This is a genomic window from Neorhizobium alkalisoli (genome assembly GCF_002968635.1).
GTDB classification, from domain to species: domain Bacteria; phylum Pseudomonadota; class Alphaproteobacteria; order Rhizobiales; family Rhizobiaceae; genus Neorhizobium; species Neorhizobium alkalisoli.
The window spans coordinates 1-112606 of the sequence record NZ_PVBN01000004.1; the positions used below are offsets into that span (position 1 = coordinate 1).

100 protein-coding genes, 1 tRNA gene and 3 pseudogenes (1 of these 104 cut by a window edge) are annotated in these 112606 nt (G+C 62.2%); 48 read left to right on the plus strand and 56 right to left on the minus strand.

What is annotated here, in order from left to right; translation table 11 throughout:
• Nucleotides 1-118: pseudogene (locus C5L13_RS28945) on the plus strand (IS630 family transposase); the annotation flags it as partial.
• Between the two features lie 135 nt (nt 119-253).
• On the opposite strand, the gene C5L13_RS10040 reads toward C5L13_RS28945, so the two are convergent.
• From C5L13_RS10040 to C5L13_RS10060, 5 genes are all read right to left on the minus strand, one after another.
• Complete coding sequence (locus tag C5L13_RS10040) at nt 254-1240, minus strand: WD40 repeat domain-containing protein (protein ID WP_105383164.1); 987 nt, start codon at nt 1238-1240, stop codon at nt 254-256.
• 118 nt (nt 1241-1358) lie between these two features.
• A complete protein-coding gene (locus C5L13_RS10045; protein ID WP_105383165.1) occupies nt 1359-2477 on the minus strand; it encodes a CobW family GTP-binding protein in 1119 nt (372 codons plus the stop codon).
• 114 nt (nt 2478-2591) lie between these two features.
• Complete coding sequence (locus C5L13_RS10050) at nt 2592-2999, minus strand: type II toxin-antitoxin system VapC family toxin (protein ID WP_245571213.1); 408 nt, start codon at nt 2997-2999, stop codon at nt 2592-2594.
• Nucleotides 2996-3247, minus strand: coding sequence for a type II toxin-antitoxin system VapB family antitoxin (locus C5L13_RS10055; protein ID WP_105383167.1), 252 nt, complete (start codon nt 3245-3247; stop codon nt 2996-2998). Before C5L13_RS10055 ends, C5L13_RS10050 begins: the two co-directional genes overlap by 4 nt.
• A 50-nt stretch (nt 3248-3297) precedes the next feature.
• On the minus strand, nt 3298-4089 hold the full coding sequence (locus C5L13_RS10060) for a creatininase family protein (protein ID WP_105383168.1): 792 nt from the start codon (nt 4087-4089) through the stop codon (nt 3298-3300).
• A gap of 83 nt (nt 4090-4172) precedes the next feature.
• On the opposite strand from C5L13_RS10060, the gene C5L13_RS10065 reads away from it, so the two are divergent.
• Nucleotides 4173-4667 (plus strand): MarR family winged helix-turn-helix transcriptional regulator, encoded by a 495-nt coding sequence (locus C5L13_RS10065; protein ID WP_105383169.1) that lies wholly within the window; start codon nt 4173-4175, stop codon nt 4665-4667.
• 93 nt (nt 4668-4760) lie between these two features.
• Entirely contained in the window at nt 4761-5786 is a 1026-nt protein-coding gene (locus C5L13_RS10070; protein WP_105383170.1) for a LacI family DNA-binding transcriptional regulator, read from the plus strand.
• Between the two features lie 45 nt (nt 5787-5831).
• Here C5L13_RS10070 and C5L13_RS10075 read toward each other — a convergent pair whose 3' ends face one another.
• Complete coding sequence (locus C5L13_RS10075; protein WP_105383171.1) at nt 5832-6605, minus strand: gamma-glutamyl-gamma-aminobutyrate hydrolase family protein; 774 nt, start codon at nt 6603-6605, stop codon at nt 5832-5834.
• A gap of 302 nt (nt 6606-6907) precedes the next feature.
• On the opposite strand from C5L13_RS10075, the gene C5L13_RS10080 reads away from it, so the two are divergent.
• Both C5L13_RS10080 and C5L13_RS10085 read left to right on the plus strand, forming a co-directional pair.
• On the plus strand, nt 6908-8014 hold the full coding sequence (locus C5L13_RS10080; protein ID WP_105383172.1) for a TRAP transporter substrate-binding protein: 1107 nt from the start codon (nt 6908-6910) through the stop codon (nt 8012-8014).
• Between the two features lie 253 nt (nt 8015-8267).
• Nucleotides 8268-8651, plus strand: coding sequence for a glyoxalase superfamily protein (locus C5L13_RS10085; protein ID WP_105383173.1), 384 nt, complete (start codon nt 8268-8270; stop codon nt 8649-8651).
• 94 nt (nt 8652-8745) lie between these two features.
• Here C5L13_RS10085 and C5L13_RS10090 read toward each other — a convergent pair whose 3' ends face one another.
• Together C5L13_RS10090 and C5L13_RS10095 are read right to left on the minus strand one after the other, a co-directional pair.
• Nucleotides 8746-10248 carry a TRAP transporter large permease gene (locus tag C5L13_RS10090; RefSeq protein ID WP_105383174.1) on the minus strand — a complete coding sequence of 501 codons (1503 nt, stop codon included), beginning with the start codon at nt 10246-10248 and terminating at the stop codon, nt 8746-8748.
• A gap of 27 nt (nt 10249-10275) precedes the next feature.
• Entirely contained in the window at nt 10276-10815 is a 540-nt protein-coding gene (locus tag C5L13_RS10095; protein ID WP_105383175.1) for a TRAP transporter small permease subunit, read from the minus strand.
• 313 nt (nt 10816-11128) lie between these two features.
• Here C5L13_RS10095 and C5L13_RS10100 point away from each other — a divergent pair, with 313 nt between their 5' ends.
• From C5L13_RS10100 to C5L13_RS10140, 9 genes are all read left to right on the plus strand, one after another.
• Nucleotides 11129-13447 (plus strand): putative bifunctional diguanylate cyclase/phosphodiesterase, encoded by a 2319-nt coding sequence (locus C5L13_RS10100; protein WP_245571214.1) that lies wholly within the window; start codon nt 11129-11131, stop codon nt 13445-13447.
• Between the two features lie 246 nt (nt 13448-13693).
• Nucleotides 13694-13918 (plus strand): aa3-type cytochrome c oxidase subunit IV, encoded by a 225-nt coding sequence (locus C5L13_RS10105; RefSeq protein ID WP_105383177.1) that lies wholly within the window; start codon nt 13694-13696, stop codon nt 13916-13918.
• A gap of 85 nt (nt 13919-14003) precedes the next feature.
• Complete coding sequence (locus C5L13_RS10110; RefSeq protein WP_105383178.1) at nt 14004-15257, plus strand: Re/Si-specific NAD(P)(+) transhydrogenase subunit alpha; 1254 nt, start codon at nt 14004-14006, stop codon at nt 15255-15257.
• Nucleotides 15257-15667, plus strand: coding sequence for an NAD(P) transhydrogenase subunit alpha (locus C5L13_RS10115; protein WP_105383179.1), 411 nt, complete (start codon nt 15257-15259; stop codon nt 15665-15667). The genes C5L13_RS10110 and C5L13_RS10115 overlap by 1 nt, the downstream gene beginning before the upstream one ends.
• Before the next feature lie 16 nt (nt 15668-15683).
• Nucleotides 15684-17084, plus strand: coding sequence for an NAD(P)(+) transhydrogenase (Re/Si-specific) subunit beta (locus tag C5L13_RS10120; protein WP_105383180.1), 1401 nt, complete (start codon nt 15684-15686; stop codon nt 17082-17084).
• 110 nt (nt 17085-17194) lie between these two features.
• Nucleotides 17195-17425 carry an AbrB/MazE/SpoVT family DNA-binding domain-containing protein gene (locus C5L13_RS10125; RefSeq protein ID WP_105383181.1) on the plus strand — a complete coding sequence of 77 codons (231 nt, stop codon included), beginning with the start codon at nt 17195-17197 and terminating at the stop codon, nt 17423-17425.
• The gene (locus C5L13_RS10130; protein WP_105383182.1) at nt 17415-17819 is read left to right on the plus strand and encodes a PIN domain-containing protein; all 405 of its coding nucleotides are present in this window, start codon (nt 17415-17417) and stop codon (nt 17817-17819) included. The genes C5L13_RS10125 and C5L13_RS10130 overlap by 11 nt, the downstream gene beginning before the upstream one ends.
• Nucleotides 17816-18793 carry an acetylxylan esterase gene (locus tag C5L13_RS10135; protein WP_105383183.1) on the plus strand — a complete coding sequence of 326 codons (978 nt, stop codon included), beginning with the start codon at nt 17816-17818 and terminating at the stop codon, nt 18791-18793. Before C5L13_RS10130 ends, C5L13_RS10135 begins: the two co-directional genes overlap by 4 nt.
• Nucleotides 18790-19518 carry an esterase family protein gene (locus tag C5L13_RS10140; protein WP_105383184.1) on the plus strand — a complete coding sequence of 243 codons (729 nt, stop codon included), beginning with the start codon at nt 18790-18792 and terminating at the stop codon, nt 19516-19518. The genes C5L13_RS10135 and C5L13_RS10140 overlap by 4 nt, the downstream gene beginning before the upstream one ends.
• 15 nt (nt 19519-19533) lie before the next feature.
• Here the strand turns inward: C5L13_RS10140 and C5L13_RS10145 are convergent, their stop codons facing one another.
• The 3 genes from C5L13_RS10145 to rpsU form a co-directional block, all read right to left on the minus strand.
• Nucleotides 19534-20826 carry a TadE/TadG family type IV pilus assembly protein gene (locus C5L13_RS10145; protein WP_105383185.1) on the minus strand — a complete coding sequence of 431 codons (1293 nt, stop codon included), beginning with the start codon at nt 20824-20826 and terminating at the stop codon, nt 19534-19536.
• Nucleotides 20827-20999: 173 nt separating this feature from the next.
• Nucleotides 21000-21887 carry a tetratricopeptide repeat protein gene (locus C5L13_RS10150; RefSeq protein ID WP_105383186.1) on the minus strand — a complete coding sequence of 296 codons (888 nt, stop codon included), beginning with the start codon at nt 21885-21887 and terminating at the stop codon, nt 21000-21002.
• A gap of 161 nt (nt 21888-22048) precedes the next feature.
• Nucleotides 22049-22279, minus strand: a complete 231-nt coding sequence (gene rpsU / locus C5L13_RS10155; RefSeq protein ID WP_105383187.1) for a 30S ribosomal protein S21 — start codon at nt 22277-22279, stop codon at nt 22049-22051.
• Between the two features lie 254 nt (nt 22280-22533).
• On the opposite strand from rpsU, the gene C5L13_RS10160 reads away from it, so the two are divergent.
• From C5L13_RS10160 to C5L13_RS10190, 7 genes are all read left to right on the plus strand, one after another.
• Complete coding sequence (locus C5L13_RS10160) at nt 22534-23508, plus strand: zinc-binding dehydrogenase (RefSeq protein ID WP_105383188.1); 975 nt, start codon at nt 22534-22536, stop codon at nt 23506-23508.
• A gap of 134 nt (nt 23509-23642) precedes the next feature.
• Complete coding sequence (locus C5L13_RS10165; RefSeq protein ID WP_105383189.1) at nt 23643-24896, plus strand: sarcosine oxidase subunit beta family protein; 1254 nt, start codon at nt 23643-23645, stop codon at nt 24894-24896.
• Nucleotides 24896-25306 (plus strand): hypothetical protein, encoded by a 411-nt coding sequence (locus C5L13_RS10170; RefSeq protein WP_105383190.1) that lies wholly within the window; start codon nt 24896-24898, stop codon nt 25304-25306. The genes C5L13_RS10165 and C5L13_RS10170 overlap by 1 nt, the downstream gene beginning before the upstream one ends.
• An 11-nt stretch (nt 25307-25317) precedes the next feature.
• On the plus strand, nt 25318-25674 hold the full coding sequence (locus C5L13_RS10175) for a sarcosine oxidase subunit delta (RefSeq protein ID WP_105383191.1): 357 nt from the start codon (nt 25318-25320) through the stop codon (nt 25672-25674).
• On the plus strand, nt 25671-28649 hold the full coding sequence (locus C5L13_RS10180; protein WP_105383192.1) for a sarcosine oxidase subunit alpha: 2979 nt from the start codon (nt 25671-25673) through the stop codon (nt 28647-28649). Before C5L13_RS10175 ends, C5L13_RS10180 begins: the two co-directional genes overlap by 4 nt.
• The gene (locus C5L13_RS10185; RefSeq protein WP_105383193.1) at nt 28642-29214 is read left to right on the plus strand and encodes a sarcosine oxidase subunit gamma; all 573 of its coding nucleotides are present in this window, start codon (nt 28642-28644) and stop codon (nt 29212-29214) included. The genes C5L13_RS10180 and C5L13_RS10185 overlap by 8 nt, the downstream gene beginning before the upstream one ends.
• Before the next feature lie 662 nt (nt 29215-29876).
• The gene (locus C5L13_RS10190; RefSeq protein ID WP_105383194.1) at nt 29877-30185 is read left to right on the plus strand and encodes a hypothetical protein; all 309 of its coding nucleotides are present in this window, start codon (nt 29877-29879) and stop codon (nt 30183-30185) included.
• A 9-nt stretch (nt 30186-30194) separates the two neighbouring features.
• On the opposite strand, the gene C5L13_RS29470 is transcribed toward C5L13_RS10190, so the two are convergent.
• From C5L13_RS29470 to C5L13_RS10270, 17 genes are all read right to left on the minus strand, one after another.
• The gene (locus tag C5L13_RS29470; RefSeq protein ID WP_280952610.1) at nt 30195-30323 is read right to left on the minus strand and encodes a hypothetical protein; all 129 of its coding nucleotides are present in this window, start codon (nt 30321-30323) and stop codon (nt 30195-30197) included.
• Entirely contained in the window at nt 30320-30559 is a 240-nt protein-coding gene (locus C5L13_RS10195; protein ID WP_105383195.1) for a hypothetical protein, read from the minus strand. Before C5L13_RS10195 ends, C5L13_RS29470 begins: the two co-directional genes overlap by 4 nt.
• Nucleotides 30560-30564: 5 nt before the next feature.
• Entirely contained in the window at nt 30565-31050 is a 486-nt protein-coding gene (locus C5L13_RS10200; protein ID WP_105383196.1) for a MaoC family dehydratase, read from the minus strand.
• Between the two features lie 79 nt (nt 31051-31129).
• Nucleotides 31130-33085, minus strand: a complete 1956-nt coding sequence (gene glgX / locus C5L13_RS10205; RefSeq protein ID WP_105383197.1) for a glycogen debranching protein GlgX — start codon at nt 33083-33085, stop codon at nt 31130-31132.
• A gap of 230 nt (nt 33086-33315) precedes the next feature.
• Nucleotides 33316-34944 carry an alpha-D-glucose phosphate-specific phosphoglucomutase gene (locus C5L13_RS10210; protein WP_105383551.1) on the minus strand — a complete coding sequence of 543 codons (1629 nt, stop codon included), beginning with the start codon at nt 34942-34944 and terminating at the stop codon, nt 33316-33318.
• Nucleotides 34945-34946: 2 nt separating this feature from the next.
• A complete protein-coding gene (gene glgA, locus C5L13_RS10215; protein WP_105383198.1) occupies nt 34947-36404 on the minus strand; it encodes a glycogen synthase GlgA in 1458 nt (485 codons plus the stop codon).
• Nucleotides 36404-37666: a glucose-1-phosphate adenylyltransferase gene (glgC, locus tag C5L13_RS10220; RefSeq protein WP_105383199.1), complete on the minus strand. Its 1263-nt coding sequence runs from the start codon at nt 37664-37666 to the stop codon at nt 36404-36406. The genes glgA and glgC overlap by 1 nt, the downstream gene beginning before the upstream one ends.
• Nucleotides 37667-37676: 10 nt before the next feature.
• Entirely contained in the window at nt 37677-39887 is a 2211-nt protein-coding gene (gene glgB / locus C5L13_RS10225; RefSeq protein WP_105383200.1) for a 1,4-alpha-glucan branching protein GlgB, read from the minus strand.
• The gene (locus C5L13_RS10230; RefSeq protein WP_105383201.1) at nt 39887-42349 is read right to left on the minus strand and encodes a glycogen/starch/alpha-glucan phosphorylase; all 2463 of its coding nucleotides are present in this window, start codon (nt 42347-42349) and stop codon (nt 39887-39889) included. Before C5L13_RS10230 ends, glgB begins: the two co-directional genes overlap by 1 nt.
• Nucleotides 42350-42541: 192 nt before the next feature.
• The gene (locus tag C5L13_RS10235; protein WP_105383202.1) at nt 42542-43813 is read right to left on the minus strand and encodes a TadE/TadG family type IV pilus assembly protein; all 1272 of its coding nucleotides are present in this window, start codon (nt 43811-43813) and stop codon (nt 42542-42544) included.
• Nucleotides 43814-43944: 131 nt separating this feature from the next.
• Nucleotides 43945-44826, minus strand: coding sequence for a transglutaminase family protein (locus C5L13_RS10240; RefSeq protein WP_105383203.1), 882 nt, complete (start codon nt 44824-44826; stop codon nt 43945-43947).
• 18 nt (nt 44827-44844) lie between these two features.
• Complete coding sequence (locus C5L13_RS10245) at nt 44845-47256, minus strand: circularly permuted type 2 ATP-grasp protein (protein WP_105383204.1); 2412 nt, start codon at nt 47254-47256, stop codon at nt 44845-44847.
• Nucleotides 47257-47264: 8 nt separating this feature from the next.
• Nucleotides 47265-50603, minus strand: a complete 3339-nt coding sequence (locus C5L13_RS10250; protein WP_105383205.1) for a transglutaminase family protein — start codon at nt 50601-50603, stop codon at nt 47265-47267.
• Between the two features lie 137 nt (nt 50604-50740).
• Nucleotides 50741-51898 (minus strand): ABC transporter permease, encoded by a 1158-nt coding sequence (locus C5L13_RS10255; RefSeq protein ID WP_105383206.1) that lies wholly within the window; start codon nt 51896-51898, stop codon nt 50741-50743.
• A complete protein-coding gene (locus C5L13_RS10260; RefSeq protein ID WP_105383207.1) occupies nt 51895-52845 on the minus strand; it encodes an ABC transporter ATP-binding protein in 951 nt (316 codons plus the stop codon). Before C5L13_RS10260 ends, C5L13_RS10255 begins: the two co-directional genes overlap by 4 nt.
• Nucleotides 52842-53807, minus strand: a complete 966-nt coding sequence (locus tag C5L13_RS10265; RefSeq protein ID WP_105383208.1) for an HlyD family secretion protein — start codon at nt 53805-53807, stop codon at nt 52842-52844. Before C5L13_RS10265 ends, C5L13_RS10260 begins: the two co-directional genes overlap by 4 nt.
• On the minus strand, nt 53804-54439 hold the full coding sequence (locus C5L13_RS10270; RefSeq protein ID WP_105383209.1) for a TetR/AcrR family transcriptional regulator: 636 nt from the start codon (nt 54437-54439) through the stop codon (nt 53804-53806). Before C5L13_RS10270 ends, C5L13_RS10265 begins: the two co-directional genes overlap by 4 nt.
• 158 nt (nt 54440-54597) lie before the next feature.
• On the opposite strand from C5L13_RS10270, the gene C5L13_RS10275 reads away from it, so the two are divergent.
• Both C5L13_RS10275 and C5L13_RS10280 read left to right on the plus strand, forming a co-directional pair.
• On the plus strand, nt 54598-56394 hold the full coding sequence (locus C5L13_RS10275) for an ABC transporter ATP-binding protein/permease (protein ID WP_105383210.1): 1797 nt from the start codon (nt 54598-54600) through the stop codon (nt 56392-56394).
• Nucleotide 56395: 1 nt separating this feature from the next.
• Complete coding sequence (locus tag C5L13_RS10280) at nt 56396-57115, plus strand: DUF1003 domain-containing protein (RefSeq protein WP_105383211.1); 720 nt, start codon at nt 56396-56398, stop codon at nt 57113-57115.
• A 26-nt stretch (nt 57116-57141) separates the two neighbouring features.
• On the opposite strand, the gene C5L13_RS10285 is transcribed toward C5L13_RS10280, so the two are convergent.
• Together C5L13_RS10285 and C5L13_RS10290 are read right to left on the minus strand one after the other, a co-directional pair.
• Complete coding sequence (locus tag C5L13_RS10285; RefSeq protein ID WP_105383552.1) at nt 57142-57984, minus strand: DMT family transporter; 843 nt, start codon at nt 57982-57984, stop codon at nt 57142-57144.
• A 77-nt stretch (nt 57985-58061) separates the two neighbouring features.
• The gene (locus tag C5L13_RS10290) at nt 58062-60134 is read right to left on the minus strand and encodes an ATP-dependent helicase (RefSeq protein ID WP_105383212.1); all 2073 of its coding nucleotides are present in this window, start codon (nt 60132-60134) and stop codon (nt 58062-58064) included.
• Between the two features lie 200 nt (nt 60135-60334).
• Here C5L13_RS10290 and C5L13_RS10295 point away from each other — a divergent pair, with 200 nt between their 5' ends.
• The 4 genes from C5L13_RS10295 to C5L13_RS10310 all read left to right on the plus strand — a co-directional run bounded on the left by C5L13_RS10295 (nt 60335) and on the right by C5L13_RS10310 (nt 64314).
• Nucleotides 60335-61354, plus strand: coding sequence for an iron ABC transporter substrate-binding protein (locus C5L13_RS10295; protein ID WP_170117242.1), 1020 nt, complete (start codon nt 60335-60337; stop codon nt 61352-61354).
• A 68-nt stretch (nt 61355-61422) separates the two neighbouring features.
• On the plus strand, nt 61423-62991 hold the full coding sequence (locus C5L13_RS10300; protein ID WP_105383213.1) for an ABC transporter permease: 1569 nt from the start codon (nt 61423-61425) through the stop codon (nt 62989-62991).
• Nucleotides 62988-64019 (plus strand): ABC transporter ATP-binding protein, encoded by a 1032-nt coding sequence (locus C5L13_RS10305; protein ID WP_105383214.1) that lies wholly within the window; start codon nt 62988-62990, stop codon nt 64017-64019. The genes C5L13_RS10300 and C5L13_RS10305 overlap by 4 nt, the downstream gene beginning before the upstream one ends.
• Nucleotides 64020-64140: 121 nt before the next feature.
• Entirely contained in the window at nt 64141-64314 is a 174-nt protein-coding gene (locus C5L13_RS10310; RefSeq protein WP_105383215.1) for a DUF1328 domain-containing protein, read from the plus strand.
• A gap of 239 nt (nt 64315-64553) precedes the next feature.
• Here the strand turns inward: C5L13_RS10310 and C5L13_RS10315 are convergent, their stop codons facing one another.
• The 4 genes from C5L13_RS10315 to cpdR1 all read right to left on the minus strand — a co-directional run bounded on the left by C5L13_RS10315 (nt 64554) and on the right by cpdR1 (nt 67102).
• Entirely contained in the window at nt 64554-65372 is an 819-nt protein-coding gene (locus tag C5L13_RS10315; protein ID WP_105383216.1) for a class I SAM-dependent methyltransferase, read from the minus strand.
• 8 nt (nt 65373-65380) lie between these two features.
• On the minus strand, nt 65381-66265 hold the full coding sequence (locus C5L13_RS10320) for a metal-dependent hydrolase (protein ID WP_105383217.1): 885 nt from the start codon (nt 66263-66265) through the stop codon (nt 65381-65383).
• 294 nt (nt 66266-66559) lie between these two features.
• Nucleotides 66560-66634 (minus strand) — tRNA-Val (locus C5L13_RS10325).
• Between the two features lie 105 nt (nt 66635-66739).
• A complete protein-coding gene (gene cpdR1, locus C5L13_RS10330; RefSeq protein WP_037077221.1) occupies nt 66740-67102 on the minus strand; it encodes a response regulator CpdR1 in 363 nt (120 codons plus the stop codon).
• Between the two features lie 181 nt (nt 67103-67283).
• Here cpdR1 and C5L13_RS10335 point away from each other — a divergent pair, with 181 nt between their 5' ends.
• Together C5L13_RS10335 and hisN are read left to right on the plus strand one after the other, a co-directional pair.
• Nucleotides 67284-68171, plus strand: a complete 888-nt coding sequence (locus C5L13_RS10335; protein WP_105383218.1) for an N-formylglutamate amidohydrolase — start codon at nt 67284-67286, stop codon at nt 68169-68171.
• Between the two features lie 322 nt (nt 68172-68493).
• Nucleotides 68494-69270, plus strand: coding sequence for a histidinol-phosphatase (gene hisN, locus C5L13_RS10340; RefSeq protein ID WP_105383219.1), 777 nt, complete (start codon nt 68494-68496; stop codon nt 69268-69270).
• A 9-nt stretch (nt 69271-69279) separates the two neighbouring features.
• On the opposite strand, the gene C5L13_RS10345 is transcribed toward hisN, so the two are convergent.
• On the minus strand, nt 69280-70248 hold the full coding sequence (locus C5L13_RS10345) for an alpha/beta fold hydrolase (protein WP_105383220.1): 969 nt from the start codon (nt 70246-70248) through the stop codon (nt 69280-69282).
• Nucleotides 70249-70429: 181 nt separating this feature from the next.
• Between C5L13_RS10345 and C5L13_RS10350 the strand changes: the two genes are divergently transcribed.
• The 4 genes from C5L13_RS10350 to mazF all read left to right on the plus strand — a co-directional run bounded on the left by C5L13_RS10350 (nt 70430) and on the right by mazF (nt 72301).
• Entirely contained in the window at nt 70430-70678 is a 249-nt protein-coding gene (locus C5L13_RS10350) for a hypothetical protein (RefSeq protein ID WP_105383221.1), read from the plus strand.
• 416 nt (nt 70679-71094) lie between these two features.
• On the plus strand, nt 71095-71577 hold the full coding sequence (locus C5L13_RS10360) for an Hsp20 family protein (protein ID WP_105383223.1): 483 nt from the start codon (nt 71095-71097) through the stop codon (nt 71575-71577).
• A 146-nt stretch (nt 71578-71723) separates the two neighbouring features.
• A complete protein-coding gene (locus tag C5L13_RS10365) occupies nt 71724-71966 on the plus strand; it encodes an AbrB/MazE/SpoVT family DNA-binding domain-containing protein (protein WP_105383224.1) in 243 nt (80 codons plus the stop codon).
• The gene (mazF, locus tag C5L13_RS10370) at nt 71963-72301 is read left to right on the plus strand and encodes an endoribonuclease MazF (RefSeq protein WP_105383225.1); all 339 of its coding nucleotides are present in this window, start codon (nt 71963-71965) and stop codon (nt 72299-72301) included. Before C5L13_RS10365 ends, mazF begins: the two co-directional genes overlap by 4 nt.
• 12 nt (nt 72302-72313) lie before the next feature.
• Here the strand turns inward: mazF and C5L13_RS10375 are convergent, their stop codons facing one another.
• Entirely contained in the window at nt 72314-73312 is a 999-nt protein-coding gene (locus C5L13_RS10375; protein ID WP_105383226.1) for a bile acid:sodium symporter family protein, read from the minus strand.
• A gap of 87 nt (nt 73313-73399) precedes the next feature.
• Here C5L13_RS10375 and C5L13_RS10380 point away from each other — a divergent pair, with 87 nt between their 5' ends.
• Complete coding sequence (locus tag C5L13_RS10380) at nt 73400-74257, plus strand: LysR family transcriptional regulator (protein WP_105383227.1); 858 nt, start codon at nt 73400-73402, stop codon at nt 74255-74257.
• 6 nt (nt 74258-74263) lie between these two features.
• On the opposite strand, the gene C5L13_RS10385 is transcribed toward C5L13_RS10380, so the two are convergent.
• Nucleotides 74264-75313, minus strand: coding sequence for a threonine aldolase family protein (locus C5L13_RS10385; protein WP_105383228.1), 1050 nt, complete (start codon nt 75311-75313; stop codon nt 74264-74266).
• Nucleotides 75314-75828: 515 nt separating this feature from the next.
• Here C5L13_RS10385 and gltB point away from each other — a divergent pair.
• Genes gltB through C5L13_RS10395 form a run of 3 tightly spaced genes read left to right on the plus strand, consistent with a single transcriptional unit; the run spans nt 75829 to nt 82151 of the window.
• Nucleotides 75829-80520: a glutamate synthase large subunit gene (gltB, locus tag C5L13_RS10390; protein ID WP_407070421.1), complete on the plus strand. Its 4692-nt coding sequence runs from the start codon at nt 75829-75831 to the stop codon at nt 80518-80520.
• Nucleotides 80517-80684: a hypothetical protein gene (locus C5L13_RS28725; RefSeq protein ID WP_158693431.1), complete on the plus strand. Its 168-nt coding sequence runs from the start codon at nt 80517-80519 to the stop codon at nt 80682-80684. The genes gltB and C5L13_RS28725 overlap by 4 nt, the downstream gene beginning before the upstream one ends.
• Nucleotides 80685-80696: 12 nt before the next feature.
• Nucleotides 80697-82151, plus strand: a complete 1455-nt coding sequence (locus C5L13_RS10395) for a glutamate synthase subunit beta (RefSeq protein ID WP_105383230.1) — start codon at nt 80697-80699, stop codon at nt 82149-82151.
• A 237-nt stretch (nt 82152-82388) separates the two neighbouring features.
• Here the strand turns inward: C5L13_RS10395 and C5L13_RS10405 are convergent, their stop codons facing one another.
• Both C5L13_RS10405 and C5L13_RS10410 read right to left on the minus strand, forming a co-directional pair.
• Nucleotides 82389-83624, minus strand: a complete 1236-nt coding sequence (locus C5L13_RS10405) for an SGNH/GDSL hydrolase family protein (protein WP_105383232.1) — start codon at nt 83622-83624, stop codon at nt 82389-82391.
• 66 nt (nt 83625-83690) lie between these two features.
• Complete coding sequence (locus tag C5L13_RS10410; protein WP_105383233.1) at nt 83691-84908, minus strand: lytic murein transglycosylase; 1218 nt, start codon at nt 84906-84908, stop codon at nt 83691-83693.
• Between the two features lie 201 nt (nt 84909-85109).
• On the opposite strand from C5L13_RS10410, the gene galU reads away from it, so the two are divergent.
• The gene (gene galU, locus C5L13_RS10415) at nt 85110-85997 is read left to right on the plus strand and encodes a UTP--glucose-1-phosphate uridylyltransferase GalU (protein ID WP_105383234.1); all 888 of its coding nucleotides are present in this window, start codon (nt 85110-85112) and stop codon (nt 85995-85997) included.
• Between the two features lie 52 nt (nt 85998-86049).
• Here the strand turns inward: galU and C5L13_RS10420 are convergent, their stop codons facing one another.
• A complete protein-coding gene (locus C5L13_RS10420) occupies nt 86050-87570 on the minus strand; it encodes an outer membrane beta-barrel protein (protein ID WP_105383235.1) in 1521 nt (506 codons plus the stop codon).
• 144 nt (nt 87571-87714) lie between these two features.
• Between C5L13_RS10420 and C5L13_RS10425 the strand changes: the two genes are divergently transcribed.
• Nucleotides 87715-88710, plus strand: a complete 996-nt coding sequence (locus tag C5L13_RS10425; protein ID WP_105383236.1) for a KpsF/GutQ family sugar-phosphate isomerase — start codon at nt 87715-87717, stop codon at nt 88708-88710.
• A 10-nt stretch (nt 88711-88720) separates the two neighbouring features.
• Here the strand turns inward: C5L13_RS10425 and C5L13_RS10430 are convergent, their stop codons facing one another.
• Together C5L13_RS10430 and C5L13_RS10435 are read right to left on the minus strand one after the other, a co-directional pair.
• Complete coding sequence (locus C5L13_RS10430) at nt 88721-89179, minus strand: NfeD family protein (RefSeq protein ID WP_105383237.1); 459 nt, start codon at nt 89177-89179, stop codon at nt 88721-88723.
• 4 nt (nt 89180-89183) lie between these two features.
• A complete protein-coding gene (locus C5L13_RS10435) occupies nt 89184-90221 on the minus strand; it encodes an SPFH domain-containing protein (protein ID WP_105383238.1) in 1038 nt (345 codons plus the stop codon).
• 132 nt (nt 90222-90353) lie between these two features.
• On the opposite strand from C5L13_RS10435, the gene queC reads away from it, so the two are divergent.
• Nucleotides 90354-91064: a 7-cyano-7-deazaguanine synthase QueC gene (gene queC, locus C5L13_RS10440; RefSeq protein ID WP_105383239.1), complete on the plus strand. Its 711-nt coding sequence runs from the start codon at nt 90354-90356 to the stop codon at nt 91062-91064.
• A gap of 87 nt (nt 91065-91151) precedes the next feature.
• Nucleotides 91152-91907, plus strand: a complete 756-nt coding sequence (locus C5L13_RS10445; protein ID WP_105383240.1) for an MBL fold metallo-hydrolase — start codon at nt 91152-91154, stop codon at nt 91905-91907.
• A 53-nt stretch (nt 91908-91960) separates the two neighbouring features.
• Here C5L13_RS10445 and hemH read toward each other — a convergent pair whose 3' ends face one another.
• From hemH to C5L13_RS10470, 5 genes are all read right to left on the minus strand, one after another.
• Nucleotides 91961-92995, minus strand: coding sequence for a ferrochelatase (hemH, locus tag C5L13_RS10450; RefSeq protein ID WP_105383241.1), 1035 nt, complete (start codon nt 92993-92995; stop codon nt 91961-91963).
• 125 nt (nt 92996-93120) lie between these two features.
• Entirely contained in the window at nt 93121-95085 is a 1965-nt protein-coding gene (locus tag C5L13_RS10455; RefSeq protein WP_105383242.1) for a 5'-nucleotidase C-terminal domain-containing protein, read from the minus strand.
• Between the two features lie 213 nt (nt 95086-95298).
• On the minus strand, nt 95299-95661 hold the full coding sequence (gene omp10, locus C5L13_RS10460) for an outer membrane lipoprotein Omp10 (protein WP_105383243.1): 363 nt from the start codon (nt 95659-95661) through the stop codon (nt 95299-95301).
• Nucleotides 95662-95806: 145 nt separating this feature from the next.
• Complete coding sequence (locus tag C5L13_RS10465; RefSeq protein WP_105383244.1) at nt 95807-97252, minus strand: homospermidine synthase; 1446 nt, start codon at nt 97250-97252, stop codon at nt 95807-95809.
• A 154-nt stretch (nt 97253-97406) separates the two neighbouring features.
• Complete coding sequence (locus C5L13_RS10470; protein WP_105383245.1) at nt 97407-98315, minus strand: heme-dependent oxidative N-demethylase family protein; 909 nt, start codon at nt 98313-98315, stop codon at nt 97407-97409.
• A 133-nt stretch (nt 98316-98448) separates the two neighbouring features.
• Here C5L13_RS10470 and C5L13_RS10475 point away from each other — a divergent pair, with 133 nt between their 5' ends.
• A complete protein-coding gene (locus C5L13_RS10475; RefSeq protein ID WP_105383246.1) occupies nt 98449-99672 on the plus strand; it encodes a DMP19 family protein in 1224 nt (407 codons plus the stop codon).
• Nucleotides 99673-99684: 12 nt separating this feature from the next.
• On the opposite strand, the gene C5L13_RS10480 is transcribed toward C5L13_RS10475, so the two are convergent.
• From C5L13_RS10480 to C5L13_RS10495, 4 genes are read right to left on the minus strand one after another with little or no spacing between them, the layout of a single operon-like run.
• Nucleotides 99685-100059: a nuclear transport factor 2 family protein gene (locus C5L13_RS10480; RefSeq protein ID WP_105383247.1), complete on the minus strand. Its 375-nt coding sequence runs from the start codon at nt 100057-100059 to the stop codon at nt 99685-99687.
• Between the two features lie 6 nt (nt 100060-100065).
• A complete protein-coding gene (locus C5L13_RS10485) occupies nt 100066-100746 on the minus strand; it encodes an aminotransferase class IV family protein (protein ID WP_105383248.1) in 681 nt (226 codons plus the stop codon).
• Nucleotides 100731-101897 (minus strand): aminodeoxychorismate synthase component I, encoded by a 1167-nt coding sequence (locus C5L13_RS10490; RefSeq protein ID WP_105383249.1) that lies wholly within the window; start codon nt 101895-101897, stop codon nt 100731-100733. The genes C5L13_RS10485 and C5L13_RS10490 overlap by 16 nt, the downstream gene beginning before the upstream one ends.
• Before the next feature lie 9 nt (nt 101898-101906).
• On the minus strand, nt 101907-103766 hold the full coding sequence (locus C5L13_RS10495; protein ID WP_105383250.1) for a M3 family oligoendopeptidase: 1860 nt from the start codon (nt 103764-103766) through the stop codon (nt 101907-101909).
• A 164-nt stretch (nt 103767-103930) separates the two neighbouring features.
• On the opposite strand from C5L13_RS10495, the pseudogene C5L13_RS10500 reads away from it, so the two are divergent.
• From C5L13_RS10500 to C5L13_RS10505, 3 genes and pseudogenes are all read left to right on the plus strand, one after another.
• A pseudogene (locus tag C5L13_RS10500) lies at nt 103931-105119 on the plus strand (sigma-54-dependent transcriptional regulator); the annotation flags it as partial.
• Nucleotides 105120-105319: 200 nt separating this feature from the next.
• Nucleotides 105320-105496: pseudogene (locus C5L13_RS29600) on the plus strand (helix-turn-helix domain-containing protein); the annotation flags it as partial.
• A gap of 253 nt (nt 105497-105749) precedes the next feature.
• The gene (locus C5L13_RS10505) at nt 105750-107582 is read left to right on the plus strand and encodes a DUF882 domain-containing protein (RefSeq protein WP_105383252.1); all 1833 of its coding nucleotides are present in this window, start codon (nt 105750-105752) and stop codon (nt 107580-107582) included.
• Between the two features lie 90 nt (nt 107583-107672).
• On the opposite strand, the gene C5L13_RS10510 is transcribed toward C5L13_RS10505, so the two are convergent.
• Nucleotides 107673-108530 (minus strand): EamA family transporter, encoded by an 858-nt coding sequence (locus C5L13_RS10510; protein WP_105383253.1) that lies wholly within the window; start codon nt 108528-108530, stop codon nt 107673-107675.
• Nucleotides 108527-109141, minus strand: coding sequence for a nitroreductase family protein (locus tag C5L13_RS10515; RefSeq protein WP_105383254.1), 615 nt, complete (start codon nt 109139-109141; stop codon nt 108527-108529). The genes C5L13_RS10510 and C5L13_RS10515 overlap by 4 nt, the downstream gene beginning before the upstream one ends.
• 150 nt (nt 109142-109291) lie before the next feature.
• Between C5L13_RS10515 and C5L13_RS10520 the strand changes: the two genes are divergently transcribed.
• A complete protein-coding gene (locus tag C5L13_RS10520) occupies nt 109292-110197 on the plus strand; it encodes a LysR family transcriptional regulator (protein ID WP_105383255.1) in 906 nt (301 codons plus the stop codon).
• Between the two features lie 70 nt (nt 110198-110267).
• Here C5L13_RS10520 and C5L13_RS10525 read toward each other — a convergent pair whose 3' ends face one another.
• The 3 genes from C5L13_RS10525 to C5L13_RS10535 all read right to left on the minus strand — a co-directional run bounded on the left by C5L13_RS10525 (nt 110268) and on the right by C5L13_RS10535 (nt 111745).
• On the minus strand, nt 110268-110540 hold the full coding sequence (locus C5L13_RS10525) for a DUF2312 domain-containing protein (protein ID WP_105383256.1): 273 nt from the start codon (nt 110538-110540) through the stop codon (nt 110268-110270).
• Nucleotides 110541-110622: 82 nt separating this feature from the next.
• Nucleotides 110623-110931: a DUF1244 domain-containing protein gene (locus tag C5L13_RS10530; RefSeq protein ID WP_105383257.1), complete on the minus strand. Its 309-nt coding sequence runs from the start codon at nt 110929-110931 to the stop codon at nt 110623-110625.
• A gap of 22 nt (nt 110932-110953) precedes the next feature.
• Nucleotides 110954-111745 (minus strand): N-formylglutamate amidohydrolase, encoded by a 792-nt coding sequence (locus C5L13_RS10535; RefSeq protein WP_105383258.1) that lies wholly within the window; start codon nt 111743-111745, stop codon nt 110954-110956.
• Between the two features lie 262 nt (nt 111746-112007).
• Here C5L13_RS10535 and C5L13_RS10540 point away from each other — a divergent pair, with 262 nt between their 5' ends.
• Both C5L13_RS10540 and pyk read left to right on the plus strand, forming a co-directional pair.
• Nucleotides 112008-112418, plus strand: coding sequence for a DUF1036 domain-containing protein (locus C5L13_RS10540; protein WP_105383554.1), 411 nt, complete (start codon nt 112008-112010; stop codon nt 112416-112418).
• Nucleotides 112418-112606 carry the 5' portion of a pyruvate kinase gene (gene pyk / locus C5L13_RS10545; RefSeq protein WP_105383259.1) on the plus strand. 1251 nt of this gene lie beyond the right edge of the window, so only the first 189 of its 1440 coding nucleotides appear in the window; its start codon is at nt 112418-112420; its stop codon lies beyond the right edge, outside the window. Before C5L13_RS10540 ends, pyk begins: the two co-directional genes overlap by 1 nt.

Sequence of the window (112606 nt, forward strand, 5' to 3'; positions counted from 1 at the left end):
CCAAAAGCGAACGATCGAGGACACGTGGCGACACATCGGCTCTCTCGTCACAACAATCCAACCCGGCGAATGCAGTAACTACTTCGTAAACGCCGGATACGCTTCCGTCAAAACATGAACCGCTCTAGGAAAAGCCGAAGCGATCGGGCAGGTAGAAAAGCCTGACACTCACACTACCCGATACTCACTGCCTGCCCATCCCATATGGATCAGGCCGTGGCGGAGTTTCTCCGCCGCGGGCCTTCGCGCTGTCTCAAGCAGAAATATCGATCACGCCGCAATCGCCGGCTTCGGAGGAGAAGGCGAGAAGCTTGCCGTTGGCGCTCCAGCTCAATCCGGTGATCGCGCCCTTGCCCGGCCGGCGCAGCAGCGCCTCTTTCGAGTCGGCGATCCTGACGCCCAGGATCATGCCGTCGACGAAGCCGATCGCCAGCACCTCTTCGGCCGGATGGAACGCCACCTGGGTGACCATGATGTTGGCGCGGGTGCCGAGTTCCAGCGGCGCCTTGCCCATCGGCCCGTCCTTCGAGGAGAACGGCCAGACGATCGCGGCCGGCGCGCCGGAGGAGGCGAGCCACTTGCCCTTCGGCGACCACGAAAGGGATTTCACCTTGGCCGGATAGCCGGTCATCCGCATATGCCGGTTTTCGCCCGGCTTGCCGTCGAGCTTCCAGCCATGCAGTGCATTTTCCTGCATGGTGGTGACCAGGAAACGGCCGTCCGGCGAGAAAATGACGCCGGTATGGGCGCCCTTCCACTCGAGATCCTGCGCCGGCGCGGTGGTGCCGACCCAATGCAGCGATACGCCGTTGTAGCGGGCAGCGGCGATCCTCAGCCCTTTGCCCGCAAAGGCGATGCCCTCGACGCTGCGCTCCTCGGCAAACTCCTTCACCGTACCGTCGTTCTGGCGCACGAAGCTCGATTTGCCATAGGCATAGGCGACGGCGTTCTGCGGGCCTCCGGCGACGACGCTGATCCATTTGCGCGGCGCTTCGGCAACGACCGTCGCCGTGCCGTCCTTGGCGATGCGGCAGACCTTGCCGTCCTCGCCGCCGGTCAGCAACGTCGCGCTGAACGGATCGCGGATGCAGGTGAGCAGACCCTGATGGGCTTCGCTAACTTTCTCGCCGCCGTCGAGCCTGTGGATCGTGCCGGTGGCACTGGCGAAGAAGGGGACCTCGTCGACAAAATGGACGGCGACGACGTGACCTTCCAGATCAAGCGGTGCAACGGTCGGCATTACGCGATGTGTCCTCTCGGCATGATTCTATCCGAGCACCGCTTTACACGTTTCGGCGTCATGACAGTCTTGTTTTCGCGCATGATGTGGTCCGAAAACCGCTTCGCACTTTGCTGCATCATGCGGCAGTCGTCGCCGTTGCCTCGCAGGCCCTGAAGCTCTTCTCGATCTTGTCGACATCGAGATCGCGGCCGATGAAGACGAGGCGGGATTCCCGCTTCTCGCCATCCTTCCAGGGACGCTGGTGGTCGCCCTCGACGATCATGTGGACGCCCTGCACGACGTAGCGTTCCTCGTCGCCCTTGAACGCGATGATGCCCTTCAGGCGCAAAATGCTCGGGCCGTCGGTCTGAGTGATCTTCTGGATCCAGGGGAAGAAGCGTTCCGGGTTCATTTCGCCGCCGCGCAGCGAGATCGACTTCACCGTCACGTCATGGATCGGCGACATCTCGCCATGGTGATGATGGGGGTGATCATGATCATGATGATCGTGGTCATGATGGTCGTGTGCGTGGTGATGATGGTCATGACCGTGGTCGTGATCGCAATCCGGGCCGCAGACATGGTCGTCATGGCCGTGCTCCAGGAAATGCGGATCGTTCTCCAGCGCGCGTTCCAGGTTGAAAGCGCCCTGGTCGAGTACGCGGGCGAGATCGACGCCGGAGCGGCTCGTCTTGTAGACGCGGGCGGTCGGGTTGATGGCGCGCACGACATCCTCGATCACGACCAGTTCTTCCGGGCTGACGAGGTCGGTCTTGTTGATGACGACGACGTCGGCAAAGGCGATCTGGTCTTCTGCCTCGCGGCTGTCCTTCAGGCGCAACGGCAGGTGCTTGGCATCGACCAGCGCAACGACGGCATCGAGCTCGGTCTTGGCGCGCACGTCGTCGTCCATGAAGAAGGTCTGCGCGACCGGCACCGGATCGGCGAGGCCAGTGGTCTCGACGATGATGCCGTCGAAGCGACCGGGGCGGCGCATCAGGCCTTCAACGACGCGGATCAGGTCGCCGCGCACGGTGCAGCAGACGCAGCCGTTGTTCATCTCGTAGATTTCTTCGTCCGACTCGACGATCAGGTCGTTGTCGATGCCGATCTCGCCGAACTCGTTGACGATGACAGCATATTTCTTGCCGTGGCTTTCGGACAGGATGCGGTTCAAAAGCGTCGTCTTGCCGGCGCCGAGATAACCGGTGAGCACGGTGACGGGAACGGGCTTCTGGGTGGCTGTGTCGGTCATGGAAAACCTCGAGGGGTTATATACGCCAGCAGGCGCGGAACTTGGTCCGCCTCATATAAGGGCAAGCCGGGACGAGTTCAAAGGGTTTTGAATGTTATAAGATCACATCCGCATTCAGGGTAGCGTATCCGCGTCCGTATCCCGTAAAAGCTGGTCCGGCGTGAGGAGCGGTTGTTCCGTCACACGAGCGTAGGCGTAGTGGAAGCAATCGAAATTACTGAGATAGCGACGGCCGATGCCATGTTTTTCCGCAACGGCAACCGCAAAGCGGAGGACTTCGCGGGGCGATCCACTTTCCCGAATGTCGATGCCGCGGGCATCCAGCCACTCCACAACTGCGCCTTCCGCTTCTCCGTAACGGCAATCAAGCTGGTCGGACCGCGACAGAACGATGATCGCCTCCCATGATGCAAGCGGCGAGGTGTAGGGCGAGGTAGCCCTCGCAAGAGCTGTTTCATAGGCTTCTGCGGTGTCTTCGCCAGCCATCATGGAGACGATCGCACAGGCGTCGACGAACATCATGGGCTTCCGAGATCATGATCCAGATCATGATAGGCGTCGGAAGGTAGTGGCCGCCGATCGGGCTTGAATGAAAGACCGCGCTTTGCCAGGATTCGTCTCGCCGTCTCGCGGGGCGTTTCCTGCCGGATTCGTTGGCTGAGGGTTTCCTTCAGGGCGGAAATAACGGCATCCGTGATCGTCGTGCCGTCGATGCGCGCCAGTTCGCGCGCCAGCACATCGGCCTCTTCATTTCGGATATTCAACGTCATCGGTGCTACCCTTCTGTGTAGCATATTGTGTCAGATTGTGTAGCTTTCCGCTACTTTAATATATCCACGTCGAACCTCGACACGTCTTCCAGCAGTTCGATGATGCCTTGCACCGCATGGACGACGAGTTGTTCGCCTCTTTCGGCGGTCGCCGCCGCGGCATTGCCGGCGACACCGTTGGGGTTGAGGTCGGACATCTTCCAGCCGAAGGCATGGGGTCCATAGGCGCGCAGGTGCCGGAACTCGCGCGCATAGTCCGATTGGCGGGAGCTGAAGTTTTCGGCTTTCGCCATGTTCACACGGTCCGGACAAAGCGCCAGCATGACCGAGGTTTCGATATCGCCGCCATGGATGTCGAGCGCCTTTTCTTCCGGCGATATCCAGCCCTCGGGCTGGCCGAAACGGGTCCAGCTCGTTGCCACCGCCAGCATGTTGAAGCGTATCCGCGCTTCGGTCGCGACGATGGTCAGCAACGGAGAATTGCCGCCATGGGCGTTGAGCAGCACCAGTTTGCGGATGCCCTTTCCATGCAGTTCGCCGGCAATGCCGAGCCAGCGGTTGACGGCCTCGTCGAAGCCAAGGGTTCTTGTGCCGGCGACATCCATGTGTTCGACCGAATAGCCGACCGGCTCTGCAGGCAGGAAAGTCACCGGCAGATCGGCTGGCAGGGCAGGGATCAGCCGCGCGACCAGCCCCTCGGCGATCAGTGTATCGGTTTCGAAGGGCAGGTGCGGTCCGTGCTGTTCGTGGGCGCCAAGCGGCAGGACGGCAATCCAGTCGCGTCTTTCTGTGGACGCAAGCGTCGGATCATTGTCATGATAACGCGACAGCGGATACGGCATCTGGCGGTCAACTCCCTGTTTCGGTATGGATAGCGCGATACCGATATAAAGATAAATCCGAAAGGACAAAGCGGGCGGAGCCAATGAGCAAGAAGAAGGGTGACAAGAAGGCCAAGTCGGGCAAGAAAAAGGACGCGGGCAGTCTTTCTGCTGCCGAGCTTGCTCCGGCCATCACTCAGGTCGCCCGTGCCATGCGGACCATGCTGGGGCGCAACCTTTTGGAAACCGGCCTTTATGCCGGACAGGACGGCGTCGTTCTGGCATTGGCGGAGGAGGACGGGCTGACGCCCGGCCAGCTCGCGGTCAAGCTCGGCGTCAAGGCACCGACCATCACCCGCACGATCGGCCGCATGGAGGCGCAGGGCTTCGTCGAGCGCCGTCCGGACGAAACCGACGGGCGTCTTACCAAGGTGCATCTGACCGAAATCGGCCGGCAGACCGTCGAGCGGATCGGCCACTCGATTGCCGATTGCGGGTCGCTGGCGGCAGGCGATCTGTCCGACAAGGAGATACGCACGCTTCTCAAGCTGTTGCGCGCGGTGGAGCACAATCTCCAGCCCAGCCTTTCCGAGGGCTGAGCATCCCTCCTCTTGTCCCTCCGGATTAAATTGTTTATTTAAAGTTTAATTCGAGCATCGGGAGGCGATGCCGGCCGGCGCGGGCGGGGGGATATGGCGCAGAAAGTCAAGTTGTCGACGATTGCCGAGAGCCTCGGTCTTTCCACTGCCACCATTTCCCTTGCTCTTCGCGACAGTCCGCTGGTGGCGATCGATACACGCGAAAAGATCAAGGAACAGGCCAGGGCGCTCGGCTATATCTACAACCGCCGCGCCGCGAGCCTGCGCACGTCGCGTTCCGGCATCATCGGCGTCGTGGTGCACGACATCATGAACCCCTTCTACGGGGAAATCCTGAAGGCGATCGAAAGCGAGCTGGACCGCAGCCGCCACACCTTCATCCTCTCGAACCACTACGATTCGGTCGAAAAGCAGCGGACCTTCGTGGAAACCCTGCTGCAGCTCGGCGGCGACGGAGTGATCATGTCTCCAGCGATCGGCACGCCGGTGGAGGACGTGAAGCTCTGCGAGCAGAACGGCATGCCGGCCATCCTGGTTGCCCGCTCCATGGAAGGCGTCGACCTGCCGACCTATCGCGGCGACGACAGCTACGGCATCTCGCTCGCCACCAACCATCTGATCGGGCTCGGCCACCGGGTCATCGCCATGATCGGCGGCACCGATCAGACCTCGACCGGCCGCGATCGTTATCAGGGTTATGTCAACGCGCTGCGCAAGGCGGAGATCGAGGTCGATCCGAACCTGCGCATTCCCGGCCCGCGCTCCAAGCAAGGTGGTTTCGAGGCGGCGGTCAACTTCCTGTCCCTGCCGCAGAAGCCGACGGCCGCGGTCTGCTGGAACGACCTCGTGGCGATCGGCCTGATGAACGGCATTGCCCGCGCCGGCTTCGTGCCCGGCCAGGATATTTCCGTCACCGGTTACGACGATCTGGAGGAGGCCTCGATCGCGACGCCGGCGCTGACGACGGTCTCCAATGGTCAGGCCGATGTCGGCAGGCTTGCGGCGCGTGCGCTGCTCGACCGGCTGGCCGGCAGCCATGAGCCGGACGGTCTTCACCTCATCAAGCCGGAAATGCGTATCCGTCAGTCGACGGGCATCTACAAGCCGCGGACCCACTAGGAAGAATTGGCTTCGGAATTCGGGGCGCTCGACGCGACCTGTTTATCAGGCTGCGACGTCGGTGTGCGTCTTGCGCGCGACATAGGCGCGTACGGCCTCGCCGAAGGCGTGGAAAAGGGCGCGCGACGGAGCGTCGGTTTCCGCCCAATATTCCGGATGCCACTGCACGCCGACGGCAAAGTTCCTCGCATCGATCACCGAAACGGCTTCGATCGTGCCGTCCTCGGCGGTGGCCTCCACCTTCAGCCGCGGGGCGGTCTCGGCGATCGCCTGCCGGTGCAGCGAGTTTACCTGCACCGCGCCCGACAGCCCGAGATGCCGGGCAATGCAGGAGCCTTCCTGCACGAAGACGGGCTGGCGGATCGCATACATGCCGTCACGCTCGGTCACGGGCGGTTTGCGGTGGTCCCAGATCCCCGGCTGGTCCTGAATTTCGCTGGCAAGCGTGCCGCCAAGCGCGACGTTCAGCTCCTGGATGCCGCGGCAGATGGCCAGCAGCGGAATGCCGCGGTCGATCGCCCGCCGGATCAGCGGCAGCGACGTGGCGTCACGCGCCGGATCGAAAGGTCCGTCGCTTTCCGCGGCCTGCTTGCCGTAGAGCGAAGGATGGACGTTGGTGGCGGAGCCCGAGACCAGCACGCCGTCGACCCGGTCGAGGATCGCGTCTATATCGTTGCCTTCCTCAAAGGCCGGGATGATGAAGGTCATCACCTCCGCCACCTTGAGCGCTGCCTGGACATATTGATTGGGCGTTGCATGCCAGACCGCTCCATCCAGTTCACGGATATCGGCAGGCAATGCGACGATCGGTTTCGACATCGGGATCTCCGGAGGGCACGCGAACTACGTTCCGTCGATGTGATGCCGGAAGGTGCCGCAAGTCAAGTTCCTGCTCTGCGGCATGCAATTTGCGCTGCACAAAGAATAAGCATTTCCCCTTTGAAATCTTTTATGAATCTCGTTTGAGCAGAACACGACGAAAGTCTAAGTATGAAAGACTATCCGCGTTAAGGAATATCGGCGGCGGCGCTTGCAAGCCACTGGGCAACATGTTTACTTCGATCCAGGACCGGGGGAGTGGGAACGGAAACCCTGCGGTTTGTCTCTATGGGAGGTATTTAATGGATCGTCGTTCATTCTTCAAAAAAGCTGCTGTGACGGGTGCCGGCGCCGCCGCCGCAACGGTGCTTGCTGCCCCGGCCATCGCGCAAACGAACCCGAAGATCACCTGGCGTCTGACGTCTTCGTTCCCGAAGTCGCTCGACACCATCTACGGCGGCGCTGAAGACATCGCCAAGCATGTCGCTGCCGCTACCGACGGCAACTTTACCATTCAGCCTTTTGCCGCAGGCGAAATCGTGCCCGGCCTGCAGGCCGCCGATGCCGTCAGCGCCGGAACGGTCGAGATGTGCCACACCTGCTCCTACTACTATGTGGGCAAGGATCCGACTTTCGCGATCGGCACCGCAATCCCGTTCGGCCTCAATGCCCGCCTGACCAACTCCTGGTTCTATGAAGGCAACGGCAACAAGCTGTTGAACGAATTCTATGCCAAGCACGGCCTCTATGGCATGATCGCCGGCAATACCGGCGCACAGATGGGCGGCTGGTTCCGCAAGGAAATCAACACGGTCGACGACTTCAAGGGCGTCAAGATGCGTATCGCGGGCCTCGCCGGCCGGGTCGTCGAGAAGCTCGGCGTCGTGCCTCAGCAGATCGCCGGCGGCGATATCTATCCTGCCCTTGAAAAGGGCACGATCGACGCGGCCGAATGGGTCGGTCCTTATGACGATCACAAGCTCGGTTTCTACAAGGTCGCGAAATACTACTACTACCCGGCCTTCTGGGAAGGTGGCCCGGTCATTCACGCCTTCACCAACCTCGAGAAGTGGAACGCCCTGCCGAAGAGCTATCAGGCGGCCCTGACCGACGCCTGCGCCTTTGCCAATACCAGCATGATGGCGAAATACGACGCGAAGAACCCGACGGCAATCAAGCAGATCGTTTCCCAGGGCACGACCCTGCGTCCGTTCAGCCAACAAATCCTTGAAGCCTGCTACAACGCTTCACAGGAAGTCTACAAGGACATCTCGTCCAAGAACGCGGACTTCAAGAAGATCTACGACGACCAGGTAGCCTTCAAGAAGGAGGGTTACCTCTGGATGCAGCTCTCGGAATACACTTTCGACACGTTCATGATGATCCAGCAGCGTAACGGCAAGCTCTGATCCATCGTCCAGTTCCGCGACAGCAAACCCCGGGTCCTAAAGGCCCGGGGTTTTGTTGTGCCGAACCGGACCGGCACATCTTCGCCGAACTCAACAATTTTCGGCAATATCGTTGCCGGCTGTTTCTTGGAAAACGGGCTTGGGCTAGAACCTGTCTTGCAGGCACCGTCCTGCCGATCCAAACAACGAAGCGCGTCACGTGGGCCGGCACCGTCCGGCATACGGGCGCGTCTTTGCAATTAGAGGTTATGCGATGAATGATATCGCTGATCACGGCATTCGCTTCGGACGAATTGCCGCCATGCTGCCGGTCAAGGACATGGCCAAGGCTCATGATTTCTACACGAAGGTCATGGGCTTCGAGAAAACCTTTCAGAATGGAAATCCCGTGGGCTTCATGATTCTGATGCGGAATCAGGCCGAACTGCATCTGACCTTGCAACCCGGACATGAGGCGGCAAACTTCAATGTTGCCCACGTGATGGTGGATGACGTCGATGCCCTTCACGCCATTTGCCAGCGCCAGGGATTAAGGATCATCAAGAGCCTTCAGGACAAGGATTATGGTCTGAGAGCCTTCGTGTTCGAAGACCCAGACGGCAATCGGATCGACGTCGGACAGCCGATCCGGCCCTGAAAATCCGGGGTGCCGAAAGGCATCTGCTCCCTCATAGAAACGGTAAAGCCCCAGGGCATCCCCGGGGCTTTGTCTTTTGTGTGGGATCACGCCCTTACGGGTTGATCTTGGGCGGTTCGCTGAAATTCGGCATGGCGGGCTGTGCCGGTTGTCCGGGCTGGGCGGGCGCTCCGTCCATCGGCGGCAGGCCGAAGTTCGGCATCTCATTGCCGCCGCCATTGCCGAAGCCGGGAACTTCGATCTTGATCGTGTTGAGGTCGACGTCCGGCGCCTTGTCCAGCCAGTAGGTCACCGATTCCGGCCAGAAGATCACGATCGCGACCAGGATCAGCTGCATGAAGAGCCAGGGAATGGCGCCGAGATAGATGTCCTTTGTCTTGACGCTCTTGGGCGCGATCGAGCGCAGGTAGAAGAGCGCGAAACCGAAGGGCGGGTGCATGAAGCTGGTCTGCATGTTGATGCAGAGCAGTACGCCGAACCAGATCAGGTCGATGCCGAGCGCACTCGCCACCGGCGCCAGCATCGGGATGACGATGAAGGCGATCTCGAAGAAGTCGAGGAAGAAGGCGAGGAAGAAGATGAAGATGTTGACGAAGATCAGGAAGCCGACCGCGCCGCCTGGCACGTGGCTCAGCAGGTGCTCGATCCACAGACCTCCATCCATGCCCTGGAAGACCAGGCTGAAGCAGGTCGCGCCCACCAGGATGAAGACGACCATGGAGGTGATCGTCATCGTCGAATGCATGCCCTGACGCAGCAAATCCCAGGTGAGGCGGCGATGCATCGCGGCGATGGCCATGGCGCCGACGACGCCGAGCGCGCCGGCTTCCGTCGGCGTTGCGAGGCCCATGAAGATGGTGCCGAGCACCAGGAAGATCAGTACGATCGAGGGGATCATCCCCCAGAGAACCTTGACGACAAGCGCAGCATTGAGTTCGCCACGGGCTTCGCGCGGCAGCGGCGGCACGTCCTTCGGCCGGAAGATCGACAGGCCCAGGATGAAGAGCATGAAAATCGTGACCTGCAGGATCGATGGGCCGATCGCGCCGAGATACATGTCGCCGACCGAACGGCCGAGCTGGTCGGCCAGAACGATGAGGACGAGAGACGGCGGGATGACCTGGGTGATCGTGCCGGAGGCGGCGATGACGCCCGTCGCGAGCCGAGGGTTGTAGCCGTATTTCAGCATGATCGGCAGCGAGATCACGCCCATGGTGATGACCGATGCCGCGACAGTGCCGGTGATCGCGCCGAGAATGGCGCCGACGACGATAACCGCATAGGCGAGGCCGCCCGGGATTGCGCCGAACAGTTTTCCGGTTCCCTCGAGAAGGTCTTCCGCAAGGCCGCAGCGTTCCAGCACCGCACCCATGAAGGTGAAGAACGGGATGGCGAGCAAGAGGTCGTTCGAAACGATGCCGAAGATGCGCAGCGGCAGCGCCTGCATGAAGGCGAATTCGAAATGCCCGGTGGCGATGCCGAGAAGACCGAAAAAGAGGCCGACGGCCGAGAGCGAGAAGGCCACCGGAAATCCGTAGAGCATGAAGATGATCATGCCCAGGAACATGGCTGGCGGCATTATACCGTATTGAAACATGACTGGCTTATCCCCGAAGGATTGTTGTTATTGAAGCGGCTTTTCGTAGGTCGTGTCGACCTGGACGACGCCCATGAGGCCTGCGATGCGCTTCACGAGTTCGGAGAGGCCCTGCAAGGCAAGCAGGGCAAAACCAGCGACGATAATCAATTTGACGGGCCAGCGAATGAGGCCCCCGGCATTGGAAGATATCTCGCCCTGGACGTAGGACAGCGAAAAGAACGGCCAGGAAAGCCAAGCCAGATAGAGGCAGGCGGGGATGAGGAAGACGATCAGGCCAACCACGTCGATCCAGAGGCGGGCGCGGTCGGAGACGGCGCCATAGATGAGATCGACGCGAACGTGTTCGTTGAGCCTCAGGGTATGGGATGCGCCGAGCAATACGATGAAGGCGAAGAGATACCACTGGATCTCGAGCCAGCCGTTCGAACTGTAGTTGAAAAGGTAGCGGATCACGGCGTTGCCGGCGCTGATGAGGCAGCAGGCGAGAACCAGATATCCGGAAAATTTGCCAATAATTTCGCTGAGGCGGTCGATGAGACCGCTGATCTTCAACAGTGCAGCCATGCTTTCCCCATCCAACGGGTCTCTGTTATCCCGCCCGTCCTTGAATGGCCATGTAAACCAAGGGCTATGAAAAGGAAAGTCCTAATAAACCGGCTTTTTGCCCGTAAAATCTCGCAGCAGAGCCGGTTGGGCAATCGGCTGATCCTGCGCAAACGCATCGTCTTCGGCAAGCCCGGAGAATTTTAGCCTTCGGCATCGGAATTTGTTGAGCAAACCCGCCGGAAACCGATGTACAGTGCGATGCGAGCGGCGGGAACAATGAAATCTTAAAGGGTTTTCCGCACGGTCCCTCGGACGCAAAGGGATGAACCCGATGAGAGAGATCGAAGCGGAGACGTTGTCGACGGATGTTTTCCTGTCGTTCGTCGCCTCGCTGTTTGGAAACCGTGGAACACTGTGGACGGGCGTGATCGTCCATGTCCTCTGGTGCCTGTTCGTCTTCTATTTCAACGGCTCCGAGCTCTATCTCCTGTTCGCCGGGTGCTTCGCTGCGATTTTTGCCTATCGCATGTACTGGTTCCATCGGTTCGACCAGGTGAATAAGCAAACGCTCAAGCATGATGAGATCGCCGCCTGGGAACGTCAATACGTTATCGGCGCTTTTCTTACGGCTCTGCTTCTTGGCGTCGCCAGCGGATATGCCCTGCTGGCATTGCAGGACCCCTTCGTCAGCGTCACAGCGGTGGCGATCCCGCTCGGTTCGATGATGTCGATCATCGGCCGCAACTACGGCTCGCGTGCCGCCATCGATCTCCAGATGCTCGGCTGCTGCGGGCCGATCCTGATCGCCTGCCTGTTTACCGGCGACCTCAACCTCTCGGTATTGGCCGTCCTGCTGGTTCCGTTCGCGCTCACGACCCGGTTCATGGCGAACGGCATTCGTGATTTTCTCTATCAGAACGTCATCTCCTCCCGGACCATGGCGATCATCGCCGGACGTTTCGACATCGCGCTGAACACCATCTCCCACGGGCTCGTGATGCTCGACCGGGAAGGGAGGATTCAGGTGGTCAACCGCCGTGCCCGTGATCTGCTGGGGCTCCACCTGCAGCGCGAGCTCAAGGACCGGGATTTCGCCGCCGTGCTTTGCGAAGATGCGGCAAATGTGCCGGCGGGCACTCTCAGGCAGCTCCATCGGCTGGCGGATGGTTCGCTGGAACGCGCGCTTCTGACATTCAAGGACGACCGCCATCTGGAATTCTCCGTCAGTCCCCGTTCCGACGGCGGCGTGGTACTGATCTTCGAAGATGTCAGCGCGCGGATCGAGGCCGAGGAGAAGATGCGGCACATGCTGCAGTTCGACGCGCTGACCGGCCTTCCGAACCGTGCTCATTTTGCCGATCTTGCAGGGGAAAAAGTGCGCGAGCGGCCGGAAGCGCTTGCGGCACTGGTGGTCTTCGACGTGGACGGCTTCAAGCACGTCAACGACATGCGCGGCCATGTGATGGGCGATCGTCTGCTTGCCGCGATCGGGGCGCGGTTTGCCGCGCTCGAGATGGAAGGTATCCTCACCGGCCGCCTCATCGGCGATGAATTCGTCCTCCTGCTTCTCGGTGATGCCGACGGTAGCGAGCTGGAGCAGCGGATCCGGCAGATTCATGCGGATGTCCAGGGCGACTACAAGGTGGAAGGGCTCCGCCTGCCGGTGACCATGAACGGCGGCTGCGTCATCCTGCCGTCCCGGGATTTCGACATGGAGCAATGGCAGATCAAGGCGGATCTTGCGGTCAACCATGCGAAATCGGACGGCAACGGCACACTCGTCATCTTCCTCCCGGAAATGGATGCGCAATATATCGACGAACAGAAGCTGCGCGCCGACCTCCGGCAGGCGATCCAGAACCGCGCCCTGCACGTGGTCTACCAGCCCCTGTACCTTCCGGACGGCTCGGGAATCGAATGCAGCGAAGCGCTGGTGCGCTGGCGCCATCCGGAACGCGGCGTGGTCGGGCCGAACGTGTTCATTCCGATGGCCGAGGATATGAACCTCATATCGCAGATCACCCACCAGGTCATCGAGCAGGCCTGCCGCGACTGCTCGACCTGGCCGGAGGGGATGGCGGTCTCCGTCAACCTGTCGATCCAGGACCTCGGCAACGACGATATCGTGCCCCACGTGGCGGAGGTTCTCGAGCGCTATTCGCTCTCGCCGTCACGGCTGCGTCTGGAGGTGACGGAAAGCTGCTTCATGGACGAGCCGGTCGCGGTCAGCGCCATTCTCAACCGGTTCCGCGCCACCGGCGTAACCATCGCGATCGACGATTTCGGCACCGGGTTCTCGAGCCTCAGCTATCTGGACACGCTGCCGGTGGACGTCGTGAAGATCGATCGGGCCTTCATCCGCAATGTCGGTGAAGACGCACGCAAGCTGAAGCTGCTGCGCGGCATCGTCAATCTGTCGCGCGAACTCGGCCTGAAGATCGTCGTCGAAGGCGTCGAGACGAAGGAGCAGCTTGCGCTGATCAACCGTCACCGCTTTGCCGATCTGGTTCAGGGCTTCGTCTTCTCCATGCCCGTCGATTCGGCTCTGATTCCAGGCCTTGCCGCAGAAGCCAGACCCGTCAAGCTTTCAACCGTTCGGCGTGGCGCCAGGCAGACGCCCGCCCGCCGGCTCACGACTGCCGAGCGGTGACCCGCGCTGAGGCCGGATAAGCCCGCCCGGCGCGCCGCTTGCGGCATTTTACCACCTCCGCAGAGCTGGCGTACCCGAGAGCCCTTCGGTGCCATTGCGCTTTCTCACGCCTTTGTGTAAGGCCTGAGGTAACGTCCGGCATGCCTTTCAAGGGCATGATTCCGGGCAGCGACGAGGATTTTTTCCGCACGCGGAATGCTTTCATCTGCAAGGCCGTGTGCGGCTTGCTTCAAGGAGACGCGACTGATGGACAATCACCATAGCGGACCGGTGGAAACGGGCGCTCCCATGGACTATGCGGAACATGAAAAGACCTACGGCATGTTCCTTGCCGCCTCCAAATGGGGCACCATGGTCGTCGTCGTGCTTTTGATTGCCATGGCTGCCGGCTTCTTCGGCGGCGTAGGCTTCCTCGGCAGCCTCATCCTGTTCATCGTTCTCAACATCGCCGGCGTCTTCCTGCTGCGCTGATCTTCGCGAGCCGGCTTTTGCCCGTGGCCTGAGGAGGGACGGAGCATTCCGTTCTGTTGCGATATCGACTGGGAGGAGACAGTCTTTGGCGAAGATCATCTATGTAAGTCGCGAAGGTTCTGACGAACCGCGCGTATCGGCCTCACCCGAGACGGTGAAGCGTCTCTCGGGTCTCGGCTTCACCATCGTGGTCGAACGCGGCGCGGGACTTGCCTCCGGCATCCCGGACGGTGATTTCGAGGCGGCAGGCGCGCGCATCGGCGCAGCTTCGGATGCCGGTTCGGCCGACATCGTGCTGCGGGTCAACCGGCCGACGGCTGCAGAAGCGGCCTCCTACAAATCCGGCGCGGTCGTCTTTGCGGTCATGGACCCTTACGGCAACGAAGCGGCGCTTGCCGCGATGGCCAAGGCGGGCCTGACGACCTTTTCCATGGAACTGATGCCGCGCATCACCCGGGCCCAATCGATGGACGTGCTGTCGAGCCAGGCAAACCTTGCCGGTTATCGCGCCGTCATCGACGCGTCCCACGAATATGGACGGGCGATGCCGATGATGATGACGGCGGCCGGCACCGTGCCCGCCGCAAAGGTCTTCGTCATGGGCGCAGGCGTTGCCGGCCTGCAGGCGATCGCGACGGCTCGCCGCCTGGGGGCGGTGGTGTCGGCGACCGACGTTCGTCCGGCGGCCAAGGAACAGGTCGGCTCGCTCGGCGCCAAGTTCATCGCGGTCGAGGACGAGGAATTCAAGGCGGCGGAAACGGCCGCCGGCTACGCCAAGCCGATGTCGGAAGCCTATCAGGCGAAGCAGGCGGCGCTCGTGGCTGAGCACATCGCCAAGCAGGACATCGTCATCACCACCGCGTTGATCCCCGGTCGTCCGGCGCCGCGGCTCGTGACGCGTGCGATGCTGGCCTCGATGAAGCCCGGTTCCGTCGCCGTCGACCTCGCCGTCGAACGCGGCGGCAATATCGAAGGTTCGGAAAAGGGCAAGGTGGCAAGCGTCGAAGGCGTTGCCGTGATCGGGTATGCCAATGTGGCCGGGCGGATCGCCGCCTCCGCCTCGGCGCTCTATGCCAGGAACCTCTTTGCCTTCCTCGAGACCATGGTCGACAAGAACTCGAAGGAGTTCGCGGTCAATCCGGAGGACGAACTCGTCAAGGCGACCATGCTGACCCATGGCGGCCGCGTCGTGCACCCGAATTTTGCATCGGCGGTCGCAGCTCTCGTCAGCGAGGCGCCGGCCGGACCTGCCGTCGTCGCCGAGCCGGCGCCGGCAAAAACCGCCCGGCCGCGCAAGAAGGCCGTGGCGGAAAGTGCCGCGAAGGGGGAGGAGCTTTGATGGCGAACGAAATGATGAACAAGGCGCTCGAAGGGCTCGACCAGGCGGTCGCCGCCGTCAAGGCCGCCGCGGAAACGGCACCCGATGCCGTGGCGCAGGCGGCCCATGGCGTATCGGGCGGGGCGATCGATCCCTTCGTTTTCCGCTTTGCGATCTTCGTCCTGTCGATCTTCGTCGGCTATTACGTCGTCTGGTCGGTGACGCCGGCGCTGCATACGCCGCTGATGGCCGTCACCAATGCCATTTCCTCGGTCATCGTCGTCGGTGCGCTTCTGGCGGTCGGCGTCGCGGCAAGCGGCTTTGCCACCGGCTTCGGCTTTGTCGCGCTGGTGCTCGTCTCGGTGAACATCTTCGGCGGCTTCCTGGTGACCAGCCGGATGCTCGCCATGTACAAGAAAAAAGATCGCTGAGGGGTTCTGGAAACATATGTCGCAGAATTTCGCAGCCTTCCTTTATCTCGTCTCCGGCGTGCTGTTCATCATGGCACTGCGCGGGCTTTCCCACCCGACCACCAGCCGCAAGGGCAATGTCTACGGCATGGTCGGCATGGGGATTGCCATCGGCACGACCCTCCTTCTCGCCACGCCGAGCTTCGGCGGGTTCATCCTGATCGTACTGGCGCTCGCCATCGGTGGTGGGGCAGGGGCCTATATCGCCCGCACCATTCCGATGACGGCGATGCCGCAGCTCGTCGCCGGCTTCCATTCGCTGGTCGGCTTTGCCGCCGTCATGGTGGCGGCTGCAGCGCTCTATGCGCCGGATTCCTTCGGCATCGGCGAGCCCGGCGCGATCCACGGCCAGGCGCTGATCGAACTGGCGCTCGGCGCGGCGATCGGCGCGATCACCTTTACCGGATCGGTCATCGCCTTCCTGAAGCTTGACGGACGCATGTCTGGCAAACCGATCATGCTGCCCTACAGGCACTTCATCAATGCCGGCCTGCTGCTGCTGATCGTCATCTTCATGATCGGGCTCGTGCAGACCGAAAGCCATGCTGATTTCTGGCTGATCGTCGTCCTAGCGCTTGTGCTTGGCGTGTTGATCATCGTGCCGATCGGCGGCGCCGACATGCCGGTCGTCGTGTCGATGCTGAATTCCTATTCGGGCTGGGCCGCCGCCGGCATCGGCTTCACGCTCGGCAACCTGGCGCTGATCATCACCGGCGCACTGGTCGGGTCGTCGGGTGCGATCCTCTCCTACATCATGTGCAAGGGCATGAACCGCTCCTTCATCTCGGTCATCCTCGGCGGCTTCGGCGGCGAGACGGCTGGGGCAGCTAGCGACGACGGCGTGCAGCGGACGGTGAAGCAAGGCTCTGCCGACGACGCGGCCTTCCTGATGCAGAACGCCGAGAAGGTGATCATCGTGCCGGGCTACGGCATGGCGGTCGCCCAGGCGCAGCATGCGCTGCGCGAGCTCGCCGATACGCTGAAGAGCCACGGCGTCGAGGTCAAATACGCGATCCATCCGGTCGCCGGGCGTATGCCGGGCCATATGAACGTGCTGCTCGCGGAAGCCAACGTGCCCTATGACGAGGTTTTCGAGCTCGAAGACATCAATGCGGAGTTCGCGCAGGCGGACGTCGCCTATGTCATCGGCGCCAACGACGTTACCAACCCGGCAGCCCGCGACGACAAGACCTCGCCGATCTACGGCATGCCGATCCTCGATGTCGACAAGGCCAAGACCTGCCTCTTCGTCAAACGCTCGCTCGGCTCCGGCTACGCCGGCATCGACAACACGCTGTTCTACAAGGACGGCACGATGATGCTGCTCGGCGACGCCAAGAAGATGACGGAAGATATCGTCAAGGCGATGAAGCACTGACCGATCCTCAGACAGCGAATAACGAACGAAAAGCCCGGCGATGCCGGGCTTTTTTAATGCATCAGATATGCTAGATATACACCGTCAAGATGTTTATCCGGGAGAGCGCCATGCAGGTTTCCAAATGGGGTAACAGTCTCGCGGTTCGGCTGCCCGCGGCAGTGGTCGAAGCTCTTGAACTGAAGGAAGGCGACGAGATCCAGATACGCGCCGTCGACGCAAGGGAGTTCGAAGTGGCGCGCAAGCCTACACGCGAGGAACTTCTTCAGCGGTTGAGGAAATTCCGCGGTCGTCTGCCCGAGGACTTCGTGTTCGACCGGGACGAGGCTAATGCCCGGTAATTTCTATGACACCAATATCCTGCTCTATCTTGCTTCAGGCGATGCCACAAAGGCGGCGGCGGCGGAGCGCGCGGTCGATTTGGGTGGAGCGATCAGCGTTCAGGTCCTGAACGAATTCGTTCACGTCGCACGGCGCAAGATGGGATTTTCCTGGGAGGATACTCATTCCTTTCTGACAACGATCCGGGCCCTGTTGACCGTCGTTCCCCTGACTACCCAAATCCACGACAAAGGCCTGCAATTGGCTGAACGGTATAATTTCTCGATATATGATGCGATGATCGTTGCCGCGGCGCTTGCCAGCGATTGCGACGTTCTATTTTCCGAGGACCTTCAAGACGGCATCCGAATCGAGAGCCTTTCGATCATCAATCCTCTTAAAAGATCTGTATGACCATCCCCACCTCCCACCCCTTCGATTTCGATCCGACTTGTGGCCTGGGGCTCAAGGAACTCCGGGCTATAGCGCCGCCGGAGGCGCCGGAGGGTTTTGATGAGTTCTGGGAGCGCCGTTATCGGCGGGCGCTGAGCGTCGATCCCCGGCCAAAACTTCAGAAAAGCAAGCTCGCCCATCCGAAATGGCATGTCTTCGACCTCACCTATATGTCGAGCGGCGCCTTTCCGATCGGCGGCTGGCTTCTTCTGCCGCGGCAAGGCGAAGTGCGGCGCGGGCTGGTCGTCGGGCATGGTTATGGCGGGCGCGACGCGCCGGATTTCGATATGCCGGTGGAAGAGACGGCGCTGCTTTTCCCCTGCTTCCGGGGCATGTCGCGGAGCGCGCGGCCACCGATCTCGTCCGAGTCCAGCTGGCATGTGCTGCATGACATCGACAAGCCTGAGCGCTACATCATCGGGGGCTGCGTCGACGATCTCTGGATCGCGGTCACCACGCTGCTCCTTCTTTACCCCTGGCTTGCCGGCCGGATCGGCTATAGCGGCGTCAGCTTCGGCGGCGGCATCGGCGGGCTCGGGATTGCCTATGACAGCCGCATCTGTCGCGGACATCTGTCGCTGCCGACCTTCGGGCATCAGGAGTTGAGGCTCAGGCTGCCGAGCATCGGCAGCGCCGCGGCGGTGCAGACGTATCAGCGGACATATGGGAACGCGCTTGCAACGCTGCGGCTGCACGATTCGGCGGTTGCCGCTGGCCGTATCAGCGTGCCGATGCTGATGAGCGTTGCGCTTTTCGATCCGGCGGTGGCGCCGCCCTGTCAGTTCGCGGTCGCCAATGCGCTGCCGCCGCCTTTGGCGCCCTCAAAATTTAATGAAATCTTCATCCTGGACGCCGGGCATTTCGATTATCCTGGCCAGGAGGCGCAACACGCAATCCTCAGCGAGAAGGTCAGGTCTTTCTTCGGAGCGTCATGAACCGCGAATATCATCGCTGGTACAGCCCCAGGCTTCACCGGGACATGGAACTCCTGGTGTTCGGCCATGCCGGCGCCAAGGTGCTGATGTTCCCGACGCGGGACGGGCGCTTCTTCGAATATGAAGAACTCGGCCTCGTCGCGAGCCTGACCGACAAGATCACCGCCGGCCATCTGCAGCTCTATTGCGTCGAGGGGCTCGCGAGGGAAACTTTTTATGCCGGCCACTGGCATCCGGCAGATCGCCTGCGCCGTCACGAAGCCTTCGAAGCCTATATCCTCAACGAAGTCCTGCCGCTGATGGCGGCGAAGAACCCGCACGACTGCACCATTGCGCAGGGCTGCAGTCTCGGCGCCTATCAGGCGGCAAGCCTCGTCTTCCGACATCCGCATCTTTTCCGCAAGCTCGTCGCCTTTTCGGGCCGTTATGATCTGACGCTCAGGGTCGAGTCCTTTGGCGACCTTCTGGAAGGCTATTACGACGATGCAGTCTATTTCCACACCCCGTCACATTTTCTTCCCGGGCTTTCCGGTGATTGGCGGCTGGACAGGCTGAGACAGGTCGAGATCGTCCTGACCATCGGCAATGCCGATCCCTTCCTCGACAACAACCGTCACCTGAGCCAGGTGCTGGCCGAAAAGGGCGTCGGTCACCAGATGCATGTATGGGACGGGCGCGCCCACCGGGCCGGGGCCTGGCGCAGAATGGCCGCCCTTTATATTTGACGAGTTCTCCAGGCGTCAGCTGGCGAGACGCGGAGTGCTGACGATTTTCAGGAACAGGGCGTTCATCGCTTCGGTAATGCCCTGCGAGGGGCCGACTTCGAAGAAGTAGCCGGGCGTGGCGCAGGCCTGCATGCGGGGGCTGATCTCGCCCTGGAACGGAGCGATCCAGTCTCTGTACCAACCGTCGGAGGGCAGGGGCAGATAGGTCGTGTAGAGAACTGCGATCTTATAGCCTTCCGCCTTCAGTTTGTCGCAAGCTTTGGTGTCGATCGGTTCCTGGCACCGGGTTCCCTTCGTTCTTTTCGTGCAGCCAGAGCCCTTGGCGCTGTCGTTCACGCCATCGGAAACGAAGAAGATGATCTTTTCCGGGCTGGCGGCGCTGAGGCCGGTTCCGGGCTTGTCCATCTTCTTGCCGATATCCTTCAGGGCGCGGTCGAAATCCGTCTGTTGGTCGTTGTTGTAGTTTTGTTTGGGAATGGACATCAGGTCGATCAGCGCGGCCTTGGCCTTGGCGGTCTTCAGGTCGTCGCTCAGCGAGGAAATTTCGAGAAGCTTGGTGTCTTCCGCCTTTTCACCGAAGGTGTAGACGGCCATGCGGAACTGGTTGGGGCTCTTGCGGACTTTTATGGCGGTGTCCATCAGCGCGGCCGTCGCCTGGGCGACGACGTTGATGCGGATGGTGACGCCGAGGCTCTTGGCGAGATTATAGTAGCTGTTCGGATCTTCCACGCCATTCTTGACGATATGGCAGGCAAAGGCACACCCGTCAGGCGTGCTTGCCACCATCGTGTTGATATCGTCAGGGGTGGCGGCCACTCCCATGGACGGCGTATTGTCGAGCAGCAGATAGAAATCGCGAAAAGTCTCCGTCTGGAAGACCGCCGTGGCCGTGCCCGCGATGGTCATGGTATCCTTGCCGATGACGTTGAGCAGGGTGGTCGGAATGGTGGCCGAATAGCTGAAGACGGCCTTGAGCTGATTGTCCTCGCGGACCACCTTGGCATCGACGTCGTTGAGCGTGAATCCGCCGCTTTTCGCAAGCTGCCCGCGGAAAATGTTCTCGGCATCCTTGATCGCAACTTCGATGGAGCCGTTGCCCGTCATCTTCATGGCTTCCGCCACGCCGATCGAACTTTCAGCGACGGCTCCGAGCGCCGCCGCGTCGGCGGAATCCTGAAGCTGCTGCTTGATCATCAGGGCATCTGCGAAATCGATGGAGAGGCCGGCCACGCCGATAAGCGGCACGAGCATCAGAGCGCTCATCAGGCCAAAGTTGCCGGATTTGTCTCTCAGTAATCTCTCAAGCATCCCGCGCCCCTCGATTTCGACGGGCACAGAATATCTTATAAGCGTAACGCCTTTATTAGAGTTTATAGTTTACGCATATTAGGGATAAACGGACGGAGGCTGGCGATACTGCCAAGCCGTGTCCCTGCATTCGCTCCGTCAGCCTGGTCCAGCAGCTCCGCTATGATGCCGCGTCAGCTCGTTGCGCGGGTGCGCGCGGCGCCATCCTGGGCCGGCTTGTAGTTCGGGTCCAGGCGGATGGCATGCGAGTAGGACTTGTAGGCGCGTGCCTTGTCGCCACGCCGCTCATAGACCAATGCCTGGTTTGCCCATGATTCGGCGAGCTTGTCGTTGAGCTCGATGGCATGGTTGAAATCCGCAAACGCATTGTCGTCGTCGTTCAGCGCCACGTAGGAAATGCCGCGCCCGTTATAGGGTTCTGCCGAATTCGGCGAGAGCGAGATCGCCTTGGCAAAGTCCTCGATTGCCTGGGCATGCTGGCCGCGAAGCTGATAGATCAGGCCGCGATTGTGGTAAGCGCGGCCGTCGGTAGTGTCCAGATCGATCGCCTTGGAGAAATCGTTGAAGGCTTCGTTGGTGCGGCCCGCCTGCCGGTAGATATTGCCGCGGCCGATATAGGCGACGTCGTAGTTAGCATTGATCTGCAGTGCCCGATTATAGTCGTTGGCGGCTTCCACCGGCTTGCCCATGTTGCGATAGACGAGCGCCCGGTTGGCATAGGCCTGGTAGAACTGCGGATTGATCTGGATGGCACGGTTGAAATCGTTGAGTGCGCGTGAGAACTCACCGGCGCGCCCGTAGGCCGTCCCACGCACGTTGTAGCCTTCCGGATCGTTCGGGCTGGAATTGATGACGGTGGAGAGCGACGCAATGTTTTCCTGGCTGCCCTGTGCGCGGTCCACGGTGATCATGTCCGAGGTGGTATTGGTCGTCGAGCAACCGGCGAGCGCAAGCGTCAGAAGGGTAGCTGAAAGTGCGGTCTTGCCGCGAATACTGGAAAAGATGATCGAAGGGCCGGAAATTTCAGTTCCACGATTGAGAACGGCAGTTTTGGCGGCCATCAGACGCTTTTCCTCTTATCGGGCGAAAGGGTAGTTTCCTGCATGCCTTTACCCCATTCGGGGCCGAACATGCAGTCGGTTCTGGACCAAATCAAAAAGAGCGGCGGCGCCCATGTCGCCACCGCCCTACAAGCATTAGAAAACGTCGAAATAACGGCCGATCAACGGCTCGGGCGCGCAGGGGCGGCGATCAGGCCTTCGCGCTGGGCACGCTTGCGGGCAAGCTTGCGAACGCGACGAACAGCTTCGGCCTTTTCGCGGGCGCGCTTCTGCGACGGCTTTTCGTAGTAGTCGCGCATCTTCATTTCACGGAAAATGCCTTCGCGCTGCATCTTTTTCTTGAGAGCGCGGAGCGCCTGGTCGACGTTGTTGTCGCGGACTAGTACCTGCACGTGAATCCCGTTCCTTTGGTTTTGGTTGCTCGCCCTGATCGGTACGATTCGAGGCGAAAAAATAACGTCCGCCCGGCGTGAGCCTGAGCGATTGGTGAAGGCAGATAGCAGAAGAGTCTGCGGAAGTCCAGACGGTCGATACCCTTTATCGATCAAAACAAGCTTTCGGGCCGCGGTGCTTTGAATGGAGGGCTTCGGGCCTATATCACAACCGTTGATCCTGCTATCCGTGAAAACAGCACCGGGAGAGTTTCATGCGCAGCGCAGTCCATTCGCAATTCGGTTCACCTTCCGACGTTCTTCGGCTCGACGAGAGGCCGTTGCCCGAGCCCGGTCCTGGCGAGGCGCGGATCAGGATGATCATGTCGGCTATCCACAACCACGACCTGCTGACCGTCAGCGGTCAATACGGCTACAAGCCCCAATTGCCGGCGGTCGCCGGCACGGAAGCCGTGGGGCTGGTCGACGCCGTCGGGGATGGTGTGGTGCATCTGAAGGTCGGGCAGCGGGTTGCTGCTTCCGGTCGCGGCACCTGGTCCGAATACTATATCGCCTCGGCCGCCGCCGTCGTTCCGCTGCCGGATTCCATATCGGACGAGGCGGGCGCACAGCTGATTTCAATGCCGTTGAGCGCGCTGACGCTTCTTGATTTCGTCGGCGTCGAGGCGGGCGGCTGGATTGTCCAGAACGCTGCCAACGGCGCCGTGGGCAAGGCGCTTGCAATGTTTGCGAAACCGCGCGGCATCCGGGTGGTCAATCTTGTCCGTCGCGACGAGGCCGTTGCCGAACTCAATCAGCTTGGCGTCGACAATGTCGTTTCCACGGCGCGCGAGGACTGGGAGGGCCGTGTGAAAGAGATGACCGGCGGCGCGCGGATCGGTGCTGCCATAGACGGTGTCGGCGGGCGTTCGTCCGGCGAACTGCTGTCGCTTCTCGGGGAAAAGGGCGTGCTCGTTTCCTTCGGGCTGATGTCCGGCGAGCCCATGGAGCTGTCGGCCAGCGACCTGATCTTCAAGCAGGCGGAGGTCAAGGGATTCTGGCTTGCGAAAATCGCGCCGACGCTGCCGCCCGAGAAGCTGAGAAGCCTGGTCGGCGAGATCATTCAGGGCGTTTCCGGCGGTGCGGTCCAGCTTACGGTCTCGGAAGTCTTCGACCTGTCGGATGTCGCGAAGGCCGCTGCTGCTGCGGCCGAGCCCGGGCGTAAAGGCAAAGTGCTGCTCAGGGCATGACGGGCGCGCTATCTCCCGTGTCGAAACAATCCTCGAATGCGTCGCAAAACAGCCATTGCGACGCATATTGATTTGCGATGGGTATGGCTCTACCCAGAATGGCCGGTTTGTCGATCCCAGGAGTTTGAGGCGAGATGCGCAAATATTCGATTTTCGCCATAGCCCGCGAGGCGATGCGCGCCCACAAGGGCTGGGAGGCTCAGTGGAGTTCGCCGGAGCCGCGCTCGAGCTACGACGTCATCATCATCGGCGCCGGCGGCCATGGCCTCGGCGCAGCCTATTATCTCGCCAAGGAACACGGCATCACCAATGTCGCGGTGATCGAAAAGGGATGGCTCGGCGGTGGCAATACCGGCCGCAACACGACGATCATCCGCTCCAACTATCTCTATGAAGAGAGCATGGACATCTACGAGCATTCCCTGAAACTCTGGGAAGGCTTGAGCCAAGATCTCAACTACAACGTCATGTATTCGCCGCGGGGCGTGATGATGCTGTCGCACAATGTGCATGACCAGCAGTCGTTCAGGCGGCATATCAACGCCCACAGGCTCTACGGCATCGACAACGAATGGCTGACGCCGGAGCAGGCCAAAGCCTACTGTCCGCCGCTCGATATCTCCAAGACGGCGCGCTACCCGATCAATGGCGCTACCCTGCAGCGGCGCGGCGGCACCGCCCGCCACGATGCCGTCGCCTGGGGCTATGCCCGCGCGGCGTCGGATCGCGGCGTGCATGTCATCCAGAACTGCGAGGTGACCGGCATCCGCCGCGGGCCGAACGGCGAGGTGCAGGGCGTCGAAACGACGCGCGGCTTCATCGGCGCGAAGAAGATCGGCGTCTCGGCTGCCGGCCATTCCTCGGTCGTCATGGAAATGGCGGGCGTGCGCGTGCCGCTGCATTCCACTCCGCTTCAGGCGCTGGTTTCCGAACCCCTGAAGCCGATCTTCCCCTGCGTCGTCATGTCGAACACGGTGCATGCCTATATCTCGCAGTCCGACAAGGGCGAACTCGTCATCGGCGCCGGCACCGACCAGTACAATTCCTATTCCCAGACCGGCGGCCTGCAGATCATCACCCATACTTTGGATGCGATCTGCGAGCTTTTCCCGATCTTCCGGCGCGTCAAGATGATGCGTCAGTGGGGCGGCATCACCGACAACACGCCCGACCGTTCGCCGATCCAGGGCGTAACCCCTGTGCCGGGCCTGTTCGTCAACTGCGGCTGGGGTACCGGCGGGTTCAAGGCGACGCCGGGTTCGGCAAACCTCTTCGCGCATCTGATCGCCAGGGGCGAGCCACACCGCTTGGCCTCGGGGCTGACGCTCGACCGGTTCCGCACCGGGCGCCTGATCGACGAAGCGGCGGCTGCCGCCGTGGCACATTGATGATGGCGGCGGCCCTTCTTTCAGTCGGCATCGGAGGCGCGGCAACAGCCGCGTCAGTCAATGATTTCATTCCGGAACCCAAGGATTTCCGCACCCAGGAGATTCACCGGGTCCGAGGTGAAACGGATTGGCCTTTCGTTGCCGAAAAAGGGCTGCTTCTTTGCGCGCCGAGCTGGAAGAACCGGTTCGTCTATTTCGTGCCGGAAGATGAAGAGGGCGAGAGCGAATATCCGTTCGCGCTCCATGAGAACATGATGACCGTGGCTCTGGTCAACCTCGGGCGCAACTCGGTGCTCAGGCCCTTTGACAATTTCGAACAGCTCGTAAAGCGGCTCTCTCCTTATCTCGCGATGGGAAAGCGCCTGTGTGATCAACCCGCCGGAGCCAAGCTTCGGGATACTGCTCTTTAGGTGAACCGACGATGCTCCTGATCCATTGTCCCTATTGCGAGGAAGATCGCTCGGAACTCGAATTCCGCTGGGCCGGCGAGGCGCATATCGCCCGGCCGGAAAACATCGCGGCGATCACCGACGAGGAATTCGCCGAATACTTCTTCCTGCGCAACAACGAAAAAGGCCTCACCTATGAGCGCTGGCGGCATATCCACGGCTGCGGCCGTTTCTTCAATGCGGCCCGCGACACCGTGAGCGACAGGTTCCTGATGACGTACAAGGCAGGCCTGCCGAAACAGCCGATCCCGACAGCGGAAGAAACCGCAGCGATCGCAGAGGAAAAGACCGTCGAAACCTGGGAAGCGACGGAAGGAGACGCCCGATGAGCGCTTCTCCCAAAGATCTCGGCGCCTTCCGCATCAAGGATGCGGGCCGCCACACGCCGGCCAAGACCGCGCGCTTCACCTTCGACGGCAAGACCTATACGGCCATGGAAGGCGATACGGTTGCCTCCGCGCTTCTGGCGCATGGCGTGCATCTGGTCGGCCGCTCGTTCAAATACCATCGTCCGCGCGGGATTCTCTCCGCCGGGCCGGAAGAGCCGAATGCGCTGCTCGACGTTTCCCGCGATGCGGGCCGTCGCCAGCCGAACGTGCGCGCCACCGTGCAGGAAGTCTTCGACGGCGTCAGGATCGCCTCGCAGAACCGCTGGCCGTCGCTGAAACATGATGTCGGCGCCTTCAACGATCTGCTTTCGCCGTTCTTCGCCGCCGGCTTCTACTACAAGACCTTCATGTGGCCGAAGGAAGCCTGGCACAAACTCTACGAACCCTTCATTCGCCGCGCAGCCGGCCTCGGCGAAGCGCCGAAGGAGGAGGATCCGGATCACTACACCAGCCGCTACGCCCATGGCGACGTGCTGATCGCCGGGGCCGGCGTAGCAGGGCTTACGGCGGCGCTTTCGGCCGCTGCTACGGGCGTCAGCGTCTTCCTCGTCGACGAACAGCCGGAAGTCGGCGGTGCGCTGCATTTCGATGCGGGGACCACGATCGACGGCCAGAACGGTTACGAGTGGGCACAGGCGGCGGCCGCCAGACTCAAGGCGATGCCGAACGTCACGGTGCTGACCCGCACGACCGTGTTCGGTTATTACAATCACGGTTTTCTCGGCCTTGTGGAACGTGTCACCGATCATCTGGCGCGGCCGGGCAGGGACCTCCCCCGCGAGCGGCTGTGGCAGGTGCGGGCGAAACGCGTGGTTCTCGCCACCGGCTCGATCGAACGGCACATGGTTTTTGCCAACAACGACCGGCCGGGCATCATGCTGGCCTCGGCGGCACGAACCTTCCTGAACCACCACGGCGTTGCGGTCGGCAGACAAGTCGGCGTCTACACGGCGCACGATTCGGCTTATGAGGCCGCCTTCGACCTGAAGCGCGCCGGCGTCTCGATCGCAGCGATCGTCGATTGCCGCAGCCATCCGGGCGATGCGGTTCTCGCGGAGGCCCGCGCGCTCGGCATCGACGTGCTGACCGGGCATTCCGTCACCAACACATCCGGACGCTTGCGTGTCTCCTCCATGACGGTGGCGCGCAACGGCGCGTCGAATGCCCGCAAGATTGCCGTCGATGCGCTGATCGTTTCGGCCGGCTGGACGCCTTCGGTGCATCTCTTCTCCCAGTCGCGCGGCAAGCTGCGCTTCGACGAGGCCAACCAGCGTTTCCTGCCGGATATCTACGCCCAGGATTGCATATCGGTCGGCGCCTGCAACGGCACCGACGACCTTTCCGACCTGATCGACGAGGCGATTGCGGCCGGTAGCGGCGCGCTCGCGCTGACCGGCGAGAACAGGTTCGAATGGACCGGCGGCATGATCGGCGCCGCCGAGGGAGCGGGGCCGGACAAGGTGGTCAAGGCCTTCGTTGATTTCCAGCATGACGTGACGGCCAAGGATATCCGTCTTGCGGTGCGCGAAGGCATGCATTCGATCGAGCACATCAAGCGCTTCACCACGAATGGCATGGCTTCCGACCAGGGCAAGCTTTCCAACATGCACGGGCTGGCGATCGCCGCCGAAATGCTCGGGCGTCCGATCCCCAAGGTCGGGCTCACCACGTTCCGGGCGCCCTATACGCCGGTGACCTACGGCACGCTGGTCGGCCATTCGCGCGGCGACCTCTTCGACCCGGCCCGCAAGACGCCGATGCATACGCTCGAAGCGGCCGAAGGCGCCGAGTTCGAGGATGTAGGCAACTGGAAGCGCGCCTGGTATTTCCCGAAGCGCGGCGAGGATATGCATGCTGCCGTCAACCGGGAATGCCGGACGGTGCGCGACGTGGCGGGCGTATTCGACGCATCGACACTCGGCAAGATCGAGGTGGTCGGCCCGGATGCGGCGCAATTCCTCAACCTGCTCTACACGAATGCCTGGGACACGCTGAAGCCCGGCAAATGCCGCTACGGCATCATGACCCGCGAAGACGGCTTCGTGTACGACGACGGCGTCGTCGGACGTCTCGCCGAAGACCGTTTCCACGTGACGACCACGACCGGCGGTGCGCCGCGCGTGCTGCATCACATGGAGGACTATCTCCAGACGGAATTCCCGCATCTCAAGGTCTGGCTGACCTCGACCACCGAGCAATGGGCGGTGATCGCGGTCCAGGGGCCGAAGGCGCGCGAGATCATCCAGCCCTTCGTGGAAGGGCTCGACATCTCCAACGAAGCCTTCCCGCATATGAGCGTTGCGGAATGCACCGTCATGGGCGTGCCGTCGCGGCTGTTTCGCATGTCGTTTACCGGCGAACTCGGCTTCGAAGTCAACGTGCCGGCCGATTACGGCCCGGCGGTGTGGAAGGCGATCTGGGAGCGAGCGGAAAGCATGGGCGCCTGCCTCTACGGCACCGAAACCATGCACGTGCTGCGCGCGGAGAAGGGTTATATCATCGTCGGCCAGGATACGGACGGCACGGTGACTCCTGACGACGCAGCGCTCGGCTGGGCGGTCTCGAAGAAGAAGACGGACTATGTCGGTATCCGCGGTTTGAAGCGTCCGGACCTCGTCCGCGACGGGCGCAAGCAGCTTGTCGGGCTTTTGACCAAAAGCCCGGATGTGGTGCTGGAGGAGGGCGGCCAGATCGTCGCCGATCCGAACCAGCCGAAGCCGATGACCATGCTCGGCCATGTGACCTCGGCCTATTGGTCGGAAAACTGCGGCCGTTCGATCGCGCTGGCGCTTGTTGCCGGCGGAAGGTCGCTTGTCGGCAAGACGCTCTACGTGCCGCTCAAGGATCAGACGATCGAAGTGGAAGTGACCGACATGGTGTTCTTCGACAAGGAAGGAGGCCGCATCCATGGCTGATCTTGGAACTGCTACCCGTGCCCTGCCTCTCGCGGGCTTTCATGGTGGTTCGTCTACCGTCCGGCTCGAGGCCGCGCCGCCGGCCGAGCGGATTTCGCTCAGGGTAAGAGCGGAAGACGTCGCGGCGCTTTCCGGCGCACTCGGTGTCGACCTGCCGGTCAAGCCGAAGACTTCCGCTTCCGCCAACGGGCGCACGGCGCTCTGGCTCGGACCGGACGAATGGCTGATGATCGACGAAAGCGGGACCGGAATCGGCAACGGTTTGATGCAGGCGGCCCAAAATTCCGGCGCGTTGCACTCCGCAGCCGATGTTTCCCACCGCAATACAGCGATCCTTGTCTCCGGGACTGGTGCCGACAAAGCGATCAATGCCGGCTGCCCGCAGGACCTGTCGCTGAAGGAGTTCCCAGTCGGGGCATGCTCTCGGACCATTTTCGGCAAGGTGGAAATCGTGCTGCTGAGGACGGCCGAGGATGCCTTTCGGGTCGAGGTCTGGCGGTCGTTTTCCGACTATGCCTTCGGGCTGCTGTCGGAGGGTGCGCGGGACGCTGCGGTCGGGAAATGACCCATCTCTGAGCCTCAGCGCTATCTGTTTATCGTGGTCGGTGAAACAGTCTCGAGCAGTCTTGGAAACGGTCCGAGCTGAACACTCTTGCACGAGGTTTTTGTGAACGAGATACAGGCTTGCAGGACACCGCTGTCCGAGCTGACGGACCAGTCGACTTTCGGCGGATAGGTGTTCCGGCGCGCTAGAGGTATCCAACTTGGAACGACATCCGGCGACGGATTGGATCGACGCAGACACTCAAGCTTTGTGACGATCGTCTCCACGTTGACGTAGTAGACGCACCACCACGTTCTATTCTGCTGGCGATCGACGGCAACGCCGTGAAGCGACCAGACGCGGTTTGAAAGCTCGGCTGTTCCTGTATGGAATGCGTATCGGTCGCCCGGCTGCGCAAGGGCTTCCGTTGAGATCAGAAGTGTGAGTGCGAAAGACACCAACTTGCCCATAACGGCCTCGTGGTCGGTTAGTCGTCCGATTCTAACGTCTCTTCCCGCGAACGCATCGCCGCCTTTTGACGTAAGTCCTGCCTGTGCCGATCTTCCAGCCCGCCGGAGAAAATCGCGTGATAAAGCAACGGGCCGGGCTAGATCTAAGACGATAGCCGGACTTGACTTGCGGCGCAGGAACCGCACTCTCGCACATCGAAGCGGGAGGGGTTCATGGGCGAATATCAGTTAATGGCAATTGCGGTCCTGTTGGCGGTGATCGGCGGGGCGATTGCCGCCAGGCTGGCACAGGTCGGGATATGGAAGGGGATCTTCGTCGCCGTCGTGGCATCGCTGGCCGCAATCGTGGCGTTCTTCGTTCCAGGCTTCGACAGAGGCCTTGCCATGCCGCTCGCCGGCCTCATCGGGGCGGGCGTGTCCGGTGCCTTGCTCGGCCTTTCGGCACCCACCACGGCCAATATCCTGATCGGCACAGCCGTGCCGCCGATGCTTGCCTTCGTGATCATGGAAATGGGTGCGTAAACTGCGGGATCACTCGCCCGGATGGCGATGCTTATGCTTCCGGTCAAGATCCCATTCATGCAGGCGGACGGCGGTATAGGCGATGACTGCGATAATCGCCGGTAAGCCGAATGAAACGAAAAGCCATTCTCCGGTCATGCAAGTTTCCTCAGAACGCGTCGCGCCATGTAATGTAGGAAGACCGCGATCACGAGCCAACCCGTCAGATAACCTATCACGGCTAAGCCGAACTTGATACCGACATTGCCGATGCCATACAGCATCGCCGCCACGGGCGTGACGATGCCTACGGTAAAGCAAGCTGTCGACGCGCGATCCAGCGCATTCGCCAGAAGTTTTGTCTGTTCGATCTCGGCGGGGTTGAGAATTCCCATATCGCTCAAACGTCTTCCGGCCGGTCTTTGGGGTCGAACTGGACGATGGTGGTCCAGATGGCGGTCAGCGCCGGCTTCAGCTCGTTTTCGATCTCGACCGACACGTCATAGGTGATCATCAACATGCCGCCGCCCCGAAAGCGGGCCTCCGAAAGCTTGAAATGGCCGCGAACGCGGGCGCCGGACTTGACCGGAGACATGAAGCGGATGCGATCGAAACCGTAATTGATGCCCATGGTCTGCTCGCGGATCTTGGGCACGCAGTCGTAATTCATGGCCGAGAGCAGCGAGAGCGTCAGAAAACCATGGGCGATCGTGCCGCCGAACGGGCTTTCGGCCGCGGCGCGGTCCGGATCGACATGGATGAACTGGTGGTCATGGGTCGCATCGGCAAAGAGGTTTATCATTGTCTGGTCGACGGTGATCCACTCGGATACGCCGAGTTCGGTGCCGACCAGGCCGCCGACTTCGGCGAGCGAAACTTCATGCATGCGACCTCACTGATTTCCGTAATGGCTATAGGAGTTTACAGGATTTGACCCGCTTGGCGAGGGAAGATCTTGCGCCGCATCATTCCTCGATGCAGAAGCGGACGGAGCGGGCTGGCAGGACCTGATTCCAGAGGTCGCCAGAGGGAAAATGCTTCCAGCCCCAGCCGGGCAGAGCGAAGCTCGCCTGTTCATGACCGCGATTGAAAAGGACGGCCAAGCGGATCTTGCTGCCGGTCTTTCGGTCAAGCGACGCGAGAACCATGCCGAGGACGGGATTGTCGGGATTGTCCCAATCGCCGACCTCCATCGGCTGGCCGCTGCCGGCCAACCATTCGATATCGCCATTGCCGGCGAAGAAGCCGGTTTCGGAAAAGACGGCGAAGCGCTTTCGAATGGCGGCGAGCGTGGCGGTGTGCTCGACCAGCGTCTTGTCGATCGTGCTCCAGTCGAGCCAGGTGATCTCGTTGTCCTGGGCATAGGCATTGTTGTTGCCGCGCTGCGAACGGCCCGCCTCGTCGCCCATGGTCAACATGATGGTGCCGCGGCTGGCGAACAGGGTGGAGAGGAGTGCCTCGACATCGCGGCGGCGATTTTCGAGGATGACCGGATCGTCGGTCTCGCCTTCGATCCCGTTGTTCCAGGAAAAGTTGTCGTTGTGCCCGTCGCGGTTTTCCTCGCCGTTCGCCTGGTTATGCTTGTTTTCGTTGGAGACCAGATCCATCAGCGTGAAGCCGTCGTGGGCGGCGAGGAAATTCACGGTTCGAGTGGATTGACGGCCGTGGCGGGCGAAGATGTCGGAGGAGCCGGCAAGCCGGGTGGCGAGCGCGCCGGTCGTCCAGCGCTCGCCGCGCCAGTAGCGGCGGATATCGTCGCGGGCGCGGTCGTTCCATTCCAGGAAGGGAGCGGGAAAATTGCCGAGCTGATAGCCGCCGGGGCCGATATCCCACGGCTCGGCGATCAGCACGCGGTCCTTCAGGGCTTCGTCGGCGAGCATGGCCTTCAGCGTTTCCCCCTCCGGCTCAAAGCCTCCAGCGGTGCGGCCGATTACCGGCGCAAGGTCGAAGCGGAAGCCGTCCACGCCGGCATGCACGACGAAATGGCGGAGCGTGTCGATGATCAGCCGGCGAACCTGGGGCGCGTCGCAGGCGACGGTGTTGCCGGTGCCGGTGTCGTTGACGAGATGGCCCGGTTCGCCGGGCACATGCCGATAATAGGAAAGGTTGTCGAGGCCGCGCATGGAGAGTGTCGCGCCATGGCGGTCGCTCTCGCCGGTATGGTTGAAGACGAGGTCGAGGATGACGCCGATACCGGCCTGGTGCAGCGCCGAGACCGTTTCGCGCAGCTCCCTCACGCCGCCCGGGCAAAGGCGGGGGTCGAGCGCCATGAAGGCGACCGGATTGTACCCCCAGCCATTCGTCAGCTTCAGCGATGGCAGGTGGCGCTCGTCGATCCAGGCGGTGATCGGCATCAGCTCGATCGCATCGACGCCGATCTTTTTGAGATGCGCGATGACCGATGGATGGGCGAGCGCTGCGACCGTGCCGCGGGTCGTTTCGGGGATGTCGGGGTGGAGAATGGTGAAGGGTTTGACCGCGACCTCATAGATGAAGCCGCCGGGCGGCAGGATGGGATTGCGGATTTTCGCCAGCGGGTCGCTGGTCAGGATCGCCTTTGGTACCAGGTCGGCGGTATCGACGCCGAATACGGAAAGTTTCGTATCGTGCCGGAATGGCCGGTCGAGTTCGCGGGCGTATGGGTCGACCAGGAGTTTCGAAGGGTCGAACCACAGGCCCCGATCGGGATCATAAGTGCCCGAGGCGCGATAGCCGTAACGTTGTCCGACCGCAATGCCCTGCACCGATACGCGATGGATGTCGTCGCGGCCGCGAACCAGCCGGTGGCGGGCGGTTTCCTTTTTTCCTTCGGCATCGAAAAGGCAGAGTTCGATCCGTCCGGCATGATGCGACCAGACGGCGAAGTCCGCGCCGTCTGATGTGAGGGTTACGCCGAGTCTTAGGTCGGAGGGTTTGGGCATGCAGTCTACCTCGCTCAGGCTGACCGGGTTTTTGCCGGCGGTGCCACAGCCTTAACCCTCCCCCTTGTGGGGAGGGTGGCCGGTAGGCGGGAGGGGTTTTTACTCGGAGTAAAGTCCCCTCCCCAACCCCTCCCCACAAGGGGGAGGGGCTTGACCTGCCGCGCCGTTGCAGACCACGTGGACGACACCCTTGTCATCGACCGCTCCCCTGAGAGCTGTACATCAAGCGATCACGTAATCACCGTCGGCTGATCCCGGCCGGTGCGTGTCTTCAGTTCCGAAATCTGGTCGGCGATGGAGATGAGGTCGGAGAGTGCTTCCTGTGTCTCGATCCCGTGGCGGGATGCGTCGGGTTCGTAACGCTCCACGTAGACGCGGATCGTGGCGCCCGAGGTGCCGGTGCCGGAGAGGCGGAAGACGACGCGGGAGCCGCCTTCGAAGAGGATGCGAATGCCCTGGTTCTTCGAGACCGAGCCGTCGATCGGATCGTTGTAGGCGAAATCGTCAGCGGCTGAGACCTTGAGCGACCCGAAGGTCTGGCCGGGAAGGGCGGCAAGCTTGTCGCGCAGTGCGGCGATCAGGCTGTTGGCGGCGTCCGTGTCCACTTCTTCGTAGTCGTGGCGGGAATAGTAGTTGCGGCCGTATTCGGCCCAGTGCTTCCTGACGATCTCGGCGACGCTCTCGTTGCGGGCGGCCATGATGTTCAGCCAGAAGAGGATCGCCCAGAGGCCGTCCTTCTCGCGCACGTGGTCAGAACCGGTGCCGAAGCTTTCCTCGCCGCAGACTGTGACCTTGCCGGCATCCATGAGGTTGCCGAAGAATTTCCAGCCGGTCGGCGTCTCGTACATGCCTATGCCAAGCTTTTCGGCGACGCGGTCGGCGGCGGCACTGGTCGGCATGGAGCGGGCGATGCCGGCGATACCCTTGGCGTAGCCGGGTGCCACGGTGGCGTTGGCGGCGATGATCGCGAGGCTGTCGGAGGGCGTGACGAACATGCCCTTGCCGACAACCATGTTGCGGTCGCCGTCGCCATCCGAAGCCGCGCCGAAATGCGGGCCGTCCGCGCTCATCACGTCGTCATAGAGTTCCTTGGCATGGACGAGGTTCGGGTCCGGGTGATGGCCGCCGAAGTCGGGCAGGGGTGTCGCGTTGCGCACCGATCCCGCCGGAGCTCCAAGCCGGTTCTCGAAGATTTCCTTGGCATACGGGCCGGTCACGGCGCCCATGGAATCCATCGCGACGCGGACGCCGCTTGCGATCAGGGCACGGATGGCCGGGAAGTCGAAGAGCTGCTCCATCAGTTCGGCATAGTCGGCGACCGGATCGATCACCTCGACCGTCATGCCGGTGACATCGAAGGAGCCGACCACATCGAGGTTCACGTCGGCCACATCGGCGATTTTGTATTCGCTGATGATCTTGGAGCGGGCGAAGATGGCGTCGGTGATCTTTTCCGGTGCCGGGCCGCCATTGCCGATATTGTACTTGATGCCGAAATCCTCGGTCGGGCCGCCGGGATTGTGGCTGGCCGACAGCACGATGCCGCCGAAGGCACGGTATTTGCGGATGACGTTGGAGGCGGCGGGCGTCGAGAGGATGCCGCCCTGGCCGACCGTGACCTTGCCGAAGCCGGCGGCCGCGGCCATCTTGATCGCCTTCTGGATGACTTCGCGGTTGTAGTAGCGGCCGTCGCCGCCGATCACGAGCGTCTTGCCTTCAAAGCCTTCGAGCGAATCGAAGATCGACTGGATGAAGTTCTCCGCATAGTTCTCCTGGGCGAAGACCGGCACTTTCTTGCGCAAGCCGGAGGTTCCCGGCTTCTGGTCCTGATAGGGGGCGGTTGCGACGGTTTTAATCATGGTCATGCACCTTTTTTCGCAAGGAGGTCAAAATAGAGCGCGGCATAGAGCCCGGCACTCTTTCCCCAGGAAACGTCGGATTTCATGCCCTGCTTCTGCAACTGCGTCCAGACCTTGGGGTCGTGGTAGAGCCGGACGGCACGGCGCAGCGCGCGGCGCAGGTTGGCGGCGGTCACGGGGCCGAAGGAAATGCCCGTCGCGGCCTTTGTGGCAAGCGCCGCGTGGCTGGCGTCGATGACGGTGTCGTTGAGGCCGCCGGTGCGGGCGACGACCGGAACGCAGCCGTATCTGAGGCCGTAGAGCTGGGTCAGCCCGCAGGGTTCGAAGCGGGAGGGTATGATGATGGCATCGGAGCCAGCCTGCATGAGATGCGACAGCGGCTCGTCATAGATGGAGAGCACCGAAACGCTGCCGGGATGGCGCGCAGCAGCGGCGTGGAAGGCGTTTTCCAGTGCCCTGTCGCCGGAGCCGAGGACAGCCAGCCTCCCGCCGAGATGCACAAGGTCATCGATCGCTTCGGCCAGCAGGTCCATGCCCTTCTGCCAGGTCAGCCGGGAGATGACGCAGAAAAGCGGGCCATCGCCCTTTGTCAGACCGAAGCGTTCGGCGACGGCGCGCTTGTTGCCGGCGCGGGTCTTCAGCGTCGAGGCTGTGTAATTGACCTTCACGGCGGGATCCGCGGCAGGGTCCCATACATCGTCGTCGATGCCGTTGACGATGCCGTGCAGGTCGGAGTGCCGAAGCGACAGCAGTCCTTCGAGGCCCATGCCGAATTCGGGCGTGAGAATCTCCTCGGCATAGGAAGGGCTGACCGTGCTGATCGCCCAACTCGTCTGCAGGCCCGCCTTCAGGTAACCGACGCCTCCGAAATATTCGACGCCGTCGATGCCGAAGGCATGGGCGGGCAGTTCGAGATAGGGAAAGATGTCGGCGCCGAACTGTCCCTGGAAGGCGATGTTGTGGATGGTGATGAGGGTTGGAACTTCCGGCTCATCGGCGTAGCGCATATAGGCCGGCACCATGGCGGCCTGCCAGTCGTGCACATGCACGACATCCGGCCGCCAGCCGCTCATGCCGTCCGACAGTCCCTTCTGGGCGATCAATGCGGCCGCCTTCGAGAGGGCCGCGAACCGGCGCCAGTTGTCGAAATGGTCCTTGCCGGTGGCGTCCGCATAAGGACCGCCCGGCCGGTCGAAGAAGGTCGGCGAATGGAGGATCAGGAGGTCGAGGCCCTGATGCTCGACTTCCAGCACTTCGGCCTTGCCGCCGAGCAGGCTGTCGAAGCTCAGGACGCGCTTGGCGTCCTTCACGGCACTCAAGACTGCCGGATAGCCTGGTATCAGCGTCTTCACCGAAACGCCGTGACCCTTCAGGGCAAGCGGCAGCGCGCCGGCGACATCGGCGAGCCCGCCGGTCTTGACCAGCGGATAGACTTCGGACGCAACCGAAAGAACTTTCATTACAGATCCAGTTTGTCGATCATCGGCTGGGTGATCAGGCAGATGCCGGTTTCCGTCCGGCGGAACCGCTTCGCATCGAGTTCCGGATCCTCGCCGACCACCAGGCCTTCGGGAATGGTTACACCGTGATCGATGACGACATTGCGAAGCTGCGCGCGCCGGCCGATGCGGACATTGGGGAGAATGACGGCACCTTCAAGGCGGGAATAGGAATTGGCGCGTACGCCGGTAAAGAGCAGGCTGTTGTAGAGCGTCGAGCCGGAGATGATGCAATCGCCCGAAACGACCGAGGAGATTGCCGAACCGCGGCGGTCCTCGTCGTCATGCACGAATTTCGCGGGCGGATTGATCTCCGCATAGGTCCAGATCGGCCAGGACTTGTCGTAGATGTCGAGTTCCGGCGTCACCGCGGTGAGGTCCACATTCGCCTGCCAATAAGCGTCGATGGTGCCGACGTCGCGCCAGTAGGGCTCGCGCTCGAAATCGGAACGGACGCAGGAGCTTGCGAAGCGATGGGCGACCGCTTTGCCGTTCTTGACGATGTGGGGAATGATGTCCTTGCCGAAATCGCGGCTGGAACCCGGATCGGCGGCATCGCGCTTCAGGGCGTCCATCAGGAACTTGGTGTGGAAGACGTAGATGCCCATGGACGCGAGCGCGAAATCGGGATTACCCGGAATGCCGGGCGGATCGGCGGGTTTTTCCACGAAGGCGACGATCTGGTCCTTCTCGTCGACATGCATGACGCCGAAGCCCACCGCCTCCATGCGTGGCACTTCGAGGCAGCCGACGGTGACATCCGCGCCGGAATCCACATGCTGCTGGAGCATGTATTCGTAGTCCATCTTGTAGACGTGGTCGCCGGCGAGGATGACCATGTATTCCGGGGCATAGGACTCGATGATGTCGATGTTCTGGAACACCGCGTCGGCGGTGCCTTCGTACCATTGCGTTTCGGAGACGCGCTGGGAGGCGGGGAGGATGTCGAAACTCTCGTTGCGTTCCGGGCGGAAGAAGTTCCAGCCGCGCTGCATGTGGCGGATCAGCGAATGGGCCTTGTACTGGGTGGCGACGCCGATGCGCCGGATGCCGGAATTCAGCGCGTTCGACAGGGCGAAATCGATGATGCGCGCCTTGCCGCCGAAATAGACGGCGGGCTTGGCGCGGCGGTCGGTGAGTTCCTTCAACCGGCTTCCGCGTCCTCCGGCAAGCACATAGGCCATCGCATCCCGCGACAGAGGCTGAATTCTCTTTTCGTTCATCGGTCCCTCCCTATTGTTCAAATTCCAGCATGATCGTCGCGAGCGGCGGCAGCGTAACCTCGGCGCTGACGGCCCCTCCCGCGTTCACTGCCTGAACGCGTCCGCCATTGCCCTTGCCGCTGCCTCCGTAGATTTCGGCGTCGGTATTGAGGATTTCCCGCCATCTGCCTTCGTTTGGCAAGGGAAGGCGGTAATTTTCCCGATAGACGGGGGTGAAATTGCTGATCACCGCCACGGGCTTTTCTCCCGGCGCCATGCGCAGCCAGGCAAAGACCGAATTTTCGGCGTCGTCGACGACGAGCCAGCTGAAACCTTCGCCTTCGCAATCGCGGGCGTGCAGGGCGGGCTTGGAACGGTAGCAGAGGTTCAGGTCGCGCACGAGGCGGCGCACGCCTTCATGCGGATGGTATTGAAGAAGGTTCCAGTCGAGCGACTTTGCCTCGCTCCATTCGCCCCATTGGGCAAATTCCTGGCCCATGAACAGCAGCTTCTTGCCGGGATATCCCCACATGAAGCCGTAATAGGCGCGCAGATTGGCGAACTTCTGCCAGTCGTCGCCGGCCATCTTGGCGATCAGCGAGCCCTTTCCATGCACCACTTCGTCATGGGAGAGCGGCAGCACGAAGTTTTCCGCAAAGGCATAAACGAGGCCGAAGGTGATCTCGTTGTGATGGTGCTTGCGGTGCACGGGTTCGCGCTTCAGGTAGCTCAGCGTGTCGTGCATGAAGCCCATGTTCCACTTGAAGCCGAAGCCCAGGCCGCCTTCGTGGACGGGATGCGAGACCTTTGGCCAGGAGGTGGATTCCTCGGCAATCGTCATCACGTTGGGATGGGCGCCGTAGGAGAGCGAATTCATCTTCTGGAGAAAACGCACGGTCTCCAGGTTCTCGCGGCCGCCATATTCGTTCGGCACCCATTCGCCCTCTTTACGCGAATAGTCGAGGTAGAGCATGGAGGCGACCGCATCGACGCGCAGGCCGTCGAGATGGAATTTTTCAGCCCAGTAGAGCGCGTTGTTGACGAGGTAGGAGAGGACCTCGATGCGGCCGAAATTGTAGATCGCCGTGTTCCAGTCCGGGTGGAAACCCTGGCGCGGATCTTCGTGTTCGTAGAGCGCCGTGCCGTCGAACTCGCGCAGGCCGTGCTCGTCGGTCGGGAAGTGCGCCGGCACCCAGTCGAGGATGACGCCGATGCCCACCTTGTGGCAGCCGTTGACGAAGCGGGCAAAGCCCTCCGGTTCGCCGAAGCGGGCGGTCGGCGCAAAGAGGCCGGTCGTCTGATAGCCCCAGGACGGGTCGAAGGGATGTTCGGTGATCGGCAGAAACTCGATATGGGTGAAGCCCATGTCGGCGCAATAGGGGATCAGTTCCGCCGCAAGTTCGTCCCAGGTGAGAAAGGAACCGTCCGGCTTTTGGCGCCAGGAGCCGGCATGTACCTCATAGATCGAGATCGGCTGGCGGCGGTGATCGGCCTTCTCCCAGAATTCGCGATGGGCCTCGTCTTCCCATTTCTGTTCCAGTTCCAGCGCCGTCACGGAGGCGTTCTTGGGGCGCATTTCGCCGCGCCGGGCATACGGGTCGGCCTTCAAGGGCAGGACTTTGCCGTTCTTGCCGACGATCTCGAACTTGTAGGCGGACCCTGCCCGGACGTCCGGTGCGAAGATTTCCCAGATGCCGGTATCGACCCTCAGCCGCATCACATGGCGGCGGCCGTCCCAATTGTTGAAGTCGCCGACGACGGAGACGCGTTTGGCGTTCGGCGCCCAGACGGCGAAGTGGAAACCTTCCACCCCTTCATGCTTCATCGGGTGGGCGCCCATCTTGTCGAAGAGCCGCAGATGCGAGCCTTCCCGGACGAAATAGTCATCCATCGGGCCGAGGACGGGGCCGAAGGAATAGGGGTCGGTCACCGCCCATTCATCGTCGCCGCGGCGGGCGCGATAGCGGACGGGCTGCAGGTGAGCGGCGCTGACGAGGCCTTCGAAATAACCCGCGTCGTGACGGCGGGTGAGTTCCCCGAGTTCCGTTCCGCCGAGCGTCAGCGCGGTGACCGCCTCGGCGCCGGGAATGAAACAGCGAGCCCGGAACGCGTCCCCGAGCTTGTGAAGCCCGAGGACGGCGAAGGGATTGGTATGCCTGCCTTCCAAAATCGCCTCGATCTCGGATAACGGAATTTCGCCTGGGGCTCTTCCGTCATCGATGACGCGCGGCGATTTCTTCATCAGGCTCTCCAGATTTCCGACGCGTACTGGCGAATAGTTCTGTCAGAGGAGAACCATCCCATTCGGGCGGTATTTCGAATCGTCTTGGAATACCAGGATTTAGGGTCGGTCCAGATTTGGTCAACGTGCCGCTGTGCTTCGGCATAGGCATCGAAATCGGCGGCGACCATGAACCAGTCGTGATTGTAGATGCCGTCGATGAGAGTGGTGAAGCGGGAGCGGTCGTCGGGCGAGAAGACGCCGGTGGCGATCGCGTTCAGCGCCTGGGAAAGCTCGCGGGACTTTTCGATGATGGCGCGCGGATTGTGGCCGTCGGTGCGCACCTTCGCCACTTCGTCGGCCTTGAGGCCGAAGATGACGATGTTCTCGTCGCCGACATGGTCACGCATCTCGACATTGGCGCCGTCGAGCGTGCCGATCGTCAGCGCACCGTTCAGCGCGAACTTCATGTTGCCGGTGCCGGAGGCTTCCATGCCGGCCGTGGAAATCTGTTCGGAAAGGTCTGCTGCCGGAACCATGATCTCGGCCAGCGAGACATTGTAGTTCGGCACGAAGACGACCTTGAGCAGACCGCGCACGGCCGGGTCGTTGTTGATGACGCGCGCCACGTCGTTGGCGAGCTTGATGATCAGTTTGGCGTTGTGATAGCTCGGCGCCGCCTTGCCGGCGAAGAGCTTTACACGCGGAACCCAGTCGAGCTCCGGATGCGAGCGGATCTGGTCGTAGAGCGCCACGGCTTCGATGATATTGAGCAGCTGGCGCTTGTATTCGTGGATGCGCTTGATCTGGATGTCGAACATGGCCGACGGATCGAGCCGGATGCCCATGCGGCTGCCGACGAGGTTGGCGAGCTGCACCTTGTTCGCCCGCTTGACGGCCGCGAACTTCTCCTGAAAGGCGGCGTTGTCGGCAAAGGCGTCGAGCGCCGTCAGTGCATCCGTGTCGTCCAGGAACTTGTCGCCGATCGCGTCCTGAACGAGCGAGACGAGACCGGGATTGCACTGCATCAGCCAGCGGCGCGGCGTAATACCGTTGGTCTTGTTGTTGATGCGGGTCGGGTAGAGCGTGTGGAGGTCGGCAAAGACCGTGACCTTCATCAGGTCGGTATGCAGCGCCGAGACGCCGTTGACCGAATGGGAGCCGACAAAGGCGAGGTTGCCCATGCGCACGCGGCGTTCGCCGGCTTCGTCGATCAGCGAGATCGAGCGGATCTGGGTATCGGAGAAGCTCTTGTGCTTGCGTGCCTCGACCAGAATCAAGGCGTTGACCGCATAGACGATCTGCATATGGCGCGGCAAAAGCCGCTCGAACAGCGGAACCGGCCAGCTTTCAAGCGCTTCCGGCAGCAGCGTGTGGTTGGTGTAGGAGAAGGTCTGGCGGGTGATGTCCCAGGCCTGCTCGAAGTCGAGGCCGTGAATATCGCTCAGGAGACGCATAAGCTCGGCGATCGAGACGGCCGGATGGGTGTCGTTGAGCTGGATCGCCACCTTTTCGTGAAGGTTGGTGAAATCCGGATACTGCTGCAGGTGGCGGCGCAGGATGTCCTGCAGCGAGGCGGAGGAGAAGAAGAATTCCTGGCGCAGGCGCAGTTCCTGTCCGGCCGGATTGGCATCGGCCGGATAGAGGACGCGGGTCAGGCTTTCCGCCTTGTTGCTCTCGCGCAGCGCGCCGATATGGTCGCCGGCGTTGAAGGCGTCGAGCAGGATCGGGTCGATCGGCTGGGCCGACCAGAGGCGCAGCGTGTTGACGCGCTTGCCGCGCCAGCCGACGATCGGCGTGTCATAGGCCATGGCGATGACGCGCTCCGCCGGCTTCCAGACATAGCGGGGCGTTTCGTCATAGCCGCCGACCGTTTCAACCGTGCCGCCGAAGCCGATTTCGTAGGAGCTTTCCCGGCGTTCGAATTCCCAGGGGTTGCCGTGCGCGAGCCAGGTTTCCGGCAATTCCACCTGCCAGCCGTCTGCCATCTGCTGGCGGAACAGGCCGTGGATGTAGCGAATGCCGTAGCCGTAGGCCGGAATGTCGACCGTCGCCATGGATTCCATGAAACAGGCGGCGAGACGTCCGAGGCCGCCGTTGCCGAGTGCCGCGTCCGGCTCCAGGCCGGCAATCACGTCGACATCGACCCCAAGCGAGGTCAAGGCGTCGCGGATTTCCTTCATCAGGCCCATATTGCTGACGGCGTCGCGCATCAGCCGGCCGATCAGGAATTCGAGCGAGAGGTAATAGACGCGCTTGCCGCCGGTGCGGTAGACCTTGCGGGTGGATTCCATCCACTTGTCGATGATCCGGTCGCGCACCACGAGGATCGCGGCGGTCAGCCAGTCATGCGGCTTGGCAACCTTCGCATCCTTGCCGATGCGGTAGGTCAGGCGTTCGATGATTTCTTCCGCCATGATCTCGGGGCGGGAGCTGCGGGGGGCCGGCTGAAGGATTTCAGCCGAAGAAGACGTTTCATTCATAAGTCGCCAACTTTCTGGTGGAGCGGGAGGATAGCGTCCGATTCAGTCCATCTGGCACGATGTTGTGACGACAGTTTATGCACCGATATGACCCAGTTGCAACGGTCGTTTTATCTTTGCGCATTTGCTGGGCAAACGCGCAGGAAAACGCCCCGCCGAGGGCGGAGCGTCCTGTTGTCTGGCTTGCCGGGGTCAGTTGGTCAGGCGGGTGCCGGTCTTTGCCGCCTTGCGGGCAATCTCGCCGAAGCTCTGGACAAGCTGGGTCATGTTGTTCGGCTCGTAGTAATAATCGTCCTCGCCGCTGGAGCAGGCTTCCAGGAGTTGCTTGCCCTTTGTGGGGGCCATAAAGGCGATCGCGTAGATCTTGATGCCGTCATCCTTGGCGAGCTTGCAGGTGGCACGGACCTTGTCGTCCAGCGTCTTGTTCCAGTTCGCGCTGTAGCCGGTCATCTCGCCGTCGGTCATCAGCACGATGAAGCGCTCGAAACTGGTATTGCCCTTGCCGTCATGGGCGGTCTTCTCGGTGGCGGTCGCATTCTTCAGCGCCTTGAACGCGTTGTCCATGGCGCCGCTCGCATCGGTGCCACCGGCAGGGACGTTCGGCAGGTCATCGACATAGTCGGCCACCTCATCGGTGCCCCAGGCCATCTTTTCTTCCGTCTTGGTCTCATGGGTATAGGACGTCGCGCCGATGCGGATGAGTTCCTTGTTGGGGTCCGCCTTGTCGAGTTCCTCGAACATGACGGCGGCCGCGGCCTTCAGCGATGCCATCTTGGTCAGATAGTTTGGTACCTCCTTGTAGACGGTACGCTCGCACATCTTGTTAGGGTTGTGCTTCGTGGGGCAGCTATACTTTTCTTTTTGATCTGTCGCGACCAGTTTTGTCGGCTGCGCCGAGTTGATGGTGGTGGTGTCCCAAGCCATCGAGCCGGATTCGTCTAGCGCTAGATACATGGAGAGCGCATTGCCCTCGCGACCGCTTGCGGACTGGCTCTCGACGCCGATCGTCATCTTGTCGAAGCCGAGAAGCGCAGTCAGGCCGCTCAGCGGCACGTCGTAGCTTGCCTTGAGGCGGATGTCATAGCTGGCGGCGGTGCTGGAGGTGACGGTGCTCGTCGCCATGGCTTCCGCATTCCGTCTAAGCTCCTCCAAGGCTGCGGCCTTTTCTTCCTCGGTCATGTCGGATGTGTTGATCGTCTGTGCGGCCTGGGCGATGTAGAAATCCATCATCAGCTTTTCGGCTTCCGTCTCGCTCATGCTGCCTTCCTCGGACATGGCGGAGGCGGCGGCGAGAGTGGCCGCGTCGGCGGCGGCCTGGAGATGCGTCTTTTCCTCGATGACCCGCGTCAGATCGATCGCGATGCCGGCAGCTCCCATGAGGACCGGTATCGCCACGGCCGTCATAATTCCAAAATTTCCGGCGCGGTCCTTCATCAGGCGCGCAAAATGCGTGCAGGTTTTCATAGCCCCAATCCCCGTTCAAATCATTTGAACAACTGGCGCCATGCTAGGTTAAGGCGTGTGTAGGAAGGCCTAATGGAATTAATAGAATTTTAGTAATTACAAAAGATTAGCTTCATAACGAGGCGGAATTCTCAAGATTTCAGGGGGACGACGTCGACCGCCTGGACGACTTTCTGATTTCCGTAACCCTTGAGGACTCCGACAACCGGAGCGATGTCGGCATAGTCGCGGCCATAGGCGACGACGATGTGATCACTGCCGGCGGGGATGTCGTTGGTCGGATCGAGCTCCAGATAACCGACGGTCTCGCCGCACCATACCCGGACCCAGGCATGCATGGCATCCGCGCCTTCGAGGCGTTCCTTGCCGGGCGGCGGAATGGTGCGCAGGAAGCCCGAGACGTATCCGGCGGGAATACCGAGGCTGCGCAGGCCGACGATCATCACATGCGCGAAATCCTGGCAGACGCCGCGCTGAAGCCGGAAGGCCTCCTTCGGCGTGGTGTCGACCGTGGTGGCCTCCGGGTCGTAGGTGAAATCCTTGTGGATGCGGGCGCACAAGGCGAGCGCGATTTCGCGCACGGTCTGCCCCGGCTTGGCGATTTCGCGGGCGTAGGCGGCGATCTGCGGCTCTTCCGCAAGACGGGGGCTCGGACCGGCGAGATGATGCGGCGAGGCCGGATCGACCGACCAGAGCTCCGCGAGCTCCTCCCTGAGTTCGTCGAGCTCCGGGGAGAGGTCCGCCGTCATTGTCGGCGCCTCCACCATGACGCGGGCCTGCATGCGGATATCAAGCCGGTCGTGCGGCGCGCGGACGAGAACCGAGGTCGCCTGCTGGCCGAAGAAATCGATGAAGGTGGTTCGCTCGTCGGCATTTGGCGTGACGGTCACGGAGCCGGCAATCAGCCGCTGCCGGTCGGGAAGCGACAAGGGCAGGACCCGGATCACATGACGGGCGCCCGAGGCCGGAACGTCGTAGACGTAACCCATGTGGAGGTTGAGATCGTAGAGCATCGCCACCCGTCCTCCGCCCTAGCTGAAGTAAGTCTGGCCGAGGATGTCGGACAGCTTCTCCATCTCCAGTTCGAGCTTCCGGTAGACTTCGTGATCCATCGCCTCCGGGGTCATGACGGCGAGGCCGGAATGGAGCCGCATCGCCTCGCGGTAGAAGGGCGACATCTGGCCGTTGACGAAGGCGTTCGGCAATTGCTCCACCTCGGTGCGGATCTCGTTCAGCTGGAAAAGGATCGAGCGCGGGTTCAAGGGGTCGAGCGCCAGCAGATCGGCGACTGTCAATCGGGCCGTGGCGACATTGTAGCGGCGGCGATGGGTCATGACGCTGTCGCCGATCTCCAGCAGCATGTCCAGCGAACCGTCCGGTGCTTCGGGGCCTGACATATGGCCGAGCAGGCGGGTCATGTGCAGCGCGCGTTCCAGATGCCGGCCGATCGATAGGAAACGCCAGCCCGTGAAGCGGTACATGTTTTCGTGGACGAGACCGGCAAAGCCCGCGAGCTTGCGGAGCAGGATGGTGGTGGCGTGGCTGGCGTCGTCGCCGGGCTGGACCGCCTCGTGAAACCGACGGGCGGTCTTGGCAAGGTCCGTCAAGGCCAGCCAGCCGTCCGGCGAAAAGCGGTCGCGGATGTTGCTTGCCGAATAGATGGCGCTGTCGATGTTGCGCAGGAGCGGAGCCGGCACGGCTTTCGACATGTCGATGTCGATCGCCTTGAGGTAACGCGTCACGTCGGCCAGCAGCGGCTGCTTCGGATCGGCGGATTCGGCGTAGCGCAGATGCCAGGCGCGCAGGATGCGCAGCGCCCCTTCCGCCCGCTCGATATAGCGGCCGAGCCAGTAGAGGTTGTCGGCCGCGCGGCTCGGCAGGCTGCCGGGCATGTTGCGGGTGAAGCTTTCCTCCGGCGGCAGCAGCGTCGGCTTGGGCACAGGCTTGTCGCTGACGATCCAGACGTCGGCTGCCGCACCGCCGGCCTGCATGGCGATCGCCGCGACGTCGGGGCCGGAGCCGATACGTGCAAAGCCGCCGGGCATGATCTGCCAGCCGTTTTCGGTGCGCGCCGCGAAGACGCGCAGCGACATCGGTCGGGGGACGAGCTTTCCGTTCACGTAAGCCGGCGTGGTGGAGAGCGTCACGACCTCCTGGCCGACGAGCTTGGACCCCTCGGAGGACAACCAGTCGCCCACCGATTCCTTTGCCGCCTTGCGCAGCGACGAGCCGAGCACCGACTGGCCGTTGTCGTCAAAGAAGGGAAGGCGGGAATAGGCGGGGCCGATGACCATCTTCTCGATGTTCTTCGCCACATGATCCCGTTCGGCCTTCTGGCCGCACCACCAGGTGGCGATCGACGGCATCAAAAGGTCTTCGCCGAGCAGCCGGCGGCAGACGGTCGGCATGAAGGCGAGCAAGGCCCGCGTTTCGAGGATGCCGGAGCCGAGCGCGTTGACGAAGGTGACCGCGCCGGAGCGCAGCGCCTGCACCATGCCGGGCGTACCGATATGGGAGTTCTGGTTCAGCTCCAGGGGATCTGCATAGGAGGCATCGAGACGCCGCCAGAGGACGCCGATCGGTTTCAGGCCGGCCACCGTCCGAACCATGACGCGGTTGTTGACGACCGTCAGGTCCTCGCCCTCGAGCAGCATGAAACCGAGATAGCGGGCGATATAGGCGTGTTCGAAATAGGTCTCGTTGGCCGGACCCGGCGTCAGCACGGCGATCCGGTCCTCCGGATATTGCTTGTGTGCCTGCAGCGCGTCACGGAAGGCGCCGAAGAAGGAAGCGAGACGATGCACGTGGCTTTCGCCGTAGATATCGGAAAGCGCGCGCGTGGTGGCGACGCGGTTTTCCAAGGCGAAGCCTGCGCCCGATGGCGCCTGGGTGCGGTCGGCGAGCACCCACCAGTTGCCGTCCGGGCCGCGGCCGATCTCGAAGGAGCAGAAATGCAGGTAATGGCCGCCGACAGGTCTGACACCGACCAGCGGCCGCAGGAATTCGGAATTGCCGGCGATCAGAGCCGGCGGCAGGATGCCTTCCTGCACGAGCCGGTTCTCGCCGTAGATATCGGAGGCGACCGCTTCCAGAAGGTCGGCACGCTGAACGAGGCCTTTCGAGACCGCTTCCCATTCCTTGCCGTCGATCAGCACGGGGACATGCGAGATCGGCCAGTTGCGTTCGCCGCTGCCTTGCGCGCCATAGGTCCGGTAGAAGACGCCGGCATCGCGGAGATACCGGTCGGCGCGTGCGAAGCGCTCCTGAAGATCGCCTTCCGGCATCCGGCTCAAATGCGCGATCAGATTGCGCCAGACCGGCCGGATCTGGCCGTTGGCGTCCAGCATCTCGTCGGCAATGCCCGGCAATGCTGCGTAGCCGAGAATCGGATCCTTCGGGGTCCGCGTTTCGGTTACACGGTCGGTTGCCGGTGCCTTGGACATCGGGCGTTTCAGACTCCTAGCGGCCGGCGCAGATCGAGCGTCAGCGGAAATTCGGGGGAGGGCGTTTCCGGCATCAGCGCATAGCGCCCGGCCGTGTGCCCCCACGGTTCGAACCGGGCAAGCCGGCGGGCCTCGGCCTCGTTGCCGTTGACTGGGAAGGTCTCATAATTGCGACCGCCCGGATGGGCAACATGGTAGATGCAGCCGCCGATCGATCGGCCGGACCATGTATCATAAATGTCGAAGGTGAGCGGCGTATTAACCGGCAGGACCGGATGGAGGCCGGCGGATGGCTGCCAGGCCTTGAAACGCACGCCGGCAACCGCGACGCCGGACGTGCCGGTCTCCTTCAAGGGCACGGCGCGGCCATTGCAGGCGACGGTGTAACGCGACGGATTGCCGGTTTCGAGGCGCACCTGCAGCCGCTCGACGGAGGAATCGACATAACGGACGGTGCCGCCGATGGCGCCCTGTTCGCCCATGACGTGCCAGGGTTCGAGCGCCTGACGAAGCTCCAGTTTCGAGCCCTTGTAATCCACCTCGCCAAAGAAGGGAAAGCGGAACTCGAGCTGCGCATCGAACCATTCGGGACGAAGATCGAAGCCGTTTTCGCGCAGATCCTGCAGCACATCCAGGAAGTCGGCCCAGACATAATGCGGCAGCATGAAGCGGTCGGCGAGCGTCGTGCCCCAGCGAACGAACCGGCCTTGTACCGGGTTCTTCCAGAACCTTGCGATCAGCGCGCGGACGAGAAGCTGCTGGGCGAGCGACATGCGCGCATTCGGCGGCATTTCGAAGCCGCGGAATTCGACGAGGCCGAGGCGACCGGTCGGGCCGTCCGGCGAAAACAGCTTGTCGATACAGATTTCGGATCGGTGCGTATTGCCGGTGACATCCGTCAAAAGGTTGCGGAAGAGGCGGTCGACCAGCCAGGGCAGGGGCGGCACGCCTTGCCCCGGTGCCGGCACCTGCGCCAGCGCGATTTCCAGCTCGTACATCGAATCGTGGCGAGCCTCGTCGATACGCGGCGCCTGGGAAGTGGGGCCGATGAAGAGGCCGGAGAAGAGGTAGGACAGCGACGGATGCCGCTGCCAGTGCAGCACGATGCTCTTTAAAAGGTCCGGGCGGCGCAGGAAGGGGCTGTCGTTCGGATTGGCGCCGCCGACCACCACATGGTTGCCGCCGCCGGTGCCGGTGTGGCGACCGTCGATCATGAACTTGTCTGCCCCGAGCCGGCTCTGGCGGGCCTCCTCGTAGATCGCCGTGGTGATCGAGACGGTTTCCTTCCAGCTTGCGGCCGGATGGATGTTGACCTCGATGACGCCGGGATCGGGCGCGACGCGGATGACGTTGATGCGTTCGTCGTGCGGCGGCGCATAACCTTCGATATGGACGGGCAGGCCAAGTTCGGCCGCGGCATTTTCGGCAGCGGCGATCAGCTCGAGATAGTCCTCGATCTTTTCCACCGGCGGCATGAAGACGCAGAGCCTGCCGTCGCGAGGCTCCACGGATATGGCGGTTCGCACCGCGCCGCCGATCTCGCCGAGCACCTGCTCGACGCGGCCGAGATTGGCCGAATCGCCGGCCTTGAACGAGGATTCGGGCATGGCGCGGCCCACCGGCACGATCACGTCGGGCAGGGGCTGGCGGGGGATCGAGGGGTCTGCCTCGTGGATATAGGGAAACTGCGACGGGGGCACGTAAGGGAGCGTCCCGAGCGGCAGGCGATAACCGACGGGGCTGTCGCCGGGAACAAGGAAGATCTTGCCGCGGCGGGTGCGCCATTTTTCGCTGATCCAGCGCTTGCGGGGTGCCGTTCCGCTGGCCTGGGCGTTCCAGGCCTGGACGGGCAGGACGTAGCCGCTCGGACGCGTCAGACCGCGCTCGAAGACGCGGGCGATACGGTTGCGTTCCTCCGGATCCTTGAGCTTGGAATTCGACGGATCGACGTTTTCCGGCAGGCTGCCTTCCTTGATGATCCATTCTGCCGGGTCCTCGTAGGCCGGCGCGACGTAATCCGGGCTCAGGCCAAGCTCGTCGGCAATGCCGGTCAGCAGCTTTTCCGCATCGTCATCGCCGATGCCGTAATCGCGGCCTTCCTCAGCCACGAGGTCGGGATTGCTCCAGATGGGACGGTCGTCCTTGCGCCAGTAGAGCGAGAAGGTCCAGCGCGGCAGGCTCTCGCCGGGATACCATTTGCCCTGGCCGTAATGCAGGAAGCCGCCCGGTGCGAAACGCTCGCGCAGCCTGCGGATCAGGATATCGGCCTTTTCGCGTTTGGTGGGGCCGACGGCGTCCGTGTTCCATTCATCGGATTCGAAGTCGTCGATCGATACGAAGGTCGGTTCCCCACCCATGGTGAGGCGGACGTCCTGCGCGTGCAGTATGCGATCGACCTCTTCGCCGAGATCGTTGAGCGCCTCCCAGGATTCGTCGGAGAAGGGCTTGGTGATGCGCGGATGCTCGGCGACGCGGGCAACCTTCATATCGAAGTCGAACGAGGTTTCCGCCTCGCCGAAATAACCGCCGGAGATCGGCGCGGCGTTGCGGTAGTGCGGCGTTGCGGCAAGCGGGATATGGCTTTCGCCGGTGAGCAGGCCGGAGGTCGGGTCGAGACCCACCCAGCCGGCGCCGGGCAGATAGACTTCGCACCAGGCGTGCAGGTCGGTGAAATCCACTTCGGTGCCGGAGGGGCCGTCGAGCGCCTTCAGGTCGGGTGTCAGCTGGATGAGGTAACCCGAGACGAAACGGGCGGCGAGACCGAGGTGGCGAAGGATCTGGACCAACAGCCAGCTGGTGTCGCGGCAGGAGCCCATGGCCGAGGTCAGCGTCTGCTCCGGCGTCTGCACGCCGGGCTCCATGCGGATGACATAACCGATCGCCTGCTGCAGGCGGGCGTTGATGCCGACAACCATATCGACCGTCGGCTGGCCGGGGGACATGTCGAAGGTCTTGAGATAATCGACCAGGGCCGGTTCCGCCGGCTCCGGCTTCATATAGATCGACAGGTCCTCGACCAGCGTTTCCGGATAATCGAACGGCCACTTGGTGGCTTCCTCTTCGACGAAAAAGTCGAAGGGATTGTAGACCGTCATGTCGGCGATCAGATCGACCTCGATCTTGAACTCGGTCACCGGGTCGGGAAACACGAAGCGGGCGAGATAATTGCCGTACGGGTCCTGCTGCAGGTTCACGAAATGGTTTGACGGCGTGACCTTCAGCGAATGGCTCAACACCTTGGTGCGGGAATGAGCGGCGGGCTTCAACCGGATGATCTGCGGTCCGAGGCGGACGGGCCTGTCGTATTTGTAATGGGTGAGGTGGTAGATACTCGCCTTGATCGCCATGCTGCCCCTTGCCGGCCTTTAAGATGGCCGATCGATGATCGTTGCAAGGATTTTGTGCAATGCACGAGAATAATGCAAGGCGGATTCCGAGGTTGTCGTTGTTCCGGTGATGGAGACGAAACGCGCCGGGAAAACCGTCAGTCGAGCGTCCGGCGGAAACGGCGCACGGCAATCAGCATGGCGAGCATCATCAGGCCGGCGAGGACGCCCGTATCATAGGCGAGCGTGGCGATGTCGGCGCCCTTCAGCATGATCGCGCGAACGATGCGTATGTAGTGGGTCAGCGGCAGCGCCTCGCCGATCCATTGCGCCCAGCCCGGCATGCCGGCGAACGGGAACATGAAGCCCGAGAGCAGGATATTCGGCAGGAAGAACATCATCGCCATCTGAATGGCCTGGAGCTGGTTGGTCGCCAGGGTCGAAAAGGTGTAGCCGATCGACAGGTTGGCGATGACGAAGAGCGCCGTCGCTAAGGCGAGCGACGGCAGGTCGCCGAGAATCGGGACCCGGAAGACCAGGATGCCCGCCGAAATGATGATCAGGGCCTGGATGAGGCCTATCAGGACATAAGGCGTGATCTTGCCGAACATGATTTCGAGCGGCCTGATCGGCATGGACAGCAGGTTTTCCATCGTGCCGCGCTCCATCTCGCGGGTGACGGAAAGAGCGGTGAAGATCAGAAGCGTCATCGTCAGGATCGTGCCGAGGAGGCCGGGCACGATGTTGAGGGTCGACGAACCCGCCGGGTTGTAGCGGCGGTGCTGCACGATCGAGAAGGCGGGCTTCGAGGGTTCCGAAAACTCGATCTGCCGATCGTTGGCGAGTGCCGACGTAACGATGCCGCTCAGTGCGCCGAGCGCCGAACTGGATGCGACCGGATCGGTGGCATCGGCGGCGACGAGAAGGGCGGGGGTCTCGCCTCGCCTTACCGCTCGTTCGAAACCTTCCGGTATCTCGACCACGAAAAGCGCCCGGCCCGATTTCAGCAGCGAGTCCATATCCTCGGAGCGGGTGATGACGGACTGGACCTCGAAGAAGTCGGTGTTCTTCAGGGCGGCGAGGATCGAACGGCCGACATCGCTGTTTTCCCGCATCAGGACGGCGGTCGGCAGGTCGTGCGGCGTCGTGTTGATCGCGAAACCGAATAGCAGGAGCTGCATGACCGGGATCATGATCATGGTGGCGAGCGTCACCCGATCGCGGGTCATCTGGATGAATTCCTTGACGGTCATCGCCCAGAAGCGCTTGAAGAAACCTCCATTGCCGTTGAGTTCCGGATCGTAGGGCGCCGTCATCGGAAATTGTCCTCTGAGCGGCCCATCAGGTCGATGAAGGCATCCTCCAGCGTCGCCTCGCCCTTTTCCCATTTGAAACCGGAGCGATCACGATAGGGCGCGATCGCCTGTTCGAGCGCAGATTCGTCATGTCCCGCCACATGCAGGCTCAACCCGAACGGGGCGATCATGTCGATGCCCGGCTGCTTCGAGAGTTCGGCCTGGAGGTGGTGGACATCGGGTCCGGAGACGGTCCAGGTGACGAGGCCGGTGCCTTCGATAACCTCGTCGACGGTCCCCTGCACCAACAGCTTGCCGTATGCGATATAGGCAATCTCGTGACAGCGCTCCGCCTCGTCCATGTAATGGGTGGAAACCAGCACCGAGAGGCCGTCTGCGGCGAGCGCATGGATCTCGTTCCAGAAATCGCGGCGCGCCTGCGGATCGACGCCTGCGGTCGGTTCGTCGAGGAGGAGAAGTGCGGGCTCCGGCAGGATGCAGGCGCCGAGCGCCAGCCGCTGTTTCCAGCCGCCGGAGAGTTCGCCCGCGAGCTGCTTTTCGCGACCTTTCAGGCCGAGCCGCTCGATCGCGGCCTTCGCCTTGCCGCGTGCATCGGAAAGCCCATAGACGCGAGCGACGAATTCCAGGTTCTCGCGGATCGAAAGATCCTGATAGAGCGAGAATTTCTGCGTCATATAGCCGACGCGCCGGCGGATGCGGTCGCTCTCGGTCAGGATATCGAAGCCGAGGCAGGTGCCGTCGCCGCTGTCTGGCGTCAACAGGCCGCAGAGCATGCGGATGGTAGTGGTCTTGCCGGAGCCGTTGGGTCCGAGAAAGCCGTGGATGCGGCCCTTCTTCACCGACATCGAGACATCGTCGACCACCTTACGGCCGCCGAAGCTCTTGGTCAGGTGATGGACGTCGATTACCGTTTCGGGAGCTTTATCGGTTGCGGGCACGGTGCTCATGGCCGAGCTCCCGCGGCGACATCGACGGGCTGGCCGGGGCGCAAGGACGTGGGCGCCACCGGGATCGCTTCGATGCGGAAGACGAGCTTTGCACGCTCTTCCAGACTGTAGATCTCCGGCGGCGTGAACTCGGCGGTTTTGGCGATGAAGCTGATCTTCGCATCCTGCGGCTCACAGGCGTTGCAGGAGACGCGGATCTGCTGGCCGGGGGAAAAATGGGCGATCTCGGTTTCCGGGGCGAAGAAGCGGATGCGGATATTTTCAGGTGGCAGGAGAGCGACGACCGGCCGGCCGGCGGGCACGACTTCTCCGACGCGGTAGTAGACGGTCTCGACGCTTCCGGCGGCGGGTGCGGCGACCGATCGGCGGGCGAGGGCCGCTTCCGCCGAGGCGAGGTCGGCCTCGGCCGCCGCAACGGCTTCCTTCGCCTGGCGGAGGTTCTGCTCGCGGGCGGGAAGATTGGCGAGCGTGATCTGGCTGCGGACGCTGTCGAGGGCTGCGCGATTGGCGGTTTCGGTGGCGATTGCGACGTCGAGGCTGGCCTGGGTGGCGGTGCCGCGCGTGGCGAGCGAGCGGGTGCGGCCGAGCTCCTGCTCGGAAAGCGCAAGCCGCGCTATCGCTTCCCGTTCGGAGGCGCGCAGCACATCGATCTCTTCCGGGCGTTTCTGCGCCGCTTCGGCAAGTTCCAGCTCAGCTTGGCTGCGGGCAAGGGCCGCGCGGGCGGCGGCAACCGCGGCCTCTTCGCTTGCCGATTCGAGCTTGAAGAGCGGCGCGCCGGCGGTGATCGCCCGGCCTTCCTCCGCGGTGAGCCTTTCAAGTCGGGCGGTGCCTTCCGCGCCGATGAAGAGCGTATCGGCTTCCACCCAGCCCTGGTAGGGCCGCGGGCTCCTGTCCGCGAAGAGGAAAGGCAGGGCGGCGAGCGCGATACCGGCGAGCAGCGCGATGACGAATATCCGTTTCATTGCGCGCCTCCTTCCGGGAGGTCCGCAGCCGGCACGAAGAGCGTGTCGAGAAAGGTGTCGAAGAGCTTTTGCGTGTCGAGATGCTCGTAGGGTTCGAAAAGCGTCGTCCAGACGATCGAGAGCAGGGCCGGCGCCATGACGATCTGCGGCGTCTCGGCAATCCGGGGGTTACGCAGATCACCGTGGGCGGCCGCCCGGCCGAGCAGGATGCGCAGCACGCCGAGCCCCCGGGAGATGATTTCCCGATGATAGAATTCGGCAACGGCCGGAAACATCGGTCCCTCCGCCAGCACCAGCCGCAACAGATGCCGGCGGTCCGTTTCCAGAACCTCCCGCCTGAAGAGGGAGTAGAACATCGAGACGGCAAAGCGCGGCGTAACGCTTTCGTTCGCGACGAGCTCCCCCATTTGGCCGAGGATGGGTGAGGCGACACCCGATACCAGCTCGGTAAACAGCGCGTCCTTGTCCGGAAAATGCAGATAGACGGTGCCTTTGGCGATGCCGGCGCGGGCGGCGACATCCTCCATTCGGGTGGCGGCAAACCCCCGCTCGGCAAAACAGGCAAAGGCGGCGTTCAGGATTTCGGCCCGGCGTTGCTGGGGATCCCGCTTTTCTCTTCGTTTTTCGACCATCGGCTTATTCTACATATGACTGACTGGTCGGTCATTATCACCATTTGGAGGATTTTGCAAACAAAAGTCATTAGGGTGGTGGTAGGGGTGGGTGCAGTATAATGAAGCGGAGGGCGAGTTTTTATTAGTGAAGGCGTTCGAGGGCGAGAGACGGGAGAATGGTTGAAATTCCGGAGGCGAGGCCTCAGACCTACGAGCTGGCGTTCAGCGACCAGCTTCGGATGATGATCGGCGCCTTCTGGGGAGCACCGGTCCGCAATCGGGTGCTGGTCCTGACGGTGGCGCTTTTGATCATCATCTTTTCCACGACATACGCACAATACCGTCTCAACGAATGGAACGGGCCTTTCTACGATGCGCTCGAGCGGCGCGACATGCCGGAATTCCTCAACCAGCTCGTCGTGTTCGCCGTCCTCGCCTTCAGCCTGACGCTGCTCAACGTCATCCAGGCATGGCTCAACCAGATGACGGCAATGCGGATGCGGGAGGGGCTGGCCCGCGACCTGGCGAATGTCTGGCTCGTGCCGGGGCGGGCGCTGAAGCTCGCGAGCGCCGGCGCGATCGCCGCCAATCCCGACCAGCGCCTGCACGAGGATACCCGCATCCTTGCCGAAAACACCACAAACCTGGCAATCGGGCTCGTCAATTCCACCATCCTGCTGGCAAGCTTCATCGGCGTGCTTTGGGCCATTTCGTCCGATTTCGTGTTCCACTTCGGCGATAGAAGGATCTCGATCCCCGGCTACATGGTCTGGGCAACCGTACTCTACGCGGTGATCGGCTCGATGCTCAGCAATGTTGTCGGCGCCCGGTTGCCGAGGCTCAATGCGGACCGTTACGCCCGTGAAGCGGACCTGCGCGCCGTGCTGATGCGCACGAACGAAAACATGAAGCCGATCACGCTTGCCCGCGGTGAAAACAGCGAGCTCCGCCGGGTCCACCTGGCGATCGGCAACGTGCTGGAAATGCTTCGCAAGGTTGCCTGGGCGCTTACCAACCTTACCTGGGTCTCGGCTGGCTTCGGATGGCTGGCGCTGGTCGCGCCGATCATCATCGCCTCGCCGATGTATTTCTCCGGCGGGCTGACCTTCGGCGGCTTGATGATGGCCGTCGGCGCCTTCAACCAGGTCAACCTGGCGCTCAGATGGTATGTCAACAATTTCGGCGTCATCGCCGACTGGAAGGCGACGCTGGCTCGCGTCTCCTCGTTCCGCAACGCGCTGCTTGCGATGGACACGCCGGCGGTGGAAGGTGAACTGCTCACCTATCGCGAGCAATCCGATGCGCAGGGCATCCGCCTGTGCGACGTCATGGTCTACGGCGACCCCAATCGTGGCCAGGCAGGGCACGGCATCCGTCTCAGGGAAGGCGAATGCTTGATCCGGGCTGGCGAGAGGGTGATGATCAACGGCGATCCGGGCGCCGACCGGCATCTCTTCTTCCAGTCGCTGGCGGGCATCTGGCCGTGGGGACGCGGCGAGATCGACCTGCCACCGAGGGACGGCATGATCTTCCTGCCTCAGGACGGCTACCTGCCGACAGCGACCCTGAAGGAGGCGATGACCTATCCGACCGGGCTGCCGGAGGGTAGCGACGAGGCGCTGGCCGAGGCATTGGAAAAGGTCGGGCTGCACCGGCTCGTGGACCGGCTGGACGACGTGGAGCGGTGGGACAGGGTTCTAGACAAGGACGAGGAAGCGCTTCTTTCGATTGCCAATGCCGTGCTGCGCAAGCCGGAATGGCTGATCATGGACGACGTTCTGGAAGGGCTCGAGCCGGAAACGCGGGAGCGCATGCTCGACGTGCTCGCCGGTCTCGACACCTCGACCCTGGTCTATATCGGCCGCGCGGAGGATTATCTCGACAAGTTCTCGCCGACGATTTTCCATCTGTCGCCATTGAATCAGAACGGCAACGGCTCTCACAAGGTGGCCGAGGCCAAGGAAGAGGCATGACATGACCCGCCATCCGGGAACGAACAGGACGGCGCAGTGCGTTGTCTGCGGCCGAGCCTTTCCGTTGCCGAAGCTGCGCAAGATCGGCCAGCTCAGGCCGGGTCTCCATGAAATGATTGCCGCCGAAGTTGCCGATTGCGGGGCCGAAAGCCTGATCTGCGACGAAGATCTCGCCCACTATCGCCGCCGCTACGTCGAGAAGCTGCTCGCAGAGGAGCGCGGAGAGCTTTCCGAACTCGACAGACAGGTGCTCGACAGTTTCGAGAAGGGCGTTTCCACGGTGCAGAGCAGCGCTGCCAGCGTGCTCGACCGCAATCCCACCTTCGGCGAGCGGACAGCCGACCGGGTTGCCTCGTTCGGCGGCTCCTGGACGTTCATCCTGTTCTTCATGGGCGTGCTTTTCGCCTGGATGGCGCTCAACGTCTCCGGCCTTTTCGCCGTGCCCTTCGACCCCTATCCCTTCATCCTGCTGAACCTCGTGCTTTCCTGCCTTGCCGCGCTGCAGGCGCCGGTGATCATGATGAGCCAGCGGCGCCAGGAGGAGAAGGACAGGCGGCGCGCCGAGAACGACTACATGATCAATCTGCGCGCCGAACTCGAAATCCGCCAGCTCCACGAGAAGATCGATCACCAGATGGCGCATCAGTGGGAGCGGTTAGCCGAATTGCAGCAGATCCAGATCGACCTTCTGGAGCGGCGGGGCGATACGCAGCGGGGGTAGTTTTTCTGACGACCGGCGACGATTCATCAGGTCGGCGTGCACTGGATGCGGTTGGCGTTCGGCCGACGCAGGTTGAAGAGGTTACCGGCAAGGATCAGGGCTGCACCGAGCGCCGTCAGACCGTCGACAGCCTCGGTATAGAGCAGATATCCCAGCAAGGCGGACAGCGGCACCCGCAGATAGTCCATCGGCATGACCGTCATCGCGTCGCCATGGGATAGAGCCTTGGCCATGCAATAATGGGCAAATGTGCCTGAAAACGCGATGACGAAGATCCAGGGCCATATTTCTGCGGATGGCCAGACCCAGACCCTGAGTGCCGGTACGAGCCCGACCACCGACTGGATGATCAGCATCCAGAAAATGATCTTCGTCGCACTGTCGGTACGGGTCAGGAGCTTCGTCATGATGAAGGATATGGCGAAGACGAAGGCGGCTCCAAGCACGACCAGATGACCGGGGTTGAGAGGTGCCGCCCCCGGCCGGACGATCAGCACGACGCCCACGACACCAAACAGGATCGCCACACCCTTGCGCCATGTCAGCCGCTCGCCGAGAAACGCGGCAGCCATCAGGGCTGCCCAGATCGGGGCGGTAAACTCGATGGCGATGACCTGCGCCATCGGGATCAGCGTGAGGCCCATCAGCCATGCGAACTGGCCCACATAGTGGGCGACGTTGCGGCCGATATGGCTTGGCAGGATGGACGTTCGCATCGCGCCGATACCGCCCTCGCGAAAGACAAACGGCAGGATCATGAAAAACGCGATCACGGAGCGCATCTCCATGACCTGGAAGACATCGAGCTCCCGCGTGATGGCACGGCCCGAAACGGCCATCAGCAGAAGCAGGGCGATCGACGCCATCATCCAGGCCGCGGCCTTCATGTTGGATTGACTATTGTTCACTTGGGTCTCCTCTGGACGCAGAACGGAGGCGATGAAACCTATCGCCACATGCCCCGCATGCGGGCAGTCACGTCGATGCGCACCTGATGGCGGGCCTGGCGTTCCGCTTCGGTCATGGGGGCGACGACCGGCCAGGCGGCGGTTTCGAAGAATTGCAGCAGCGTTGCCGGAATGAAGCGGGTGCGGGCGGCATAGACGTGCTTGTCGCCCTGCGACGCCTGGCCGTGGACGAAGAAACGTTGCGGGGTGATGAGGTGCAGGTGGTCCTTCGCACGCGTCATCGCGACGTAGAGCAGGCGGCGTTCCTCCTCGATCTCGGCGGTCGAGCCGACGCCGAGATCGGAGGGAATACAGCCGTCGACGCAGTTGAGCAGGAAGACTGAACGCCATTCCTGGCCCTTGGAGGAATGGATGGTCGAGAGGATCAGGTAATCCTCGTCAAGCAGCGGCGTTCCGGCTTCGGCGCTTGTCGCATCCGGCGGATCGAGCGTCAGTTCGGTCAGGAAACGTTCGCGGGAATTATAGCCGGAAGCGATCTGTTCGAGCTGCAAGAGGTCGGCTTTTCTGGTCTCCGCATCCTCGTGGATGCGGGCGAGATGCGGCTCGTACCATTGGCGGGCAAGGCCGATCTCGGCGGGCCAGCCGGGGCCGCTTTTGCGAAGCGCGGCGAGCATGTCGACGAAGGCCGGCCAGTCCTCACCCGAACGCGGAGGGGCGGGGATTTCCTGCAATGCGGCGAGCGGTTCGGGATCGGTGGCGATGGCATCGAGGATCTTGCCGGCCGTCTGCGGGCCGATGCCCGGAATGAGCTGCATCAGCCGGAAACCGGCGACGCGGTCGCGCGGGTTCTGGGCAAAGCGCAGCGCGGCCAGCATGTCCTTCACATGGGCGCTGTCGAGGAACTTCAGGCCGCCGAACTTCACGAAGGGGATGTTGCGGCGGGTGAGCTCAACTTCGAGCGGCCCGGAATGGTGCGAGGCGCGGAAGAGCACGGCCTGCTGCTTCAGCGTCATTCCGGTTTCGCGGTTTTCGAGGATCTTTTCGACGATGTAATTCGCCTGCTCGGTCTCGTCCTTGACGGCGACGAGGCGCGGGCGCTCCTCGGACTGACGCTCGGTCCAGAGGTTCTTGGTGAAGCGCTCGCGGGCGAGATCAATGACGCCGTTGGCGGCGGCGAGGATGGTGTTGGTTGAACGGTAGTTGCGGTCGAGGGTGACGATATTGGCCGGCGGATCGAACGTGTTCGGGAAATCGAGAATGTTGCGGATCGTCGCGGCGCGGAAGGAATAGATCGACTGCGCGTCGTCTCCGACGACGGTCAGGCCGCGGCCGCCGGGCTTCATCGCCATCAGGACCGAGGATTGCAGGCGGTTGGTGTCCTGGTATTCGTCGACCAGAACGTGGTCGAAGCGGCTGCCGATATCCTCGGCGATCGCCGGCTCGCTCATCATCTGCGCCCAATAGAGCAGAAGGTCATCGTAATCGAGGACGTTCTGGGCCTGCTTGGCTTCCACATAGGTCGCGAAAAGTTCGCGGAGCTGCTTTTCCCAGTTCTGGCACCAGGGGAAATGGTGTTTCAGCGCTTCGTCCAGCGTCGTTTCGGAATTGACGGCGCGTGAATAGATGGCGAGGCAGGTGCCTTTGGTCGGGAAGCGGCTCTCCGTCTTCGAGAAGCCGAGTTCGTGGCGGACGAGGTTCATCAGGTCGGCGGAATCTTCCCGGTCGTGGATGGTGAAATCCGGATCGAGGCCGATCTCACCGGCATGCAGGCGAAGCAGGCGGGCGCCGATGCCGTGGAAGGTGCCGGCCCAGGCGAGCGCATCGGTCATGATGCCGGAATTCTTGCCCAGCACCTGCGCACAGATGCGTTCGACGCGGCGGGCCATTTCGGATGCTGCGCGGCGGGAAAAGGTCATCAGGAGGATGCGGCGCGGGTCGGCGCCGGAGACGATCAGATGCGCGACGCGATGGGCGAGCGTGTTGGTCTTGCCCGAGCCTGCTCCGGCAATCACCAGAAGCGGGCCTGCCGGCCCGCCGTTCGGTACGTCCGAACCGTGCTCGACCGCGCGCCTTTGTGCATCGTTCAATTTTTCCAGATAGGCGACCGACATTCCGTTCCTGATTGGCCGTTCCTGATTGGGCCCGTTCCCGATGTGTTCGAATTAGCTCTAGCTGATTCGTCTGGCTTCGCCTTCCTTTACTCTCCAGTCTCTCCGCATTCGGGCCTTCACGCATTTGGGAATGCGCCTTAACTTGACCCCAGTTCTCCCGTTTCGATATGACGGCTTACCCGAGTTCCTGCGTGGAGGCGATGTTGAGCACTGTATTTACCCCATCTGCGGGCGCCGCTGCGCTTGGCCTTTCCATCCTCGCAGGCTCTGTGCCGGCTTCGGCACAGGTGGCCGACAGCATCACCATCTACAACGCCCAGCACGAAGGGCTGACGAAGGAGTGGGTCGAGGCCTTTACGGAAGAGACCGGCATCGTCGTGACGGTGCGCAACGGTTCGGATCTCGAATTCGCCAACCAGATCGTCCAGGAAGGCGCGAACTCGCCGGCCGACGTGCTCCTCACCGAAAACTCCCCCGCCATGGCGCTGGTCGACGGCAAGGGCCTGTTCGAGCAGGTCGATCAGGCGACGCTCGATCAGGTGCCGGAAGGGTTCCGGCCGGGCAATGGCCACTGGGTCGGGATTGCGGCGCGCTCCACCGTGTTTGCCTACGACAGGACGAAGCTCTCGGAAGACAAGCTGCCGAAGTCTATGCTCGACCTTGCCAAACCGGAATGGAAGGGCCGCTGGGCGGCATCGCCCTCCGGCGCCGATTTCCAGGCGATCGTCGGCGCGCTGCTGCAGCTGAAGGGTGAGCAGGCGACCGGCGAATGGCTGAAGGGCATGAAGGAGAATTTCACCGCCTATCGGGGCAATTCCACCGCCATGAAGGCCGTCAATGCGGGCCAGACCGAGGGCGCGCTGATCTATCACTATTACTATTTCGGCGATCAGGCGAAGACAGGCGAGAACTCGAAGAACGTCGCGCTGCATTACTTCAAGAACCAGGATCCGGGCGCCTTCGTGTCCATCTCCGGCGGCGGCGTGCTTGCGTCTTCCAAACACAAGGGGCAGGCGCAGGCCTTCCTGAAATGGGTAACCGGCAAGGGCGGCCAGACCGTGCTGCGCGACGGCACGTCCTTCGAATATGCCGTCGGCAAGGGTGAGGCTTCCAACAAGGCGCTCGTGCCGCTTGCCGACCTGCAGGCGCCCAAGGTCGAGCCCTCGGCGCTCAACAATGCCAAGGTCACCGATCTTATGACCGCAGCGGGCCTGCTCTGACGGGTAAAAGGATTGCACGGAGACATCGCGGCTCGTAGCTGCGATGTCTCGTTTTCTTCGGACAAACAATGACCTCCATCGCAGACACCAGGATAACCGCAGCGCCACGGCGCCGCCTGCAGGCGGCAGCATCCTGGACGCTGACGATTGCGTTTGCGCTGGCGATGCTGGCGCTGTTGCCGCTTGGTTTCGTCCTCTGGGCCACGGTCGAGACCGGCTGGGCAACGGCTTTCCAGCTGATCTTCCGGGCCCGGGTGGGCGACCTGATGGTCAATACGATCCTGCTCGTCGCCTTCACCGTTCCGATCTGCACCGTGCTTGCCGTTTCGCTCGCCTGGCTGACGGAGCGGACCGACCTGCCGGGCGCAAGGCTCTGGTCGTGGCTTTCGGTGGCGCCACTCGCCGTGCCGGCCTTCGTGCATTCATATGCGTGGATCGGCATGTGGCCCAGCCTCAACGGCCTGTTTGCCGGGGTCGTCATTTCCGTGGTCGCCTATTTCCCGTTTCTCTACCTGCCAGTCTCGGCGGCCTTCCGGCTGCTCGATCCGGCGCTGGAGGATCAGGCGGCGTCGCTGGGGCTCGCGCCCCCTGCGGTCTTCCGGCGCGTGGTGCTGCCCCAGCTTCGCCTGGCGCTCTGTGGCGGCGCGCTGCTGATCGGCCTGCATCTGCTTTCCGAATACGGGCTCTACGCGATGATCCGGTTCGATACCTTCACGACGGCGATCATCGATCAGTTCCAGTCGACCTATAACGGTGTGGCAGCGCATATGCTGGCGCTGGTGCTGGTGGCCTGCTGTTTCGTGCTGCTCGGCCTGGAGGCGGGCCTCAGAGGCCGGAGCCGTTATGCCCGGCTCGGGTCTGGTGCCGCGCGGCGGCCGAAGATCACGAGGCTCGGCAAGTGGACATATCCCTGCCTGCTGCTGCCGATCGCCACTGCCGGATTTTCTCTCGGCATCCCCACGCTCACCATCGGCCGCTGGCTTGTTGCCGGCGGCGCGGGCGTCTGGCGGGTGGACGAGGTCGGGCTTTCGCTTTTCCAGACGCTCCTGATCTGCCTGGTCGGCGGGATCGCGACAACAGCCGCCGCGGTGCCGATCGCCTGGCTTTCGGTGCGCCGGCCGACACGGGGAAGCCGCTTCCTCGAAGGCTGCTATTATCTCGCAAGCTCGATGCCGGGCGTCGTGGTGGCACTGGCGCTCGTCACCGTCACCGTACGCGTCATGCTGCCGCTCTACCAGACGGTGGCGACGATCGTGCTCGCCTATATGGTGATGTTCCTGCCGCGCGCGCTCGTCAGCCTGCGCGCCAGCATCGCCCAGGTGCCGGTGGAACTCGAACAGGCGGCCGCGAGCCTTGGCCGTTCGCCGGGCAATGCGCTGTGGTCGACCACCGTAAGGCTCGCCGCACCCGGTGCGGCTGCCGGTGTCGCGCTCGCCTCGCTCGGCATCATGAACGAGCTGACCGCCACCCAGATGCTGGCGCCGAACGGCACCCGCACGCTTGCCATGGCCTTCTTTGCGCTGACCGGCGAGATCGACTATGCGGGGGCCGCACCCTATGCGCTTTTGATGATCCTCTTCTCCATGCCCCTGACATGGCTCCTTCACTACCAATCGAAAAAGATCGCCGGCCGATGACGCTGCTTCAACTGACCTCGCTTAGCAAACGGTACGGCGCGGTCGCGGCGCTCGACGGCGTCAATCTTTCCGTCGCCGCCGGCAGCCGCACAGCAATCGTCGGCCCTTCCGGTTGCGGCAAGACCACGCTGTTGAGGCTCGTCGCCGGTTTCGACGAGCCGGATGGCGGCACGATCGCCTTTGACGGCGAGACGCTGGCGGACGCCTCAGGGCAGGTGCCGGCACATAAGCGCGGCATCGGCATCGTGGCCCAGGACGGCTGTCTTTTTCCGCATCTCACCATCGCGCAGAATATCGGCTTCGGCATGGAGGCTGAGAGGTCGGTGAAGGAAGCGAAGGCGGCCGAGCTGATGGACATGGTAGGTCTCGACCGCGCCATGCTTTCCCGCAAGCCCGACCAGCTTTCCGGCGGCCAGCAGCAGCGCGTTGCGCTTGCACGTGCGCTTGCCAGAAGCCCCAGGCTGATGCTGCTCGACGAGCCGTTCTCGGCGCTCGACACGGGGCTTCGCACCGCGACCCGGAAGGCGGTGACCGAGGTGCTGACGGCCGCCGGCATTACGACGCTGCTCGTGACCCACGACCAGGCGGAGGCGCTTGCCTTCGCCGATCAGGTGGCTGTGATGCGGGCCGGAAGGTTCGCGCAGGTGGGAAGCCCCCGGGAGGTCTATTCGCGGCCCGTGGATCCCATCACAGCGGCTTTCCTCGGCGAGGCGATCGTGCTGCCGGCGACGATCGCCGGCGGGCGGGCGGAGAGCCCGCTCGGGCTCCTGCCGGTCGATGACGCCTCCCGTCAAGGCAGGGCGGAAATCATGCTCCGGCCGGAGCAGATTTCGGTTTTTCAAACGGGCGAGGGGACCTCCGGCACGATTACCGAAATCAACTTCTGCGGTCCGACGACGGATGTCCGGATCGCGCTCGGCGGCGAAGGCGCCTTCTCCTTTCGGCTAGACATGCCGAGCCGCGAGACATTTCTACCCGGCGACCGGGTGAGGATCGGCGTGACGGGCACGGCCCATGTTTTCCGTTAAGTTTATTCTTTCGCATGTCGTGACCGCAAAACCGCTGCACACTTTTGCGCGACATGCTTTCGCCTGGAACCTTGGAACCTTTTTTCACGTTATCCGCCCATCAACGCGAAGGAATAATTCCATGCTGAAATGGGCACTTATCTTTCTGGTCATCTCGCTGATAACGGGCTTTCTCGGCTTTTCCGGCATTTCGGCCGCGACCGCGAGCATCGCCAAAATCCTGTTCTTCATCGCGCTCGTCATCTTCCTCGTCTTCCTCGTGCTGGCACTGATGGCAGGCAGCGCGCTGACGTAGGATTTTCGAACGCCGACACTTCCAAATCCCAAGGCGGACGCGGGGAGCGCCGATCAGGCTCTCTCCGAGTTCTGCGCGTAAGACAGCCGGAAAAGAAAAGCCCCGCCGAAATAGGGCAGGGCAGTTGGGGAAAATCCGTGCCAACAGGCGCGGATGAGTTGGCCTTCGCATATCCCGCAGCGCTCGGCGAGGCTAGTTCGGGCTGATTCGGTACGGTTGACGGAAAGAAAATCGTCCGTTCACGCCGTTTTGCGGTAGCGGCGGGCGACGTAGACGACCCCGCCTCCGGCAAGCCCCTTGTAAAGGATCGAGCCTTGCGCGCCTGAAAATTCCGTCATGAAGCGCCGCATCAGCCGGGCGCGACCGATGCGCTCGCGCTTTCGCGCTTCGGCCGCGTCAAGTGCTGCAACGACGCCTGCGGAAAGGTTACGTTCGGCCGCCAGTTCAAGCCCCGGTACGGAGAGCTGACGGTCGAGTTCGGCAAGCTTGCCCTTTGGCCGCATGTCGGCAAAGGTGAACCAGCCGCCCGGTGCAAGCACCCGCGCGGCTTCGCTCGCGAAGGCGGGAACGTTTGCGTAGCAATGGGAAGATTCGATGTTGACGATCACATCGAACGACCCGTCGGCAAACGGCAGCCGCTCGGCATCGCCGATCTCAAAGGAAAGCGAGGTCGTGTCCCCGTTGAGCCGTCGCGCAAGGCGAACCGTCTCCGGCGAATAGTCGAGGCCGGTGACACTGGCCGGCGCATGGTAGCGAGCGATGTAGCGCGATCCGCCGCCACGCCCGGAGCCGATTTCGAGAACCCGTGCGCCTGCCAGCGGCAATCCCTCGACCGCCTGGTGATAAAGACCGATGAAGGCCCGCTCGGGCTCGTCCTCCGCATGCAGCGGAAACGGAGCGCCTCCGGCCACGAAGCCGTAGTTCATGAAACGCCAGTCGTCGTCCCGCCAGAAGCGGGACAGGATGTTGTAAACGCCGCGCCAAGCCCATTTCTGGGTTCGCGGAAAGGCGCCGCGCTCGACCGCGCTCAGGACATTGGAGAACACGCTTCTCGACATTACCGTTCCTAACCGGCCGGCGCGGCAGCGGCTGCCGGCGGCATCTCCTGATAAAGCCAGGCCCGCCCCTTGCGCACCAGTTCGGCGTCGTCGCTGTTCTTCGGATCGAAACCGGGGAGGTAATATTTCAACACCAGCGGCATGCAGCGCCGCCAGAAACCGGGAGCGAAGAAAACGACCCAGATGAAGCGCAGCCAGAAGCGGACGCCGGTCTTGACGCCGTCGGTGCGCGCGTAGAGCCGCGTATTTCGCAGGAAGATCAGCAGGAACGGGATGACCGTGGCATTCATCGCGGAGACCCGCAGCAGGTAACGTTTCCAGCCGGGAAGGTCCGGCGTCACCGCCTTGAGCACATCGAGCGCCACCGCCTTGTGTTCGATTTCCTCGAGAGCATGCCACATCCAGAGGCGACGGTAAGGGGCGGCGGCACTCTCCAGAAGGTCCGGGCGGCGCAGCGTCACGGTCGAGAGCGTTGCGGTCAAATGCTCGATGGCGCAGGTCACCGCCAGCCGGTGCAGCGGGTTCTTGGCGACCCCGAGCGCAAAACGGACGGGCTTTTCCATTTCCTCGACGTCATAACCGAGCGACGCCATGGCCTTGTTGTAATCTTCGTGCTCACGGGTGTGAAAAGCTTCCTGGACGGCATAGCCGTTGATTTCCGCCGCCAGCTCCCGATCGGTGAGCTTCGACGCGTAGTGTTTCAGGGAGCGGATGAAGTAGCGCTCGCCTTCCGGCAGGAAGATGGAAAGGCCATCCGCCATCACCGTCTTGATGATGTCGCCATCGTACCAGTGCCGCGTGGCGTTGCCCAAGATTCCGAAACGGATGTCGCGCGGGATGATGTCCGCTTCGTCTTCCGCCGCATGCTGAGTAAAGCTGCTCGACCCTGCCATTATCCACCTGTTTGTTCGAAACCGGGCGTCGGTGCGCCGCGACCCCGCCGGACTGTAACCATTGGCCTGCGTTATTGCAGATCAGCAAGCGGCAGGGCAAGATGCGGGGGCACGATCACCATCGTCCTGCCGAAACAATACCGAAATTGCGTCCGGATTGCGCCGGCTGGCCCGCCAGCAAAGCTTTGCTGCCACCTAACAGGATTTTGGTGGGCGAGGCCGAGGTGGTGCGAAGGTGAAAAAGCGGGTTATGTCGTCAACCGCGCAAACGCCTGAAAGATCAGGAAAGAAGGATGGTGGGCGTGACAAGGATCGAACTTGTGACCCCTACGATGTCAACGTAGTGCTCTCCCGCTGAGCTACACGCCCATCCGTGGCGGCGCATAGACCATAGACTGGTCGGGCCGTCAACTGGTTTTTGTCACGAAATGCGAAGCTTTTTTGAAGGCCTCGCATTTCCCGGCATTCAGCGTCTCAAGCGGCGAGAAGCTTGTTCACTTCGTCCACCAGATCGCGCAGATGGAAGGGCTTCGACAGCACCTTGGCGTCCTTCGGAGCCTTCGAATCGGAGTTCAGCGCAACGGCTGCGAAGCCGGTGATGAACATCACCTTGAGATCCGGATCGAGTTCGGTCGCGCGGCGGGCAAGCTCGATCCCGTCCATTTCCGGCATGACGATATCGGTCAGGAGAAGCGAGAAGGGCTCTTCGCGCAGCCGGTCATAGGCGCTTGCGCCATTATCGAAGGAAGCGACCTTATAGCCCGCCTTTTCCAGCGCCTTCACCAGGAAGCGGCGCATATCATTATCGTCTTCGGCGAGAAGGATTTTCTGAATCATCTCCGGGACCGTCATCCAATGCAACTTTTTAAGTTAGAGAAGTCTCACACTGCCAAGACACGGTAAACATCCGTTTAATGGGGGTGGAAGAGGTTTTTGTGGGGTATAGATAGTATGGACTTCATGTCAGGCAACTGGCAACATGCGGTCTTGAACAAGTTAGTGACATGGTAAAGGCAGGATGGATTGCAGCGAGGGTGATTTTGGACATTTCGAAGTAAGGGAGCCCGCAGCGCAGACAATCCCCTTCGTTTTCAATTCGCCCCATAGCGGCCGCTTCTACCCTCCCTCTTTTCTTGCCGAGACCAATCTCGATTCGCTCGCCATCCGCCGCTCGGCCGACCATTATGTCGACGATCTGTTTGCGGATGCACCGGAACTCGGGGCCCCGCTTTTGCTTGCCCATTTCCCGCGCGCCTATCTGGACGTCAACCGCGAACCCTATGAACTCGATCCGCGCATGTTCGACGGGCCGCTGCCGCCCTTCGTCAATATCGGCTCCATGCGCGTCGCAGGCGGGCTCGGAACAATCCCGCGAATCGTTGCGGAAAACATGGAAATCTACCGGCATCGACTGTCGGTCGACGAGGGTATGGCCCGCATCGAGACGATCTACAAGCCCTATCACGCCTGCCTGAGAAAGCTGATCGCCCGCACCCATGCCCATTTCGGGCTTGCCATCCTCATCGACTGCCATTCCATGCCGGGCAATATCCGGCTTTCCGGTTCCGACATCCGGCCGGATTTCATCATCGGCGACCGTTACGGCACCAGCGCATCGGCCGAGCTTTCCCGCGCGGCCATGCAGTTCCTGGACGGCATGGGTTTTTCGGCCGTCCGCAACAAGCCCTATGCCGGCGGCTTCATAACCGAACATTACGGCCGGCCGGTGCGCGGCCTGCACGCGCTGCAGATCGAAATCAACCGGGCGCTCTATGTGGACGAGGTGACGCTCGCCAAGAAGCGGGACTTTCCGATGATCGCGGCCGCGCTTTCCACCTTCATGCGTCAGATGGCGGATTTCGCCGTCGAGTTTTCCGGAAGCAGCGGCGCACTCGCCGCCGAATAACGTTCCCCGGTTTTTCCACAGGCTTTGTCTGCTCGCAGATCGCGGGCAAAAAAAACCGCGCTTGTAGGCGCGGCTAAGTCTAGGGAGGAAACACCCAAGGAGGGTATTTACAGTCAAAGACTGTAGGATGACGGTAGTATTGCGTTGCACAATTGTCAAGCATCTATTTTGTGTGCTTAATTTTGCGGCATTCCCACGCGAGGTGGTGAGATTTACGGCAGCGTTGCGTGTTTCCACAGGCGCCATGCCGGATTCAGGCGGTTTTCAGGTTCCGGCGATTCGATTAGAAGAAGTCTCCATTCCACGAGGGGGATTTTCTTCGATGCTTCCCGATCGAAACTTTTTCGACACGCTCGCCGATGCCGCCAAGGCCGAAACGCTGCCGCGGTTCCGCACCGGCCTTTCGGTGGTCAACAAGCTCGAGAGCGGGTTCGATCCCGTCACCGAGGGCGATCGTGCCGCAGAGACCGCCATTCGCTTGCTGATCGAGGAAAAATTCCCCGATCACGGCATCCTGGGCGAGGAGCACGAGAATATCGGCCTCGACAGGGAGCATATCTGGGTCATCGACCCGATCGACGGGACGCGCGCCTTCATTTCTGGGCTGCCGGTCTGGGGCACGCTCATCGGCTTCCGGTCGAACGGGCGAGCGGCGATGGGGCTCATGGACCAGCCGTTCACCGGCGAGCGCTATTTCGCCGATGGCACGCGGTCCTGGTATCGCGGTCCAGACGGGGAGAGGCAGATCGAGACGCGGGATTGTGGCGAGCTCAAGAATGCCATTCTCTTCACCACCTCGCCGCATATCTTCACCGGCGCGGATCTCACCCTTTACCGTTCTGTCGAGGAAAAGGTGCGGCTCTTCCGTTACGGCTGCGATTGTTATGCCTATGCGCTGCTCGCCTCGGGCCATGTGGACCTCGTCGTCGAAAGCAGCCTGCAGCCCTATGACGTCGGGGCTCTCATCCCGCTGATCGAGCAGGCCGGCGGGATCATCACCACCTGGGACGGCGGGCGGCCGGAAAATGGCGGCAATATCGTCGCGGCCGGAAGCAGGGCGGTGCACGGCCAAGCGCTGGAACTGCTTTCCGGCAAATGACCGGAAGGATCAGGCGGCGCTTTCAGACAACCCGAAGCCGCCGTCCTGGCCGGGCATGAAGGCCGCTATCGCAGCCAATCCCTGGGCGCGGTAGATGTCCTTGTCCTGGAAGAGCTCGTGGCGAGCGCCGTTGACGGTGACGAGCTGGCCGGCGCGGAAGTTTCGCGACAGTTCCTCCTGAGCCCGGTAGGGGACGATGCCGTCGAGCACCGGAGCGAGGATCAGCGTCGGGATCGTTATCCGGGTCAGGTGAGCCTGGCTCGATACGTGGCGCGCGGCCTTGAAGGTTTCACGCAGCCAGCGGGCAGTGGGGGCACCGATCGTCAATTCCGGGTGGGCGGCGATGATTTCAGCATTGCGCTGGAAACGCTTGAAATCCGACGTCAGCGGGTTGCCCTCGAAGGGGCGGCGGCTCTTGTCCGTGCCAAGTTGCATCCGGCCGAAGCCGGTATAACAGGCGAGGCCGGCAATGGTGCGGATCAAACCTTCCGGCACACCCTGGCCGGAAAGCGCGACATAGGGTGCCGCCAGGAGCATGCGGTGAATCCGGTTGGAAAGCCGCGGTGCCGCCGACAGTGCGATCAAAGATCCGGTCGAATGGCCGACCAGGAAAAACGGCAGCCGGGCATCCGGCAGCACGATGTGCTCCAGAAAAATTTCGAGATCCCGCTCGTAATCGGAAAAGCGGTGCACATGGCCCTTGCGCGGGTTTCTCGCCAGCCGGTCCGAACCGCCCTGGCCGCGCAGGTCGAAGGTTGCGACCCACAGCCCCATGGCATTGAGATCGCGGATCGTTTCGAAATATTTTTCGATGAACTCGTTGCGGCCCTGCACGATGACGACAGTGCCGATCGCCGGCGAACGCTCCGAGCGGAAGAGGCCGTAGCGCAGCTTGGTGCCGCGATGGCCGTTAAAAAAACCGGCCGTATAGTTGGAAGGCGCCGGATTGCCGGGGGTGAGGTGGAGGACATCGTCCATGGAATCTGCCGCTTTGGTCATATGCCTAAGCGACAGCAGCGACGGCGGCGCGTCAAGGGGAAAAGGTCGGCGTAAGTGGCGGAGGGCGCCGGAACCGCCCGACTTCTCCGCCTGCGGGCGCCTTTGTTCACCGCCAGTTCAGGCCGTTGGCCGAACATGGTGACAATGGAAGGAGAGAGCCATGCACGTCATTCTTATTCTGTCTGCCGTGTTCTTGACAGCCGGCACTGCCCAAGCTGGAAGCCAGTCGTCGAATACGAGCTCGGACAGCTCGTCCAACAACGGCGTCGTGCGCCAGCGGGTTGTCGATACATATTGCGAAGATGGCTATTGCGAGCGCTATGTCCGGCAACGGATATTCCGCCAAGACCGGCGCGATGGCCGGCACGGCGAGCGACGTTATCGCGAGCGATTCCACGACGACGATTGATGTCGGCGCCAGATCAGAACGATTTTGCGGCGGCGATTGTTTTGGTGCGCCGTTGCGGCACGGCCTCTATCGGACAAGAGCAAAAGAAAGCCGGAACCGCGGTCAGGGAAACCGTCGGCTCCGGCCAAGCAAGGGCTGAAGCGAAGGGACGAATGGAGCTTCAACCACAGAGGCAGTCTGCCTTCCAATGATCCATGTTCTATCAGATCGCGTCTGAACGGCGCCAAAACCGGTCGTTCATATGGCGTTCAGGCGCAGAACCGGTTTCTTCAAAAAAGGCCTTGAAGCGGGAAAATTCAATTCCCATCTCAGTCCTGCGGGCGCCGATGAGGGTCCGCTGAACGGCTCCGGCATCGCCAGAAAGGGATGTCGAAGGCTAAATCCAAACCGCAACGTCGCTTCCCAAGGAGGACAATATGCGTCACGTCGATTTTTCCCCCCTCTACCGCTCCACCGTCGGCTTCGACCGTCTTTTCAATCTGCTCGACAGCCGTAGCGTTGCCGACCAGACTCCGAGCTATCCGCCCTACAATATCGAGCGGACAGGCGAGAATACCTATCGCATCACCATGGCCGTTGCCGGTTTCGACGAAAAGGAACTTTCGCTCGAAGCCCATGCCCATGTTCTGACCGTGAAGGGTGAAAAGAGCGAAGAAGAAGCCGATGGCCAGAGCGAATATCTCTACCGCGGCATCGCCAAGCGCGCCTTCGAGCGCCGCTTCCAGCTCGCCGACCATGTCGAGGTCCAGTCCGCTTCTCTGAAGAACGGCCTGCTTCACATCGATCTTCTCCGGAACATCCCTGATGCCATGAAGCCCCGCCGCATCGCGATTGCAGCGGAAGCCGGTGATACCGCAAAGCAGATCGAGGCCCAGGTCGCCCCGCAGCAGATCAACTGATCCTCGGCCCCAAGACCTCCAGCCGAGGGTAGCAAGCCCCGCGGCCCTTCCGAAAGGAAGGGCCGTTTTTCGTTTGCGCAAGAGTTTGACGAAGGGCGTCAATTTCCCTTATTGTATCGACAATGTAGATACCCTGGAGAATAGCGATGCGCGTGACGGTAAAAAAGTGGGGAAATAGCGCCTCGGTGCGAATCCCCGCAGCCATCATGGAAGCCGCCAGGCTGCAGGTCGATACGGTCGTTGACGTGTCGGAAGAAAATGGACGCATCATCATCGAGCCGATGCGGGAGGCTGAATTCGATCTGGATCAGCTTGTTGCAGGCATCACGCCCGACAACCTGCATGATGAAGTGGATTTCGGGCCGCCGATGGGTAAGGAAGCGCTGTGACATCGGCGTCCTATGTTCCCGACGCAGGCGATATCGTTTGGCTGCAGTTCTCACCTCAGGCAGGCCATGAGCAGGCGGGTCGCCGGTCGGCGGTCGTGTTGAGTCCGGCCAGCTACAACCGCTTCGGGTTGATGCTGTGTTGCCCGATGACGACGAAACGGAAGGGATATCCATTCGAAGTGGCGATCGCCGGTGACTCGGAGAGCGTCGTGCTGGCCGATCAGGTCAAGAGCCTCGACTGGCGGGCACGCAATGCGCAACGCAAGGGCAGGGTCTCCGCTCAGGAGCTTTCACAAATAAGAGCAAAGGCCGGGGCGTTGATCGGGAAGCCGTGAGCAGCTTCTTTTTCATATCGCTGCGGCTACAGCAGTCGTTTCGCTTTGCTTCAGTCGGTCGGCATATTTCTGAGCGATGACGGCGCAGATCATCAGCTGGATCTGGTGGAAGAGCATCAGCGGCAGGACGATCGCGCCGATCGATGCCGACTGGCTGGCGAAGATCGCATTGGCCATCGGCACGCCGCTCGCCAGCGACTTTTTCGAGCCACAGAAGGTGAGGGTGATCTCGTCTTCCTTCGAGAAGCCGAGCGCCCGGCTGCCGAACATGGTGAGGCAGAGCACGATCGCGAGCAGTCCTACGTCAAGCAGGATGACGACGCCGATATCTGCCGCCGAGAAGGTATGCCAGAGGCCTTCCACCACGGCTTCCGAGAAGGCGAGATAGACGACCATCAGGATCGAGCCGCGATCGACCGGGGCAAGGATCTTCTTTTTCGAGCGGATCCAGTCGCCGATCCACGGCTGCAGGAGCTGGCCCGCCACGAAGGGCGCCAGGAGCTGCAGGAGGATTTTTTCCAGCGCATCCATGGAGAAGCCGGCGTCGCCCGTGGTCGACAGCAGGATGCCCGCGAGCAGCGGCGTCAGGAACATGCCCAGGATGTTGGAGCCGGAGGCCGCGCACACCGCTGCCGGCACGTTGCCGCCCGCCATCGAGGTGAACGCGATCGAGGACTGGACCGTGGACGGCAGGACGCAGAGGAAGAGGATGCCCATGTAGAGCGGCGAGGGGAGGATATTCTCCGGAATGAAGCCGATCGCGAGCCCCATGAGCGGGAAGACGGCAAAGGTCGTCGCGAGGATCGTCAGATGCAGGCGCCAGTGCAGGACGCCGGCCACCACGACATCCCGCGACAGCCGCGCGCCGTGCAGAAAGAAAAGGAGGCCGATGGCGATATCCGTCGCGATGCCAAACCAGTCGGCTGCCTCTCCCCTAATGGGAAGGACGGACGCCACGATGACGGTGCAGACGAGAAGGACGGTGAAGCGGTCCGGCAGAAAGCGGCTCATGAACAAATTCCTCGATCCGAGGCTTTTGCAATCGTTCATCATGAAGCAGGATGCAAACACTAACAGTTATCATGGAAGTAGATAATCATGCTGAACCTCGCGCATCTGAACAGTTTCGTCATGCTGCAGCAGACGGGAAGCTTTACGGAGGCGGCGGCCCGATTGGGGATCGGGCAATCGACGGTGACGCAGCATATCCAGCGGCTCGAAAAGTCGCTCGGGCGGCAGCTCGTCTTTCGCGACACGCATCAGGTCAAGCTGACGGCGGAGGGCGAGGCGCTGCTCGGTTATGCCCGCGGTATGCTGGATCTCGACGGCAAGGTCGCCTCGCTTTTCGGCGAAAGCCGGTTGCGGGGGCGGCTGAGGCTGGGAGTGTCGGAGGATGTGGTCGCCAACAGGCTCACTTCCATTCTGGAGGATTTCATTCGCCTCTATCCGCTGGTCGATCTGGAACTGACCGTGGCGCTTTCGGCCGTGCTCTACCAGATGCAGGATGCCGGCGACCTCGACCTCGTGCTCGCCAAGCGGCATATCGGCGAGACGCAAGGGCGGCTTCTCTATCGCGAGCCGCTGGTCTGGCTGGCGCGCGATCCGGAGCATGTGCTTTCGCGGAGTGACGTGCTGCCGCTGATCGCCTTTCCGCCGCCTTCCATCACGAGACGGGTGGCGCAGGAAACCCTCGATCGGGAGAAGATGGCGTGGCGGATCGTCTGCACTTGCGGCAGCCTGAGCGGTCTTACGGCGGCGGCGCGGGCGGGGATGGGCGTTCTGGTGCAGCCTCGCAGCATGGCGCCTGCGGGCCTCAAGGAAGTGCCCGCCGATCGCCTGCCGGTTCTGGAGGATGTGGAATTCGTGCTGGTGTCGCGGCGAGGGGCGGACGCCGCGCTGACGGAAGCGCTGTCGGACCTCATTGCGGCGCGGATCGCGCCGCAGCGTCAGACGTAAGCGCGATCAGCCGCGGCAAATCGACAGGAACTGGTCGACGTCCTCTTCGGTCGTCGCGAAGCTGGTGACCATGCGGATCAGCATTTCATCCGTTCCGACCGTTTCCGGCATGTCGCGGGGCTCCAGCCAGTCGTAGAATTTTGCGCCCTTTTCCTCCGCCGCCCTGGCCGAAGCCTTCGGAAGGATGGCGAAGACCTCGTTGGCGCCGGTCGGCCAGGCGAGGCGGGCGCTGTTGAGCGAGCCGAAGCCCGCCCGCAAGCGGTCCGCCATGGTATTCGCGTGGCCGGCGAGGCCGAGCCAGAGATCGTCCTTGAGGTAGGCTTCGAACTGGGCGGCGATGAAGCGTGATTTCGAGAACAACTGGGCGGTGCGCTTGCGCAGGAAGGCGAAGTCCTTGGCAAGGCCGGGATCGAAGAAGACGATCGCTTCGGCACACCAGCAGCCGTTCTTGGTGCCGCCGAAGGACAGCACATCGACACCGCGTTTCCAGGTCATTTCGGCCGGCGTCGCGCCGAGCGCCATCAGCGCATTGGCAAAGCGCGCGCCGTCCATGTGAAGCGGCAGGCCGTTCGTCTTGGCGATCCTGGCGATCTCTTCGATCTCATCCAGCGTGTAGATGGTGCCGGCCTCGGTCGCCTGGGTCATCGTCACCGCGGCGGCGCGGCCGTGGTGGACGGCATCCTGCGGATAACGAGCGATGCGTTCGACGAGATTGGCGGTCAGCATCTTGCCGTTCGGCCCCTCGACCGGCACCATTCGCATGCCGCTGAAAAAATCGGGCGCGCCGCATTCGTCCTCGATGACATGCGCTTCGGAATGGCAGAAGACGACCCCGCCGGTCTTCGCAACGCTCGCGAGCGACAGGGAATTGGCGGCGGTGCCGGTGGCGACGAAAAAAACGGCCACTTCGCGTTCGAAGACTTCGTTGAACCGCTGCTCGATGGCCTGGTCGAGTTCGCTGGTGCCGTAGGCTGCGGCAAACCGGGTCGATTCCTTCGACAGGCGTTCATTGATGGCGGGATGGGCGCCGGCCCAGTTGTCGGAAGCAAAAAACATGGAAGGCACCTTGGATGGTCTTTGAAAAGCGAGCCGGAGCTTAAGCGTTTTGGTCCGGTAATCAACGGTCAAAGGCCAGGTCGCACGGCGGACCTATGTCGAGGGCAATGAACTGAATCCTTTTCTCCGGTCTGCGTAATTAAATTTCTCCAAATTCAACTCTCCGGCAAGCTCGTGTCGTTTGAGCTGCGGATTTTTGCGGAGCTGCTCTTGTTAAGAATTCATATCTGTGGCATAGAAATTGAAAATTAGGACAGAATAGCTGACCTAATTCGCGGAGCGGGACGGGCCTCAAACCTCTCTTTCCCGCTGACGAAGACGCCGATCCGGGTTATGCTGCGCTTGCTAAGGCGGCAGCGGACGCTGGAGCGGCGCCATCGCATGAGTAAGGGATGGCGGAAATCCTGTCATCCAGAAGAGACAATAGAGAGCCACTTTGCCCGCTCGAGATGCGGCCAACAGGAGGAATGACGATGACGAAGATAATCTCCGAGATATCCGGCGCCGAGGCCCCGATGTCCGCCGAGACGAAAGCGCTCATTTCCTCCAATGGATCTTTTGTGGCTTCCGGCATTCCGGCACGCCAGGGCCTCTACGATCCCCGCAACGAGCACGATGCCTGCGGCGTCGGCTTCATCGCCCATATGAAGGGCAAGAAGTCGCACCAGATCGTCAAGGACGGCCTCTTCATCCTCGAAAACCTGACGCATCGCGGCGCTGTCGGCGCCGATCCGTTGATGGGCGACGGCGCGGGCATTCTGATGCAGATCCCTGATCGCTTCTTCCGCGAGGAAATGGCAAGCCAGGGTGTCACCCTGCCGAAGGCCGGCGAATATGCAGTCGGCCATTTCTTCCTGCCGCGCGATGCCGAGCAGATCGAGCATTTCAAGAAGGTCATCGTAGAGACGATCGCGGAAGAGGGGCAGCAGTTCCTCGGCTTCCGCGAGGTGCCGGTCGACAATTCCTCGCTGTCCAAGGCGCCTGATATCGCTGCGACCGAGCCCTATCACCTGCAGGTCTTCATCGGCGCCGGCCGGGATGCCGCGACCAACGCCGAGTTCGAGCGTCAGCTCTTCCTCGTCCGCAAGGTCATATCCAACCGCATCTACGACCAGTTCGGCGGCCAGGAAACCGGCTTCTATCCGGTTTCGCTGTCCTCCTCGACCATCGTCTACAAGGGCATGTTCCTGGCCTATCAGGTCGGCGCCTATTATAAGGACCTGTCCGACCCGCGGTTCGAGACCGCCGTGGCGCTCGTGCACCAGCGTTTCTCGACCAACACCTTCCCGTCCTGGAAGCTCGCGCATCCCTATCGCATGGTCGCCCATAACGGCGAAATCAACACGCTGCGCGGCAACGTCAACTGGATGGCGGCGCGCCAGGCATCCGTCTCGTCGCCGCTCTTCGGCGACCATATTTCCAAGCTCTGGCCGATTTCCTACGAAGGTCAGTCGGACACGGCCTGTTTCGACAACGCGCTCGAATTCCTCACCCGCGGCGGCTATTCGCTGGCGCATGCGATGATGATGCTGATCCCCGAAGCCTGGGCCGGCAACCAGTCCATGTCGAAGGAACGCAAGGCGTTCTACGAATATCATGCGGCCCTCATGGAGCCGTGGGATGGTCCGGCTGCCGTCTGTTTCACCGACGGCAAGCAGATCGGCGCGACGCTCGACCGTAACGGCCTGCGTCCGGCCCGCTACATGGTGACCGACGACGATCGCATCATCCTCGCCTCCGAAGCGGGCACGCTGCCGGTGCCGGAGACAAGCATCGTCAAGAAGTGGCGCCTGCAGCCGGGCAAGATGCTGCTGATCGATATGGAGAAGGGCCAGATCATCTCCGACGACGAGTTGAAGCTCGAGCTTGCCACCAAGCATCCGTACAGCAAGTGGCTCGACCGCACCCAACTCATCCTCGAAGAGCTGAAGCCGGTGGAGCCGCGTGCGCTGCGCCGCGACGTCTCGCTGCTCGACCGCCAGCAGGCCTTCGGCTACACGTCCGAAGACACCAAGATCCTGATGTCGCCGATGGCGACGACCGGCCAGGAAGCCGTGGGCTCGATGGGTACCGATACGCCGATCTCGGCCATGTCGGTGAAGTCGAAGTTGCTCTACACCTATTTCAAGCAGAACTTCGCGCAGGTGACGAACCCGCCGATCGACCCGATCCGCGAGGAACTCGTCATGAGCCTCGTGTCGTTCATCGGCCCGCGTCCGAACATTCTCGATCACGAGGGCGCGGCGAACGCCAAGCGCCTGGAAGTGCGCCAGCCGATCCTGACCAACGGCGATCTCGAAAAGATCCGCTCGATCGGCCACACGGAAGACCGGTTCGACACCAAGACGCTCGATTTCACCTATGACATCGAGCGCGGCGCCGAAGGCATGCCGGAAATGCTCGACCGGCTCTGCGAGCGCGCGGAAGCGGCGGTCAAGGGCGGCTACAACATCATCGTGCTTTCCGACCGCCAGATCGGCCCGGACCGCATCGCCATCCCGGCGCTTCTGGCGACGGCGGCCGTGCACCATCACCTGATCCGCAAGGGCCTGCGCACCTCGGTCGGTCTCGTCGTCGAAACCGGCGAGCCGCGCGAAATCCATCATTTCTGCTGTCTTGCCGGATACGGCGCGGAGGCGATCAACCCCTATCTCGCCTTCGACACGCTGACCGACATGCACATGCGCGGCGAATTCCCGAAGGAAGTGGACGCGAGCGAAATCGTCTATCGCTACATCAAGGCCGTCGGCAAGGGCATCCTGAAGGTGATGTCCAAGATGGGCATCTCGACCTACCAGTCCTATTGCGGCGCGCAGATCTTCGACGCGGTCGGGCTCTCGTCGGAACTGGTCGAGAAGTATTTCTTCGGCACCGCCACCACGATCGAGGGCATCGGCCTTTCCGAGATCGCGGAGGAAACCGTCGCCCGCCATCATGCGGCTTTCGGCAAGGATCCGGTTCTTGCCTCGACGCTCGATATCGGCGGCGAATATGCCTATCGCATGCGCGGCGAAAGCCATGCCTGGACGCCGGATGCAATTGCATCCCTGCAGCACGCCGTGCGCGGCAACAGCCAGGACCGCTACCGCGAATTCGCGGAGATGGTCAACGAGACCTCGTCTCGGATGAACACCATCCGCGGCCTGTTCAAGATCAAGGGCGCCGACGCTATCGGCCGCAAGCCGGTATCGGTGGACGAGGTCGAGCCGGCCGTCGACATCGTTAAGCGCTTCTCGACGGGCGCCATGTCCTTCGGCTCCATCAGCCGCGAGGCGCATACGACGCTGGCGATCGCCATGAACCGGATCGGCGGCAAGTCGAACACCGGCGAGGGCGGCGAGGAAAGCGATCGCTACATGCCGCTGCCCGACGGTAGCCAAAACCCGGAGCGCTCGGCGATCAAGCAGATCGCTTCCGGCCGCTTCGGCGTGACGACCGAATATCTCGTCAATGCCGACATGCTGCAGATCAAGGTGGCGCAGGGTGCAAAGCCCGGCGAAGGCGGTCAGTTGCCCGGCCACAAGGTGGATGCGACGGTCGCCAAGACCCGTCACTCCACGCCGGGCGTCGGCCTCATCTCGCCGCCGCCGCACCATGACATCTATTCGATCGAAGACCTGGCGCAGCTGATCTTCGACCTGAAGAACGTCAACCCGACCTCGGACATTTCCGTCAAGCTCGTCTCGGAAGTGGGCGTCGGCACGGTTGCGGCAGGTGTCGCCAAGGCGCGCGCCGACCATATCACGGTCGCGGGTTTCGACGGCGGCACGGGCGCTTCTCCGCTCACCTCGCTGAAGCATGCCGGCAGCCCCTGGGAAATCGGTCTGGCCGAAACCCAGCAGACGCTGGTGCTGAACGGGCTTCGCTCGCGCATCGCGCTGCAGGTGGACGGTGGTCTGAAGACCGGCCGCGATGTCATCATCGGGGCTCTGCTCGGCGCCGACGAGTTCGGTTTTGCGACCGCACCGCTGATCGCCGCCGGCTGCATCATGATGCGCAAGTGCCACCTCAACACCTGTCCGGTGGGTGTCGCCACGCAGGACCCGGTTCTGCGCAAGCGCTTCAAGGGCACGCCGGAACACGTCATCAACTACTTCTTCTTCGTGGCCGAAGAAGTGCGCGAGATCCTCGCCTCGCTCGGCTTCACCAGGCTCGACGACATCATTGGCATGTCCGAGCTGCTGGAGAAGGACGAGATGATCGCTCACTGGAAGTCCAGGGGTCTCGATTTCTCGAAGATCTTCCACAAGGTGGAGGCTCCGAAGCAGGCGACCTACTGGACCGAGCGGCAGAAGCACCCGATCGACGACATTCTCGACCGCAGGCTGATCGAGAAGTCGCAGGCAGCACTCGACAGCAAGGAGCCGGTGGTCTTCGACGTGCCGATCAAGAACGTCGACCGTTCCGCTGGTGCGATGCTCTCCGGCGCGCTTGCCAAGCGCTGGGGTCACAAGGGCCTCAAGGACGACACGATCCATGTGACCTTGACGGGTACGGCCGGCCAGTCGTTCGGCGCATTCCTCGCCCGCGGCATCACCTTCGATCTGGTGGGCGACGGCAACGACTATGTCGGCAAGGGGCTTTCGGGTGGCCGCATCATCGTGCGCCCGCCGGAGAACTCCAAACTCGTCGCGGAGAACTCGATCATCGTCGGCAACACGGTGCTCTACGGCGCGATCAGCGGCGAATGCTATTTCCGCGGCGTCGCGGGAGAGCGCTTTGCCGTGCGTAACTCCGGTGCGATCGCCGTCGTCGAGGGCGTGGGCGACCACGGCTGCGAATACATGACCGGCGGCATCGTCGTCGTGCTCGGCGAGACGGGGCGCAACTTTGCGGCCGGCATGTCCGGCGGCGTGGCCTATGTGCTCGACGAGACGGGCGATTTCGCCAAGCGCTGCAACATGGCGATGGTCGAACTCGAGCCGGTTCCGGAAGAGGACGACATGCTGGAGAAGCTGCACCATCATGGCGGCGACCTCATGCACAAGGGACGCGTCGACGTTTCCGAGGACATGACCCGCCACGACGAGGAGCGCCTCTACCAGCTCATCTCCAACCACTTGCACTACACGGGTTCGACCCGCGCCAAGGAGATCCTTGACCGCTGGACCGAGTACCGGCCGAAATTCCGCAAGGTCATGCCGGTCGAGTACCGCCGTGCACTGGTGGAAATGGAGCGCATGCGGATGGGCATCGCGGCGGAGTGATCCGTCGGCCGACCCTTCATCGGCTGATCGCCGTGGCGATCGCGGTTGCCGTACCGGCGGCCGTGTTCACAGCGAGCGGCGACGTCGCAATCGAATTTATGGTGCTGGGGGCGGTTCTAGGTTTCGCCTACTGGTACTGGGGTCCTACGGGAACCCTGTTTTGAAGAGGGAAAAACATGGGCAAGGTAACGGGTTTCCTGGAAATCGACCGGCAGGTGGCGAAGTATCAGCCGGCGTCGGACCGCATCCGCCATTTCCGCGAATTCACCATCCCGATGTCGGATGCGGAAGTCACCAAGCAGGCGGCGCGCTGCATGGACTGTGGCATTCCCTATTGCCATGGCCCGACCGGCTGTCCGGTTCATAACCAGATCCCGGACTGGAACGACCTCGTCTACAACAACAAGTGGGAAGAGGCGATCCGCAACCTCCATTCCACCAACAACTTCCCGGAATTCACCGGCCGCGTCTGCCCGGCACCCTGCGAGGAAGCCTGCACCCTGAACCTCGAGGATGCGCCGGTCGCCATCAAGACCGTCGAACAGGCGATCGCCGACAAGGCCTACGAGCTCGGCTTCATCGCGCCACAGCCGGCCACGGTGCACACCGGCAGACGAGTGGCCGTCATCGGCTCCGGCCCCGCCGGCATGGCGGCTGCCCAGCAGCTCGGCCGCGCCGGTCACGAAGTGCATGTCTACGAGCGCGAATCGAAGCCCGGCGGCCTGCTGCGCTATGGCATTCCCGACTTCAAGATGGAGAAGAACTTCATCGACCGCCGCGTCGAGCAGATGAAGGGCGAGGGCGTCACCTTCCATACCGGCGTCAACGTCGGCGTCGACATGCCCGTCGAGCAGCTTATCGCCGAGCACGATGCCGTGCTCTATTGCGGCGGCTCGGAAACTCCGCGTCCGGCCGGCATTCCCGGGGCCGACCTGCACGGCGTCTACGATGCCATGCCCTATCTCGTGCAGCAGAACCGCCGCATCGGTCGCGAGAACATCGACAGTGTCGCCTGGTCGTCCGATCCGATCCTGGCTGGCGCCAAGCATGTGGTCGTCGTCGGCGGTGGCGACACCGCGTCGGACTGTGTCGGTACGGCCTTCCGCCAGGGCGCCGTCAAGGTGACCCAGCTCGACATCCGCCCGCAGCCGCCGGAAAAGGAAGACAAGCTCGCCGTCTGGCCCTTCTGGGCGACCAAGATGCGCACCTCGTCCTCCCAGGCCGAAGGCGCGGTCCGCGAATTCCAGGTCGCGACGCTCGAATTCATCGGCGAGGACGGCCAGCTCACCGGCGTGCGCTGCTGCGAGGTGGACGACCGCCGCCGGCCGATCGCCGGCACGGATTTCATCATCAAGGCCGACCTCGCCTTCATCGCGATCGGCTTCTCCGGCCCGCTGACCGACGGCGTTCTGGCAGAACTCGACGGCAAGCTGACCCTCAATGTCGACCGCCGCGGGTCGACCAACGTCGTCGCCAACGAACGTGACTACAAGACTTCGGTCGACAAGTTCTGGACGGCAGGCGACGTCCGCCGCGGCCAGTCGCTGGTGGTCTGGGCGATCCGCGAAGGCCGCCAGGCCGCCCGCGCGATCGATGAGGCGCTTATGGGAAGCTCGGTCCTGCCGCGGTAAGGCGGCAGACGGAATTCAGTAACGTTGGAGCCAGCATGCCCCCTATGGCCTGCCGGCCATCTCCCCCACGGGTGGGGAGATTACAAACGGCATGACCTTCCCGCCCAATGGACGGTGCGGCAGTCGACAACGATTGTTGTTTGGGGAAACCGGTGCGCCCAGCCAATCTCCCTACCTGTGGGAGAGATGCCCGGCAGGGCAGAGGGGGCGATCTTGCTCCGGCGCCAGCGGTGACTACTATTGCGCCACTTTCACCCGGTAATCGTCGATCCGGCCGGCCGGGGCGGGCGCGATCTCTCCCCGCTTGATGAGCTTGTCGCGTGGCGTTTCCACCATGACCGTCGGCAGAGGGCCGGCGCCGAGCAGGTCCTTGCCGCCATCGAGCTCAGGGTCTGACAGGCTGATCGGATGCACCGGCACGGCCTGGCCGGGTGCTGCCGGGAGCGTGGTGAGCGGCGGCAGATTGGTGCCGTCGAGCTTGACGAGATCGGGGCTCGCCATCTCACCCAGATACCGGCGGACAAATTTTTCGACGTAGAAGGCAAGCTTCTGCTTGCCGGCCTTGGTGAACGTGATGCCGTCGGAGCCGCGCAGCCGCACCTGCTGACCTTTGACGTCCGAGCCGGTGATCACGAATTTCCCGTCCTCGTCAACGAAGCCATCCCAAACATCGACAAATTCTCCGCCGACCTTTTCCGTCTGATTGCGGTAGATGGCGTTCAGCGTCACCGCATCAGATGTCATTGACGGAGACTGGAAGGAAGGCAATCCGACCCACAACAGGGGGACTTTGCGGGCGGCGACAAGGCCTGCAAGTTCGGCGACGCGCGCCTCGTATTCCTTGAACCAGGCGTCGGTGCGAAACTTCTCCTTCACGTTGCCGGTCGACATCTGCTGGCGGTCATTGGCGCCGAGCATGACCACCACGACCGTCGGCTTCAGCTCGTCCAGCATGGCGGGAAGCTGCCCCGGCCAGTCGAAATGGTCCTGGCGGACGAGGCCTGAGGAGCCGTCGCTGCGCCCGCTGACGACAACGCCGGGAGACGCTGCAAAGGTGCTTTCGAGCTCGCCGCCCACCCCGCCGGCCATGAAATCGCCGATCACGAGGACCTGTTTTGCGGTTTCGAGCTTGGCCACCGGCTCCGGCGCAGGCGGCGCGACCGGTTGCTGCTGTTGCGGACGTGGCGCGGCGGCGCGTCCGGCGCTGCCTCGATTGCGCGGCCGAGGACGCGTCTCGATGACCGACCCATCCCGTTGATAACGCCGGCGCGGGCGAGGTTGGTAGGGTTCGTACCGTTCATAACGCTCGTAGCGCGGGCCGCCGAACAGCATGTCGAAGATGTTCCGACGCGGAGCCGGCTCCTGAGCCGTGGCCGGCCGAAGCTGGCCCGGCAGCGCGATCACCAGTGCAAGCAGAAACAGGAAGGCGCGAAGCCACGCCCTGTTGCGCCGGGATTTCTGCAAAACCTTCATGCCTCCACCGCGCCTCATACGCTCTGGCATTTCCATCCGAACGATGTGGAGCAAAATGTCGTCCTGTCAACGCAAAGCTTCGAGAAGCTGCCGTGACGGTTCGCCGTTCGGCTGCATGCCGAGACGTTTCTGAATGACGGAAATGGCGGCTTTCGAACCGGAGCCGAAATTGCCGTCGACTTCGCCTTCGTAGTAGCCGAGTTCCTTCATGCGCGACTGGAGTTCGAATTTCTGCTTGATGTCGAGCGTGCCGTTCGGCCGCGGCCAGTGCTGTTGCACACCGCCATGACCGGCCAGTTCGTCGGCAAGTAGTCCGACCCCGAGCGCGTAGCTGTCGGCGGCGTTATAGCGCTTCACCACGAAGAAATTCTTCAGCATCAGAAAGGCGGGGCCATTCGCGCCTGCCATCAGCTTTAGCGTCGCGCGATCGGTGCCGCGCGGAAAACTCTTGCCGTTTGGGCGGGCAAAACCGAGCTTTGCCCATTCGGCGAGCGGCTTGGTCTGGCCTTCGAGGCGAGCGCCGTTGGCGGGAAGCACCGCTTCGTAACCCCAGGTCTTGCCGTTCTGCCAGCCGTTCTTCGCCAGCAGGTTGGCTGACGTGGCCAGTGCATCGGGCACCGAATGCCAGATGTCCCGCTTGCCGTTACCATCAGCATCGACGGCATAGAGCAGGTAGCTCGTCGGAATGAACTGGGTATGACCCATGGCGCCCGCCCACGACCCGGTGAGCTGCTTGGGCGTCACATCGCCGGACTGCAGGATCTTCAACGCCGCGATGAGCTGGGTGCGGGCAAACTTGGAGCGGTTGGGATCGCCCCAGGCAAGAGTTGCCAAAGCCTGTGGCACGTGATGCAGGCGATCCGGTTTTTCCAAGACGGCGCCGTAATTGGACTCCATAGACCAGATGGCGAGGAGGATGTGCTTGTCGACGCCGAAATGCCGCTCCAGGGCGTTCAGGGTGGAACCGTATTTCGCCGCCATTTCGCGGCCGATACGGACAGTATAGGGGTTCACCCGGGAATCCAGGTAATCCCATATCTTCGATTTGAATTCCGGCTGGTAGGCCGCCTTGTCGAGCACGTCCCGGTCCGGCTCGGTGACGCCGGCAAAGGCTTTTTCGTAGGTGGAACGGCTAATGCCGCTCTTGGCGGCCGTGTCGTAGAATTTTACGATCCAAGTCTTGAAAGCGACATCAGCCCGAGCATCTATCGGCATGCCCGCGGCGGCAAGGCCGAGCAAGGGGATAACAAACCCGCGCAAGAGGTTGGTGCGAAATGTCTTCATCGGCAGTCGAGTCCATTCTTCTTTTAACCAAGCCTGACGGCGAGAGTGGCAAGCGGCTTAACGATGTAATAACAGAATAGGGTCAACAAATTCTTTACCATAGAAATCCGGCCCGCGGCAGTCTTTGCGAAACGGTAGTAATTCGTCGCTACAGGCCGGGAGTCGCAGAATTCGCACAATGAAGTGCTTCAGGAGGCATGAGTGGCACAACAACAGAAGATCCGTAAGGCAGTCTTTCCGGTAGCAGGTCTGGGTACGCGCTTCCTGCCTGCGACCAAGGCGGTGCCGAAGGAAATGCTGACCGTCGTCGACAAGCCGGTCATCCAGTATGTCGTGGATGAAGCGGCCGAAGCGGGAATCGAGCATTTCGTCTTCGTCACCGGTCGCGGCAAGGGTGTGATCGAAGACTATTTCGACATCCAGTACGAGCTGGAGCAGATGCTGCGCGAGCGCAACAAGAATGCCGAACTGACGCTGCTCGCCGGACTTCTGCCGAAAGCGGGCACCGCGAGCTTCACGCGCCAGCAGGTGCCGCTCGGGCTCGGCCACGCGGTCTGGTGCGCCCGCGACATCGTCGGAAACGAACCTTTCGCCGTGCTGCTGCCGGACATGATCATGTCGGCGGACAAGGGCTGCCTGAAGGGGATGGTCGATCTTTACGCCCAGACCGGCGGCAATGTTTTGGCTGTTCAGGAGTGCGATCCGGAACAGGCACATAAATACGGAATCGTCGGCGTCGGCGAGGCCGTGGGCGAAGGCTTCAAGATCACCCAGATGGTCGAAAAGCCTGCCAAGGGGACCGCGCCGTCCAATCTCTACATCAACGGCCGCTATATCCTGCAGCCGGAAATCTTCAAGATCCTGGAAACGCAGGAGCGTGGCGCGGGCAACGAGATCCAGCTCACCGACGGCATGCTGGCACTCGCCAACTCCCAGGAATTCGCCGCCTATCCCTTCAAGGGCGACACTTTCGATTGCGGCGCCAAGGACGGTTTCATCCTGGCGAACCTTGCCTTCGCCCTGCAGCGCGCCGACATCCGCCCGGCAATCGAGGGGCCGATGAAGGCACTGATCGCGTCGCTGAAGTGAGATGACCGCATGTTGCGAAGAGCCCGGGTCTTGCGCCCGGGTTTTTGTTGCTTCAGCGTTTTACCGTCAGGCCGACGCCGGCGCGGACGATGCGGTTGTCGGAGCTGCCGCCCTCGGCGCGCTCGTATTCGACATCGCCGGTGAAATCGAGATAGCGATTGATGGCCCAAGTGAGACCGGCGCCCGCCACCCAGACGGTCTCGTCGCTGTTGCCGCTTGGGAAATCCCGCAACGTCGTGCTGCCGGTGAGGCGTGCGACGACGTTGTCGCGCAGCTCATGGGCGACTTCGGCGGTCAACTGGTATTCAACCCAGCCGCTCTGGCCGGGCGTGGTCGAATCCTGGACCGTGGTGCGCAGGCCGAGATCGACCTCGGTGCCGCGCTGCGGCGACCAGATGGCATTGCCGTTGAAGGTGATGGCATCGACCGACTTGAGGCGGCTGTCCTCGTAGTCGACAAGTTCGTAGCCTGCGCCGATTTCGCCTCGCAGCTTCTCGCCGAGATCGAATTCCACGCCGGTGCGCGCCGCATAGCTCTGCGAGGAGCGGGCGTAACCCGAACTGTCGCGCTTGAGGTCGTAGAAGGTATGGCCTGTCGCCACCTCCACGAAAGGAATGAGCGCAGGCGAAAGCTCGTAGCCAAGCCGCAGCCTTCCGTCGATGCCGGTGCGGTTGCGGTCCCTCATGCTGATCGTCGTGCCGTCGGACAGTTTGGCATCCGTATAGCTGGCGCGGGACAGGTCGACTGCCGCCATGCCGCGGACCTTGCCGAAGTCCCGCTCGACGGATAGCCCGCCATTGAATTCATGCACTCCCGGCTGCGTCGCGGCGCCGCCGACGGCATTCGGATCGTAGTCCTCCTCCCGGCTGAAGCGGTAGCCGCCGGTGATGTGTGCAATCGTATCGTCAGCAAGGTCGAGCCGCAGGTCGGCGTCGACCTGGCCTTCCGGCTGAATATCGTCCTGGCCGCCGTGAAAATCCCGTTCGAACGTGCCTTCACCCGTGACCGTCAGCGAATGGCGCGACCAGTCGGAGGAGAGCGTGCCGCGGATCGCGGTGGAGAGATAGTCGCGGCGGGTGCTGGTACCGTTGGATTTTGTCCTCTCCGTCTCGATGCTGTTGTTCACCGAAGGGCGAAGAAGAAAGCTCCCGAGCCGGATGCCGGTCGGGTCGATGGGGTCGCGGGGCTGTTCCTGGGATTCGAGCGGTTCGGCACCCGGATCGAGTGGCTGCTCGTAGGGCTGGTTCAGGTCTTCCTCGTACCGGGGCTCCTCATCCGACGGGCGGGCGTTGCCCGGTACCGAGCCGGTGGCAACATTCGGATCCGTCAGATTGGCCCCGGGGGTTGCATCGGCGCCATTGGGGGGCTGTTGCGCCGTGGTGCCCGCTGCGGGGTTGGTTGCCGGGGCAGAGGACGTGGTGTTCGTCAGCGAGGGCAGGGAACCGCTGCGTGGCGGAAAAGGGCTGACCGTCTGTGCGACGGCAGGTGAGGCAAGCGCCGAACAGGCAAGCAGCAGGCCGACCGCCGCGCGGCGCCGGTCACGCGTCCTACCTGTTTTCGTGATGATCTTCATGAGCCTGCCTGGGCGATCGAATGCTTACCCAAACGTAAAGCCATGTGGTTAATGTTTGGTTGCGGCAACGTGCCAGGCGGGGAACTTGGTGAGCGGGTGCCGAACCTGATGGACTTGGCGGGCGAAAGGCGCTAAGGCTTCGCCATGATCAAGAGAGCTTTGCAACTCGTAGAACATGACGTCGTCGATTCTGCGCTGAGGACGGTTTCCTTCGGAAAACAAGGCCTTAACGCGCTTGAGATTGCCCTTCAGAACGGCCTCGGGGACAGTTTCCGGGAAGCGGTGGAACTGATCGGCGAGATCGACGGTCGGGTGGTCGTGACCGGTGTCGGCAAGAGCGGCCATATCGGCCGCAAGATCGCCGCCAGCCTCGCATCGACCGGCACGCCCTCTTTCTTTGTCCATCCGGTCGAGGCCAATCACGGCGATCTCGGCATGATCGCGCCCGGCGACGTGGTGCTTGCGCTTTCCTGGGGCGGCGAAACGGCCGAACTTCAGGGGATCGTTTCCTTTACCCGGCGCTTCTCGATCCCGCTGATCGCCCTGACGTCCGGTGCGATTTCGACACTCGCTCGCGAAGCCGACGTGGTGCTGCTTCTGCCGAGGGAACAGGAAGCCTGCCCGCACGGCCTGGCTCCCACCACTTCGACGCTGATGCAACTCGCCATGGGCGACGCGCTGGCGGTGGCTCTTCTGGAAGCAAGAGGGTTCTCCGCCGTCGATTTCCGGATCTATCATCCGGGTGGCAAGCTCGGTGCGATGCTCAGCCATGTCAGCGACCTCATGCATACGGGCGAGCGTGTTCCGCTGGTGCAAAAGGGCGTCTTGATGTCCGAGGCTATTCATGAGCTGTCGCGCAAGCGCTTCGGCTGCGTCGGCGTGGTGGATGAGGACGGTTGCCTGTGCGGCGTCGTCAGCGATGGCGACCTCGCCCGCCATCTGGACCGCAATCTCGGCGAGACGATCGTCGACGAAGTGATGACGCGCAATCCCAAGACCGTTGGCAAGGAAACCCTGGCGACGGCCGCCATGGCGCTGCTCAACAAGCACAGCATCGGCGCCCTGATCGTCGTCGACGAAGGCCGCAAACCGGTCGGCATTGTGCATTTCCACGATCTGCTGCGCGTCGGCGTCGCCTGATCTTTTTGCTTCAGGCCGCTTCGACCGTCAGATCGCGACCGGTCGCGACGACCACTTTTACCCGAGTTCCAGCCGGCAGGTCCGGCCCCATGACCGGCCACCATGTGTCGTCGAGCCGAATGCGGCCGCGCCCTTCGGTTATAGGTTCCTGTAGGGTCGCGGTGCGCCCGACCAGGCTTTCGCCACGGCGATTGAGCATGGGTTCGTCGCTGGCCTGATTGCGCCCGGCATAGAAGCGGCGTCCGGCAAGTGCGAAGGCGATCGACAGCACGGCAAAAAGCAGAAGCTGAAGTTGCCAGCTCCAGAAAGCTGCCTCCCAAAAGAGGAGCGAAAGCGCGCCGATCACGACTGCGGCGAGGCCGATCCAGATCAGGAAAACGCCCGGCGCCGCGAGTTCGGCGGCCAACAGGACCAGACCGAGGATCCACCAACTCCAGAGACCAAGGCCGCTTACCAATTCTTGCACCATGTCTTCAGGTCTCGGAGGATGGCGAGGGCGGTGCGAAGGGATTTATCGGCGAGGTCGTCAATTTCGGCCCGGTCGGCGTGCGCGGTGGTGGCGGCACACGAGGCGTTGCGCCGGGCGTCGGACCATCGCCAAAGACTTCTCTGGCAATCGCGCCAATGCCGCCAAGCGAACCGATCAGCGACGACGCTTCCATCGGCATCAGGACGATCTTCGAGTTGGGAGCCTTGCCGATCTCAGCCAAGGCTTCGGTGTATTTCTGGGCCACGAAATAGTTGATGGCCTGCACATCGCCGGCGGCGATCGCCTGGGAGACCGACTGCGTCGCCTTGGCTTCGGCTTCCGCCAGACGCTCGCGGGCTTCGGCTTCGCGGAAGGCGGCCTCGCGCTCGCCCTCGGCTTTCAGGACAGCAGCCTGTTTGGCGCCTTCGGCCCTGAGGATCTGCGCACTGCGCGCGCCCTCGGCCTCGAGGATCTGTGCGCGTTTCTCGCGCTCGGCCTTCATCTGCCGGCCCATGGATTCGACGAGGTCGGCCGGAGGCTGGATGTCCTTGATCTCGACGCGGGTGACCTTGATGCCCCAGGGGCCGACGGCTTCATCGACGACACGCAGCAGCCGCTCGTTGATGACCTCGCGGTTGGAGAGCAGTTCGTCGAGGTCCATCGAGCCCATGACCGAGCGGATATTGGTCATGGTGAGGTTCTGGATGGCGTTCTGGAGATTGGAAATCTGGTAGGCGGCCTGCGCCGGATTGAGAACCTGGTAGAAGGCGACCGCATCGGCAGAAACGCTGGCATTATCCTTGGTGATGACTTCCTGAGTGGGGATATCAAGCACCTGTTCCATGACGTTCATGCGTACGCCGATCCGTTCGATGAAGGGCGTCAAGATATTGAGGCCGGGCTCCAGCGTGCGGGTGTACCGGCCAAACCGCTCCACCGTGTACAGATAGCCCTGCGGCACCGTCTTGATCCCGGCAAAGAGGATCAGGATGACCAGCAGGACCACGCCGATCACCACGATATCGAATCCACCAAGCTCCATGGAAATTTCTCCGCTACCCCAGATGGCGCGATCCTATTCAACCGGCCCGCTATTCACAAGCGGTGGTGATGGTTCTAAACACGCTCTGAAATTCCCGGTCGCAGCCTACCCGGTCAAAACAAGGACACCGTCATGAAAACCCTCGTCGTTTGCTCCGGCGGACTGGATTCCGTTTCGCTCGCCCACAAAATAGCGGCGGAGGAAGAGCTTCTTGGCCTGATCTCCTTCGATTACGGCCAGCGCCATCGCAAGGAACTCGATTTCGCGGCCATCTGCGCCAGGCGGCTCGGCGTCTTTCATGAGATCATCGACATGCGCGGGGTCGGCAGCCAACTCACTGGGTCGGCGCTGACCGACGATGTGGACGTGCCGGATGGCCATTATGCGGAAGAGACGATGCGGGCGACGGTCGTCCCGAACCGCAATGCCATCATGCTGGCGGTCGCCTTCGGGGTTGCTGCAGCAAGACAGGCGGAGGCCGTGGCGATCGCCGTGCATGGCGGCGACCATTTCATCTATCCGGATTGCCGGCCCGGCTTCATCGATGCCTTTCAGGCGATGCAGGACCATGCGCTCGATGGCTATGCTTCGGTCAGACTGCTTGCCCCTTACGTCAATGGATCGAAGGCGGATATCGTCGTGGATGGCGCGCGGCACGGGGCGCCGTTTGCGGATACCTGGTCCTGCTACAAGGGCGGAACGCGCCATTGCGGTCGTTGCGGCACCTGCGTCGAGCGGCGGGAGGCTTTCCATCTCGCCGGCATCGCCGATCCGACGGAGTATGAAGATCCTGACTTCTGGAGGGCGGCGACGGAAGGATTCAGGGCCGAGGAGACGCGTTAATAGAATAGCGGTCTCATCTAGAACAGTCATTGGATCATCACGGCCAACCGGTCTAGGCTTCGCATTCTTTCCGCGCGAGGTGCCTCGATGAAGCTTCAATTGATCCGCAATGCGACGCTCAAGCTTTCCTATGCGGGCCGCACGATCCTGATCGATCCCTACTTTGCGCCGCGTCACAGCCTGCCGTCCTATACCGGCAAATCCGCCAATCCGATGACGGACCTGCCGCGGTCGGTGGACGAGGTCTTGCAGGGCGTCGAACTGGTGATCGTCTCCCATCTCCATACGGACCATTTCGATTCAGTGGCCAAGCAACGTGTCCCGAAACATCTGCCGCTGATCTGTCAGCCGGGCGATGAAGCTACGATCCTGGGCGAGGGGTTTGCCGATGTGAAACCGCTCGAGGGTGAGATCGTCTGGCAGGGCATCACGATCTCGCGCTGCGAGGGCAGCCATGGGCTCGGGCCGGTCCGGGAAAAGATGGGATCGGTGATGGGATTGACGCTTGCCGCGCCCGGCGAGCCGGTAGTTTATTGGGCGGGCGATACGGTTCTTTACCCGCCGGTGGTGGAGACGGTGGAGCGTGTCGCGCCCGATGTCATCGTCAGCCATTCCTGCGGCGCGCTCTGGGATGGCGACCTCATCGTCATGGATGCGGCAGAAACGATCGAACTCTGCCGGTCCGCGCCGGAGGCCACCGTGGTTGCCGTGCATATGGAGGCGCTCGATCACGCCACCGTTTCGCGTCCACAACTGCGCGAGGCGGCCGACACGGCCGGAATCAGTCCATCACGCCTGCTGATTCCGGCAGACGGCGATGTGTTCGAACTGCCGGCCCGCTGAGCGCCTTGAACCCGGACAGGCAATGAAATCAGGGGCGGGCAGGACGACCCGGCTTACACCCAGCCCTGCAGTTCGCGACGCACCACCTTTTCCAGCACTGTCATGCCGCCTTCGCTGTCGTTGAGGCAGGGGATGTGCACGAATTTCTCGCCGCCGTGATGATGGAAGATTTCACCCGCTTCGCCGGCAATTTCTTCGAGCGTTTCGAGGCAGTCGGAAACGAAGCCGGGATTCATGACCGCGATGCGTTTGACGCCTTCTTCCGCCAGCTTCTCGACCGTCTTGTCGGTGTAGGGCTGCAGCCATTCCTCCGGCCCGAACCGCGACTGGAAGGTGATCATGAAGTTCTTACTCGTGAGCCCAAGCGCTTCCTTCAGCAACCGCCCGGTCTTCTGGCAGTGACAGTAATAGGGGTCGCCCGCCTTGAAATAGGATTGCGGGATGCCGTGGAACGAGGCGATCAGCATTTCCGGTTCCCAGTCGAGCGTCGCATAGGTCTGCCAGACGGAGTTGGCCAGCGCCTCGATATAGGTCGGATCGTCGTGATAGGGCGGCACCGTGCGTACCGCCGGCTGCCAGCGCAGCTTCATCAGATGTTCGAAGGCCTTGTCGTTGACGGTCGCGGTCGTGGAGGCGGCATATTGCGGGTAGAGCGGGAAGAGCACGATCTTTTCGCAGCCCTTTTCTTTCAGCGCGTCGATGCGCTCGGCAATCGACGGCTTGCCGTAGCGCATGGCCCAGTCGACCACGACATCTTCCAAGTCCTTGAGCCGCTCGGCCATCAGCTCACCCTGGTTGCGGGTATAGGTGCGCAGATAGCTTTCGTTCAGATCTTTGTTCCAGATCTCCTCGTAGGCCTTGCCGACCTTCTGCGGCCGCTTGTTGAGAACGATGCCGTAGAGGATCGGGTACCAGTAGAGCCGCGACCATTCGATGACCCGCCGGTCGGATAGGAATTCGGCGAGGTAGCGCCGCATCGACCAGTAGTCCGTCCCGTCCGGGGTGCCGAGATTGACGAGCAGCACGCCGACCTTGCCGAAACTCACTTTGGGATGATCAGGAGGCATGTGGGCGGATGATGAAGACATACGGATACTCTTGTTCGAATGGCGAGGCGCCTGTGAATTGCGAGTTATCTAGAAACAAATGCCGGCCCGGGAAAGCCCGGACCGGCATTTTGACAAGAGACAAATTGTCCGGCTGAGCCCGATGGCTACCTTGCCGGCAGCTCCAGCTCCTTGCCGACCTGGATGAGGTTCGGATTGGAGAGGGAGTTGGCCTTGGAGATCTTCGTCCACTCCTCGCCTTCGCCATAGGTGCTTTCGGCGATCTTCCAAAGAGAATCGCCCTTGACGACTATGTATTTGGTCGGGCCTGCGGGCGTAGGAGCAGCAGGTGCTGCCGGAGCGGGCGTTGCCGGTGCAGCCGCGGTCTGCGACGGAGCAGGAGCCGCGGGTGCAGCCGGAGCTGCGGCGGAAGGAGCCGGTGCAGCCGGGGCGGCAGCGGCCGGGGCCGGGGCCGGGGGAGCAGCCGGAGCCGGCTTCGGCGGCGGTGTGTAGCTCGCCGGGGTGAGATCGGTGATGCGGCCATCCGTGTAAGGCTTGTACGGATTGTGGGCGCCGAGATAATCAGCCAGCGCCAGTTCCAGGTTCGGGCCGAAGTCATAGGCGTTCTGGGCGCCGGTGGCGAAGACCTTGTAACCGTCACCGCCGCCGCGGACGTAGTTGTTGGTGACGACGCCATAGGTCTTGTTCGGATCGATCGGTACGAACTTGTCGCCTTCCTTGACCTGCACGTCGCTGACCTTGCTGCCTGCCGGCTTCGACTTGTCGAAGGAATATTTCAGGCCTGCGACCTGCGGGAAGCGGCCTGCGCCGTCATCGATCTGGCTGACGCCGTTTTCGAGCGCGGCAACGATGTCGGAACCCTTGATCTGGAAAGTCGCGATGGTGTTCTGGAAGGGCAGGACCGTCAGGACTTCGCCCATGGTGACTTCGCCGGCGTCGATCGAGGCGCGCAAGCCCCCGCCATTGGCGATCGAGATGGTGATGCCCTGGTCCTTGACGCGATCGAGTTGTGCGTCCGCCACCAGATTGCCCATGAAGCATTCCTTGGCGCGGCAATTGCGGCGGTCGCCGTCGATGACCGCCTCGGATGCACCGACGACCTTTTTCTTGAGATCTTCGATCGGCGCCTTCAGTTCGTTGATGCGGGCGGCGAGGGCCTGATCGGGCTTGAACTTGGAATCGATGAGGATCGGTTCGCCGTTCGCTTCCTTGACCACGCCGTTGTCGTCGAAGACGACCTTCAGGTCGCCGAGATATTTCGAATACTGATAGGCCTGGACGACCGGAACCTTGTAGCCGGCGGGATTGTCGGACCAGGTCGGATACGGCCCTGCGGCGTCCTTGGCGGTATTGGACAGCAGCGTGTGGGTGTGGCCGCCGACGACGACGTCGACATCCGGGATCTTGGCGATGGCGGCGAGATCGCGGGGATAGCCGACATGGGTCAGCGCGATGATCTTGTTGACGCCCTGGCCCTTCAAGGCCTGTACGGCTTCGGTGATCTTGGCGACGTCTTCGGCGATCTGGATATTCGGGCCGGGATTGGCGATTTCCGGCGTGTCGTTGGTGACCGCGCCGACGATGCCGATCTTCTGGCCTCCGACATCGAGCACGATCGAGGACTTGATGCGGTTGCCGATCTTCGCCGCCGCACTCGGCACCACGTTGGCGGTCACGACCGGGAACTGGATCTTGTCCAGGAAGGTGGCGAGGACGTCGTCGCTGTCGTCGAATTCATGGTTGCCGACGGTCATGGCGTCGAACTTCATGGCGTTCAGCACTTCGGCTTCCGTCGCACCCTTGTAGGTGGTGTAGAAGAGCGAACCCTGGAAGTTGTCGCCGCCGTTCAGCAGGAGGACGTTCTTGTTTTCGGCCTTCAGGCCGTCACGGGTCTGATTGATGGCGGTGAGCAAGCGGGCAGCGCCGCCGAAGCATTCGTTCTTGCCTTCCTCTTCCGCCGAGCAGGTGGAATCGGTCTTGTTGATGGACTCGATACGCGAATGAAAGTCGTTGATGTGCAGGATATTGAGCTCGTAGTCGGCGAGCGCGGCGCCGGTTGAAAGGGCGATGACCGAAGCTGTCGTCAACCCGAATCTCAATGTCTTCATCATCTGATTTCTCTCTCCTGTTTTTATCGGTCGGCTTCTCGCCGCCTCGCCCCGATTGTTCTAGCGTCCCACCGTGACAATCGTTGTGCAGCGCATGTTTTCATCAAGCCAGAGCGGTTTCAAGGGAAATATGACAGGGTTGCACGAGGGTGTGCCTCTCCCCAAACGCGAAAACCCCGCCGAGGCGGGGTTCTTGAAATTGCGAAATGGCGGTTCTCAGCTACGGCGCGTCAGCGAGAACTGGGCGCCGCTGTCCTGCGTGCAATTCAACTGGCTCGGATTGACCAGAGAGCAATTGACGCGCGACTGGGTCTTTCTCACCAGCGACGTCATGTTGATCTCGACGAGCGTCGGCGACAGGCTGGTATAGGTGCCCGAGGCGAGCAGCGTGTTGCTGTCGCTGGAGCGGGTGTTGAACGTGCCGGCCTGGAACGAGGAGACGATGCCGTTCGGATCGACCCAGGTACCTTCGACGCCCTGAGGCTGAGCCGGAGCCGACACCCGGGTCGGCTGCGGAGAGGAAACGCAGGCGCTCAGGCTGGCAGCGGCGATGAGCACAAGGCTCGCTTTGATTTTCATGATCTGTCTCCCGCGACTCGGTCGTCCCTTTCGGCAAAACATGCCGTTCGGAACCTATGTAACGCAAGATGTGGCGTTGAAAAGGCAGAAGTTTCGAGAGGCGAAAACCGCCTGTCGATAACAGGCGGTTTTTGCGTTGCAGGCGTCAGCGAACGAGGATGTTCCTGAACTGCCACGGATCCTTCTCGTCGAGGTCTTCCGGGAAGAGGCCCGGGCGGCCGTCGAGGGGGGTCCAGTCCGTGTAATGGCCTTCGACCGGGCCGAGATAGGGAAGCTGGACTTCAAGGCAGCGCTTGTAGTCGATCTCGTCGGCTTCGACGATGCCGGCGGTCGGGTTTTCGAGCGCCCAGACCATGCCGGCGAGCACGGCCGAGGTCACCTGCAGGCCGGTGGCGTTCTGGTAGGGGGCGATGCGACGGGTTTCCTCCAGCGACAGGCGCGAGCCGTACCAGTAGGCGTTCTTTTCATGGCCATAGAGGAGAACGCCGAGTTCGTCGATGCCGTCCTCCAGTTCGTCCTCGTCGAGAACGTGGTGGACCGGCTGCGGCGTGCCGCCGTTGCCGAACATTTCGTGCAGCGACAGAACCGCGTCATTGGCCGGGTGGTAGGCGTAATGGCAGGTCGGGCGGAAGGTGACTTCGCCATCCTTGTCGCGAACCGTGAAGTAGTCGGCGATCGAGATCGATTCGTTGTGGGTGACGAGGAAGCCGTATTGCGGGCCGGGTGTCGGGCACCAGGTGCGCACGCGCGTGTTGGCACCGGGCTGTTCCAGATAGATCGCCGCCTGGCAGCCCTTCTTATGCCGCCTGGCGTTTTTCGGCATCCACTCTTCGTGAGTGCCCCAGCCGAGTTCGGCCGGCTGCAGGCCTTCGGAAATGAAGCCTTCGACGGACCAGGTGTTCCAGAAGACGTTGAGCGGCTTCGGATGCTTGGTGCGCTGGGTATCGCGTTCGGCGATGTGGACGCCCTTGACGCCGAGCTTCTTCATCAGCCTCGCCCAGCCTTCGCGATCGTGCTGGTCGGGCTCGTCGAACTTCACGCCGATGTCGTTGGCAAGGTTGACCAGAGCCTGCTTGACGAACCAGGAGACCATGCCCGGATTGGCGCCGCAGGTGGAAACGGCCGTTGCGCCGCCCGGGTTCTTCGCCTTTTCCTTGCGCACCGTTTCACGCAGGGCGTAGTTGGTGCGGTCGGCGTTCTTCATGTTCTTGTCGAAATAGAAGCCGAGCCAGGGCTCGACGACCGTGTCGACGTAGAGCACGTCGTGCTTGCGGCAGAGTTTCATCAAGTCGAGCGAGCCGGTGTCGACCGAAAGGTTGACGCAGAAGCCCTGGCCCTTGCCGGCGGTGAGAAGCGGCTTCAGGAGTTCCTTGTAGTTCTCCTTGGTCACATATTCCTTGATGTGACGGACGCCGTGCTTGGCAAGGATACCGGTCTCGTCGTCGAGCGGATCGATGACCACCATCCGGTTCTTGTCGAACTTGAAATGACGTTCGATCAGCGGCAGGGTGCCGCGGCCGATCGAGCCGAAACCGATCATCACGATCGGACCGGTGATTTCGGCATAAACCGGATAGTTAGGCTCTGACATATTTTTCTCCTTCGGATCGGCAGCCGAACGGCCGCTGGCCCGCTTCTTCGGCAGTGGACGGATGACCTTCGCGCAAGCGCAATTCGCGGCGCTCTAGATCATAAATCGGCGTCACAATAAAGAGGCTGCCGGGCTTTCCGGGAAAATCCGGCAATTATCCAGCCGTCACCGTCTCGGTTGCCATTTTCCGCAGCATGGCAACCAGGCTGTCGCGTTTGCGCAGCAGACCCTTGTAGTCCGCCTGCTCCGGCGTCAGGGCTTCGAGCTGATCGGCAAACGACGAGGCGAGCTCCTTGCCGTTCGGCTGGCCCGCCAGCGCCGTCACCGGATCGAGATAGATACGGATGGTGAAGAGGATGTCGCCCGATACCGGCATCTTCCTCAACGTCTGGCGTTCGATGCGGATGAAGGCATCCTCAGATGGCACGGATTCGGTTTCGGAAGCGAGTTGGGAGGCCGGCCGGTAGAGGGCGTAACCCCAGTTCACCGACCAGTTCCAGCGCACGACGAAGCGGGCGGGCGACAGGTTGTCGAACATGCGGTTGATGAGGCCGGCATTGCGGCTGCCGCCGGCAAAGTCGGGTACCGGCGCATGTATCTCGTCCATCACCCTGCCGAACTTGTCCGCGAGCGACCAGGAGGAGGGAAAGGCAAGGAAGGCTGCAGCGATGCGCCAACCGTCGTCGCCCCTGCGCATGATCACGAGATCGTCCTGCACCAGAAGTCCCGCCGAGAGGAGCGGCGGCAAACGGTCGTCGGCAAGATCGAGGGTCCGGCCGGCCATCTCCATGAGATTGCCGTTCCGCCGATAGAGGGCCGGATGATGGGCCGGCAGGTATTCTGCCAACGCATCGAGGATCTCCTGCTGCGCTTGCCCGGTGCCGGGCTCGGCGCGAAAAACCTGCTCCGCATGCTCTGCGAAGAGCCTCTTTTTTTCCGAAAGATAGTAGGCGAGATCGCCGTCCGGCTCGATCCAGCGGGCAGGATCGAGTTGCAGAAGCCCGATGGTGAAGGGCGCCGATGAGCCGTCATAGGGCGTGTAAATCAAACTTCTTTCAATCATGCCGTTCGAATGTGCCGTTTCAGGATCGGTTTAAGCCATATTCACCCGGTTGTAAAAATCGCTCCTCGGGACTTGGAACACGAAAAGGCGGCCCTACAAATTATACTGCAGTGCAGCATGTGGGGCGTATCGGATGAGATTATCGAGCAGGGCGTTCTATGTCGCGGCGGAAATGTTGAGGACATGGGGACCGCGCGAGATAGCCGTGAAGGCCTGGACACGGATATCGCCGCTGCAGCAGGAGGCTGAGCAAAGCCGCAGCGAGTGGCGCCTGTGGCTCCTGTTCTGGGCGGTGTTCCTGATCGGCTGCACCATGGCGGTCACAGTCGCCTCCTCTGCGGACCGAAGCTGCGATCTGGAAAGTCTCAAGCGTTATCCCATGGCTTATGCGCTTTCCACTCGTTCGATCCGGATCGAGTCTCCTAACCTGTTTTTTCGGGCGCCGGATGAGAGGTTGAATTACGAAGCCATGCTGGAAGCCGAAGGCGCAGCCAGGCTCAGGGCGGCGCTGTTGCGCGGCCTCGAAACATTTCCACCGGCCGAGCGGCCGATCCTCATGCTCGCCGCTGCAGACAGCTGGACCAATGCTCCAGACGGTCTTTTGACCTTCTTCGTGCTGCAGGACGGCGTCTTCGTCGATGATCTGCTTGCCATTCTGGATGCCGAGGGGCTGGCGATGCATGCGGCGCTGTTTCGTGAAGGCAAGGCACTGTTCGGGCCCAACTATGGCACTGCGAAAGAGCGTTACCAACGGTGGATCAAGGGTGACTTCCGGGATGAGGCATTTGAACGTGTGCTCAGAAACCTCTCCGATCGCTATCGAAAACTGCCGAGGCTGATGGACGAGGCCGTCAGCCGTGTCGAGGCCTCTTCGGAACTCACTGCAATCTACGAACCCCTGCGCGCAAGTGCTTCCGATGACGACAGACTGCGCTTTCTCGTGGACCGACTTATGTCCTGCATCCAACCCTATGACGATCTCGATGTGGTCATGGAGCGGTTGGCCGGGCTGCCACCGCTTTACGCGCAGATCACGGTCGTAAGCGTTTTCGAATATGAAATGCTGAACGGTTCGGTCCATCAGGCTTTTTTCAATTCTTCCGGCAACCTGATGCCGGATGTTCTGGAAGCGCTGAAAGCCTGGAAACTGACAGAACAGGCGCAGGCCATACAAAAAGGTATCGACATGTTCCCGTCGCCCTATCCGCGCGACCTCAATCAGCGACGGAATTTCATGGCGGGCAAGGGCGATGATTTCGACAATGCCCTCTACGATCTCACGGGACCTGTCGATGACGGCGCCATGCATGAGGCGATGATACGACTTGCGGACCAGGCCGGCATCCTGCCCAAGTGAGGCCGAAGCGCCCTATTCGGTCGCCGTGCCCTGATGGAAGACCATGCGCCATTTGCCGTCGACCTCGAGCCGCCAGATCGAGCTGCGGTTGGTGAACTGCCTGTTGCCGTCCGCGTTGAGCCGCGTGCCGCGATAGGTGGCAAGCGCTACGGTCTCGCTCAGCATTGAAACGGTGAAATTGGAGATCGAGCTGTTGGCCGGCCCATCCTCCACCACCAGACGCGTCATGATGTCGTTGAACGTATAGGCAAGGCCGGAACGCCCAAATTCCCGGAAGTCGGGCGCCAGGAGGTCGCGCAGCCTCGTCTCGGAGCTACGGACCTCGCGCGTCTGCAGCGCCGCTTCGAGCGAGAGCAGGTGGTCGGCAAGGGACTGCGACGCGGTCATCCGTCTCTACCCCGCGGTTCTGCGCGCGACCGTATCGGTGCAAACGCCTTCTGACTGTTGTTCGCGGTCCATGAGTTCGGCGGGGATGAGGCCGCGGAGCGAATTGCCGACGAACAGTCGGCGATCCCCGAGGTCTTCGAGGCGAAGTATCTGACTGCGTGCCTTTCCCTCACGAATCAGCTCGGCCCGCAATACGCCAGGCAGCAGCCCGCTCATCAGCGGCGGCGTAAGCAGCCGGCCGTCCGCCTCCTCGACGAAAACGTTGGTGATCGTGCCTTCGCAGATTTCGCCGCGCTCGTTGAGAAGGATTACCTCGTCCGCGTCGTCAGGCGAAAATTCGGCGCGGGCCGCTTCGTAGGGTTCCCGCCGGGAGGTCTTGTGGCGGAACAGGGGATCGTCCGATGGAAGTTTTGTGGCCGCAACCCGGACACGCCACACTGTCTCGGCCGGAGCCGGGATGAAAGGCGTCACCGTGATCTCGATCTTGCCGCGGTAGGTCATGACGAGACGGACGCGCATGGCGTCGCCGCCGCCGATTGCCGCTTCGAGCTGCTTCAGCGTATCCGGTGGCGGCGGGCGGAATCCGAGGGCATCGGCCGAGCGCTTGAGCCGGCGCAGGTGCTGCTCCACGCGCAGGAAACCCGAACCCGGTTCCCAGCGCATCGTTTCGATCAGCGAGAAATCCATTGATCGCCTACCGCAAAACGTGCCTTCAGAAGACACTCATCATACTCGGCTTCGGCCTCGGAGTCGAAGACGATGCCGCCTCCGACATTGAAGACCGCCTTTCCGTCATTGAAAAGCGTGATCGTCCGGATTGCCACCGAAAAACGCATAGGCCCGGCCGGATCGCAATAACCGATCGCGCCGCAATAGACATCGCGGGGGCCGACCTCCAGCCGTGCGAGGATCTGCATGGCCCACATCTTCGGCGCTCCCGTGATCGAACCGCAGGGAAACAAGGCGGCAAGGATCTGCGGGAAACCGACCTCGGGCAGGAGTTTTGCCCGCACATGGCTCACCATCTGGTGGACGGTCGGGTAGGTCTCGATCGCGAAGAGTTTTGGGACGGACAGCGTGCCGACCTCGCTGATGACAGAGATGTCGTTGCGCAAGAGGTCGACGATCATGCGGTTTTCCGCCTGGGTCTTTTCGTCCGCAAGCATCGCCGCGACGATGGCTGCATCTTCTTCGGCGGTTTTACCGCGCGGGGCCGTTCCTTTCATCGGATGGGTTTCGATGAACCGCTCGGCATCGACGGAAAAGAAAAGTTCCGGCGATCGCGACAGAATGACCGGACCACCAAGGTCGACGAGGGCGCCGTAACGGACCGGCTGGCGCGAGACGAGGGACCAGAAGGCCTGGCGCGGATCGCCCTGCCACCGGGCAGTGATCGGCATCGTCAGATTCGCCTGGTAGCAGTCGCCGCGGCGCAGGTGTTCGTGCAGTCGGTCGAAACGCTCCCGATAGGTCTCTAAATCCCAGGCAGCCGTCGGGCTTTCGAGAAACGGCGGCGCTGGGGTGGACTGGGCATCGGGAGGCAAGGCCAGCGGATGTTCGTTTCCCGCCGGTTTCTCGAATATGCCCATCGCGATCAGCGGCGTATCCCGCTCGGGCACGATCAGGTGTTTGAGCTTTTCCTCGAAGATGTGGCCGGCTTCGTAGGAAATGTAACCCGCCAGCCAGCGGCCGGCGCGGCGCGCTTCTTCCAGCCGCAGCAGCGCAGGCAGCACCTCGTCTGCAGTGTGGGCAAAGACGACCTCCTCAGGCCGGTCGAAGACGAGGCTCCGGCCGGCAGGGTCATCGCGAAAGAGCGCGTAGGGCGCCTTCTGCTCCATCGGAATGGCTCAGGCGCCCTTGTCCAGGGCCTCAAGCTCGTCGATCAGGCTTTCGATCATCGACAGGCCCTTCGACCAGAAGGACGGATCGGTGGCATCGAGGCCGAACGGCTTCAGGAGTTCCGAATGGTGCTTGGTGCCGCCAGCCTTCAGGAGTTCGAAATACTTCTGCTGGAAGCCCGGCGCGGCGTTCTGGTAGACCGCGTAGAGCGAGTTTACCAGGCAGTCGCCGAAGGCATAGGCATAGACGTAGAAGGGCGAGTGGATGAAGTGGGGGATGTAGGTCCACCAGCTTTCATAACCCTCCGAGATCTTTATCGCAGGGCCGAGGCTTTCGCCCTGGACCGACAGCCACAATTCACCGATCTGTTCGGCCGTCAGTTCGCCTTCCTTGCGAGCTGCGTGAACCTTGCGCTCGAACTGATAGAAGGCGATCTGGCGCACGACCGTGTTGATCATGTCCTCGACTTTCTGGGCGAGCATCGCCTTGCGTTCCCGCTTGTCCTTCGTCTTTTCGAGGAGCGCCCGGAAAGTCAGCATTTCGCCGAAGACCGAGGCGGTTTCGGCGAGCGTCAGCGGGGTCTGGCACATCAAGGCGCCCTGATCGCCGGCGAGCACCTGATGCACGCCGTGGCCGAGTTCGTGGGCGAGCGTCATCACGTCGCGCGGCTTGCCCATGTAGTTGACGAGCACATAAGGATGGGCAGACGGCACCACCGGATGCGCGAAAGCGCCCGGCGCCTTGCCCGGACGGACCGGGGCGTCGATCCATTCCTCCTCGAAGAAGCGCCCCGCGATCTCGGCCATTTCCGGCGCAAAGCCGCGATAGGCGGAAAGCACCGTTTCCTTCGCATCCGTCCAGGGAATGAGCGCTGTCGGGGTTTCCGGCAGCGGCGCATTGCGGTCCCAGAAGTTCAGCTGCTCCATGCCGAGCCACTTTGCCTTCATCGCATAGTAGCGGTGCGACAGGCGCGGATAGGCGTCCTTTACCGCATCGGCCAGCGCATCCACCACTTCCCGCTCGACGCGATTGGCGAGATGGCGGCTGTCGGCGATATCCTCGAAGCCCCGCCAGCGGTCGGAAATCTCCTTGTCCTTGGCGAGCGTGTTGGTGATCAGCGTGAAGACGCGGAGATTTTCGCCGAAGGTCTTGGACAGTGCCGCGGCAGCCTTGGCGCGCACCTCCGGCTCAGGCTCCTGCAGCATGTTGAGGGTCACTTCGAGCGGCAGCTTTTCGCCGTCCACCTCGAAGCGCAGCTCCGCCATGGTTTCGTCGAACAGCCGGTTGAAGGCGGCAGCGCTCGTCATCGATTTTTCGAGGAAGAGCTGTTCCAGCTTGTCCTCGAGCTGGAAAGGCTTGTCCTTCCGGAGATCGACGATCCACGGCCGGTAATGGCCGGCGGCCGGATCGCGATCCATGCAGGCATCCATGACGGCGTCTTCGATGCGGTTCAGCTCGAGCGCGAAGAAAAGCAGATGCGACGAAAGGTCGGTCAGCTTCGCCTGCGCGTCTCCATAGAACTTGCCGTTGGCGGGATCCGTCGTGTCGGAAAAATAGGTGAGGCCGGCAAAGGAGCCGAGCTTGCCGAGGAGGTCGTCCAGCGCCTCGTATTCCTTCAGTGCCTCGCCGATACCGCCGGCGCCGGTCTTCGTCGCGGCTTCGGTAAGCTTGCCCTTCCACTTCTCCTCGAAGGCGAGCGAAAGCTTTTCCGCCTTTTCCATGTCTGCCGCATAAGTCGGCGCATCCTTTGCAGGATAGAGATCCGACAGCTTCCAGGCCGGCAGCAATCCGAGCGCCGGGTCGGATGCGGCGCTGCCTGCGGCTGTCGCGGCAGGAATTTCACGGAACGCGGTTTCGGGTCGTCTCATCGCCTTGTCCTTCTGATTTTACGGTCCGGTTTCTGCGGAGTTGTTTTCATCGCCCTCAGTTAAAATGCAAGCTTTTCTCAAAAGGGGATGTTCAAGCCTTTCTGACACAACCGGCTACATAAGAGCCCGAAAGGGGGCACGATGAACGTAGCCGGGAGCCGAGCATGATTGCGCAAATCCTCGTTGTCGATGATGATCCGATTCAACGTCGCCTGTTGAAGAACGCCGTGGAGCGATATGGCCATTCCGCACATCTCGCCGAAAACGGTCTCGTCGCACTTGAGTTCCTGAAGCGGACCGCGGTCGACGTCAACGTCATCGTGCTGGACCTGATGATGCCGGAGATGGACGGTCTGACCTTCCTCTCGGCGATCCGCGAACTCGGTATCGAGACGCCGGTGATCGTCCAGACCGGGCAGGGCAGCATCGATTCGGTCGTCCAGGCGATGCGCGCCGGCGCTTTCGATTTCGTCGTCAAACCGGTTTCGCCGGAGCGGATCGCAGCCTCCGTCGCCAATGCGCTGAAGCTCGACCAAAAGGAATCCAGAGCCCGTGCCGGACGGCGCCAACGCCCCGGGGCCGTCGGTTTCGGGGATATCGTTTCGGCAAGCCCCGATATGCTGCGGGTCATCGATCTCGCCCAGCGTGCGGCTCATTCGAACATTCCGGTGGTTCTGGAAGGCGAATCGGGCGTCGGCAAGGAAATGATCGCTCGCGCCATCCAGTCGAACGGCGACCGCGCCGGCAAACCGTTCATCACGGTCAATTGCGGTGCCATTCCGCACAATCTGGTGGAAAGCATTCTTTTCGGCCACGAGAAGGGCGCCTTTACCGGCGCTTCGGAGAAACACACCGGAAAGTTCGTCGAGGCGGATGGCGGCACGCTTTTCCTGGACGAGATCGGCGATCTGCCGCTCGACGTTCAGGTGAAGCTCCTGCGCGCCGTTCAACAAGGCGAAATTGAGACCGTCGGTGCGGCCAAGGTGCAGAAGGTCAATGTTCGCCTTATTTCTGCAACCAACAAGGACCTGATCGAGGAAGTGCGCGCGGGGCGCTTCCGCGAGGACCTCTACTATCGCCTCAACGTCTTCCCGATCACGATCCCGGCTCTGCGTCGCCGCAAGGAAGACATTCCCCATCTCGCCCGCGTCTTTGCCGAGCGCTTCTCCACCGAACAGAAGCTGCCGAAGACGCTGACGGTCGGTCCGAGCGCACTCGCGCTGCTGACCGCCTACGACTGGCCGGGCAATATTCGCCAGCTCGAGAATGCCGTCTTCCGGGCCGTGGTGCTTGCGGAAGGCGATGAACTGACCGACGCGGATTTTCCGCAGATCGCCGCGCAGGTGCCGGAATTCCATTCCGCTGAACTCGTCGCAACCGCTGTCGCTCCGCCGCCGTCCTTCGTGGCCGACCGCGCTGTGCGCGAGGCGCTCGCCGAATCGCCGGTCTTCGCCAACAGCGAAAGAGCGCGGATCGGAAAGCCGGATCCGAAGGCCATGCTGGCCGCTGCCTATCCGACGGCGGACAATATCATCATCAGCACCGACGAGGCCGGCGAGGTGCGGAAGCTTGCCGATGTGGAAGAAGAGCTCATCCGTTTTGCGCTCAAATTCTATCGCGGCCAGATGAGCCAGGTCGCCCGCAAACTGGGCATCGGGAGGTCCACCCTTTACCGGAAACTCAAGGATTACGGCATTGATCCCGACGATCCGTTGAGAGAAGCAGCGTAGTAATAGTGCATTAGAAATGGTTAACCTTCGCGCAAGGAAGTCCTGTCACCCTCTGTCAATCTCCTATTAGTCAATTGTTGACTATACGGAATAAGGTTGTACATGTGTGGCACATTTGCCATCGTGTCACCGCAATTGACAGTCATTTGAGGCAACGTGGGACGTTGTCGACAGGACGGGGATCGTTTTGCCGGATCAGTATGCAAAAGAAACGCCTTCGGGTGAGAAGGCGCCGGGCGGCAAAGCCGGGCTTATGGGAGCTTTCACCAAGCGCGTTGTGGCCGCGGCTCTGCTGCTTTTGACGGCGTTGCCTATTCTTTCCGGCTCCGCCACTCAGGCTGCCGCCGAAGATCGCACCCTGAAGCTCTATTTCGTGCATACCGGCGAAAAGGCAGTCATCACCTTCAAGCGGAATGGCAGATACGATCAGCGCGGCCTGCAGCAGATCAACCAGCTCCTGCGCGACTGGCGCAAGAATCAGCCGACCAAGATGGACCCGCGGCTTTTCGATCTCGTCTGGGAAGTCTATCGCCGTTCCGGCGCTTCCGATTACGTCCACGTGGTCTCGGCTTTTCGTTCGCCTGAAACCAACGGCATGCTGCGTTCGCGTTCCCGCACCACGGGTGTTGCCAAGAACAGCCAGCACATGCTCGGCAAGGCGATGGATTTCTACATTCCCGGCGTGAAGCTTTCGACGCTGCGCGCGCTTGCCATGCAGATGCAGGTCGGCGGCGTCGGCTACTATCCGAAGTCCGGTTCGCCTTTCGTGCATCTCGATGTCGGCGGCGTTCGCGCCTGGCCGCGCATGTCGCGCCAGGAGCTCGTGCAGATTTTCCCGAAGGGCAACACCGTTCATCTTCCTGCCGACGGTAAGCCGCTCCCGGGCTATGAACAGGCGCTTGCCGACTACAAGAAACGCGTCAGCTCCAGCTCGATCCAGATCGCCAGCACGGCCGGCGGCGGCATTCGCGGCGAAGAGTCCGGCCGCAAGCGGCAGCCGAACCTGCTGGCCTTCCTGTTCGGCGGCGGTGGCGCCGACGAGGAAGAGGACAACGAGGAAAGCAGCACGCCGGCGCCCGCCACGGCGCAACGTCCGGCACCGGCCGCAAAGCCTGCACCGGAAGAGGAGCCAGCGGCTCCCGTGATGGTCGCTTCTGCTGCGCCCCAGCCGCCTCAGGACAATATCGCAGCGCCCGTTCCGCTTTCGCGTCCGGCCTTCCGCTCGGATGCGGCTCCTGGCGGATTTGCGACCGCGCTCTACTCGCCGGCACGCAACCCGGCGCAGGAAGCGCTTGCCATGCAGGCCTCCGCTCAGGCCAATGCGCCGCAGCAGACCGGCGAGAATTTTGCGGATCTTTCCGCCTATAACATTCCGGTTCCGACACTGCTCGGCCCGCGTGGCCTGAAGGGCGACGCCGACAACGGTGTGATGACCGCGTCGGTCGGTCCGATGCAGACGCCACAGGAGATGGCCGCCATCCCGCTGCCGGCTGATCGCCCTGCTGCCGCGACGGCTCCGGCTTCACCGGCCAATTCCAGCGAGCAGGAACTCACGCCTGAGCTCGTGGCCGCCCTCTCGCAGAGCGTCGAGCCTGCGCGTCAGGCAATGCCGTCAGCGCCGGCGGCTGCCGTTCCGGTTCCGTCGCAGCCCAAAGCCACGGCTCTGCCCGCACCTCAGGCCGCCCCGGCCCAGAAGCCGGTTCAGACGGCTGCGGTTTCGCCCAAGGTCATCCAGTCTTCGTCCACCAAGAAGGGCATGCAGTTCGGCGACGGGTTCGACGGGCCGAAGACCCCGGTCGCTGCTTCTGTCGGCGCCCTGCCGGCGCCGACCAAGGGTGGCCGCACGGCCCAGCCTGCCTCCCAGGCAACTGCTCCGGCAGCGAACAAGGGCCTGACCGGTGATATGGTTGCGAAATGGGCTCTCAATAACAATCGCGCCGAAGAGGTCGCCTCGATGAAGGCGCCGCGCGTCACCAATCGGACGCTGAATGCCGACTATTCGGCAGCCTATTCCGGCGGCGGCTTCAAGCCGGTTGCCGCAACGGTGGCGATCGATCCGAACCGCTTCAGCGGCCCGGCGAACTGATCGCTCAAAAATTCGCTTCAATGAAAACCCGCCGGAATGGCGGGTTTTTTATTGGTAGCCGCGGCTGCATGACACCCCTTCCGGGCTCTTCTACTGTTGGCGAAGTTGGGCCTGGCGATTGAACTCGATCGCGATAATCACAAGGGCGGCTCCGGCAATCTGGATGGCGCTCAATGTCTGATGCAGGAATGTCCAGCCGAGCAGCATCGCCACCATGGGGCTCAAGAGGGTGAGTGAAGAGACCACGGCGGAATCCAAACGGGCGATGCCGCGGAACCAGAGCATGTATGTCAGTGCCGCTCCGATGAGACTAAGCCAGGCGAAGCCGAGGAGGTTCATCGTCGTGACCGGCGGCAGGGCGGGCTCCAGGTAGAGCGCGGCGGGCAGGAGGAGAATGCCGCCCACCGTCAGTTGCCACGCGGTGAAAGCGAGCGGCGAGACCGGCGGCTGCCAGCGGCGGCTGAGGACCGTGCCGAGGGCCATGCAGGCAGCACCTGCGAGGCCTGCGGCTATGCCGAGGGGATCAAGCGCCGCCTTCGGTGTCATAACCAGCAGCGCCACGCCTGAAAGGCCGGCGAGAGCGGCAAGGATCGACAGGAAACGGATCGGATTTCCGAGCAGCAGGCGGGCGAGAAGGACGACCATCAGCGGCTGCACGGCTCCAATGGTCGCGGCTATGCCGCCGGGGAGCCTGTAGGCGGAGACGAAAAGCAGGGACAGGAAGAGCGAGATGTTCAGTGCGCCGAGAATGGACACGCGCAGCCACCAGATGCCCCATGGCAGCCTCCGGACGAACAGCAGCAGGAGCAGCCCGGCCGGCAGTGCGCGGAGAACGGCGACCGTCAGCGGATAACCTGGCGGCAGGAACTGCGTGGTGACGATATATGTGCTGCCCCAGATTGCCGGTGCGAGCGCGGTGATAAGGAGATCGGAACTGGAGGCTTTCATAGGATATCCAGGACCTCCGAAACCGGGCGGCGCGGCTTTTGCGGCCAGTTGCCATCCGCTGCCCGGCCGATCGCGACCAGCATTACGGGGATCTCGTCGGCGGGGAGGCCAAAATCCTGTCTCAGGGCTGCCGCGTCGAAGCCGACCATCGCGCTGGACGAAAGCCCCTGCGCCTCGGCGGCATGGATGAGCGTCGCTGCCGCAAAAGTCGCCGAGCGGACAGCCTCGTCCCGTGCGGTCTGCGCATCGGCATATTGAGCCCGCGCTCCCTCCTGCCAGGACTGCGCCATGGCCGGGGGCATGAAGCCCGCCTCGACCGAAGGCCTCAACCGGTCCGGCAGGGTTTCGGCATCCGGCAGCCTGCCGCACAGGATGAAGGTGACGGCGGCGTCGCTGACCTTCTTTTGACCATGGGCGATCACGCGGAGCCTGGCTTTGGCCTCCGGCGACTGGACGGCGATAAAGCGCCAGTTCTGCAGATTGTAGGCGGTGGGCGCCCGGGTCGCCACGCGGACCAGCGCCTCGATATCGGCCATGGGCAATTCATGAACGGGGTCAAAGAGGTTTGCGGATATGCGCTTCTCGAGCAGTGTGATGATGGAGTTGATCATGGTTTTTGCCTTCTTCGTCGTGGCTCCGCCGCCTGCCGAACTTTTCGACAGGGGAAGCGGCTCGGCCGATCGCATGTAGATACGCTGTTCGCCTACTGCAGATAATCGGCTAAGGTGGCAGGACATTATTCACTGAACGGAAAGAAAGAGATGGACCGGTTTACCGCGCTCAACGTGTTCAGGCATGTGGCGGAACTGAAGAGTTTTGCCGAAGCCGGCCGCCGGATGGGCCTGTCGCCCCCGGCGGTCAGCAAGAATATCGGCGAGCTGGAGGCGCATCTGGGCGTCCGGCTCATCAACCGCACGACGCGCCGCGTGGCCCTCACCGAGGCCGGCGGCCTCTATCTCGACCACGTCATTCGCGTTCTAGACGGGCTGGAGGAGGCCGAGCGCGCGCTTGGGCCGCTGCAGGATGCGCCGAGCGGCGTGCTCAGGGTCGCCGCTCCCATGACCGTGACGCTGACCAGGCTTTCGGCGGCGCTTCCCGATTTTCTCTCACAATATCCCGACCTGTCGCTCGATCTGCATCTCGATGACCGGCGGGTGGATATCGTCCGGGACGGTTATGACATCGCCATTCGCGGAAGCGATCATCTGGAGGACAGCAGCCTGATTGCACGGAAGCTCGCGTCCATGCCGCATGTTCTTTGCGCCGCGCCGGCCTATTTCGAAACACAGGGACGCCCTGAGACGCCGGAGGATCTGGGGCGGCACAACTGCATCCAGTTCAGCCTGTCCGGTCATCCCGGCATATGGGAGTTTCGCAAGGGCGACCGTCAGATGCGGATCTCCGTCGACGGCCGCTACAAGGTGACATCGAGCCTTGCGGTGCGCGATGCGTTGCGTGCAGGTTTCGGCCTGAGCCTCATTCCCCGTCCCTATGTTGAGGAAGATCTGGAAAAGGGGGTCCTGCAGACCGCACTCGACGAATGGGCGACGGTGGAGACGCACCTTTACGCGATCTATCCATCCCGGCGGTTCGTCGCCCCCAAGCTCAGGGTGTTCCTCGATTTCCTGATCGAGGAGTTCAATCGGGGATACCGGCCTGCTGATTGAGGTCGGGCAAGCGAAAACAAAAAACCCGCCGTTGCGGCGGGTCTTTGGTTTTTTCTCGGATCGGGGAGCTTCAGGCGGCGTCCTGGTCCGGAGCGGATTCGATCATCCCCAGCGCCTGCAGATAGGTATCGAGGATCAAGTCCTCTTCCATGCGCTCCTGATCGTCCTTCTTGCGCAGCGCAATGACCTTCTTCAGGATCTTGGTGTCGAAGCCCATGGACTTGGCCTCGCCATAGACGTCCTTGATATCGTCGGCGATCGTCTTCTTTTCTTCTTCCAGTCTTTCGATGCGCTCGACAAATGCGCGGAGTTGGTCGCGGGCGACGCCATGAGCATCAGACATCGGGGTCTCCTGATGAAATTTGAATGAGTGGTCGTCAACTGCCGAAAAGCCGCCGGAAGGTCAAGACAAATCGCCCCGTCGATCAACCGTGAGCGGGCTTGTTTACTTCGAATGCGGCTTTTTGAGCGCCGTCGGCTTCGGCCTGATGGAGATTTTTCCACTCCTCGTAAGGCATGCCGTAGACGATTTCGCGCGAAGCATCCTTGGAGATATCGACGCCAGCTTCCGTCGCAGCGTCACGGTACCAGTTGGACAGGCAGTTGCGGCAGAAGCCGGCAAGATTCATCAGGTCGATATTCTGCACGTCGGTCCGTTCACGCAGATGCTGCACCAGACGGCGGAAGGCGGCAGCCTCGAATTCCGTCTGCTGTTCCTTCGAAAGTTCGGTCATCGGAACATCTCCTGGGTTCTCTTCAAGCCGGATACGGACCCGTGCGTGACGGGAAGATCCTGTATTCGTGCAATGTGGGGTCGGCATTCAGCGTCTTGAAGACCGGCGCCAATCTTTCGGCCCAGGCGTTTACGCCCGGCTCATCGCCGATCAGGTCCTGCCGCACCTCAAGGAGCGCGTGCGGAGTGCCGGACGTCATGCAATGGCGATACATGGTGTCGCCCTTCAGCGCGCCGTCATAAGGCTCGTTGTCGCCGACGAGGATATCGCCCGGCTGCCGCAGAAGTTCGAGAAGAGGAAGGACGGCGCGGTGATCGCTGTCCCAAAGCACCGCCGCGTGCCAAGGTCTCGGCACACCTTTCCAGAAGGGTGTGAAGGAATGCAGCGACAGCACGAGCGGAGCGCGGCCGGAAGCTCCCGCCTTGGCGATCGTCCGTTCGACCGCGCGATGATAGGGGCGGTGATATGTATCGAGCCGGAGTGCCCATTCCTCTTCGGTGATCGGGTGGTTGCCGGGGATGATCGCGCCGTCGGAGATCTTCATGATCAAGGTGGGATCGTCCTCACCGCGGTTCGGATCGATGAGCAGGCGAGAAAAGCAGCCAAGCACGGCCGGGGCATTCAGCATGGCCGCGAGCCGACGGGTCAGCATCTCGATGCCGATATCGAAAGCGATATGGCGACCGAATGCGCTCTGCGGCAGTCCGAGGCTTCCGTAGCGGGCCGGCAGCCGGTTCATGGCATGATCGGCGAGCAACACCATGCCGGCGTCATAATCGCCTTCTATGATTTCGAAAGGAATGAAGTCCTGCATGTGGCGCGGGGAGTAATTGTCGTTTCGTAGATATCGGTGATGGCATGCGGAGACGCCGGGCGCAAGCGGCGTCAGGCCGGTTGAAAGGCGCTGCTTAGTGATGCGAAGGTTGGTTAATCGATTAGACGTTCGTTGACTTTCCGAGTCCGTCGCGCGAAGAAAGTGCTTCACGAATAACCATGGAGTCCTGACGGAAACCGTGTCGAAAAAATCCCCGAAAACTTATCTCCGCTCCCTCCTTTCCGCCCCGGCGCTGATTGCCATGGCGGCGGCCGGCGTGCCGCTGCTCGCGGCGGGTGCTGCACATGCGGATTTCCGCGTCTGCAACAGCACGCAGAACCTTGTCGGGGTGGCCATCGGCTACCGCGCGACGGACGGCTGGACCACCGAAGGCTGGTGGCAGGTTCCGGCCTCCACCTGCGCGACGCTGATCGAGGGGGAGTTGCAGTCCCGTTATTATTATCTCTATGCCGAGGATGCGGCCCGCGGCGGCCGCTGGACCGGCAATGTCAACATGTGCGTCGCGGAAAACGAGTTCAAGATCGTCGGCGTCAACGATTGTTTCGCCCGTGGCTTTCAGCGCATGGGCTTCAAGGAATACGACACGGGCCGTCAGGGGAGCTGGATGGTCCAGCTTTCGGACACGCCTGGCACACAAGAAGGCCAGAATTGATGAGGCGCTACCGCAAAGTTAAGATCCTTGCCACGCTCGGACCGTCTTCCTCGGAAGAGGAGATGATCCAGAAGCTGCACGAAGCGGGGGCCGATCTTTTCCGCATCAACATGAGCCATGCCAGCCACGACCTGATGCGGACGCTCATTCAGCGCATCCGTTCGGTCGAAGCGCGTTGCGGCCGGCCG

What these genes read in the sequence shown, in the direction of transcription:
- C5L13_RS10520 (WP_105383255.1), top strand. Translation starts at nt 109,292, where the DNA reads ATGGACCGGTTTACCGCGCTCAACGTGTTCAGGCATGTGGCGGAACTG.
- C5L13_RS10410 (WP_105383233.1), bottom strand. Translation starts at nt 84,908, where the DNA reads ATGAAGACATTTCGCACCAACCTCTTGCGCGGGTTTGTTATCCCCTTG.
- C5L13_RS10350 (WP_105383221.1), top strand. Translation starts at nt 70,430, where the DNA reads ATGCACGTCATTCTTATTCTGTCTGCCGTGTTCTTGACAGCCGGCACT.
- C5L13_RS10145 (WP_105383185.1), bottom strand. Translation starts at nt 20,826, where the DNA reads ATGCTTGAGAGATTACTGAGAGACAAATCCGGCAACTTTGGCCTGATG.
- glgC (WP_105383199.1), bottom strand. Translation starts at nt 37,666, where the DNA reads ATGAACGAAAAGAGAATTCAGCCTCTGTCGCGGGATGCGATGGCCTAT.
- C5L13_RS10275 (WP_105383210.1), top strand. Translation starts at nt 54,598, where the DNA reads ATGGTTGAAATTCCGGAGGCGAGGCCTCAGACCTACGAGCTGGCGTTC.
- C5L13_RS10055 (WP_105383167.1), bottom strand. Translation starts at nt 3,247, where the DNA reads ATGACGTTGAATATCCGAAATGAAGAGGCCGATGTGCTGGCGCGCGAA.
- C5L13_RS10465 (WP_105383244.1), bottom strand. Translation starts at nt 97,252, where the DNA reads ATGTCAGAGCCTAACTATCCGGTTTATGCCGAAATCACCGGTCCGATC.
- C5L13_RS10050 (WP_245571213.1), bottom strand. Translation starts at nt 2,999, where the DNA reads ATGATGTTCGTCGACGCCTGTGCGATCGTCTCCATGATGGCTGGCGAA.
- C5L13_RS10380 (WP_105383227.1), top strand. Translation starts at nt 73,400, where the DNA reads ATGCTGAACCTCGCGCATCTGAACAGTTTCGTCATGCTGCAGCAGACG.
- C5L13_RS10240 (WP_105383203.1), bottom strand. Translation starts at nt 44,826, where the DNA reads ATGCTCTACGATCTCAACCTCCACATGGGTTACGTCTACGACGTTCCG.
- C5L13_RS10080 (WP_105383172.1), top strand. Translation starts at nt 6,908, where the DNA reads ATGGATCGTCGTTCATTCTTCAAAAAAGCTGCTGTGACGGGTGCCGGC.
- C5L13_RS10310 (WP_105383215.1), top strand. Translation starts at nt 64,141, where the DNA reads ATGCTGAAATGGGCACTTATCTTTCTGGTCATCTCGCTGATAACGGGC.
- C5L13_RS10405 (WP_105383232.1), bottom strand. Translation starts at nt 83,624, where the DNA reads ATGAAGGTTTTGCAGAAATCCCGGCGCAACAGGGCGTGGCTTCGCGCC.
- C5L13_RS10265 (WP_105383208.1), bottom strand. Translation starts at nt 53,807, where the DNA reads ATGAAACGGATATTCGTCATCGCGCTGCTCGCCGGTATCGCGCTCGCC.
- C5L13_RS10125 (WP_105383181.1), top strand. Translation starts at nt 17,195, where the DNA reads ATGCAGGTTTCCAAATGGGGTAACAGTCTCGCGGTTCGGCTGCCCGCG.
- C5L13_RS10280 (WP_105383211.1), top strand. Translation starts at nt 56,396, where the DNA reads ATGACCCGCCATCCGGGAACGAACAGGACGGCGCAGTGCGTTGTCTGC.
- C5L13_RS10135 (WP_105383183.1), top strand. Translation starts at nt 17,816, where the DNA reads ATGACCATCCCCACCTCCCACCCCTTCGATTTCGATCCGACTTGTGGC.
- C5L13_RS10480 (WP_105383247.1), bottom strand. Translation starts at nt 100,059, where the DNA reads ATGACCGCGTCGCAGTCCCTTGCCGACCACCTGCTCTCGCTCGAAGCG.
- C5L13_RS10305 (WP_105383214.1), top strand. Translation starts at nt 62,988, where the DNA reads ATGACGCTGCTTCAACTGACCTCGCTTAGCAAACGGTACGGCGCGGTC.
- C5L13_RS10300 (WP_105383213.1), top strand. Translation starts at nt 61,423, where the DNA reads ATGACCTCCATCGCAGACACCAGGATAACCGCAGCGCCACGGCGCCGC.
- C5L13_RS10385 (WP_105383228.1), bottom strand. Translation starts at nt 75,313, where the DNA reads ATGTTTTTTGCTTCCGACAACTGGGCCGGCGCCCATCCCGCCATCAAT.
- C5L13_RS10525 (WP_105383256.1), bottom strand. Translation starts at nt 110,540, where the DNA reads ATGTCTGATGCTCATGGCGTCGCCCGCGACCAACTCCGCGCATTTGTC.
- glgA (WP_105383198.1), bottom strand. Translation starts at nt 36,404, where the DNA reads ATGAAAGTTCTTTCGGTTGCGTCCGAAGTCTATCCGCTGGTCAAGACC.
- C5L13_RS10485 (WP_105383248.1), bottom strand. Translation starts at nt 100,746, where the DNA reads ATGGATTTCTCGCTGATCGAAACGATGCGCTGGGAACCGGGTTCGGGT.
- C5L13_RS10165 (WP_105383189.1), top strand. Translation starts at nt 23,643, where the DNA reads ATGCGCAAATATTCGATTTTCGCCATAGCCCGCGAGGCGATGCGCGCC.
- C5L13_RS10360 (WP_105383223.1), top strand. Translation starts at nt 71,095, where the DNA reads ATGCGTCACGTCGATTTTTCCCCCCTCTACCGCTCCACCGTCGGCTTC.
- C5L13_RS10045 (WP_105383165.1), bottom strand. Translation starts at nt 2,477, where the DNA reads ATGACCGACACAGCCACCCAGAAGCCCGTTCCCGTCACCGTGCTCACC.
- C5L13_RS10295 (WP_170117242.1), top strand. Translation starts at nt 60,335, where the DNA reads ATGTTGAGCACTGTATTTACCCCATCTGCGGGCGCCGCTGCGCTTGGC.
- C5L13_RS10120 (WP_105383180.1), top strand. Translation starts at nt 15,684, where the DNA reads ATGTCGCAGAATTTCGCAGCCTTCCTTTATCTCGTCTCCGGCGTGCTG.
- gltB (WP_407070421.1), top strand. Translation starts at nt 75,829, where the DNA reads ATGTCCGCCGAGACGAAAGCGCTCATTTCCTCCAATGGATCTTTTGTG.
- C5L13_RS10065 (WP_105383169.1), top strand. Translation starts at nt 4,173, where the DNA reads ATGAGCAAGAAGAAGGGTGACAAGAAGGCCAAGTCGGGCAAGAAAAAG.
- C5L13_RS10150 (WP_105383186.1), bottom strand. Translation starts at nt 21,887, where the DNA reads ATGGCCGCCAAAACTGCCGTTCTCAATCGTGGAACTGAAATTTCCGGC.
- C5L13_RS10315 (WP_105383216.1), bottom strand. Translation starts at nt 65,372, where the DNA reads ATGTCGAGAAGCGTGTTCTCCAATGTCCTGAGCGCGGTCGAGCGCGGC.
- C5L13_RS10260 (WP_105383207.1), bottom strand. Translation starts at nt 52,845, where the DNA reads ATGAGCACCGTGCCCGCAACCGATAAAGCTCCCGAAACGGTAATCGAC.
- C5L13_RS10245 (WP_105383204.1), bottom strand. Translation starts at nt 47,256, where the DNA reads ATGTCCAAGGCACCGGCAACCGACCGTGTAACCGAAACGCGGACCCCG.
- C5L13_RS29470 (WP_280952610.1), bottom strand. Translation starts at nt 30,323, where the DNA reads ATGACCGGAGAATGGCTTTTCGTTTCATTCGGCTTACCGGCGATTATC.
- C5L13_RS10095 (WP_105383175.1), bottom strand. Translation starts at nt 10,815, where the DNA reads ATGGCTGCACTGTTGAAGATCAGCGGTCTCATCGACCGCCTCAGCGAA.
- C5L13_RS10435 (WP_105383238.1), bottom strand. Translation starts at nt 90,221, where the DNA reads ATGGAGCTTGGTGGATTCGATATCGTGGTGATCGGCGTGGTCCTGCTG.
- C5L13_RS10040 (WP_105383164.1), bottom strand. Translation starts at nt 1,240, where the DNA reads ATGCCGACCGTTGCACCGCTTGATCTGGAAGGTCACGTCGTCGCCGTC.
- hemH (WP_105383241.1), bottom strand. Translation starts at nt 92,995, where the DNA reads ATGTCTTCATCATCCGCCCACATGCCTCCTGATCATCCCAAAGTGAGT.
- C5L13_RS10075 (WP_105383171.1), bottom strand. Translation starts at nt 6,605, where the DNA reads ATGTCGAAACCGATCGTCGCATTGCCTGCCGATATCCGTGAACTGGAT.
- C5L13_RS10285 (WP_105383552.1), bottom strand. Translation starts at nt 57,984, where the DNA reads ATGATGGCGTCGATCGCCCTGCTTCTGCTGATGGCCGTTTCGGGCCGT.
- C5L13_RS10200 (WP_105383196.1), bottom strand. Translation starts at nt 31,050, where the DNA reads ATGCATGAAGTTTCGCTCGCCGAAGTCGGCGGCCTGGTCGGCACCGAA.
- C5L13_RS10230 (WP_105383201.1), bottom strand. Translation starts at nt 42,349, where the DNA reads ATGAATGAAACGTCTTCTTCGGCTGAAATCCTTCAGCCGGCCCCCCGC.
- hisN (WP_105383219.1), top strand. Translation starts at nt 68,494, where the DNA reads ATGCTTCCCGATCGAAACTTTTTCGACACGCTCGCCGATGCCGCCAAG.
- C5L13_RS10455 (WP_105383242.1), bottom strand. Translation starts at nt 95,085, where the DNA reads ATGATGAAGACATTGAGATTCGGGTTGACGACAGCTTCGGTCATCGCC.
- C5L13_RS10250 (WP_105383205.1), bottom strand. Translation starts at nt 50,603, where the DNA reads ATGGCGATCAAGGCGAGTATCTACCACCTCACCCATTACAAATACGAC.
- C5L13_RS10090 (WP_105383174.1), bottom strand. Translation starts at nt 10,248, where the DNA reads ATGTTTCAATACGGTATAATGCCGCCAGCCATGTTCCTGGGCATGATC.
- C5L13_RS10115 (WP_105383179.1), top strand. Translation starts at nt 15,257, where the DNA reads ATGGCGAACGAAATGATGAACAAGGCGCTCGAAGGGCTCGACCAGGCG.
- C5L13_RS10255 (WP_105383206.1), bottom strand. Translation starts at nt 51,898, where the DNA reads ATGACGGCGCCCTACGATCCGGAACTCAACGGCAATGGAGGTTTCTTC.
- C5L13_RS10375 (WP_105383226.1), bottom strand. Translation starts at nt 73,312, where the DNA reads ATGAGCCGCTTTCTGCCGGACCGCTTCACCGTCCTTCTCGTCTGCACC.
- queC (WP_105383239.1), top strand. Translation starts at nt 90,354, where the DNA reads ATGAAAACCCTCGTCGTTTGCTCCGGCGGACTGGATTCCGTTTCGCTC.
- C5L13_RS10470 (WP_105383245.1), bottom strand. Translation starts at nt 98,315, where the DNA reads ATGATTGAAAGAAGTTTGATTTACACGCCCTATGACGGCTCATCGGCG.
- C5L13_RS10515 (WP_105383254.1), bottom strand. Translation starts at nt 109,141, where the DNA reads ATGATCAACTCCATCATCACACTGCTCGAGAAGCGCATATCCGCAAAC.
- C5L13_RS10060 (WP_105383168.1), bottom strand. Translation starts at nt 4,089, where the DNA reads ATGCCGTATCCGCTGTCGCGTTATCATGACAATGATCCGACGCTTGCG.
- C5L13_RS10270 (WP_105383209.1), bottom strand. Translation starts at nt 54,439, where the DNA reads ATGGTCGAAAAACGAAGAGAAAAGCGGGATCCCCAGCAACGCCGGGCC.
- C5L13_RS10420 (WP_105383235.1), bottom strand. Translation starts at nt 87,570, where the DNA reads ATGAAGATCATCACGAAAACAGGTAGGACGCGTGACCGGCGCCGCGCG.
- C5L13_RS10175 (WP_105383191.1), top strand. Translation starts at nt 25,318, where the DNA reads ATGCTCCTGATCCATTGTCCCTATTGCGAGGAAGATCGCTCGGAACTC.
- C5L13_RS10475 (WP_105383246.1), top strand. Translation starts at nt 98,449, where the DNA reads ATGAGATTATCGAGCAGGGCGTTCTATGTCGCGGCGGAAATGTTGAGG.
- C5L13_RS10210 (WP_105383551.1), bottom strand. Translation starts at nt 34,944, where the DNA reads ATGATTAAAACCGTCGCAACCGCCCCCTATCAGGACCAGAAGCCGGGA.
- glgX (WP_105383197.1), bottom strand. Translation starts at nt 33,085, where the DNA reads ATGCCCAAACCCTCCGACCTAAGACTCGGCGTAACCCTCACATCAGAC.
- C5L13_RS10130 (WP_105383182.1), top strand. Translation starts at nt 17,415, where the DNA reads ATGCCCGGTAATTTCTATGACACCAATATCCTGCTCTATCTTGCTTCA.
- C5L13_RS10535 (WP_105383258.1), bottom strand. Translation starts at nt 111,745, where the DNA reads ATGCAGGACTTCATTCCTTTCGAAATCATAGAAGGCGATTATGACGCC.
- cpdR1 (WP_037077221.1), bottom strand. Translation starts at nt 67,102, where the DNA reads ATGATTCAGAAAATCCTTCTCGCCGAAGACGATAATGATATGCGCCGC.
- C5L13_RS10100 (WP_245571214.1), top strand. Translation starts at nt 11,129, where the DNA reads ATGAGAGAGATCGAAGCGGAGACGTTGTCGACGGATGTTTTCCTGTCG.
- omp10 (WP_105383243.1), bottom strand. Translation starts at nt 95,661, where the DNA reads ATGAAAATCAAAGCGAGCCTTGTGCTCATCGCCGCTGCCAGCCTGAGC.
- C5L13_RS10070 (WP_105383170.1), top strand. Translation starts at nt 4,761, where the DNA reads ATGGCGCAGAAAGTCAAGTTGTCGACGATTGCCGAGAGCCTCGGTCTT.
- C5L13_RS10345 (WP_105383220.1), bottom strand. Translation starts at nt 70,248, where the DNA reads ATGGACGATGTCCTCCACCTCACCCCCGGCAATCCGGCGCCTTCCAAC.
- C5L13_RS10395 (WP_105383230.1), top strand. Translation starts at nt 80,697, where the DNA reads ATGGGCAAGGTAACGGGTTTCCTGGAAATCGACCGGCAGGTGGCGAAG.
- C5L13_RS10335 (WP_105383218.1), top strand. Translation starts at nt 67,284, where the DNA reads ATGGATTGCAGCGAGGGTGATTTTGGACATTTCGAAGTAAGGGAGCCC.
- C5L13_RS10430 (WP_105383237.1), bottom strand. Translation starts at nt 89,179, where the DNA reads ATGGTGCAAGAATTGGTAAGCGGCCTTGGTCTCTGGAGTTGGTGGATC.
- C5L13_RS10540 (WP_105383554.1), top strand. Translation starts at nt 112,008, where the DNA reads ATGGCGGCGGCCGGCGTGCCGCTGCTCGCGGCGGGTGCTGCACATGCG.
- C5L13_RS10490 (WP_105383249.1), bottom strand. Translation starts at nt 101,897, where the DNA reads ATGGAGCAGAAGGCGCCCTACGCGCTCTTTCGCGATGACCCTGCCGGC.
- C5L13_RS10085 (WP_105383173.1), top strand. Translation starts at nt 8,268, where the DNA reads ATGAATGATATCGCTGATCACGGCATTCGCTTCGGACGAATTGCCGCC.
- C5L13_RS10505 (WP_105383252.1), top strand. Translation starts at nt 105,750, where the DNA reads ATGGGAGCTTTCACCAAGCGCGTTGTGGCCGCGGCTCTGCTGCTTTTG.
- C5L13_RS10190 (WP_105383194.1), top strand. Translation starts at nt 29,877, where the DNA reads ATGGGCGAATATCAGTTAATGGCAATTGCGGTCCTGTTGGCGGTGATC.
- C5L13_RS10170 (WP_105383190.1), top strand. Translation starts at nt 24,896, where the DNA reads ATGATGGCGGCGGCCCTTCTTTCAGTCGGCATCGGAGGCGCGGCAACA.
- C5L13_RS10235 (WP_105383202.1), bottom strand. Translation starts at nt 43,813, where the DNA reads ATGAAAACCTGCACGCATTTTGCGCGCCTGATGAAGGACCGCGCCGGA.
- C5L13_RS10185 (WP_105383193.1), top strand. Translation starts at nt 28,642, where the DNA reads ATGGCTGATCTTGGAACTGCTACCCGTGCCCTGCCTCTCGCGGGCTTT.
- C5L13_RS10425 (WP_105383236.1), top strand. Translation starts at nt 87,715, where the DNA reads ATGATCAAGAGAGCTTTGCAACTCGTAGAACATGACGTCGTCGATTCT.
- C5L13_RS10290 (WP_105383212.1), bottom strand. Translation starts at nt 60,134, where the DNA reads ATGTCGGTCGCCTATCTGGAAAAATTGAACGATGCACAAAGGCGCGCG.
- C5L13_RS10320 (WP_105383217.1), bottom strand. Translation starts at nt 66,265, where the DNA reads ATGGCAGGGTCGAGCAGCTTTACTCAGCATGCGGCGGAAGACGAAGCG.
- C5L13_RS10530 (WP_105383257.1), bottom strand. Translation starts at nt 110,931, where the DNA reads ATGACCGAACTTTCGAAGGAACAGCAGACGGAATTCGAGGCTGCCGCC.
- glgB (WP_105383200.1), bottom strand. Translation starts at nt 39,887, where the DNA reads ATGAAGAAATCGCCGCGCGTCATCGATGACGGAAGAGCCCCAGGCGAA.
- C5L13_RS10445 (WP_105383240.1), top strand. Translation starts at nt 91,152, where the DNA reads ATGAAGCTTCAATTGATCCGCAATGCGACGCTCAAGCTTTCCTATGCG.
- C5L13_RS10365 (WP_105383224.1), top strand. Translation starts at nt 71,724, where the DNA reads ATGCGCGTGACGGTAAAAAAGTGGGGAAATAGCGCCTCGGTGCGAATC.
- C5L13_RS10140 (WP_105383184.1), top strand. Translation starts at nt 18,790, where the DNA reads ATGAACCGCGAATATCATCGCTGGTACAGCCCCAGGCTTCACCGGGAC.
- C5L13_RS10160 (WP_105383188.1), top strand. Translation starts at nt 22,534, where the DNA reads ATGCGCAGCGCAGTCCATTCGCAATTCGGTTCACCTTCCGACGTTCTT.
- C5L13_RS10510 (WP_105383253.1), bottom strand. Translation starts at nt 108,530, where the DNA reads ATGAAAGCCTCCAGTTCCGATCTCCTTATCACCGCGCTCGCACCGGCA.
- C5L13_RS10495 (WP_105383250.1), bottom strand. Translation starts at nt 103,766, where the DNA reads ATGAGACGACCCGAAACCGCGTTCCGTGAAATTCCTGCCGCGACAGCC.
- C5L13_RS10180 (WP_105383192.1), top strand. Translation starts at nt 25,671, where the DNA reads ATGAGCGCTTCTCCCAAAGATCTCGGCGCCTTCCGCATCAAGGATGCG.
- C5L13_RS10195 (WP_105383195.1), bottom strand. Translation starts at nt 30,559, where the DNA reads ATGGGAATTCTCAACCCCGCCGAGATCGAACAGACAAAACTTCTGGCG.
- C5L13_RS10105 (WP_105383177.1), top strand. Translation starts at nt 13,694, where the DNA reads ATGGACAATCACCATAGCGGACCGGTGGAAACGGGCGCTCCCATGGAC.